Raw genomic sequence first — 115,343 nt, 5'->3', positions numbered from 1 at the left:
CGTCGTGGGCCTGTCGTCGTTCGCCACCGGAGCCTCCTTCACGGTGTGCCTGCCGGCGGGTTTTGGTGTCCGTTCGACTCCTCGTGCCCGGTATGGCGGTCCCGCGTCCGGAATGCGGTTGTTCGGCCGGCGAACCGCGCCGGTGACGGTCTCGGCGGTGTCGGCGCGCCTGCGGTCGGGTGTGGTCGGTGTCGTGACGGGCCCGGCCGCGCCGATCGACGCGATCGCCTGCGGCATCCCCATCGGACGGCAACTCGGGAATGGTGCCTGGGCAACGGGATGCAACGCCGCCCGGAGCGCGTCGGGCAACTCGCCGCCATCGACCCGAATGAAACCCGCGAGAATGGTCGGTCGCCGCAACGAGGACTGGATCGTGTCGTTCTCGGGGCCCGGTCGGGGTCGGAGGCGCCAGGAGCGCAGGTGTTCGGCGACGGTGTACACGTCGGCCTTATCGGTGTCGACGGCGCGGGCGAGGTCGACGAGGGCGCCGTACGGTGGATCGACGCCCTGGTCGGACGCGGCCATGGACGCGACGGCGACACCGCACGGGGCCGGGGCGCGCCAATCCGTCAGTGGATATGGTGTCCCAGCCAGCCGGCCGCGTCCTCGGCGTCCCAGTCGTAGTCCGCGTCGGACTGGACCACGGGGATGGGGACGGGATAGACCCCTACGAGCGCGACCTGACCGTTGCTCGTGCTCTCGGAGACTCCCTTGATCGCCGCCACCTCGGCGACGACGAAGGCCTCCAGCAGGGTGACGATGTCCTCGACGAACTCATCCCCCATCGCGGCCAGTTCCAGCACGGCGTTGAACATCTCCGCGCTCTCGCCGATCAGTTCGACGGCTTTCTTGTTGAGATGGACGAAGTACCAGACGCCATACGACTCGCAGTAGACCTTCGGGCCGTCCTCGGCCAGGACCCGCCCGGCGAACGCGCTCACGGCCTCGCCGGTCAGCCCTTGCTGCGCCGCCTCCTTCTCCCACTCCGGCCGGATCACGTTCAGCACGTCGTGCGCGGTCGGCTTCGGCCGGGCCCGCGCCTGAAGCGCCCCACGCGCCACCGCCTCCACGTCCAGCGCCGCCGTCGGGTCGAAACCCTCGACCTTCCAACGCTCCAGGCCCGCCCGGATCCGGGCGGCCCTCTCCCGAACCTGTTCCTGCGTGATTCCGCCGGTGGTGTCCGACACGACTCCCCGCCTCCCCAAGCTCCTCAGGCTGCATCGACCCCGCCATTGAACCCGAGCCCCCCGACCCGACCCCATAGTCGATCCGGCCACCTTTCCCGCCACACGAGACCACCGCCGCGCCCGGGCCGACCCCCCTCGCAGGGATCCGCGCCGGCGGTCCGGGCGGCGTACGCGAGAGAACGGGGCGACCTCCGCGCAGCCGGCGTCACCCCGGGGACGGACCGGTCGTCGGAGCCGACGTGCCGGCCGGCGGCGCCGCGTACGAGCGGCCACGTCGTCGCGCCGGTCGCCGGCGGGTGCGCAGCGCAGCCAGGTCCCAGCAACACCCCGTGATCCCCCATGGGACGGAGCCGCCGGGGGCGTCGGACCCGGCTCGGAAGATCACGCGGGAGAACGTGTGCGGTCGGCACGTTGGGGTCGCCTTCATGACACGGGTGCCGGGGCGGAGTGGGTTGCGTACGTGGGGACGGATCCGGTCCGGGCGTTGGAGGAGTTCGTGACGGCCTGGCATCGCGTCGAGCACGCCCCGGCGGGCGAGGACACGGCCCGAGTCCCGCGTTACCGACCTCGCCGGCCGGCCGATCGTCCACGATTCCTCCCGATCCGGCGCGGTCGAGCCCGCCCCGAATCACGTCGCTCCGCGTCTGGTGTGTCGGGCGATACCGACACCGCGCGCCGGTCCCCGGGATCCCACGGACCGCGCCAGGCCAAGACGCGGGCGGCGTCGCGACACGCACCGGTTCGCCCCCGTGCATCGCTCCCCGGCCACCGCACGAGCGAACGGAACCCGACTGCCCAGCCCCAGCCCCGGCCCCGGCCCCGGCCCCGGCCCCGGGCAGTCGAACGGCCTGCCTCCCCGGATCTCGGCGTTCACGAAGTGCGTGTCGTAGCGGTTTCCACTCGCCGAGCGCCCGTACGCCGCCTTGCGCCACTGCGCGACCACGTGAACCGCCACGAACCGTCCGCCCGGCCGTGTCCGATGAGCCAGGCGAGGCCGAACTCACGTAGGACAGCCGGTTGTCGACGGCCCGGCCCCGAGCGGACGACGGTGCGGTGGACGTGGCGGTGGTGATCCGGCCGGTCATGGCGGCCTCCATGGGCGCGGTGGTGCGGACGGGTGGTGGTGGCCGAACAGCCCCCGTGCGACGCACGGGGGCTGTTCGGCGAACGTGGGTCACGTCGGTCGTCCGACGTGTCGGACCGGCCCCGCCGATGTTGCGTACGGGGTGCCGATCGCCTTGGCAGGGGTCAGTTCGGGTCCGGAATCCAGGAACCGTGGATCATCGCCGGGATCCGGCGCGGGAGACGGACGGTGGCGACCGGGGCGGCGGTCAGGTCACGGGCGTCCAGGACCAGCAGTCGCGAGCGCTCGGTGTTGAGATCGCCGACGACGGTCAGGAGATAGCCGTGGTCCTCGTCGACGGCGTCCGCCGCCGCCACGAAGACGGCCTCGCTGGGGAGTTGGCCGACGCCGACCGGACGCAATTGCCGGGCACCGGTGGCGCGGTCGTACTTGACCAGGGTGTGGTTGCCGATGCCTTCGTCGTTCGGGAAGGCCAGTGCGTACTGATAGCGGTGAATGCGGCCGAGGCGGCTCTCGTTGATGGTGGGGAACTCCACGATGAGGTCGTCGGTCTGCTCCTCGCACGCGGTCCCCGAAGCCGGATCGACGACCCAGCGGCGATTGGTGGAGCCGGAGGTGGGTTCGGCGCCACGGCCGGGGCGGCCGGTCCACCACGCCCACGAGCGGTCCCAGCCGGTGCGGTCCACGGTGGAGCCTTCGATGACGATCCGGCCGAGGGCGTCCTCGTAGGCGTTGGCGAAGTGCATGCCGAAGCCGGCGGCGACGTCGTACCAGCGGATGGCGGCGGCGCCTGCCGGGCCCTGCGGCATGACGCCGATCCGGCAGGGCTGGTCGTCGCTCCATCCGTACGGGATGCCGGAGTGTTCGGTCGGATCGAAGGTGACGGACCCCTCGAGGAAAAGGACGTGGTTCTCGGTGATGGCGAAGTCGTGCTTGAGTGCCGCGCTCGCGCCCGGCACTTCCTGACTGATGGTCAACTCGCCGTCCCGGGCCACGACGTAGTAGGTCAGGAAAGGCGCGAACGGTGACGAGGCGAAGAAGTGCAGGTCGCCGGTGACCGGGTCCTCCTTCGGATGCGCCGTCATGAAGGAGGTCAGCTTGCCGCCGAAGTCGTAGGCGCCGACGGTGTCGAGTTCGGGCGTGATCTCGTACGGGAGCGCGGACTCGCACAGCGCGAGCAGGCGGCCGGCGTGTTCGATGACGTGCGTGCCGGCCGTGCTGACGGTGAAGTCGGGACCGCGCTCGGTCGCATACGGGGCACCGTCGAGTGCGGGGGTGCGGACCCAGCGGTTGCGGTACCACTCGGCACGGCCCTCGCGGAGGCGGATGCCGTGCACCATGCCGCTGCCCTTGAACCAGTGGGAGGTGACGACACCGGGCTTGGGGTTGTGGCTCGCCCGCAGCAGGCTGCCGGTCAACTCGGGCGGGAGGGCGCCTTCGACGATCAGATCGGTGGCGGTGATCTCGTCGGCGACCGGGGCGTAGTGCCCGGAGAGGTAGGGCTTCTTCTCGGTGCTGTCGTGGCTGTCGACGGAGTTCATGGTGAGCTTCCCTTCGAAAACGTGGTGCGCGGTGGTGGTCGGGGCCGGGGCGAGGTCGGTCAGGAGCGCTCGGCGGCCGGTGTCGGCGTGGCGGGGTCGGTTGCCCGACGGGCGAGCAGCGGGGTCAGTGCGGTACCGACGGCGGCGATCGCCGCCGAGACCAGAAACGCGATCCGGTAGCCGTCGGTGAGCGCCACGATGTGCGTGGTGCCTCGGGCGGCCTCGGTCCGGGACGCGGCCAGCGTGCCCAGCACGGCCAGTCCCAGCGCACCGCCGATCTGGCGCGTGGTGTTGACCAGTCCGCCGGCCAGTCCGCCGTCCTTGGCCGGGACCCCGGTCACGGCGGCGCCGGTCAACTGCACGAACGCCGCGCCGAGGCCCAGGCCGACCACGACGGTCGGGCCGAGGATGTCGCCGGTGAAGCTGCCGTCGGCGGAGATCTGCGACAACCACAGCAGCCCGGCAGCGAGCAGGGTCATGCCGACCGTGAGCGTGGGCGTCGCCCCGATCCGGCGGGCCAGCCTCGGGGCGATCGCCGCACCGATCATGTTCGCGACGGCCAGCGGCAGTTGGGTGACCCCGGCGCGCAGCGGGCTGTCGCCGAGGACCTGTTGCTGGTAGAGCGGAAGGAAGAAGAACAGGCCGACCCAGACGCCGCCCAGCAGCGCCATCACCACATTGGCCGGGGCGACCGCGCCGACCCGGACCAGTCGGGGCGGCAACAGCGGTCGGGGGTGGCGCAGTTCCAGTACGGCGAAGAGCACGAGCAGGACGGCGGACACGGCGATCGACGCCAGGACCCATGTGTCGGTCCATCCGGAACGGCCCGCGGTGGTCAGGCCGTACACCAGGGCGACCAGCCCGAGGGTGACGGCCAGGGCGCCGCCGATGTCGAGGGAGCGCAGGCCGTCGCCCGTCGTGGCGGAGTCGGGCAGTACGCGCAGGCCGACCGCCAGGACGGCCGCGGCGGCGAGGGCGCTCGCGAAGAACACCGCGCGCCACCCGAGCCCTTCGGTGAGCACACCGCCGAGCAGGACGCCCGCGGCGCCGCCCGCGCCGGATACCGCGCCCCACACGCCGAGCGCCTTCCCGCGCGCGGGGCCGGGTGGGAAGACCTGCATGACCAGGGACAGCGCGGCCGGCGCGACGGCCGCGGCGCCGACGCCCTGTGCCGCGCGGGCGGCGATGAGCACACCGCCGCCGGTGGCGATCCCCGCGGCGGCCGAGGCCGCCGTGAAGATCACGAGTCCCGCGTTGAGCACCCGGCGGCGGCCGAGCAGGTCGGCCACCCGCCCGCCGAGCAGGAGCAGCGCGCCGAAGGCCAGGCCGTAGGCGTTGATGACCCAGGCCATCCCGGTGCCGGACAGCCCGACCCCGTCTCTGACCTGTGGCAATGCCACGTTGACGATCGAGGTGCTGAGCACGACGACGAATTGGGCACAGGCCAGTACGGCAAGGATCGGCCCGGATCGGGCGACGTGCGGAGCAGCCGCCGCGGCGGTGGGCGCGCCCGCGCGGCGGCGGCGGGGACCGGACATGGGAGCCTCCTGGACATTGTCGATTGTGAGTGATTGATCAATCATTCTTTGGGTCCAAAAAAGAGCCCTCCGCGGGCAGCGCCCGGTCGGCGCGCGTTCAGTCGCACCGCCCCTCGGCGCGCGCCTTGAGGTTGTGGAGCCAGTGGTCCAGGGAGGCGTCCAGCGCGCCCTGCAGGAACTCCCGGTTCGCCTCGACCGGTTCGCCGGCCCAGGACTCCTCGGTGTGCACCACGACGCCGTTCTCGGTCTTGGCGAACGTCCACACGTGGACCGCGGTGATGCCCTGCGCGGGGCCGCCCCACACGATCCGCTTCTTGGGCTGCACCTGCTTGACGGTCGACGTGATGCCTTCCAGGCCCTCGGTCGACCAGACCCACGACGAGCCCGGACGCAGCGCTCCCGGCGTGCGCTTGACCACCGAGGAAACGCCCGGCTGCCAGGACGGCCAGCCCTCGACGTCGGTCTGGATGCGCCATACCCGGTCCAGTGGCGCGTGGATGACGATCTCGTCACGGGTGATGACCGGCGCCGACTCGTCGACGCCGATGGGTGCCGTACCGGCGCCTACGGCCAACGGCAGGGCGGTGAGGCCGGCGATGAGGGCTGCGAACATGACGGTTCCTCCTGGGTTGCTTCGGTCACCGATCCGATCGCCGACCATGACTGATTGATCACTCACTCTTCGATCCGAAAGCAGCCGGGAGCGACACGACGCGGTGCGTCGGGTCGCCCTCGGAACCTCCGGGGATGGTGCGGGATGCGCGGGAGTCCGCGACTCAGTGGTGCCGGATGCCCGTCGTGAGCGTCCGGGCCCACGGGCCGTCCGCCTCGTGCGCGCCGATGGCGGACACCAGGTGACACAGCGCGCCCCGGGCGAAGAACTCCTGGACCTGCGCGTCGGTGCCGCCCGAGGCACCGCGCACATACTCGACGAGCCGTGCGTATCCGGTCCGCACCACATCGCGGATCACCACCTCGGACGCGGCGGCGGCCTGGGCGTGGATCTGCACCATCAGCAGGTCGTTGTCGCTGATCAGGCGAGCGTACTCGTCCCCCATCGCAGCCAGTACGACCTCCGCCGAACTGCTCTCGGCACCTGCGGCACCGCGCTCCAGACTCTCCCGAATCCGCGCGAAGCAGTGCTCGACCACTGCGGCGAACAGGCTTTCCTTGTTGGGGAAGAGCCGGAACACGTACGCCTGCGAAATGCCGGCGGCCTTGCCCACCTCTGCGGTCGTGGTGCCGAAGTAGCCCCGGGCCGCGAAGGCGCCGATCGCGGTGCGCAGCACCGTTCCTCGGCGTTCCTCCGCGGTGGAGAGCGTCCTTCGTTGTTCCGTCTTCATGTGAGTACTCAATCACTCACTCTTTCGAGGTGTCAAGCAGAGCCGGGCATCGAACAGGTGACCTGCGGTGCTTTTGCGAACGGTTCCACAGGCGTCCGAGGATCGTTTTCCAGGGGGGCGACTGAGCCTCGGTTCGTGTGGCGTCCCCTGCGGGGGTGCTCGTCGTGGCCGAGGACGGTGGTGCCATGTCCTCATGCCCTGCCCCTGAGCCCGGCCGCGTCCTGGGATGTCGATGCCGGCCGGTGCGTCCGCCCGGACCGCCTGTCCGTCGCCCGGACTGATGCTTCACGTCTCGACGTAGGCAGCGCATACATGCCCACCTTTCGAGGCGCTCGACCCGAGCACGCGGTTCCTCAGTGTCGGGCGAATTTCGGCTTATTGGAGCCGATCACCATGACCACAAGAGGGGAAAGCGCCCGGGATTCCGCCCCCCTGTGCCGCAACGGCAGCACCGGCAACAACGGGTCAACCCGAGCCCACAACTCGTCCGAGACCAACCACAGCGGCGCCTTCCCCACGCCCACCGCGACGCCCCGCCGATCCCGGCGACACGCCCCAAGCCGCCGAATCAGCACTTTGTGGCAACTCCTCTAAATCTGCCGAGCCAAATTCAGCCGAAGCGCCAAAGATGCCCAGGGCATCGGCTGGTCTACTGATCGGAATACGAAACGCACGTGCCACGAGGGCGCACCCTTCGAGGACGTGGACACGCCGGTCACCGGCGTGAGGGAGGCCCAGTATGTCGTGGAGATCCGCATCAGGTTGTCGCAGGTTTCACCCCCGAGTCTCTTTCGCGCGAGTCGCCACCGCGTCTCTGGCAGCGATAGCTCTAGCAGCGTTCCTTACCAGCATGTTTACCACCTCCTCCGCCGTTTCCGGTCATCGATCAGGGACCGATTCGGTTGCATCAGGACCCGGCAGCGCGGGTTCGCGGGGCGCGGGCGGAAAGCTCACTATCGGGGCCGTTGGCGAGGTCGACACGCTTAATCCCTTGACATACATCCTGTCCAACTCGTACGCCCTGATACCGTACCTGTTCGAGGCACTGACCTCGCCCTCTCACGATTCCCTCGCCGAACAGGGACCGGGGCTCGCCGAATCGTGGAATGTCGCGGCCGACGGCCTTACCGTCACGTACCACATGCGGCCTGGTCTCAAATGGAGCGACGGGAAACCGCTCACCGCAGCCGACGCAGCATATACGCTCGGCCGCGTGCTCGAGGGTGGGCAGGGGAACAGTACATGGGGAAATTATCTCGACAACGTGAAAACCGTGAACGCCCCGGATGACATCACCGTCGAGCTGAGCCTTGGCGCGCCGAGCGCGACGCTGCCCAAAATGCCGATCCCTATACTCCCGAAGCATATCTTTGAGCATTATCCCGACGAGAAGCTCGACCAGTATCCTCTCGGTCCGAAAAGCTTGGTGACGTCCGGGCCCTACCGACTCCTCGAGGGAGGGGCGGGCAGCTCGTTGTACCGCTTCGAAGCGTGGCCCGGTAACTGGCGTGGGCTCAGTCCGGTCGCGTACGTCGACTGGCGGTTCTTCAAAGCACAGGACACGATCATGCAGGCGATTCGAAAGGGGGAGATCGACTATACACCGAGCGTGAACGCGCTACAGGTTCGAAAGCTCAAGAATCGGCAGCACATGTACGCCGGTCAATTCCCACTCCTCGGCAACTTCGTCGAAGTGGGTTTCAATTCGGGCTCTTCCGACCTCAAGACAGGCCGGCCGCTCGGTGATCCGAACCCTGCGGTTCTCGATCCCAAGTTCCGTTTCGCGTTGTCCACCGCCTTCGATCCGGCGGAGCTTTCGCGCAAGGCGTTCAAAGGAGGTCTGTCACCTCTGAGGACGATCGTCCCCGACGGCTTCCCGGACTTCCAGTGGAAGCCGCCGGCAGACGGCACGACGTACGATCCGAAACTCGCCGCCCAGAGGCTCGACGAGGCCGGCTACAAGCTGGACGCCCACGGCAGGCGCACCCTTCCGACCGGCCGCTCGGTACCACGGCTCCGGATCGCGGTCGACGCGTCGGACCAGTCGTCCCTCCTCGCCACTCGACTCGTCCGCGAGTGGATGCAGAATCTCGGATTCGACATCACGCTCGATGCGATGACGGCCGACAAGCTGACCGACGAAATCCTCAGCGGGAATTACGACATGTTCTGGTGGGGCTGGGGCTTCAGTGACGACCCGGACGCGATGCTCGTCTACCTGACTTGCGACCAACGCTCGCTTCAGAGTGACAGCTGGTACTGCTCCGAGGAATACGACGATCTGTACACCGAACAGAAAAACGAACTGGACCACGACAAACGCGTCGAGATCGTCAAGAAGATGCAGCAGATTCTCTACCACGATGCTCCCTACATCGTGATGGGACAGCCGATGGCGCAGCAGGCATATCGCAGCGATCGGTGGACGGGATGGACCTCCGCGTTTCAGCCCGGTGGTGACGTCATGGCCGACGTCACCAGTCTCTACGACCTGAGGCCGACCGATGGTGCCGCTCAGGACGTGAGTGCGGACCGAACGGCGCGAACGGCGACAGTCGTCTATCGCAGCCTCGCAGCGCTGATTTTGATCTTGCTACTCGGGCGATTCGCAGTAGCGCGATGGCGCCGAGCGACAGCGGAGGAGCGAGAATGACGTCGCCATCGATCTCTACCGCCACCCATGTCGACGGGCTGGTCGGACCAGGCTTTCCTCATCGACGTTCACGGCTCGCCGGCCGCTTCAGCCGCAGGTTCGTGCTGACGCAGTTCGCCGGTTCGGCTTGCGCGCTGATGTTCGTCATCGTCGTGAACTTCTTCCTGTTCCGGGTGATCAACCCCCATCCCGAACGGACCCTCGGCCGAGGAAAGGCTCGTACCGCAGAGGACCTGGAAGAGATCCGGCGCCGGCTGGGACTCGACGAATCGCTCTGGATGCAGTTCGGAAAGTACCTGAAGCAGGTCTTCACGGGAGACTTCGGCGTTTCCTTCCAGTACTCCAAACCGGTCCCCGACCTCATCGGGGAGCGCGTATGGCCGACCCTCCTCCTCGTCCTGCCGGCGACGGTTCTCTCGATCTGGCTGGGCAGCCGGCTGGGCAGCCGTCAGGCGTGGAAGCACGGCGGGCGGTTCGACCGCTCGACATCGGCCTTCGCGACCGTCCTGTACTCCATGCCGGAATGGTGGCTCGGTCTGTTGCTGTTCATGGTGTTCGCCGCCAACCCGGTCTTCGGCGTCTTCCCCATCGGCGGGCTCCATTCGCCCGGAGTCGCACCGATGAGCGTCGAGGGCGTCGCGGACACCATCTGGCACCTCGTCCTGCCGACGACGACGCTGACGGTCACATATCTCGCCGAATACTCGATGATCATGCGGTCGTCCATGCTCGACGTCATGGGAGAGGACTACCTGCTCACCGGGCGCGCCAAGGGGCTCTCCGACCGGCAGGTCCTGCACAGGCATGCACTCCCGAACGCTCGGTTGCCCATGACCACGCTCATCGCACTCAACCTGGCGTTCACCGTGGGTGGTGCGATCACCATCGAGACCGTCTTCTCCATCCCGGGGCTCGGACTGCTCACGAGCGAAGCCATGAGGATTCCCGATCTGCCGCTTCTGCAGGGGCTGTTCCTCGTCTTCTCGGCCGCGGTCGTGGTCGCCAACATGGTGGCGAACTTCATCTACGCACTCCAAGATCCGAGGGTGAAAGCATGACCACAGCACCCGCTCCCCCTCGACGGTCCAGCGCGAGAGCGCTCCGTTGGAAGCTCCGTCGCGAAGCCTGGGGTCGTACGTGGGCGAAGTTCCGCGCGAACCGGGCGGGCATGGTCGGACTCGCCGTGCTCCTGGTCTTCGCGGTCATCGCGGTCTTCGCGCCGCTGCTGGCCGACTCCCATGAGTTGCGCGTGAGTGCCGCGTCGGGTCCGATCCTGGCGCCGCCGAGCCGAAAGTATCCGCTCGGAACCGATGACAACGGACGTTCGATACTCACCCTGCTCATATTCGGGGCCCGCGTTCCGCTTCTGGTGGGCCTGATGGCCACGGTCATCTCGATGGTGATCGGCACGATCGTCGGCATGGCCTCGGGGATATCGGACGGGTGGGCAGGCACCGTCCTCTTCCGGCTCACCGAATGGTTCATCGTCATTCCATTCCTGCCCCTCGCCCTCGTCCTGGCGACCTTGCTGGGCGGCTCCTTGCTCTCGATCATCGTGGTGATCGGCATCACCGGCTGGCCCGCGACGGCGCTGGTGATCCGGGCGCAGACATTCTCGGTGCGCGAACGGCCGTTCATGGAACGAGCGCGGGTGCTCGGCGCGGGGCCCTGGCACCTCATGTCGAAACATGTGTTCCCCAACGTGCTGCCGCTCGTGTTCGCGAACACGACACTCACGGTCGCCGGGTCGGTTCTTGCCGAGACCACGCTGTCCTTCCTCGGCTTCGGCGACCCGACAGCGGTTTCCTGGGGCACGATGCTCAACGCGGCGTTCGGCACCGGTGCCGTGTCGCTGGGGGCATGGTGGGCGCTGCTCCCGCCCGGTATCTGCGTCATCGTGGTGGTACTCGCGTTCACGATGGCCGGCCAAGCGCTCGAGGACATCGTCAATCCGCGCCTCAAGGAGGGCCGATGACCCAACTGCTGAGGATCGAAGATCTCCGGGTCACGTACCGATCCGGTCGAGGAGACATCGCCGCCGTGCGCGGCGTTTCTCTCTCACTCGACCAAGGCCGCTCCCTTGGCATCGCCGGCGAATCGGGTTCGGGAAAGTCCACGGTGGCGAGCGCCGTGCTGCGGCTCCACCCCCGCAAGGCAGGCGTGGAGGGGCGGGTCGAGGTCTGCGGCAAGGACGTCAACTCCCTCACCTGGGGCGCGCTGCGCCGCATGCGCTGGTCGGATGCCGCGATCGTCTTTCAGGGAGCGATGAACTCGCTCAACCCCGTGCGGACGGTGGGCGAGCAGATCGCCGAACCCATTCTCGTCCACCGACCCGAGACGACGCGGCGTGCATGCGATCTCCGCGTGGCCGAACTGCTCGACATGGTGAGCCTCGCGGCGGAGCACACGTACAGCTACCCCCATCAGCTTTCGGGCGGACAGAAGCAGCGCATCATGATCGCCATGGCGCTCGCCTGCGACCCCAAGCTGCTGATCGCCGACGAAGCAACCACCGCGCTCGACGTGAAAGTGCAGGCCCAGATCCTGCGCCTGCTTCGAAACCTGGCGGTCGAGCTCGAACTCGGCTTGATGATGATCAGCCACGACCTCGCGGTCCTGTCGAGCGTGTGCGACGAAGTGGTCGTCATGCACGGCGGCCGCATCATAGAGCAGGCTCCCGGTCCGAGGGTGTTCGCGCAGGCGAAGCATCCCTATACGCGGGCTCTCGCAGGCGCGTTCCCCACGATCGGCGACCCGGCGTCGAGGTATCGGCCCCAGGGGCTCGCGGACGATCCGGTCACCGTCGTCGACGACGTGGCCGAGCGTGAATTCGCCGCGCAGTGCACGTCTCTCGACGGCGACTGCCTCGTCCACAAGCCGGAGTTCGCCAGGTACGCACACGGGCTGAAAACCGGCTGCCTGCGCGCCGAGGATCTGGGCATCGCCCGTACGGAATCGACGGTGGCCCGATGAACCGCATCGTGCTGAGCGCGACCGATCTCCATGTCACGTTCCCCTCACTCCACGGTCGCAGCGAGGTCCGTGCCGTTGACGGCGTGAACCTCGAGGTCCGGGACGGCGAGATCCTGGCTCTGGTCGGTGCGTCGGGCTCCGGAAAGACGACGCTGAGCAGAGCGCTTCTCGGCCTCGAACGTCCCACGAGCGGAGAGGTGACCGCTCTCGGCAAGCGGCTTCCCACCGGTGGCGCCGCGCTGCGCGGCTACCGCCGCCGGGTCCAACTCGTCATGCAGGACCCGTCGGGTGCGCTCAACCCGAAGCACTCCGTGTACGAGTCGGTGGCCGAGGGCATCCGGCTGCACCGGCTCGTCGCCGAGCACAACGCCCGCGGCGATGACGTCACCGAGGTCGATCTCGTGGCACGAGCACTCTCGAATGCCGGCCTGCGCCCGCCGGAGCAGTTCTTCCTGAGCTACCCTCACGAGCTTTCCGGCGGTCAGCGTCAACGCGTCCTCATCGCCGGCGCGCTCGCCGTCGAACCCGAGACCATCATCGCCGACGAGCCCGTCGCAAGCCTCGACGCGTCGCTCCGCGGAGAGATCCTCAGCCTCTTCCTCCGGTTGCGCGAACAGATGCGCCTCAGCGTCATGGTCGTCACGCACGATCTCGGCCTGGCCTGGAACATCGCCGATCGTGTCGCGGTGATGCGATCCGGCCGGCTGGTCGAGGTCGGAACGACCGAAGAAGTGCTGCTGAATCCGCAACACACCTACACGCGCGAGCTGCTGGCCGCGCTGCCAAGCGAGCAGCACCGAGCCGGCCATGAAGGAACGTGAAGGATGAAACCGACCATCCACTACGACGGACGTCCTCGGGCCGGTGCAGACGACGAAGCACCGTACGCCGACGCATTGCTTCGTCATGCCGCCCGCAGGCCGGTGTCGTTCATGGTGCCCGGCCATGGTGCCACCGGCGACGGTTTCGCCGCGGGGCAGGCGGAGTTCGCCGGGGAACGGGCACTGGCCATCGATGTCACACAGCTGCTCGACGGCATCGACCTCGGAAGAGACTCCCCGCGCGAGCGTGCCCATCAGCTGGCCGCCAGGGCATGGGGCGCCCGGCGGACCTGGTTCCTCACGAGTGGGTCCTCGCAGGGCAACCGGCTCGCGGCGCTCGCGGTGAGTCAGCTGGGTGACGGGATCGTCATTCAGCGCAGCGCACACTCGAGTGTCGTGGACGGCGTCATCCTCGCCGGGTTGCGTCCGGCCTACGCCCTGCCCGGCGTGGACGTACGCAACGGCATCGCCCACGGTGTCACGCCGGCGTCCATCGCGAAGGCGATCGCCGACCATCCCGGGCCGGTGACAGCGGTCTACATCGTGAGCCCGAGCTATTTCGGGGCGGTCGCCGACGTGCCGACCATCGCCCGGTTGGTCCACGACGCGGGCGCCGTGCTCATCGTCGACTGCGCCTGGGGAGCCCACTTCGGGTTCCACCCGGACCTGCCCCCCTCCCCCGTGCGGCAGGGGGCCGACATCGTCGTCATGAGTACGCACAAGATGACGTCGTCCCTGCACCAGAGCGCGATGCTGCACCTCGGCGACACCGATCTCGCCGACACTCTGGAGCCCGCTCTCGAACGGGCCTATCGAATGACGACCTCCACGAGTGAGAGTTCACTGCTGATCGGATCGATCGATGTCGCCCGTCGCGACCTTCAACGGGGCGGGCCGCACGTCGACGACGCACTGCGTGCCCTGGGAGCGGCGCGTGACCGCATTCGGGCGGAGCAAGGAATCTCGTTGATCGAGGACACCTTTTTCTCCCACCCGGACATCGTCGACCATGATCCCCTGCGCATGCCGATCGACGTCAGCGGGATCTGCGCGGATGCGCACGCCCTGCGGCTCACGTTGGCGCGCGACTTCGGTGTATGGGTGGAGATGGCGACGCGCACGACGCTCGTCCCGCTCGTGGGGATCGGCAAGCGAACCTCGTTCGACCGACTCATCGACGCCGTCCTCGAAACCCGGGGAGACGCGGTGCCGAACGAGATCGGCGACCCGGCGGACCTGCCGTCGCCCGGGAGAACACAGGTCTCTCCGCGTGACGCGTTCTACGCGCCGTCCGAGGTCGTCCCGCACACGGAGGCGGTGGGCCGGACGAGCGCTGACGCCCTTTCCGCGTATCCTCCGGGAATCCCCAATATTCTGCCCGGTGAGGAAATCACTCGACCCGCCGTCGACTTCCTACTGCAGGTTGCCCGTTCACCGGGCGGGTACGTTCGAGGCGCCGTGGTTCCCGACGTGAGTCGCTTTCGCGTGATCAGGAAGCCGTAGCGGACATCGATTCTCGGGAATCGGACCGCAACGCCTCTTCGGTCACGCCCCGCGTCAGGAGGCCCGGACTCCGGAATGCGTGCGCAGCTGCAACCAGACGCTCAAGCACGAATCGGCATCCTCCAGGTCCACTCCTGTCAGTTCGGAGAAGCGGCGAAGCCGATACCGCAGCGTGTTGGGGTGTACCTGGAGTTCCTGCGCCGCCCGGCTCACCTCGAACCGTGCCTCGAACCACGCCGCCACGCTGTTGGCGATCTCCCGATTGCGGGCCGAGGCGGTGAAGATCCGGGCGATCTCCGTATCACGCAGCCAGGGAGTTCTCGTCAGCTCGGCTGCGACGTGTCGCAGGATCACGTCCACCCGGACGTCGCGCAGGGTTGCGGTAGGCCGGTCCGAGCGGACGACGAGCGCCTCCAGCACGTCGTCCGCCTCGGCGCGCAGATCCGTGAGCGGCCGGGTCGCGTCATGGTCGACGGCGACCGCGCCGAACAGCCGTCGCCGCGCTCGGCTTCCCGGGATGCCGGTGATCGACTCGGCCAGGGAGGACGCGGCAGAGCTCACCTGATCGTCGGCGAGGAGGACGTAGACAACCCCTCCGGACACCGTGATCGGGGCGCTGGGGCGCAGAGCGCTGATCTGGCGTGCGACATTCTGTGTGGCGCCGGCCGCCGCCGAGGATTCGGACCGGTCCGCCCCTGTGCCCCCGAATCCGAACGCGAGCAGCGCGCGAGGCACATCGTCCCGCAAACGGAGCCGCGTACGGGCACCGTCCGCGTTCCCCGTTCCGTCGATGAGCGACCGCAGAGCGTCGCCGCGGAGTTCGTGATGGAGCTCGAAGGGGCTGCGCGCACGCAGCATGTGCAACGCCGCCAACTGAGCGCCCTGCCGCAGAGCGGCTTCGTCACGAGGGCTCATGCCGTTTTCGCCCTCGATCGCCCAAATCGTGCCGAGCGGAAGGTCGCCGGCCTTGACGGCCATCGCCGCACGCGCGAGTTCGTCACCGTTGCGCTCGAACCTGACCACGCCGTCGGACCGCAGGATGCGCCCGTACCGTTCCCGATCTCCCGGATCGTGCGGAGCGCTCCGGTCGAGGATGCCTTCGCTGCGTACCGCGTCGATACGCTGGCCCGGAACGCTCGAGTAGGCGACGACGCGCTGAGAGAGATCCTCGATCGACACCGAGCCACCGATCGTCGCCGCGACCGCGTCGGCGATCACGTACAGCTCCTCGACACCGACGGCGGGTCCTCCATCGGACGGCGCCCAGTGCGATTCGATCACCGTGTCGAGCAGCGCGGCCAGCTCACGCCAGTTCAGCTCGCTGTCGAAAGACATCAGCGAAACCCCGGCCTCGGCTGCCGTGCGCAGGACCGTCGGCGTCGCCGACGCACCCGCTCGGAGGAACACCGCACCGAACCCACGCTCGGCGGCTTCCCTCACCGATGCCTCGATCTGCGGCACGTCGCCGTACCCCGCCAGTAGCAGGATGCCACCCGACACATCGGGTAGCCCCTCCCCCGGCCCCGCGATGACGGTGCTACGCACGAAAAGCGCGCCCGCGGCGGTCGACTCGACGAGAACGGTGACCTGCAGCGGGAGCACCCGCTGCAGCAGCTCCTCCAGGGAGCAGCCGGCAACTGGCCGATCAGACAAGTTCATTCGCGAATACTAGTCACATCGGCTACAGATTCGCCCCGGATGGAGTCCCTAGCCTGATCGTAAATCAGAAGGCGGGAACTCATATGACGACGTCGACCCTCGACGCATCAGACACAAATCCGAACGACGACGCGCGCGCATTGATTGAATTGTTCCCCGAAGGAACATATGTTGATGCCGAGGACGAGTTGGTCGTGGGAGGCGTTCGGCTGACGGATATCGCGCAGCGGTTCGGCACCCCTGCCTACGTGCTCGACGAGACCGCGCTGATCCGCCAGGCGACATTGTTCCGCGAGGCGCTGGCCGCCAGATGGCCGAACTCACGCGTTGTCTTCGCATCGAAAGCGTTCCCGGCGACAGCTGTCTATCGGACGCTCGCGGAAGCGGGGCTCGGAGCGGATGTCGCGGGCGGTGGCGAGCTTGTTCTCGCGCTCGGTGCGGGGGTTGAACCCGACACCATCGTGATGCACGGCAACGCGAAATCGGTGGACGAACTCCAGGCCGCGGTCGACGCGGGAGTGGGGCTCATCGTCATCGACAACTTCGATGACATCGCGAAGCTGGAAGAGATCGTCACCGGCCGCCAGGACGTCCTGATCCGTGTGCTCCCCGATGTCGCCGCCGAGACGCACGAGGCGCTGGCGACAGGAAAGCAGGGATCGAAGTTCGGTCTGCAGCGGGCAGACGCCCAACGGGCGATCGCTCGCCTCCGTTCCAGTGAGCACCTCGATCTTCGCGGTCTGCACATGCACATCGGAAGCCAGATATGCGAGGTCGAGCCCTATGTTGCGGCCGTGCGAGCACTCGCCTCCTACGGCGAGTTCGACATCTACGATCTGGGCGGCGGTCTGGGCGTCCGCTACACGTACGACGACGCTCCGCCGAGCGTCGAAGCCTGGCTCGACGGCCTCATCGGCGCCGCCACGAAGTATCTGCCGGCGCACGCGCAGTTGCTGATCGAGCCGGGCCGCAGCGTCGTGGCGCGAAGCGGGCTGACGCTGTACCGGGTCGTCTCGGTGAAGGAGGGACGACCGACGTTCGTCGCGGTCGACGGAGGCATGGGTGACAACCTCGAAGTGTCCCTGTACGGGCAAAGGTTCGAGGCGACCGTCGTGAACCGCGTCGGCGGCGGAGAGGCCGTGGACCTCGTCGGCAGGCACTGCGAATCCGGTGACCGGATCAGCACGGGTGTGGCGCTGCGCGAACCCCGGGTCGGCGATGTCGTGGCGGTGCCCGTGACGGGGGCGTACTGCCACACCATGTCGAACAACTACAACGGTGCCCGTCGGCCACCCGTGATCTTCGTCGGCGGGGGGCGGTCGCGTGCGGTGGTCCGCCGCGAGACCTACGAGGATCTGAGGCGCCGCGACCTCCTCGACCCCAAGGAAGGCGTGTGACATGTCCGAGATGACGAACGACCTCGTGATCCGCGGCGGTACCGTCGTCGACGGGACCGGAGCGCCGCGGAAGACCGCCGACATCGCCGTCTCGCACGGTCGAATCGTTCACGTCGGGGACATCGAGCCGGACGGGCGATTCGAACTCGACGCGACCGGGCTCGTCGTCGCTCCGGGGTTCGTCAACATCCTGAGCCACGCGTACGAGTCGCTGCAGCAGGACGCCCGTGGATTGTCGGACCTGTATCAGGGCGTCACCACGGAAGTCTTCGGAGAGGGATACTCGCTCGGCCCGGTCGTCGACCGCGCCGTCGAAATCGTCGATCCCACGCCCCGGGAAGACGGAGTCCGCACCGCCTTTCCGCGGTTGAACGACTTCCTCGAGAGCCTCGAGGCCAACGGCGTCGGACCGAACGTCGCGAGTTTCGTCGGCGCGCACAATCTCCGTGCGATCCGCGCCGGCGCGGACGAACGGCAGCTCACCGACGACGAACTCCGATCGGTCTGCGGCATCCTCGACGAGGAGCTCGCCGCCGGCGCACTCGGCGTCGGCTCGTCACTCCTGTACGCCCCCGGCATCTATGCCTCGACCGAGGAGCTGGCGGCGTACGCGGGAGTGGCGAGCGCGCACGGCGCCCTCTACATCTCACACATCAGGGACGAGGCCGCGCATCTGGAGAAGTCCGTCCGTGAGGTGATCGACATCGCCCGGATGTCCGCCGGCCGGGTACATGTGTGGCACCTCAAGGCCTCCGGCCGTGACAACTGGCACCGGATGGCCGAAGCGATCCGCCTGATCGCGGAAGCGCGCGAGGAAGGGATGGAGATCAGCGCCGATCTCTATCCCTACGAGGCAGGCGGTACGAGCCTGGCCGCGTGCATTCCACCGTGGTACTTCGACGGCGGAGAGAAGGCCCTGTTGAAACGTATCGCGGACCCGGTCGGCAGGGCGCAGATCATCGCGGACATCCGGGTGCCGGGCGGCACGTGGGAGAACATCTATCTCGATGCGGGCGGCGCCGAAGGTGTCCTGCTCCAGGGCGGACGCGGCTCGAACGCCGAGGCTGCCGGAAAGACGTTGGCGCAGTTCAGTGCCCTCCGTGGCTACGGCGATCCCCTCGAAGCGCTCCTGGATCTCGTGGCCGAGGACCCGCACACGGAGGCCCTCTACTTCTGCATGTCGGAGGAGAACATCCGCCTCGGTCTGGAACAGTCGTGGGTGAGTGTGTGCTCCGACGCCGAAGCGGCCTCGACGGAGCCGCCGTTTTCGGACTCCCCGACACACCCGCGAGCCTACGGCTCCTTTGCGCGCGTCCTCGGTCCATACGTGCGTGACGGCCTGCTGACGCTGGAGGAGGCCGTGCGTCGCATGACGAGCCTGCCGGCGGACACGCTGAGACTCGTCGGACGAGGGAGGGTCAAGGCAGGCGAGTGGGCCGACCTCGCGATCTTCGATCCGGACGCGGTCCAGGATCACGCGACGTACTCCGAACCCCACCGCTACGCCACAGGAATGCACCACGTGCTCGTCAACGGCCGCTTCGCACTGCGTGACGGGAACCCCACGGGCGCACTCGCGGGTCGGGCACTGAGGCGCGGCGTGCGCTGACGCACCCGAGGACGCCCCCGCAACATTCATCATCACTTCACGGAGAAGAACACCATGGCGATCACCAAGATCACCCTTGCTCCAGACTTCACCAAGGCCGTTCGCGGGGTGCTGGAGGACACCTCGTGGGCGGCCGGCCTCTCCCTGGCGATCACGGACCGGGACGGAGTTCTCGCACAGACGTCCGCCGGATTCGCCGACCTCGCCGCCGGGAGCCCCGTCCGTGACGACACGCTCTTCGAGATCGGTTCGATCTCCAAGGGATTCACAGCGGCACTGATCCTTCAGGCACGGGACAGCGGGCTGCTCGACCTGGACGCACCGGTGACCCGCTACCTGCCCTGGTTCGCGGTGAAGTCGAAGTTCGCGCCGATCACCGTCCGGCATCTGCTGAACCACACGGCGGGTATCGTCGGCGGCGCGGAGTACACGGGCGAGTCCGCGTTCGAGGTCTGGGCGCTCCGCGACACGGAAGCGACGACCCCGCCCGGCACCTGGCACTACTACTCCAACACGGGTTACAAGGCGCTCGGCCTCGTTCTGCAGGCGGTCCACCGCCGGCCCTACGAGCAAGTACTCGCCGAGCGCCTGCTCGATCCGCTCGCCATGACCGGATCGCACGCGGCGATCACGCACGACACACGCCGCCGTCTCGCCGTCGGCTACGGTCCCTTCTACGACGACCGGGCGCCTCGTCGCGCTGATGGACTGGCGCCGGCGGACTGGCTCGAGACGGCCACCGCCGACGGCAGCATCGCCTCCACGGCCTCGGAGATGACCGCGTGGATACGACTCCTGCTGGGGGACGGCAGCGGCCCAGGCGACGTCCGCCTGCTGCGGACCGCCAGCCTGCACGAGATGTTCACCGACTGCGTCGAGGCCGAGGAACCGCCCTACACCTACGGGCTCGGCATGTATGTGTACCAGCGTGCGGGCCGCGAGTACGTCGCGCACACCGGAGGAATGGTCGGCTACAACGCCGCTCTCGTCTGCGACCGCGAACGGGGCCTGGGCGCTGTCGTCCTCGCGAACGGCAGCGGAGCGTGGTCGGACGTCGCCCATTTCGCGATCGATTGGGTCGACGCCGCGCTGTCCGGTCGCCCGTCACCCGCGCTCGTGCTGCCCGAGTCCGCGCTGGAGGAAGCGCCGCAGGAGCCCAGCGTCATCGAGGAGCCGCCTGCGGAATGGAAGCCCGTCGTCGGCCATTACCGCGGCTACAACCCGTGGCTTTCCAACATCCGGGTGCAGTGCAGCGGAGGCCGTCTCTGGGTCTGGCAGGGCGACTTCGCGAGCGACCTCGGCGAGCCGCTGGTTCCGCTGCCCGACGGCAGCTTCCGCATCGGTGAGGACGAGCGTTCACCGGAGCGGCTGGCTTTCGACGTCGTCCTCGACGGCAAGGCGACCCGGGCGACGTTGTCGGGCTACCCGCTGTACCGGACGTTCACTCCGTGACGTGCGTTGCGCAACACCGCCGGGGCGAGCGGCTCGTCATCGGCCCATGTCCTCGGTGCTTCGCCTTCCGCGCTCGCCAGGCACCGGAACGACGTCAGAACCAGAGAAAGGTGCGGCTCGGATGATTCCGGTCATCGACGGACACAATGACCTCGCGTGGGCGCGTCGCGCACACCACGGTTACGCCTCGGCAGGACTTGACGAGCACGTGCCCGGGCTGCACACCGATCTCCCACGGCTGACGGCCGGCGGCGTCGGCGGACAGTTCTGGTCGGTATGGGTCGATCCGGAACTTGTGGGCGCGGACCAGGTGACGGCGACGCTCGAGCAGATCGACTTCGTCCACCGTCTCGTCGACGCCTACCCCACTCGGCTACGGTTCGCCCGGACAGCGGCGGATGTACGCGCTGCCTTCGACGAGGGACGAATCGCCTCCCTGATCGGGGTCGAAGGCGGGGCGCAACTGGGTGGCTCGCTCGCCGTGTTGCGTCAGTACGCCCGGCTCGGAGCGCGCTATCTCACCCTCACCTGGTCACGGACCACGCACTGGGCAGACTCGGCGACGGACGACGCACGGCACGGAGGCCTCACCGACTTCGGCCGGGATGTCGTCAAGGAGATGAACCGGATCGGCGTCCTGGTCGATCTCGCCCACGTCTCCCCGGCGACGATGCGAGACGCGCTGGCCGTGAGCACGCGGCCCATGATCGTGAGCCACTCGGGCGCCCGCCGGATCTGCGACCACCCCCGTAACGTCCCCGACGATGTTCTGGCCGCTGTCGGCGCCACCGAGGGCGTCGTCATGGTCGCCTTCGTGCCGTCGTTCCTCACAGCCGAGTGCCACGCGTGGGAACGTGCCGGTGAGCAGGGGGAGATGCCCCCGGTGGGCATCGCCGATGTAGCCGATCACATCGAGCACGTGCGCGAGGTCGCGGGCGTCCATGCGGTGGGCATCGGCGCCGACTACGACGGAACCGACCGGATGCCGGCGGGTCTCGAAGACGTCTCGCGCTACCAGGAGCTTCTGCACGAGCTTCGCCGCCGCGGCTGGAGCGAACCCGACCTGGAGCGCCTCGCCCACGGCAACATCCTGCGCGTGCTGGAGGTCTCCGACGCGGATCACCTCTCCTTCCTCCGGGGCACCTCCGACGGCAGCGGGACGTGGACCGCGTGAACGACAGACACAGCGCATCGATGCGGCCGGCCGTCTCCGAGACGGACGCGGAGACCATCGCGCGGGACTGCTACGGCATCGAGGCGGTGGCGCGCGAGCTGGGCAGCAACCAGGACCGCAATTTCCTCCTGCGGGAACCCGACGGAACGCGCAGCGTGCTGCGGATCGACAACCCGACCTTCGGGGACGACGCCCGTGATGCCCAGCACGCCGCACTGGACGCCTATCGCGCCGCGGGCATCCCCGTTCCTGTTGTCCTGGCCGGTCCGAACGGGGAGCTGACACAGCGCAGCGGCGGCGGATATGCCGTTCGGCGCAGTGAGTTCGCAGACGGCGAACCGATGCTCGACGCGGGTTACTTCGCCCCCGTGGTGCTGCAGGAGTTCGGCGCTCTCGCGGCCTCGTCCGTGAACGCGCTCGCAACTCTCGCGCATCCGGGACTGGACCGCGAGCACATGTGGGTCATGGCGGTCGCGCATCGGGAAGTCGGGAGGTGTGCGCCCGCGATCCGCGATCGCGCGCTCCGTCATCGCGTGACCGCCGCCGCCGACGAGGCCCGATCCGTCCTTGACGAAGTCGCGAGCGGCCTGCCGATCCAAGCGATCCACGGTGATCTCACCGACGACAACGTCATGGGGGTACGCGGGGAGGACGGCCGTCTGCACCCGCGCGTCGTGCTCGATCTCGGTGACCTCGCCTATGGCTGGCGCGTCGCAGAGCTCGCGATCACGGCGTCGTCGCTGCTGCATCACGAACCGGAGCGTCCGCTGCGCGTGTTCGACGCGGTCGAGGCGTTCCATTCCCGTGCGCCGCTGTCGGACGCCGAGGCGCGAGCCCTGTGGCCGCTCATCGTCCTGCGCGGCGCCATCCTCGTCGCGAGCGGATGGCGGCAACTGGAGATCGACGGCGACAACGCGTACGCACGCGACCGAATCCGCGTCGAGCAGGCGATCTTCGATGCGGCGACGTCTGTGCCGCTTGCCGAGGCCGTCGAGTACGCGACCGTGCGTCTTCGCTCCGCCGACCCTCTCGCGGTGCCGGATCGCCTCGGCGCGGATGCCCCGGAGCCTCACCCGAAACGCGCCCGGTCCTTGCCTGTCCGTTCTCTGCTGCCCGAGATCGCCGGCGACGTTGTCGTGGTGGACGCCGGTGTGGAGAGCCCGTGGCTGGAGGCCGGGCGGTGGCTCGACGCCGACGCGGAGGACCGCCTCGTGGCGCGAGCCTTCGCCGGTGGCTCCGCGGTCGCGGTGCTTCCCTTCGGCGTCTACCGCCTCACCCGCACGACGATCGACTGCCCGGACGCCGCGGCGACCTGGCCCATCGGCACGGAACTGCATGTTGCCCCGGGGCCCCGGCTCGTGGTGACGACTCCCGTCGAAGCCACCGTGTTCGCCGCGGGCGAGCACGGCGTCAGGCTCCGCCTCGGCGACGGTTGGTATCTCGACATCGACGGTTTTTCCGTCGATGTCGAAGTGAACAGCGTCCTTTCGCCGGGAACGCGCCTGGGCCTGCTCCCCTCCGCGTCGGAATCGCGCCGCCTCTGCGTCACCCTCATTCGCGCCGACGCGGTCGAAGGCGCGTCGCCGCCCGTCGACGCGGTCAAGGAACCGGACACCGGGCGTTCGGGACTGGTCACGCCGGAGCGGGTACCGGCATGGTCGGCTCTCGCCCGCGACCCGGCCGGTCTGCTCGGCCTCCCTTCGCAGGCCGAGCGGGACCAGTCGGCCGACGAACAGCGACGCCGCGAGCAGATCCTCGCCGGCGCCCAGGAGCGCTATTACGAGCATCCGATGCAGATCGAACGCGGTTGGCGTCACCACCTCGTCGACACCACGGGCCGCGCCTACCTCGATCTCGTCAACAACGTGGCCGGCCTCGGGCACGGGCACCCGGGTGTCGCCGACGCTGTCGACCGGCAGATTCGCATCCTCAACACGAACTCGCGCTTTCTCTACCGCGAGCTGGCCGAATACAGTGAGCGACTTCTCGCGCTGCTTCCTCCACATTCGCCGCTCGACACCGTCGTGCTCGTGAACTCCGGATCCGAGGCCGTCGATCTCGCCCTGCGGCTCGTGCAAGCGGCGACCGGCCGCAAGACCGTCGTCGCACTTCGGGAGGCCTATCACGGGTGGACAATGGCCAGTGACGCGGTCACCACCAGCGCCTACGACAACCCGTACGCTCGCGATACACGTCCCGAGTGGATTCACGTCGCGGACGTTCCCAACCGCTTCCGCGGTACATACCGAGGCGCGGCGGAGGACCGGTCGGTCGGCGCTCGCTACGCCGCGGACCTCGGAGCCGATCTCGACAAGCTCGCACGCCGTGGCCGCCCGGCGGCCGGATTCATCTGCGAATCGGTGCTCGGCAACGCCGGCGGAGTCCTGCTGCCGGAGGGATACCTCGCCGATGTCTACGCGCGGGTGCGCGCGGCGGGCGGCTTGTGCATCGCCGACGAGGTCCAGGTCGGCTTCGGGCGCACGGGGGCGGGCTTCTGGGGATTCGAGCGGTCCGCAGTCATGCCGGATGTCATCGCCATCGCGAAGCCGATGGGCAACGGTTTCCCCATCGGGGGAGTCATCACCTCGCGGGCCGCGGCCGACGCCCTCACCTCCCAGGGGCAGTTCTTCTCCTCGACCGGCGGAAATCCGCTCTCCTGCCGCGTCGGGCTCGCGGTGCTCGACGCCATGGAGGCCGAGGGCACTCAACGGAACGCGCGGGAGATCGGTCGTCACCTTGCGGCCGGTTTCCGGGCGCTCGCGGAACGGCACGGCATCATCGGGCCGATCCACGGCGAGGGCCTCTATCTCGGCGTGGAACTGGTCCGCGACCGGGACACCCTCGAACCGGCGGCGCAGGAAGCCGCGGCGATCTGCGAACGCCTGAGGGAACTGGGCGTGATCGTCCTCACCACGTCCGAACGATCGAACGTTCTGAAGGTCAAACCGCCCCTGTGCATCACGGCCGAGAGCGCCGACTACGCGGTCGCCGCTCTCGATCGTGTCCTCACCGAGGGATGGTGACGACACATGCGAGGCGCAGCATCCGCACGCAGATCGCTCACCACGCGACCACTTCGGAGAACACGATGACATGGCGCATGCCGTCCGAGACCGCCCCCCATGCACGCACATGGATGGCCTTCCCCCGTGAAGGCCGCAACCTGGGGGAAGGCGACACGTTCAAGCAGACGGGTTACGACTCCTGGACCACCGTCGCGCACGCGATCGCCGACTTCGAACCGGTGACCATGGTCGTCGATCCGACCGAGCGGGACCGCGCGAGGCGCATGCTGGGCGGACACATCGACCTCGTCGAGGCTCCTCTCGACGAGTTCTGGATGCGGGACTTCGGCCCGACGTTCGTCGTCGACGACGAACAGCCGGGCGTCCTCGGCGCCGTCGAATGGATCTTCAACGGCTGGGGCGACCCGGAGTGGTCCGAGTGGCGCCTGTCCGCCGACATCGCCCGCCGGGTGACCGATCTGGTCGGCGCCGAAGCTGTGCGATCCCTGCTGGTGAACGAGGGCGGCGGCATCCACGTCGACGGCGAGGGCACGGTACTGGCGACGAAGACGGTCCAGCTCGATCCCCGACGCAACCCGTTCGCACGCCGGGACCACGTCGAGGCGGAGTTCATGCGCACGCTCGGTGCGACCAAGGTCGTATGGCTGGCCCGGGGACTGACGCGCGACTACGAGCTGTTCGGAACGAAGGGCCACGTCGACATGGTCGCGACGATCCCCTCCCCCGGGGTGCTGCTGCTGCACACGCAGACCGATCCCGATCACCCCGACTTCGCCGTGACCCGCGACCTGCGCGCTCGGCTCGCGGATCAGACGGACGCCGCCGGCCGCCGGTTCCGGATCATCGAAGTCCCGGCGCCCACGGCCATCCGCGACAAGGACGGATTCGTGGACTACTCCTACGTCAACCACCTCGTAGTCAACGGAGGAATCATTTCGTGCGGATTCGGAGACGACCGAGCGGACCGCGCCGCTCGTGACATCCTCGAATCGGCCTATCCCGGACGGCGTGCCGTCACCGTCGATTCCCGGGCGATCTTCGCCCGCGGCGGGGGTATTCACTGCATCACCCAGCAGCAGCCCGCTCTCACCCCGGAGGAGGTCGCCCGATGACATTCGAGGTCTACGAGGCATCCATCGCAGAGCTGCGCCACGCCCTCGAATCCGGTACCGCGCGGTCAGTGGACCTCGTGAACGCGTACCTCGCACGCATCGCGGCGTACGACCGGCCGGAGAGCGCGACGGCTCTCAACGCCATGGTCGTCATCAATCCCGAAGCCCTCGACGAGGCCCGTGCGTCCGACGAGCGCCGGGCGCGACGTGAAGTCCGGGGGCCGCTGGACGGAATTCCCTACACGGCGAAGGACAGCTTCCTCGTCCGCGGTCTGACCGCAGCCTGCGGCAGCCCGGCCTTCGCCGACCTTGTCGCGCAACGTGACGCGTACACGATCGAACGGCTGCGAGCCGGCGGAGCAATCTGTCTCGGCCTGACGAACATGCCACCGATGGCCAACGGCGGCATGCAGCGAGGTGTTTACGGCCGCGCGGAAAGTCCCTACAACGCCGACTGGTTGACGAGCGGATTCGGCTCGGGGTCGTCCAACGGGTCGGGAACCGCCACGGCCGCCTCGTTCGCGGCATTCGGCCTGGCCGAAGAGACATGGTCGTCAGGCCGGACTCCCGCTTCGAACAACGCGTTGTGCGCGTATACGCCGTCTCGCGGTGTGATCTCGGTACGCGGCAACTGGCCGCTCGTGCCCACGATGGATGTCGTGGTCCCGCACACGCGCACCATGGCCGACATGCTCGAAGTGCTGGATGTGGTCGTCGGCGACGACGAGGACGGTCGCGGCGACTTCTGGCGAGCCCAGCCCTGGATATCGCTTCCCGCCGCTTCCGATGTACGCCCGAAGGTCTATCCGTCTCTCGCGCCCGCAAATGTGGTGGCCGCGAACCGCACGCTTTCCGGAATCCGCCTCGGCGTCCCGGCGATGTACATCAATGCCGACCCCGAGGCCGGCACGAACCCCGAGGGAGGAATCGGAGGTCCCACGGGGCAGCGCATCCATACCCGCGCGTCGGTTGTCGAGCTGTGGAACGCGGCTCGCCGCGATCTCGAAGCGGCCGGAGCAGACGTGCTCGAGGTCGATTTCCCGGCCGTCTCGAACTACGAAGGCGACCGGCCCGGCGCTCCCACGGTGAAGACCCGAGGACTCGTCCGTCCCGCGTTCCTCATCCGGGAGATCGTCGATCTCTCGGCGTGGGCATGGGAAGACTTCCTCCGCGCCAATGGCGATCCTGCACTGTCGACCCTCGCAGGCGTCGACGGCGCGACGATCTTTCCCCACCCGGTCGGCGCCCTGCCGGACCGCTACACCGGCTTCGATGACGACATCGCCGAATATCCCCAGTGGGTGCGCGAGCACGCGTACGCCGCGTTGACGGACATTCCCGAACTGGAAGCGGGTCTGCGGGGGCTGGAGGAAACCAGGCGCGTCGACCTCGAAGAGTGGATGGACGAGCGGGAACTCGACGGGGTCGTGTTTCCGGCCGTCGCGGATGTCGGCCCCGCGAACATGGACGTCAACCCGGCATCGGCCGATCTGGGCTGGCGAAACGGGGTGTGGGTGGCCAACGGCAACCTCGTCCCACGCCACCTCGGCATCCCCACGATCACCGTACCCATGGGGACGATGCACGACATCGGAATGCCGGTCGGGCTCACGTTCGCCGGACGGGCCTACGACGACACCAGGCTCCTCGCGATCGCCGCCGCATTCGAGGCGACGGGGGAAAGGCGCACATCGCCGCCGCGCACGCCCCCGCTCGACCGAGGCTGAGCCCACATCCTGCCCGGTCAGCCGGGTCACCAGCCTCGCCCAGGCCCCCTGCCCTGCATCCGACCAGGTCGGGTCGGCCTGGCCGACCAACCGCTTCGGCTCCGGGCCGTAGTCGATTTTCGGGGCGTAGTGCACGGCGTCGTATCCGCCATTGCCCAGGGCTGCGCCGGCTCACCGCGGGCAACCCGACGCCCGGCCGTGTCCGACGGCGGCGTCTCGGCCGCTCTCCCGGCCCGCACCGCCGAGCGCGTCTGCATCATGTATCGCGGACGTCTCGTCGAATCCGGTGCGGTGGACCGGATCCTCGACCATCCGACCGATCCGTACACATCGAGCTGTTGCCGTCGATCCCTCGGTCGGGTGCCGTCTGGGTCGAGGCACCCGTCTCGACGGAGGTCCGACTCCGGTGGCGTGTCGTCGTCGGGCCTACTCGGCGGCTTTCGCGGCCAGTTCGTAGCAGCGGATGCGTGCGTCGGCATCGTGGACGGAGGCGTACAGCATCAGTTCGTCCGCGCCGGTCTGCTCCACGATCTCCGCGAACCGCCGCCGTACGGTCGTGACCGTGCCGCGTGCCTGCGCCGCACCGGTGGCCTCCACGTGGGCGCGGGTCTCCTCCGGGATCTCGTGGACGGCCGCCTCCTCCGGGGACGGCAGCGCCGACGAGGTCTGCCTGGATCGCGCCACGTCGGTCGGTCGGGCCAGACGTGCGGCCTCCGCCTCGGTGTCCGCCACGACCGTCTCGACCGCGACCATCACATGCGGCCGGTCCGCCCACCGTGACGGGGTGAACAGTTCCCTGTAACGCACTGCCGTGGCGATGGTGCGGTCCGGCCGGATGTGGTGCGCCAGCGCGATCGGCAGTCCCAGTCGCGCCGCCAGTTCCGCACTGGCCGGGCTGGACGCGAGCAGCCACGGGCGGGCGCCGCCCCCGTCCGATTGCCGGCCCGCGATCAGCCGCACGCCGCTTTCGCCGGAGAGGTGACGCAGCACGGCGGCCACGTCCTCGCCGTACTCCGTCTCCGTGCCCGGTTCGCCGCCCCGGCGCAACGCCCGCACGATCGACTCGTCGAAGGTACCCGGTCCCCGGCCCATGCCCATGTCGATGCGATCCGGATGCAGCGTCGCCAGTGTGGCGAACTGTTCCGCGAGCGCCAGCGGCGCGTGGTTGGGCACCAGGACACCGCCGGACCCGAGTCGGATCCGGCCGGTCCGTGCCGCGAAGTGCGCGATCAGAACCGCCGGCACCACGCTCGCGGAAAGGTCGGTCCCGTGATGCTCGGCGAACCAGACACGCCGGTATCCGAGATCGTCAAGACGACTCACGGTTCGGCTGGTCGCCGCGAGCGACTCGGCGGCGGTGCGTCCCTGCTCCGCGATCACGAGATCCAACGCGGACAGTGGGATCGGCATGAAGTGAGTCCCCATTTCCTGGTGATCGGCTCGGGGTGTTGTCGGATGGTGGGTCCGGTGCCGGTGCCCGTGCCGGCCCCGAAACCCGACGGGTCCGGAAACCACACCCACGAACCCGTGAGCCGGAACGGCCCCGTTTGCCGGGGGACTCGGACTTGTGGCCCGTGCCGGTCCTGGCCGGCCGGCGTCGTGGCGCCGGAATCGGCGGCCCGGCCGAACCCGTCGTCCCGGTGTGGGCGTCGTGGATGCCGACGCCGTCGTCACTGTGGCGATTGTCGGCGCGCCGCCCGGGTTTCCGTGGTGCGTCGGCGGAGTTCCGGCCGCGCGAGCGTGGGTGGGACGTAGGCGACGTCGACGGGTCCGACGTCGGTTCCCGGTCGCACGATCTCGTCGATGCCGTCGAGCAGGTCGTCGTCGAGGATCGTGTCCGCTCCCGCGAGGAGGGCGTCGAGCTGTTCGGGTGTGCGTGGGCCGATGATCGCCGAGGTGACCGCGGGGTGGGCGGTCACGAATGCCAGTGCGAGGTGGGGCAGCGACAGTCCGGCCTGCTCGGCGATCCGGGCGAGTGCTTCGACGGCGTCGAGCTTGCGTTCGTCGGTCATGTGCTGCCGTGCCCAGTGCAGGCGCCCGGCCGAGGCAGTTTCCCCGCTGCCCTTGCGGAGGCGACCGGCGAGCAGGCCCATCGCCAGCGGGCTCCACACCAGGACACCCAGCCCGTAGCGCTCGCAGACCGGCAGGATCTCGCGTTCGATCCCGCGGTTGAGGATCGAGTAGTGCGGCTGTTCGGAGCGGAAGCGGGCGAGCCCGCGCTGTTCGGCCACCCACTGGGCTTCGACGATGTCCGAGGCGGGCAGGTTGGAGTGGCCGATCGCACGGATCTTGCCCGCACTCAGCAGGTCGGTCAGCGCGCCGAGGGTTTCCTCGATGTCGGTGCCGGGCTCGGGGTGGTGGGCCTGGTAGAGGTCGATGTGGTCGACACCCAGGCGGCGCAGCGACCCTTCGACCGCGGAAACGATCCACCGGCGGGAGCTGCCGCGATGGTTGGGGTCGGATCCCATCGGGCCGTTGAATTTCGTGGCCAGGACGACGTCGTCGCGGCGGCCGCGCAGGGCCTTGCCGACGATCTTCTCGGCTTCCCCATCGCCACCGTAGACGTCGGCGGTGTCGATGACGTTGATGCCGCCATCGAGGGCGCGGTGGACGATGCGGACGCACTCGTCGGGGTCGGGGTTGCCGTACGGGCCGAACATCATGGTGCCCAGGGTGTAGGCACTGACCTGGATGCCGGTCCGGCCGAGCGGACGGGTTCGCATGGGTTTCTCCTGGGGTGGAGGTGTGCGGCCGGACCGGCCGCTTACCTCAGGAAACGGTCAGGCCTGGGTGTACTCGCGAGGCGTGCGGCCGGACCGGCCGCACACCTCACGGAACGGTCAGGCCGGGGTGTACTCGGCCGCGACGTCGACGATCCAGGTGACGCCGAAGCGGTCGGCCAGCATCCCGAAGGCGGGCGCCCACTGGGCGGGACCGAACGCCTCGATCACGGTCGCGCCCTTGGCGAGGCCCTCCCACACGGGGGTGACCTCGTCGACGCTGTCGCCGCGGACGGACAGGAAGAACGGCTCCCGGGTGATCGTGGTGCCGTTTTCCCGACGCGTGGTAGGCGCGCCGTGGGCGGCCGGCGAGTGCTCGCCGGGCACGTCGTAGGCCATGACCCGGAAGCCGTTGTCGGCGACGACCTGGCCGAACACGACGTTCGTCGCGCCGGGCAGTTCGGCGGGCATTCCGAAGTCGGCGTAGGTGGCGACGGTGAGCCGGCCGCCGAAGACCGACTGGTAGAACTCCAGGGCTTCGCGGGCCTGGCCGTGGAAGTTCAGGTGGGCGACAGCGTTGAGCGACATCGTGTTCCGGTCCTTCACGAGTGATTTCCGGTGCCGGAGGTTTCCGGCGACGAGACCGACGATGTCGGCAGTACAGGTCGGAGAACGTCCGCTACCGGTGGCATGGTGAAAACATGCCGATCGCCTCCTCGACGACGACCTCCAGCCGGCTGCTGGCGCTGCTGTCCATGCTGCAGGCCCGCCGCGACTGGCCGGGCGGCCTGCTCGCCGAGCGGCTGGGCGTCAGCGCGCGAACCGTGCGCCGCGACGTCGACCGGCTGCGCGAGCTGGGTTACCCCGTGCAGGCGTTCAAGGGCCCCGACGGCGGCTACCGGCTCGAAGCGGGCAGCCGGGTGCCGCCACTGCTGTTCGACGAGGAGCAGGCGGTCGCGCTGGCCGTGGCGCTGCGGATCGCCGTCGGGACGGGCGCGGGCATCGAGGAGGCTGCCGCCCGGGCGCTGGCCACCGTGCGGCAGGTGTTGCCGTCGCGGTTGCGGCAGCGGGTCGACGCCCTCGAGATCGGCGCGGCCGGGCACGGCGCCGATCCGCAGGTCGATACCGGGATCCTGCTGACGCTGAGTGCCGCGGTCCGCGCCGGGGAGGAGCTGCGGTTCGACTACCGCTCACCGGGGCGCACCGAGGATGCCGAGCCGCGCCCGCCTCGCCGGGTGCAGCCGCATCACCTGGTGGTGCGGGCCGGGCGCTGGTACGTCGTCGGCTGGGACCCCGACCGCGGCGACTGGCGGACCTTCCGTGTCGACCGGATGACACCGCGGATCCCGACCGGGCCGCGGTTCGCTCCCCGTGAAGTGCCGGGCGGGGACGTGACCGCCTTCCTGGCGGCCCGGTTCAAGGGTTCCGGGAGCACGGACGCCTGGCCCTGCCGTGGCGAGGTGATCCTCGGCCTGCCGGTGGCGGAGGTGGCCCCGTTCGTCGGCGACGGTGGCGTCGAGGAGCTCGGCGCCGACCGGACCAGGCTGACGACGGGATCCTGGTCCTGGGCCGCCCTCGCGGCGGCGTTGGCCCGCTTCGACACCGAGATCGAAGTGGTCGCCCCGCCCGAGTTGCGCGAGGCGTTCGCGGAGCTGTCCCGCCGCGCCGGCCGCGCCGCGGGGACCGGATAGGGCGGCAGGCCACCTGACGGCGAACTCCGTCGACCGGACACAGCCATCCCGGCGCGGCGGCGACCCCTGGGCACCACGACCTGGACACAGAACACCGTCGAACACTCCCTGCGCGACGCCGGGGCGCACGTGCGCGCCGGGCGCCGAGCCGGCCGGCGCCGTCTCCGCCCGGCTCGATGCCGGACGAGTTCAGTCGTCATCGCGTTGCGGCCGTGCCCGGCAGAAGCCGGGTCTGGCCGGACGCGCCTCGAATTCACACACGTTGACCGCCGTCCGGCTCGACGCGCGGGCGGAAGCGTTCGGGACCGGGGGTCTTGTCAAGGGGTGGTCTGGTCGGGAGGATCGCGGGATGGCTCGGGTCTACGACGATGCGCGGTTGGCGGGGGTCTATCAGGCCGGGAACGAGATGCCCGAGGCGGCGCTTCGGGCCTGGGCACAGGTGATCGGGGCGTATGCGCCGCGGCCGGCGCCGACGGTCGTGGAGATCGGGGCGGGCACCGGGATGTTCTGTGCGGCGCTGGCCGAGTGGGAGCGGGCCTCGCTCGTGGTCGGGGTCGACCCCTCGGTGGTCATGCTCGGCGAGGCCGCGCGGCACAACGGGCATCCCCGGGTGCGCTACGTCGGCGGCTGCGCGGACGCGGTGCCCACACGCGGGGGGCTGTTCGACCTCGCGCTCCTCTCACGCGTGGTACACCACCTGCCGGATCGTCGCGCCTGCGCCCGCGAGTTGGCGCGCATCCTGCGGCCCGACGGTGTCGTGGTGATCCGCACGACTTTTCGGGAGCGCCTGGACGCGCTCGTCTACCACTACTGGCCCCGCCTGCGAGACAGTGACGAACGGCGGTTCCCCGGACGGGAGGAGATCGTCGCCGACTTCGCCGCGTGCGGCTTCACGGTCCGGGAGATCACCTCCTTCGAACAGCCGGTCACCGCGAGCCTGCGCGAATTCCACACCCGGATGACCACGCGTCCGCAGTCGAAGTTCACATGCCTGACCGACGCCGACTACGACGAGGGCCTGCGCCGACTGGCGCTCGACGCCGCCGCCGAATCCAAGACCACGCCGCGACCGGTGCGCGAACGCTACGACATCGCGGTGTTCGCCCGCGCGTGAGCGAACCCGCCTCCCTCCTCGGGCGGGTTCGGACCGTCGCCTGCGGCGCGGAAGCGGTATCGGGCGGTCAGAGCCAGGGCCGTGGCGAGCAGGGCAGCGGGCCACCACCACGCGGCTGCGTGTCTGTTCGACACGTACGCGGAGAACGCGCGTCTCCGGAAGTGACACCGTCGACTCCCGACGAACGCCTCCGTTCTCGTGTTTGGGCAGGAGCGTTCGTCGGGGCCGGCCGGGCACCAGGTCCGGGTCGGGTCCGGGATCGGCCATCGACGTCCGGTGTCGGGGTCGCCCGCCCACACGTACTGGTCGGTGGGCGTGACGGTCATGCCGTAGTCGTACAACCGGATTCGCCCGTCGTCGATCCATCGGTCCCAGGCTGCGAGGAGTTCGTCGGCGAGACGTCGGGGTCCGCCTTCGCGGACGAGGTTGTGGTCGTCGTCGCTCGTGGTGGTCAGGGTCGCCCAGGACGCGGCGCCGTCGTGCACGCGCACCGTCGTGCCGACCCGCCCGGGCGGGGTGAGGGTGTAGTGGACGTCGGGCAGGGTCACGCGCAGCGCCCACAGCAGGTTGTTCGTGCGCAGCGGGGCCAAGTCGCGGGTGATCTCGTGTTCGTGGTCGACGGTGGGGTGGCGGGTGTGGATGTCGTCGAAGGTGGGTGTGGGGGTGGTGTCGCGGGCGCCCATGAATCGGGCGAGGCCCTGGCACCAGCCGGTGGCGGTGGTGCCGGTGGCGTCGAGGGTGAGGGCGAAGTGGCCGAGTCGGCCCCAGGGGAGGACGAGGTCGCCGCCGGGTTCGAGTTGTTCGATTCACGCGTTCGGGACGCGGTCGACGGCGTAGGTGGCGATGATCCGCTGGTAGGGGGCGTTGTCGGGGCATCCCTTGGTGCCGTCGCCGACGCGCACGTCCACGTCGATTCCCGCGCCGTTCAGGGTGGTTGTGGCGCGGGCGGCGAGCGCGGGGTCGACCTCGACGCTGGTGACCGAGCCCGTGGGGCCGACGTGGTGGGCGATCAGGGCGGCGTTCCAGCCGGTGCCGGTGCCCAGTTCCAGGACGCGGTGTCCGGGGGCGAGGTCGAGGGAGTCGAGCGTGTCGGCCACCACCGAGGTGCAGGACAGGCTTGAGGTGGGGCGGCCGTCGGTGATCTCGGTGATCGCCGCGTCGTAGGGCCCGGCGTACACCAGGCGCGCCCAGCGGTCCGGGTCGGCGGCACGGTCGACGGGGGCGTATGCGTGGCCGTCCCAGTTCCACAGGCGATCGGGGGCGAAGGCGTGCCGGGGCAGGTCTTCGAAGGCTTCCCGGAGCCACGGGGTGTCGGTGGGCCACGCCCGGTGGGCGTCCATCGCCTCCGCCGACGCCCGCCTGTGGTCGGCGAGTTCGGTCACGGCTTCGGCTTCTTGTGCTTGCCGTCCGGGTCCGGCTCCGGCGGCACCTGACCATCGGAATTGTCCGGCGGGGCCTTGCCCTTCGACGGGTCCGGACTCGGCCTACCGTGATCGCCCATACCGGCGGTCGGGGGACATCGTGCAGGAAGCGATGTACGGTCCGTCGGGCCCACGGTGATCGCGCTGCTGCGGAGCAGCGGGCTGGGCCGCGCCGAGGCCCGACACCTACTCTCCCTCGTGGACGGGCTGTTGCACTGGGACGAGGTGATGCGGGCGCATCGGGAGAGTCCGTTCACACCCGTGGTGGCCGCGGCGCTCGCCGGTACCGGAGGCTGTCCGCCGGAGGCGGTGGTCGAGTTCGACGCCATCCCCGACCACGCCAACCGCCCAGCTCGAACGGGCGCTGCTGGAACGGGTGTTGCCGCCCGAGCGGTTCCTGGCCGAAGGCCGGCCCGCGTGGGACGTGCTGCGCTCGGTCGACGGCTTCTGCCCGCGCTGGGCGCAGGCGGGCGCGTTCGCGCCGGGGTGACGGGGCTGCGTGCGCTGCTGCCGGGCGACGTGAACGGGTGGTTGCGGCCGGGCCCAGGTGGGGCCGGCGTATCCGGGGAAGGTGCACGAATTGCTGCGCCACGTCGCCGAGTCGGCGCCGCCGCCCGGGTCGGCCCGGCCCGGCGTCGCGCCGGCCGATCTGCTCCGCGACGCCCCCGGTCCGCCGTCGCTGCTGCTGTCACGGGCCGATCCGGAGTTGGCGGCGCGGGTGGTGGCCGCGTTGGATCCCGAGGACCTGCTCGCGTTCGGCGCCGGTCGGCACCCCCTGGCCCCTCCGGTCGCGCTCGCGCCGGCCCGCCGCGCGCCCGGGGAGTTCCCGTACCGGTTGGCCCGACGGATCACCGCGCGGCGACGCGGTGTGGGCACTGGAGGCGGTGGACGACGAACTCGCCTCCCATGTCCGCTAGATGCTCGCGGACGCCGACGAGGGCATCTGCTACTCAATCCCGACCACGGCCGCACCCACCACCGCGTCGAGGGCCGCGCGTCGACGGCGGACCCGACCACGTGGCCGGCGCCGGAACCGCTGCGCGCGCTGCCCCCGCGCGTGCCGCCCGCGCTGCGGGCCCGGCCGGCCGAGGAGCCGGGGGCGACCCCCGCGCCGACGCGCGGCCCGGCGGCCCGGCGGCCCAACGGTCGGGGCGTACCACCCGGACTGTCCCGAGGCGCTGATCCCGGCCCTGGTCCGGCGCCAACCGGGCTATTTCTCGCACGGGTCGATCCGTTCGCCCGCCGTCGCCCGCGCGCTGATCGCCGACCCTCCCGTACGCGACCTGCCGATCCGGGGACTCGGCGACCCGCTCTACGAGGGCCTGCTCACCCCGAGTGAGATTCCGACCGGGGCCCGGGCGGCCGGCCACGCGCTGATCGTCTGCCACGGGTACGCCCGCGACCTGGTCCGAACCCACCTGCGCGACGACGCCGACGCGTGGACGGTGGCCTCGAACCCGCTGCGCGACTTCACCAGGACGCCGACGGAACTGCCGACCACGGCGGCGACGGTGACCTCCTGACGCGGCCCGCCGACGTCGCCGGGCACGCGGTCGGTGCGGTCAGGCGGCGGACCTGCGGCGCACGGTGCGTTCGAGGATGCCGAGGGTGGCCTTGAGGGCGGATTCGGGGATCAGCGGGAAGGTGATGCGCTGCCGCCACGCGTCCGGGACCTGCGACCAGTCGAAGTAGGACGTGACGAGGGTGCCGCCCTCGGCCGGCTCCAGTCGGTAGCCGTAGACGTGCCGGACGTGCGGCCGGATCCGGCCCTCGACGGTCCAGGCGATCTCCGCGTCCGGGGTGAGCGTGGTGATGACCACCTCGACGTCGTACCGGCCCAGGGGCACGTCGCCGAGGGCTTCCCGGTCCATGTGCACGAGGAATCGGTCGCCGGGGCGCTCGACGGGTGCGCCTTCGGCGTCCAGGAGCATTCCCGAGGCGTCGATGTCCACGTGGCCCTCGGGGTCGGTCAGGACGGCGAAGATGGCGTCGGCGGGGGCCGGGACGAGGCGGGAGACCTCGATGCGTTCGGCGTTCCCGCCCGGGCGCGGTATGTCGCCCGGGCCCGGCGTTTCGGCGGTGGCGGTCAGGACCGCGCGGCCGAGGATGTGTGGGGCCATCATGAAGCCGAGCATCGCCGGGGTGGCATCGGCCGGTACGTCGATGGACTCGACGTCGAGGGCGTGGACGACGACGAAGTAGCGGTGCGGGCCGTGTCCGGCGGGCGGGGCGGCGCCGACGAAGCGGGCCATGCGGGCGTCGTTGGGCAGTTGGAAGGCTCCCTCGGGCAGGCCCGAACCGGTGTCGTCGCCGGCGCCCTCGGGCAGGTCGGTGACGTCGGCGGGGATGCCGGCGACCGCCCAGTGCCAGAACCCGGACCCGGTCGGGGCGTCGGGGTCGTGGACGGTGACGGCGTAGCTCCTGGTGCCTTCCGGGGCGCCACGCCAGGACAACTGCGGGGAGAGGTCCTTTCCTTGGGGAACGCCGAAGATGCCGGAGTACTGCTCGGGCGGCCAGGCGCCGGCGTCGGCGACGGTGGTGCTGGTGACGGTGAACGAGGCCGCCTCGGGAAGGCGGGCGAAGGGGTTGTTACCGCTCATCGTGTCGTTCCTTTCGGGGTGTACCGGTCCGGTCCGAACCGACTAAATCGATGATAGCAAAGATAATCGATTATTTGTTGGATCGTCTACGATGGGCGCATGACTCAGGCGGTCCATACCCCGTCCCCACCGGGGAAGCAGATGCTCTCCGAGCAGGTCTACACACACCTGCGGGACGCGATCATGCGCGGGGACTATGCCCCCGGTGACGCGCTCAAGCCGCAGGACCTTGCCAGAGAACAGGGGGTGAGCCTCGCCGTCGTGCGCGAGGCGCTCGTACGCGTCGTCGGCGACGGCCTCGCCGACCGGCTCGCCAACCGCGGGTTCGCCGTCCCGGCCTACTCGGATCGCCGTTGGCAGGAGATCGCGGAAGCGCGCCGGACCGTCGAACCGGTCCTGCTGCGCATGTCCATCGAGCGCGGCGACCTCGACTGGGAGGCCCGGGTGCGAGCCGCCCACCACCGGCTGGCCCGCACGCCGCCGTACGTGCCGGAGGAGGGCGAGTACTACACCGCCGCCTGGGCCGAGGCGCACCGGGTCTTCCACCGCACCCTGCTGGACGGGTGCGGCAACCGCGTCCTCCTCGAGACCTTCGACCGCATGTGGACCGCGAGCGAACTGGCGCGCCGCTGGTCGGCGCACCGCAACCCGGGCCGGGACGGTATCGACGAACACCGCGACCTGGAGGAGGCGGCGCTGGCCCGCGACGCGAACACCGCCGCCGAGGTACTGACCCGCCACCTCACCCTGACCGCAGCCGGCCTCACCGGCTGAGGCGGGGGCCGGATCGCCCGACCGCCCGGGGCGCCGGGGCCGAAGCCTGGGCAACCGCCGGGCGGTCCGGGGGTGTTCAGGGGGTGGTCGGGGTTCGGTGGGCGGTTTGTTGGATGGCGATGGCGGTCGGCACGAGCGGGGCGCCGAGGATCCGCAGGCCGGCCATCGGCTCGGACCTGCGGCGCGCAGCGTTCCGGGAAGTGGGCACGGTGGGCTGCACGGGCCGATGTCCACGATCCGGCCGTCTGCGACGTAGCGGCGCAGGCGGGGGTGGTGGTTCGTGTGGTGCGGGTTGGGGTCGGGGCGCGGTGGGATTGTGGAGTGCCGGGACGGTGATGGGTGTGTCGGAGCGGGACCGGGTCGCGGTTGGGGCGCGGGCCTGTTCGACGTGGTGTGCGGGTGGGCAGGCGCCCGCGCCTCCCGGTGGCAGCGGTGCGCTCTCGAGCGGTGTCCGCCTGCGGGGCCGTCGTCCAGACGCACACCGTCGCGCGCGAACGCCTCCGGCAGATCCGCCCGTGAGTCCGCGGTGATCCCGTCGCCGTCGCGGCGGTCGTCGCGATCGACCCGGCGCAGCAGGGTCTCGAACACCCACAGTGCGCGGGCGACGCGGTCGGTGTCGGTCCAGTCGACGGCGGTGGCGTAGGAGTCGAACGTCTGTTTGCGCACGCTCCCCTCACCCGGTGTGAAGTCGGGTGCGGGGGCGCAGTGTTCGTTCTCCCGGGACTCAGTACCCCACGATCCCTGCCTTCGCGAGACCAGCCGACATCCACGTACGGCGTTGCGCGCGGGACGGGATCCGGAGGCACTCGATTACTTCCGGGTCGGGAACCCGGCGCTCCGGCTCGTGAGCATGCGGCACGATCAAGCAGTCGGCGGGACGGCAGGCGCCGCCGCCACCCCGGCCGCGCGCAACCTTCCCCCGTCCCCCATGCGCACCGATCGGCTACCGCGACCGCTACGACGCCGGCGCGGCGTCCGCCGGCCAACCGGCAATGAAGACGACGCACAGGCGGAGCGCGTGAGCCCGTCAGCTGAACCGGGCGGGTGGGGGCGGGAACGTCAACCGGGTCGGGTCAGGTCGTACGCGGTGTCGTGGTGTGGTTGGTACAACCCGAGTGTGCCCGCGCCCGGGACGGCCAGGGTGGTGACCAGGCCCCAGCCCTGTTCGGTGACGTCCGTGGTGAACTCGACGCCCTTGGCCTTCAGTTCGGTGACCGTGGCGGCGAGGTCGTCGCACATCAGGAACAGTTCGGCGACACCGGCGGCGTGCGGGTCGGCCGGGTGTACGGCCAGTTCGCTCGGCGGGGACTTGAAGATGAGCCAGCCGCCTCCGGCGTCGACGTGCCCGAACCCAAGTACGTCGCGGAAGAACGCGCGTGCAGCCTCGGCGTCGGTCGCGTAGATGATCGTGTGTGCACCGGTGATCATCCGCGCAAGCTATCAGCCCGTCGAGTCGACCCGGCGATACACGCCGAAGACACCACGAACCTACCCATTCCGCATCCAGGTTGTGCACGGCGCGGTGAACAGCAGTCGGCACCGGATGGACCGGACGGGAAAACCGAACGGCGGACCGGACGGCGCACCGCGCAGACGCCTTCGACGCCTACACCGAGCGGGCCGAGACCCTGGCCGGTCCCACCGTGACGGCGGCCCGCGAATGGACCCGGCGGCTCGGTGCGCACGTACACCCAGTGCTGTGACCGGGATGGTCCACGGTGATCGGAAGGCGGCTCGCGGGACGAGCGCACGCGCAACGGCTGGTATTACTGGGGCATGCAGGAAGAGACGGCACGCTCCGCGATCGACACATTCATGTCCGCGTTCAACGCCTCGGACGACAGCTATGTGACTGCCCTGCTCTCCCAGGCCCTGACCTCGGACGTGGTCTTCTGGGGGCCGTTGGGTCGCAGCGAAGGAATCGCGGCGGTCGAGCGGTTCGTGCTGGACATCCGGCGCCACCCGGCGGGGACCGGCACGATGGTGCGCTGCTCGGCGGTGGACATGCCTGACGAGTGGGCCCGGTACCAGTGGGTCTTCACCACGCCGGATGGAGGCCCCTGCCTGGCGGGAACGGACGTCGTCCATCTGCGGCGGAGCCTCATCGACCAGGTCATCGTCTTTGCGGGGGAGATCGGTCCGCCCGCCTCCTGAGTCGTCCTTCTGTCGCCGTCCTTCTCGTGAACTTGTCCCTTTCGGCACTCCGGGGCTGCGGTTCACGGTCGGTCGGGCTGCGGCGTCGAGGGGCGTCCGCCCCGGCGGATGCCTTCTCGCCGCGCATGCGGGCGCATTCCTTGCGTTGGGCGGCAAGTACGTCCGGGTGGCGGGTGTCGGCGGTGCGCCGGCGCAGTGCCCGGGTTTGCGTGGGGTGGCCGCAGTGGCGGGAGTTGGCCGGGGTGAACTGCCGCAGCGGGCCGAAGCGGGCCTCGATCGGGTTGGCCCGGGATGCGTAGGTCGGGGTGAAGCACGGCTCGACCTTGTTCTCTTCGCCCGGCGGCGGATGTCGGCGCCGGTGTGGGCGGAGAGGTTGTCCGGGACGATGTGGATCGGGGCGCCGTCGGGTCGGGCGGCGCGGATCGACTTCGGCGCGGCCCGGCGTCGGCGGTGCCCTTGCAGCGGCCGTTGACGCCCCACAGGCGGTCCCGTGCTCACCGACCGCCGTTGGCCGCCGCTCCCCGCCGGGCACGACTCCCCGCCCGGCGGGTGACGCAAATCCCCGTCGAAATGCAGGAGTTCGTCCAGGAGGGATTCGGGCCGCGCTCGGGTTACGTCCAGCCGATCTCGGTGTACAGGTGGCCCGCCTGGATGGCTTCGATCGCGGCGCGTGTGTAGGGGACGATCGGGTCGGGCAGGTCGTGGGGGTACCACCAGCCCCAGCCGACGCACTTGTCCGGTTCGAGGATCGTCGGCGTACCCGTCCACCGCCGTGCTCGGAAGATCAGTTGCATCCGTGGTCGAGTCCCCGGCGGATCCACGAGGTGCACGGCGTGCGCGAACTCGACGTCGTCGGCGTCGATCACCAGTCCGGCCTCCTCCCGGGCCTCGCGCACCAGGCACGCGACGGCGGACTCCTGCTCGCAGTGACCGGCCAGGAAGTGATGGGTCGAGGGCGCGTAGACGGAATCGGGATGCCGCAGTCCGAGCAGGATCCGGCCCCGGGCGTCCTCCGCGTACAGATGGGCGCCCACGATGTTCAACACACCCTGCTGCGCACCCACCCGAGAGTGCGGTACCGGCACCCCCGCACCCACGACGTCTTGCGCGTCGCTCATCGCGACACCCCCACCCGGCGGCGAACGCCGGTTCGGGTCGGTGGTGTTGCCACCGCGCGATCGGAGCGGAGCAGAGAGGGGAGAGCCGGGTGGGGAAGCGGAAGGGCTGGACCGAGTGTCATTACGCACAGTGTAGAGACCCCCACCGACAGGGACCGAGGGCCTGCCCGCAGAGCGTAACGCGGCCGGCGGGCCGACCAGTCTGCGGTCTGCGGTCTGCGGTCTGCGCCACCGTCGACTCTTCTCCCGCAGAGTGGAGATGTCGCAAGCCTTGTCGGCATGGAGTTCGCGAAGTCGGCCAGTGCCGGCTGCGGACCGTGAACTGGTCCTGGCGTCGACCGGGTTGACGGTGCGGTCCCGCTCGATCCGCTTTCGTCCGCATCAGGGTGAACAGGGCAGCACCGGGACTGAACCGAGCGCGCCGCGCAATCGATCGGCGCTCGGGAGCGATCCACGGGTGCGTGCGAGGCCCCGGTGCCGGCGGCCGGCGTCGTCATGGCCGGCATCGGCCGGCCGTACCGACAGAGGTCCCCGCCTTCGACCGGCAGGAAGCCGGCTGCGTGATGGAGGGTTCCCGGAGGTGGGCCGTTCGGGTGGTTCGCGGGTCGTGAGGGCGCTCGGACCCGCAGGCGGATGCCGAGGGCGGGTGAGGATGGCGGGGTTCGGTTACCGAATCCCCCGTGTGCGAGGTCCCCTCGACGCGTTCGACGGGGAAAGCGTTGGTGTCGGAGCTGTCCGTTCGGATCCGCGCCCGCCCCGTCCCCATCCCCGTGGCCGGACCGGTGCGGGAACCAATGTAGGAGGAAGAGCGCATGACCGTGAACCGTGCCCATGTGATCGTCGGAGCGGGGCTGGGCGGGGCGAAGGCCGCGCAGACACTCCGGGAACAGGGCTTCGATGGCCCGCTGGTGCTGATCGGCGACGAGCGGGAGCGCCCGTACGAGCGCCCGCCCCTGTCCAAGGGCTACCTGCTCGGGAAGGAGGAGCGCGCGAAAGCGTACGTCCACCCGGAGGGATGGTACGCCGACCATGGGATCGACCTGCGCCTGGACACGACGGCCACCGCCCTCGATCCCGCCGCGCACCGGCTGACCCTCGGCGACGGCAGCCGGCTCGACTACGCCGCGCTGCTCCTGACCACCGGCGCCTCGCCGCGGCGGCTGCGGGTTCCCGGCGCGGAGCTGGACGGGGTGCTGTACCTGCGGAGGCTGGAGGACAGCGACCGGCTCAAGGCCGTGTTCCGGCCCGGGGCCGGGATCGTCGTCATCGGGGCCGGCTGGATCGGCCTGGAGGCGGCTGCCGCCGCGCGCGCGGCGGGCGCCGAAGTGGCGGTGCTCGAAAGCGCGGAACTACCGCTGCTACGGGCCCTCGGCCCGGAAGCGGCACGGGTCTTCGCCGAGCTGCACCGCGATCACGGTGTGGACCTTCGGCTCGGCGTCGAAGTCGCCGAGATCAGCGGCGGCTCCGGCACGGCGAACGCCGTCCTGCTCACGGACGGCACCCGGATCGAGGCGGACGCGGTCGTCGTCGGGATCGGCGTCACCCCCGACACCCGCCTGGCCGATGCGGCGGGGCTCGCGGTCGACAACGGCATCGTCACCGACGAACACCTGCGTACCTCCGCCCCCGACGTCTATGCCGCCGGCGACGTCGCCAACGCCCACCATCCGCTGTTGGGACGGCACATCCGAGTCGAGCACTGGGCCAACGCGCTGAACCAGCCGCAGACCGCGGCCCGGGCGATGCTCGGCCAGGACGCGGTCTACGACCGACTGCCGTACTTCTTCACCGACCAGTACGACCTGGGCATGGAGTACACCGGATACGTCGAACCCGACGGCTACGACCGGGTCGTCTTCCGCGGCGACCCCGCCGCGCGCGAGTTCGTCGCCTTCTGGCTGTCCGGCGACCGGGTCCTGGCGGGCATGAACGTCAACGTCTGGGACGTGGTCGAACCCGTCCAGGCCCTCATCCGCTCCGGCGCGACCCTCGACCCGGCCCGCTTGGCCGATACCCGGGTGCCCTTGGAGTCCCTCCTCCCGAACTGACCGAACACCCGGTCGCAAGCGGCCTCTTCGCGGGATGTGCGACGCCTTCGCGGCACGTTGCGTCCCGGCCCGGTGAGCGCCGGCGGCCTGCGCGGTCGCCCATGCGACGGCGCAGCGGGCCGGTTCGTCGGGGGTGGGGATCGCCTCGCCTGCGGTGTAGGTGCGTATCCGGGCCGTGGTGGACCAGTTCGCGCCGGGTGTCGTGTGGGCACGTCTACCAGGTTCGGCTCGGCGCCGCCCGCCACATGGTGCTCGCCGCCAGGAATCCGCGTTCGTGCGACGCCACGGCCAGGAACCACTCCCCCGGCGCAAGGGATCCGACCTCGTCGCCGGTCACCGGATCGGACAGTGGTCGCACCGAGGGAACCGCGAACCGGAACGGCGGGGCGAGCACGAGCGGCGCGTCGGATCCCATCGCCGCCGCGTCGTGGTCCGTGACGACGGGCACACGGGTGACGGCCTCGGAAGTGCCGGGCGTGGTGGGGAGTTCGCGGAGTCGGCGGTGGACCTCGGCCGCGGACGCGGGACGGTGGTCGGGGTCCTTGGCGAGCAGCGCCGGGACGAGGTCGTCCGGCGCGGCCGGAACGCCGTCCCGGCCGTGGCCCGGGGACATCGGGTGCGGGTGCGGGTGCGGGTGGGCGGCCGCAGTCGCCGCCGTGGGACGTCTCGGCCACGAATGGTCTCCGCCGGCTCACCGAAGGACGCACCAGGATCCTCGTCACCCACCACCTCACCAACGTTCGCATCGGCACAGCCGCGCTCGAAGAGCCGGGACCCCTCCGCCGCGCGCCGCGCCACAGCGCGATCCCTTGAGGCAACGCAGCCCGGACCGCCGGCGCCGTGTGTGTCGGGGGCACGACGTCACCGGGCTGCGTACCCGTCCGGGAACATCCTTCTCAGTCGTGACCGGGGTTGAGTCTCCGGCAGGGGGAGACCCGAAGGTGGGGGTATGAACGGCCACACGCTCTACTCGATCGGCGAATTGGCCCGGCGCACCGGTGCCACGGTCAAAACCGTCCGGTTCTACTCGGACTGCGGACTGCTGCCTCCCGTCGACCGCAGCCCGGCCGGCTACCGCCGGTACGACGACGGTGCCGTCGCACGCCTGGACCTGGTGCGGACCCTGCGCGATCTGGGACTGGATCTCGCGGCCATCCGCAAGGTCGTGGACCGGGAACTCGCGCTGTCGGAGGTCGCCGCGGCACATGCCGAGGCGCTGGAGGTGCAGATCCGGATCCTGCGGCTGCGGCGCGCGGTGCTGAGCGCTGTGGCCACACGCGGAGCCACCCTTGAGGAGACACATCTGATGCACCGTCTGGCCACCCTGTCCGAAGCCGAACGCCGGCGACTGATCGACGAGTTCCTTCACGCCGCCTTCGCCGATGTGCGCAATGCACCGATGTTCGCGGGGATCATGCGCTCGATGACTCCGGAACTGCCCGACAACCCCGAGGTGGAGCAGGTCCGGGCGTGGGTCGAACTGGCCGAACTCTCCCAGGACCCGGACTTCCGGGTCCGGATGCAACGGATGGTCCAGGACGAGGCGGCCACGCACACCGAGGGGGCTCCGCCCACCCCACACAACACCTTGGCCGCGATCGTCCGCGACCGGATCGCCCCGGTCGTGGCGGGCGGCGTCGAACCCACCTCGCCACAGGCCGATGAGATCGTCTCGACCCTTGTGACCCGCTGCGCACATCTCCTCGACGCCCGGGACGACGCCGAGTCCCGACGGCGACTCCTGTCCCGCTTGGAACACATCGACGACCCCCGCAGGGAGCGATACCTCGCACTGCTGGCAACGATCAACGGCTGGCCCGCCCCACAAAGCCTGCACCCGGTACTCGACTGGTCCATCCGCGCCCTACGCGCCCGGACCGGCAGCGACGAGACGGGAGCCGAACTCGGCCTTCGATGACGCGCGGTATCCACACGGGTACGGCGGTGAAGTACGTGCGGGCCGCCCATCCCGACAAAGCCCTCCCGCGCGTGCGGTGATCCACGGCCGGGCGACCCACACGTAGCCGAGTGTCGGTAGGTTCGGAATTCGGTCGTGCGGAATAGGCGGCGGGGCAGCCGGTTCAGTTCAAATGGACCGCAGGAGACGCAGAGTGGCCCGGCGCCCCGAGCCGCTGAGACGACTGCGTCCCGTGGCTCGGGCCGATCTCACATGACAACCGCGCCCCCAGGCAGGCAGGGTCAGGCGTGATGAGCTATCACGACGAGACGTCCCGCACCCTGTCCTACGCCTGCCACGACACGCTGGAGCGGGGAGGTGCATGTTCCGTGGTCGTCTTTGCAGCCGTGGAGCCGCTTCGGGATCGGGGTGCCGGGCCGGCGATTTCCTCCGCGGCCGTCCCTTGGCGGGCTGAGCGACGAGCAGCTGCCGGCCCTGCCGGCCGCCGACGGCACGGAGTTCGACGTGAAGATCGATGCGCTGCGTGCCCTGGCCGGGCGGGAGCCGGCCGAGCGGTTGATCCCGCTCGTGCCCTCGCTCGGAACCCCGGACGGCCGCCGACCCCTGCCCCTGCTCCGGCGGGCGGTCGACCGCCTCGGATCCCTCGCCGTGCCGGCGGCACGGGGGTGGGCCGTGGACGGCGGGAGTGGCCGGCCCGGCGGGGGACGGACGTGCCGGCCGACCACCCCGGGCCCGAGGGCGCTACCGGGGCTCGTGGCCGAACTCACCGAACAGTGGAAGGCCCGCGCCTGGTGCGGTCCCGACACCACGGCGAAGAGACTGGCCCGCTTCGGCCCCGAAGCCGCCGACGCCGTGCCCGTCCTCTGGCGCTACTGGCGGCACACCCCGCACTCGTACGAGCGCGCCGACTACCTGAAAGCGATCGCCGCGATCGACCCGTCCGGCTTGGACGACGCATACACCGAGTCGCTCGGGGACTGTGAGGAACGGGCACGGCTGCCGGCCATCGCCTCGGCACCCCGCCACCCGCAGACCCTGCACCGTATCGCCGTACTCCGCGACGACCCGATGGAGACACCAGCGCTACGGGCCGCTGCCGGAGCGCGGTTGGGCCCGTGATCGGCCTGAGTTTCCCTGTCTCAACCCGGCGGGACGACCGGCGACCCGTCGCGACCGACGCCGTTCCCGCAGGCCGGATTCCTCTCGGGCAGCGCGCCATCGGTGTGCAACGGGCGGCCCGCGAGCGAACGATCCATGGCCTCGAACCCGCCCCGCGAATCACGTCATCGGATCCCGCGCGCACGGGTTCATCCTCGTTCGAGCACGGGAATCCACAAACTTGTTCACCTTGCTGTTCGACGTAAGGTGGCTCGAAGGCCGATCACTGTTGGACGTCCCTTACCTCCAACGCCCGGCGATCCTCGTCGAACGCCTCGGCCTCAAGGTCCCGAAACTCGGCCGCCGGCGGGACCCGTTGCGTGGCGGTGGGCTCCTCGAGCCGGTTTCGGGTCGGGCTCAAGGGCCGCCCGGTGCGGTCGGCCCGGGGCGATCGTGCCACCCCTGGTTTCGCGACGGGGCGCCGCGCACGGGCCGCGTCCCCGACCTGGTCCAAGAAGTGAGCTGCGCCGTGCGGGGGTTGATGTCCCGGTCCTGCCTGTCCGGCCTCTCCGGCCTCTCCGGCCGCAGGAGGGCACGTGGGCCGGCAGCTCACTGTCACTGTTCTTGCAGGGCAGAGCAGGACCGCATCCGCGCCGGACCCGGCTCCGGCTGACTGTCACAGCCAGTTGGCTGAGATGGCACTATCGCGCATGTATTGCCTGGTAAAGGATCTGATCTGACCCAAGGAGACTTCACGATGCCGTCAATCAGATTCTTGCGGGCCCCGCTTGGCGCAATGGGTGCTCTCGCCTTGGCCACAACCATGATGGCCACGCCCTCCACCGCCGACCCAGCCCCCGGTGGCACCGCCCCAATCATCGTGTGGAAAACGCATACGTTCAAGAATGTTTTTTCACAAAGATGCCTGGAGATTCGCGGCGACCGGACGGACAACGGCGCCCCGGCAGGCCAGTGGGAATGCAACCACTCGCATACACAGAATTGGATAGCAAAGTACGGCCCCAACGGGTACTACACGCTCGTAAACGTCAATTCCGGATTGTGTCTGGAGATTCGCGGCGACCGGACGGACGACGGCGCCCCGGCAGGCCAGTGGGAGTGCAATGGATCACGAACTCAAGAATGGCGTGCAATTCCACATAATTCAGATGGTGAAGATATAGTCAACGCAAATTCTGATAAATGTCTCGAAATCCTTTCCTGGGGAACCGGAGACGGTGACGCAGCCGGACAGTGGACGTGCCATGGCGGCGAAAATCAGAGGTGGTACGGGACGGTCTATCCGTAGAAATCTTGCACGACACGGCCGGCAGCCCCGGAGTCGGTGGTCCACAGCCCGTGTAATTGGCATACCCATACACCACCGACGGCCCCGAGCCGACCCGACTCGGGGCCGTCGTGCGTCCGGCCTACCTGGCCAACAGGTACGCGACCAGACCCAACAGGCCCACCGCAATCAAGCTGCCGACAACCTGAACAGCGACGTCGCGGCCGAAGTGCGCCCAGGGCTCCGAGCGTTCCAGACGCGTCGTGCTTCGGTTGCCGCCTCGACCAGGCGGTGCATCGGCGAGCCCGATCCGGCACCGCCGTACAACCTTCCGACCGCGCCGCCGGTCTACCAGGGAACACACACTCTGGGGGCACAGTGCAGCGCATCACCCGACACGCCGCCGCAGCAACCCTGGCGGCGGCGGTCCTGTTCGCCACCGGCTGCAGCGGCAACGGAGACGACGACAAGACCAACAAGGTCAAAGCCGCGGGACCCGCCACGGTCACCCCGGACACGCCCAAGGCAAGCAGCCCTGCTGCGCCGACCACGAAGGCCGAAGCCGGTACAACCACAGCCGCGGCACCCGGTGCAGCAGTTGCCGTCCCCAAGCCCGACGCAGCCACCCAAGCCAAGTACGTGGCCGACCTTGACGCCATCGACCCGGCCATCGTCAACGGCAAGGCAGACCGCGCCGTCAGCCGCGGGCGCGACCAATGCACCTCGATCAAGCAGTGGCCCGGCGACGACCCGAAGCTGATCGAACTCGTCGACCAGCGGTTCACCACGCCGAACGGACCGATGGGCGCTGCGAAAGCCAAGCTCGTGTTGGCCGTCGTCCGCAAGCACATCTGTCCTGGATTCTGACCGGGCTGCAAACATGGTGCCGGGCGAAGCCGCTGTCTTGATGTCGACCGGCTGCGGCAGGGCGCGGGGTCGAGCCGTGCGCCTCCACGTGTGGGACGTGGGCGGCGTCCTGACCCAGGGCGGCTCGGGCAGCAACGCTGTGGCAATGATGCTCGCGCGCGATCACGCCGCACCCGGCACCATGCGCGAGGGCGTCCGCGACCCGGGCCGATTCAAGCTCGTCGTCCCCGCCGGGATCGGCCAGTACAGCGTCAAGGGCGCCCTGGGATGGCTCGGCTGCGGCGACGCCCTGCTCGAAGTCCCGGTGACCGACTACCGGTACGACCTGGCCGCGCTTCGCCGCGCCCTGCGCGCGTACGACGGCCGTGTGATGGCGGTGGTCGCGTACGCCGGCGACAGCCGGACGCAGACGATCGACGACCTGTCCGCCGCGCACGACGTGGTCCGCAGCGAGGTCCCGGGGATCCGGCTGCGGAGCGCTCCCGCTGCTCACACTCGACGAGTTCTTCGTCGGCAACGACGCGCAGGACTCCCTCGCCCCCAACCGATGGGAGGCGGACCGGCCCGCCGATGGGCGCCCCGAACTGGCGGAGATCCACCGACGGTTGCGCGTTCTCCAGGAGGCGCCCGACGTCGCGTGGATCCGTGTGGAACCGCACGACGACCTCGTCTGTCGCGACGACATCATGGCCGAGGCCGTCGCCCTCTGCACGAGCGCCGAGACGTGGGAGATCGAACGCCGCGTGGATCACGAATCCTTGTGCGCCGACGGGGTGATCGAAGGATTCGTCCACCGGCTCGACCGGTTCACGGATCTTCCCGACAACCCCGAAGGCCACCGAGTCGTGTCCCTGGTCTGGGACTGACGCCGAAGACACGATCGCGGACATCCGGGCCGCGGCTGTCGGCCGTCGGGGCCCATGGTCTCGTACGAATCCCGCCCGGGTTGCTCGGAGTTCGGGACGACTCCACGTCCCCCACACCCCCGGGGACGCCGGTGTCTCGACGGGAACGTGCTCCGGGACCCCGACGGATGTCGAGGCGCGCCCGGAGTAGGGGTGTGCCGATTCTTGCCGGCCGTACCGGGTGTCCTGCGGGAGCCACGCGCCCGGTGCGAGCCTGGTCTCGGCTCGGGCACGCTTCCGATGCCCACCTCCGGCCGGAATCGTGATCGAGGTACGTCTTCCACTTCGAGGAGCCTCGATGAACCGCAGAACGCAGACGATCGCGACCGTCACGGCAGCGGTCGCCGCCCTGGTGGTCTCGATGACCACACCAACCGCCGCCGCGTCGGCGCCGGCGGCCGGGACCTCGCCACCGGACATCAACGTCGCCCAAGTCCAGTCGCACCTGGCCCGACTCCAGGCGATAGCCGCCCAGTACGGCAACAATCGCGTGACCGGAACCAACGGATACAACGCGTCGCGCGACTACATCCAGAGCAGGCTGCAGAGCGCGGGCATCAGTGTCCGACAGCGGATCTGCGTCCCCTGCGTTCGCTCCGCCACGTACCTGACCGCCGAATGGCCGGCCCCGCCGCCGGACGCCCCGGAGGACCGTCGGGTCGTCGTGTTCGGCGCCCATCTCGACAACGACTTCGGCGGACCCGGCATCAACGACAACGGCTCCGGTGCCGCCGTCCTCCTGGAGAACGCGCTCGCCCTGGCCCAGGCCGACCCGGCCATGGCCGAGAGTGTGCGGTTCATCTGGTGGCCGGGTACCGAACAGGGCTTCGATGGATCCAAGTCGTACGTGCAATCGCTCACCGCGTCCCAGCGTGCCGCGATCACCGCCTACTACAACATCGACGCCGTCGGGTCGACCAACGCCGGCTACTTCGTCGACGGCGTCTCGTCGCCCACGGCCGCGCCCCTGAGGCAGTACTGGAACGCCCTGAACCTGTACCCCGAGGAGAACATCGAGGGATTCGGCCGTTCCGACAACGTGCCCTTCCGGGAGGCCGGCATACCCACGTCCGGGTATACGACGGGCACCCGCGGCATCAAGTCGTCGGCACAGGCGGCCAAGTGGGGCGGAACCGCGAACCGCCCCTTCGACGCGTGCCACCACTCGTCCTGCGACACGACCACCAACATCAACCCGACGGCCCTCGACCGCGCCGCGGACGGGATCTTCTACACGATCTGGAAGACCGCCGTGGCCTGGTGACACCTGTTCGCCCGGGGGCGTCGGCCGAACCGAACCGATCCACCGGAAACGACCTAACGGTTCTTCGCCGCTCGCGCCCGATGCGCCGCGACCGTGGTCCGGCTCGCGCACGCATTGGCACAGAAGCGGCGCGTCCGATTGCGCGACTGGTCCACGAAGCGGTCTGCCGCTGTGCGAGGACCCGGCGCCGGGCGACAACGGGCCACCCGTGATCCGACTCAGGCGCGGACCACCCGGCCGGTACGCGCTGCCGCACCGCCCGCCCCGGTCACGCGAGGGGCGAACTCGTCACCGGCGACCGGACTCGGGCGCAGGGGGTCGGGAGACGGGAGACGGAGCTTCGCCCGGTGAGCGGTAGGCGGCGAGGAAGGTGCGGATTCCGGCGGCGGCGTAGCGGTCGAGGTCGGCCTCGGTGTTGCGGGTGTTGCCGCGGAACATGGCCTGGTTCACCGGGATCCACAGCAGCAGGCCGGCGAAGTGGTGGGCGGCCAGCATCGGGTCGTCGGTCTTGAGGAGTCCTTGGTCGGTGAGGCGTCGGAAGGTGACTGCCAGTGTGACCAGGACGCGCTCGAAGCCTTGTTCGTACCAGGTGGCGCCCAGTTCGGGGAAGGTGTCCGCGTTGGCGATGATCAGGCGGCGCAGTTGGATCACCGGGGGTTGGGTGAGGGTCGTCAGGAGTCGGTGGGCGAGGCGGGTCAGGTTCTCTTCCAGGTCGTCGGCGTCGGCTGGGACGTCGGCCACCGAGTCGACCAGGTTGTCGATGCGTTCGGTGGTGGCCAGAACGATCTCGGCGAAGAGCTTCTCCTTGTCGGAGAAGTGTTTGTAGACGGTCTGCTTGGACACCGCGGCCAGTTTCGCGATGTCGTCCATGCTCGTCCCCGAGTACCCCTTGTCCAGGAAAACGCTGGTCGCTGCCTCCAGGATCGCCTCGTGTTTGCGCACGGAACGACTGTCCATCGTCCACTCCCTCTCATCCGTCTCGGCTCTCCTGGAGAGTACTGGACCGACCAGTACTCGTTTGGGTACTGTACCGTCCAGTTCCGAGCACTCGGGGGCTTTCGACCCCGCGTACCGCGTAGAAATCTGGAGTGGTTCCTCATGGACAAGGTGTTCTCCGCCGACGGCACGGCCATCGCGTACGAGCAGCAGGGCTCGGGCCCCACCGTCGTTCTCGTCGGCGGTGCGTTCATGACGCGCGGTGCTTTTGCCGGACTCGCCGCTGTGCTGGCCGAGCACTTCACGGTGATCACGTACGACCGCCGCGGCCGCGGCGACAGCGGGGACGGCCCGGAGTACGACGTGCAGCGCGAGGTCGAGGACCTGGACGCGCTGATCGAGCGCGTGGGCGGCGAGGCGATGGTCTTCGGCATGTCCTCCGGTGCCGTACTGGCACTGGAGGCCGCGGCCCGAGGCAGTGCCGTCTCCCGCCTGGCCCTGTACGAACCGCCCTTCATCACCGACGACAGCCGCCCGCCGCTGCCCGCCGACTACGTCGCCCACCTGACGAAACTCGTCAAGCAGGGCGCGTACGGAGATGCCGTGGCCTACTTCATGACCGCGGCCGTCGGCATGCCCGCCGAAGCCGTCGCCGGAATGCGGCAGGCCCCCTTCTGGGCCGGCATGGAGGCCACCGCCCGCACCCTGCCCTACGACGGCCAGGTCATGGGCGACACCATGTCCGGCCGGCCACTGCCCGCCGACCGCTGGCAGTCGGTGACCGTGCCCGTCCTCGTCGGCAGCGGGGACGCGGGCGCACCCCAGATGCTGGCCGGGGCACGGGAACTCGCCGCACTGGCCGACAACTTCGCCCTCCACGTCTTCCCCGGCCAGGAACACGACATCCACCCGGAACCCCTCGCCCCCGTCCTGGCCGACTTCTTCACCACCGGACAGCAGGCATGAGAAAAATCCTCGGCCCCCGTCGACGGTGATCATCATCGGTGGCCGCACGCCCTCACCGGCCGCCTCGGCCACCCGGGGAAAAGCCCGGTGCCTCGATCCGGGATGTCACCGGAGAGGTACCGGATTCGTGTTGCCCGCGCAGGTCACCGCACGGCCCGGGCGTCACCACACAGCCGATGGCCGGACACGCGAAACGGCACCGCGCACCGCCTTGACTCGCGCGGACCCGGCCGTCGGGCAACGTGGTCGCCACCGCCCACGATCCGGCGTCGTCGCGAACCCACACGTCACACCGTCCTCGTCGGTGTCCGTGGCGTAGACGACATCGGGCAGCGCGACGCGCAACGCCCACAACAGGTCGCGGTCGGTGTGCAACGGTGCCACGTCGCGGGCGAGGAAGCGTTCGTCGTCCGCGGCGCGGCCGGCGCAGACCTCGTCGAACTCCGGGACAGGGGCGATGCCGCAGGCCGGCATGAACTGTCGCCGAGCGGCCGTCAGCGCCGACGGTCACGGCGAAATGCCCCAACCGGCCCCAGGGGAAACCCAGATCGCCACCCGGGCGCAGCCGCTCGACCCACGTCCAGGGGACGTGGGTCGACGGCGTAGGTGGCGATCACGCGGTCGTATGCCGCGCTGTCGCGGTGGCCTTGGGCACCGTCACCGACGACGACCGTGACCGCCTTGTCGAGGCCCGCACGGGCCAGGGCCGCGCGAACACCGGCCGCCAGCTCGGGGGCGGCCTCCACACTGGTGAGGTGGCCGGCGGGGCCGACGCGGTGCGCGATCAGGGCGGCGTTCCAGCCGGTCCCGCACCCGACTCCAGCACCCGGTGGCCGGGTTCCACGTCGAGCGCGTCGAAGCCGTGTCGCAGCCAACTGCCGTTCGAGGTGAATCCATGGTCGGTGCCGCGTCGACCCGCGAGAACACGGAGCATGGGCCGGCCCTGCATTCGAACAGCCGGCCCACCGAGGCCGTAGACGTAATTCAGGATGGTGATCCACAGACCGGCCGCCCAGACGGACGAGTTCGGGATCGTCGTGTGCACGCTCTCGCCGAGGTTGTAGACGGCACGGTCGCGCCGCAGGTCACCGACCTGCTCGCGGACAGCGCTGCCGCGCGGCTGGGCCTGGTCGATCCGGCGTTCGCGCCGGGCGCGTTGACGGACGTGGCGGTGGACGACGGCGCGATGGTGCCGGCGCGCAGGACGCCGACGCTGAGGGTGACCGGTTCGAAGGCGTCGGTGGTGCGGGTGACCAGGACCTGCAGGGCGGTGACGATCTCGGCGGCGGCCGGGACCGGGTCGGCGGCCCGGTGGAGCGCGGAGCCGTGTCCGCTGCGGCCGTGGACGGGGATGCGAAACCCGGTGCCTGCCACGGTCACGGGGCCGGGGCACGAGGTGATCGCACCGGTGCGCGCTGGAGCCGACATGGCCGGCGTACGCGCGACGACCGGGGTGCCGGCGACGTCGAGGCCCGTCCATCGATGGGAATATGGGTGCAACGGGATCGACCACGTGACCGGGAAGGCCGCAAGTGACCAGCACCAACGACACGCAGACCGCCCGACCTGGCCCCGAACAGGCGGGCGACCGCATCGCGGTGGTCATCGGCAGCACCCGTCCCGCACGCATCTGCCCCGACATCGCCACCTGGATCCGCGACGTCGCGCAGGAGACCAGCCCGCTGCACTACGAGCTGCTCGACCTGGCCCAGGTCGGCCTGCCCCTGCTGGACGAGCCCCTCAAGGCCGCCCTCCAGCAGTACGCACACGAACACACCCGGGCATGGAGCCGCACCGTCAGCTCATACAGCGGCTTCGTGTTCGTCTTCCCCCAGTACAACTGGGGCTACCCCGCAGCCCTGAAGAACGCCCTCGACTTCCTGTACCACGAATGGCACGACAAGCCCGCCACCGTCGCCACGTACGGCACCCGCGGCGGCAACAAGGGTGCCGCGCAACTCCTGACCGTTCTGCAGGGCCTGCACATGCGCCCGCTCGAAGACCACCTCGAACTCGTCACCACCGACGACGACGTCGACGAGAACTGGCAGTTGAAGGACGTCAACGCCACCCTCCACTCCTACCGCGACCACGTCCGCAAGCTCGACGAGCAGATGACCGCGGCCCTCAAGGACGACCAGTAATCGACCTCGTTCCGCCCCCGCGACGACGCTCATACGGTGGACCCGAAGCGCGCGACAAGGGCCCGGGTGTCGCAAGCCGCACGAAGTGGGAGGAAGACGTACAGGGTCGTGTCGTCGTCCACCACGAGGATGCCGTCCCCGGGATCGACCGGTTCGGGTTCGGCGGCCGGCGCGGCGCACGGGTCGCGGCGGGCAATCGTGTCGACGACATCGCCCGCCGCACGACGCCGCTCGGGGCTCATCCTCGCGCGCCGCGCACGGATCGCGGGGTACTCGCGGTCCGCTACTCGGTCCCGCACCAGCTCGTCGACGAGCGGGTCTGGGTCCGCTTCCACGGCGACGAGCTGATCGTGACCGCAATGGCCGCGGGCAGCGCGGTCGAGGTCGCCCGCCACCCGCGCTCGAGGCCGGGCAGTCCGCGGATCGCCGACGAGCACTACCCCGACGCCCCGCGCGGCGAGCGCACCCCGAAGCCGACCAACCCGGCCGAGGCCCAGTTCCTGGCGATCGGACCGGGGGCGGCGGCCTGGCTGGTTGAGGCCGCGGCGACCGGCGTTCGCCGGATCAGGGCGAAGATGGCCGACGCAGTCGCGCTCGCCAAGCTCTACGGGACCGCCGACGTCGATCGGGCGCGCTCGGCACTGCGGCGACAGTGGGACGCTTCGCCGAGGGCGACCTGCTGTCGATCCTGGACCACCAAGGCGAGCACGACCGCACGGAGCCGATCCGCCGAAGCGAGACCCACAGCCTGCAGCCGGGCACCTCCGCCTGGTCAGGCTTCGGCTCGACCTGAGCCCTCGGGCCCCTCTTCGACCAGGCCGCAGGAGAACGGGAAGGACTCCAGAAACTCCTGCCGCCCCGGGTTCTCCTCGGCCTCGGCCAGGTCCGCGAGGACCTTCAGGAACCGGTCGCGCTGGTCCAGCGGCAGTCGCCCCAGTACCCAGGCGACGCTCTCCGTCATCTTCACCGCGGAGTCGGGGTCGACCTCGTCGTCCTCGCAGCTGTCGAGGAACCAGACGACGTCGACGACGAGTCCGGCGAGGACGGGCACCAGCGGGTCCGTGTCAGTCATCCGGGCAACCTATCCGGCCCCCACGACAGCAACCCCACCACCTCGGTCGACGGGCATCCCGCGTCGGCCCCGACCTGGCAAGAGCACCTGTTTCATGAACGACAATTCCGCCCTACTGGCCGCGACGCGGCCCCGCATCCAAGCGCCGGCCTCGGCGGCCGCCGCGACGTCCGGCGCCGCGTTCGACGAGGCGATCGCACTGACCCAGGTTGAAGCTGCCGCACATCCGCCGGGCGATGGCCGAGATCATCGCCACGGCGAAGGCCCAGCGCTGGGACCCGGCAGAGATCGTCCGGGCTCTGCCGGCCGAAGAGGCGGCTGGCCGCGACGCTGCCAACCTCCGCACCCGCTGCACCCGCGCGGCCTTCCCGACCGGCAAGACCTTCCACATCTGGAACGAGGAAGCGTCTTCGATCCCCATCCCGACGCAGTCCGCACTGCGGACCCTGGAATCTGATCGTCGTTGACGACATCGGGCTCCTGCCCGTCTCACCGGACGCCGCCGAGGGTTTCTACCGCCTGGTCGATGCCGCTTACGAACGGCGAAGTCTGGCCGTGAGCAGCAACCTTCATCCGTCTGGGTTCGACGAGATCATGCCCAAGACCCTCGCCACCGCGACCGTCGACCGCCTCCTGCACCACGCCCACGTCGTCGTCACGCAGGGCGACAGCCACCGCCTTGCCGAGGCCACCACCGGACGAGGCGTCGTCCCGCTCGGCTGAACCAACGAGGGGGGCGATCAACTGTCCGCCGGGGACTTTCAACGTCCGCCAGTGGGGAGATCAACCGTCCGCGAGCGGGGAACTCCTACTGTCCCTCGACAGGTTCGCCCCGGGCATACCCCCAACACTCTGCAAAGCGGGCCGCGACGCCTGTGGGACAAGGTGGAAGCTGCGTGGCGCTGCCGGGACGGGCAAGGACGCCCCGCCATCCACGACTTCGGCCCCACCGCCACCCTCGTCACGAGCGCCGACGCGGCCGTCGTCGAGCAACAGGCGTGGTACCGCGACCGACACCTTCGGGCATGGAGCGGCAGCCCGCGAACTCGACGCCGTGGCCGGTGGTCCTGGGGCTCGGTGATCGCTTTCGGGCACGAGGGCGCGCAGTTCGTCCGGGCCGGGTTCGGGGCGGATCTCGGTGGGGTCGGCCATGCTTGGCGTGGTGTCGGTCCGGTGCGTTCGACCACGTGTTTCGGTGTTGTGTCGGTCGCAGGAGGTCGACGATTGGGGCTGCCCGGTGACTTGACATGATCGTGCTCGGCGGCAAGGCCCTGTGGTGTCGTGACCGGGCGAGGGGGCGGCGTTGGTGGTGCTGGTGCGAAGAGACGTGCGGGCAGGGGGCTTGCGGTCCGTCGGCATGGTGATCGGGGCGGTCGCGTGGGGTGCGTCGGGAGCCTGGCGGGGCGCGCACGGGGGTTTTCCGCCGTCGACTGCCTGGCGGCAGACGTGCTACGGGGCGTTGGAGGGTCTTCTTTTCGGACTGTTCGCCGCCTGTTGTGCGGTGGCTGTGCTGCGGAGGTTCGGGCCGTCCCCGGGCGGGATCGAATGGCGGGTCTTCGGAACCGCCCTGGCCGTCTGGGGGCTTCCGGGGCTGCTCGGATTCATGCAAACACCCCCGGAGGGATGGCGGGTGCACATCACCCAGTGGATGGCCTACTCCGCGCTGCCGGCATACGGGTTCGCAATGTTTCTGGCGTTCTACGCAACGATCTGCGCCCGCACGCCGAGACAGCGTCTGATGTCGGCCGTGGGCCGGTTGGTCCTGGGCCTCGGCGGCATGGTGCTGATCCCACTGCCGTCCCTCGCATCCATCGGAGCGCCCCCGCCCGAGGGCGGCGGTTCGCACTACGACGGATGGGCCGCGGAGTTCCTGCCCATGAGCATCGGCCTCCTCTTGACATGCACGACGGCGGTCTCGTTGTCACGTGCCTGCAAGCGGCGGTATCGGGCTCGAACAGCGCGAAACGCATTCACCGTGTGATGTCGAGTCCTCTGCGGGTGCGGTGTGGGTTCGACCGCGACCGTCGTCCTCGACACGTTGTGCGGCGGCGACATGCCCGACCGCCTCGACCACTGCGGCGACCCGGGACGGTGGCGTGCCGGGCGCGCGTCGGGGTGTACAACCGTACTCGGGAAACCACGGCGGAAACGGCGGCGTCGGGTGCTGTTTCCGCGGACACCCGTCGATCACCGTCTGGAAGCAACTACCGTCCTGCCAAGGCGCACCCGAGCGCAGCGGCAGGCCGCGACTCGGGCCGTGACCGACGGCGCCGGCCGACGGGGTGGTCCGACGGGCGGCGTGGCGAGGTGGCCGCTGGTGGCCAGGGCGGCCAAGGCGACGGTCATGCGTGAAGGTCGGGCGGGGAGGGGGCCGGTGGACGTTTCACCGAACGAGGGCTCGCCAAGGGTGAGTTCGAAGGGACCTTTACGATGCACCTTCGTGTGGCGTGAGGGCAGAGCGGCCTCCGGGAAAGCCTGCTTCCGACGGCGCGCCTCCCTCGACACCGAACGGGGCCTCCGCGCGCCTTCCTCGGCCGCGAAGGCACGGAAGGGCCACCCGAATCGGCGCGCGGCGTCAGGTTTCGGCAAGATTGCGCCATGACATCACCATCCTTGAGTCAAGGCGCCAACCTGCGCGTCGATTCCATCCGGGTTCGTGTGCAGTTGTCGTGGTCCACGAGGAGCGGCGTTCCCGACATCGACGCGTCGGCGCTGCTGCTCACCGACGCCGGTACCGTGCGTGGGGACGCCGACTTCGTCTTCTACAACCACCCGCGCCACCCGTCCGGCGCGTTGGCGCATCTGGGCCGGACCAAGACGGCGGACGGCATCACCGACACGCTCGCCGTGGAACTCGCTCTCGTGGAGGAGGCGATACACCGGATCCTGTTCTGCGCGTCGTCGGACGGTGGCACGTTCGGCGAGGTGCCGGACCTGCGCCTTCGGTTGCTGGACGCCGCGACGGCGGCCGAGATCGCCCGCTTCGACATGACGGCCGGGGTCGAGACCGCCTTCGTCGGCGGCGAGTTGTATCGCCACCAAGGGCAGTGGAAGTTCCGCGCGGTCGGACAGGGGTACGCTTCCGGACTCGCCGGTCTGGCCACGGATTTCGGCATCTCGGTGCACGACGATCCGTCGGCGGACTCCGCCGCCGCGCAGCCGGTGCCGACGCAGCCGGTCGACTCCCCGCCGCCCCTGGCGGTATCCGTCGTCGCGCCGGCCGGAACCGGCGAGGAAGCGCTGCCCGCGGAGATGCGCAATCGCCTTTCGCTGCGCAAGGAGCAGGTCAAGGTGAGCCTCCGCAAGCAGGGCGCGGAGGGGATCACCGCGCGGGTGATCCTGGTCATGGACGCCTCCGGCTCCATGAATTGGCTTTACTCCGACGGAGTCGTGGCCGACGTGGTGGAGCGCATGGCGGCCGTGTCCGCGCAATTGGAGGACGACGGCGTGATGCAGGCGTGGACATTCGCCGACGATCCGGCACGTCTGCCGGATCTGCGCGTGGGCGAACTCCCGGAATGGTTGCGGCTGCACGTCCGTCCGGGAGGCGACGAGCCCGAGCAGGAGCTGCTGCCGGGTCAGGTCGACATGGTGGCGGTCGGCTTCGGCAACGAAGAGCACAAGGTGATCGCCGAAGTGCGCTCGTACGTCCGGGAAAATCCGTCCGCGGCCCCCACGTTGGTGCTGTTCTTCTCAGACGGCGGCATCTACTGCGACAGCGAGATCAAGCGAGAACTCAAGGGCGCGTCCAAGGAACCGGCGTTCTGGCAGTTCGTGGGCCTCGGCAACGCGAACTACGGCATCCTGAAGCGCCTCGACACGATGCGTGGCCGCCACGTGGACAATGTCGGCTTCTTCGCCGTCGACGACATCAGCGAGGTTCCCGACCAGGACCTGTACGACCGGCTGCTCTCCGAGTTCCCGAAGTGGATCACCGCAGCGCGGCGCATGAACGTGCTCTGAGCACGTATCTCCTTGCCTCCGTTGTCGCCGAGGGGCTCCCCGCGACGCCGGCGTGTCACCGCGCGGCGGACACGCGGCGGTCGCCGCGCTTGTAGCCGTCCCAGTCCAGAGGTGCGTTGGCCCTGGGGATCTGCCCGTCCGGCACTGTCGCCAAGTGTCCGCTTGAGGCGGGCCACAACTGAACGCCTCATGCTCGGTGGCGGGCGTGGCCGGTGTCGGCCGTCGGCGTCGGCGTCGGCGTCGGCCGAGGTCTGCCCGGGGCACACGCGCGACGGCGAGCCGGCCTCGGCGGACCTCCGGCTCGGGATGTTCGGGTCGGTGGGGCCACGCCCTCGACTCCAAGCCGTGGTGTCGGCCCAGCTGAGCGTGTGACAGTCCCCGTTGGCAGAATACCGGCGTGGCTGAACAATATGTGTCCGCTTTCGCGATCGATGACGCTGCGGTCTTCGGCTTGGTCGGGTCGGACGACGATGTCCCCGTACGCATGGCCCTGGCGAAGATCCGGGACCTGAGCACCGCAGACCGGTTGCTTCGTGCCACCGACCCCGGCGATGTCGAAACCGCGCTGCGCGAGATTGTGACCGGCTCTCTCGACCCCGGGCGCTCGGGCGGCTACGGGTGGCTTCTGGAACTCATCGGGCCGACCCTCGGATCGCCGCTGGGACACGTGGTCCTGCCGGGACGCGGCTGGGATCGGCTCGAAGGCGCATTCCGCAGCTGGGACCTGGCCGCGTCGGCCGACTTGTGGGCGCGCCCTTGGCCGTTCCCCTGGAGTCCCGCAGGCCCACACCCGGATCCGGACCCGTGGCCGTTCCCCATGTTCGCGTCCCCGGACGAGTTGGACCGGATCCACGACGAACTCGCGGCCTTCGACACGGACCGAATCCACACCGACGCCGACGACTTCCTCCCGGACGAGGACGACGCCGAGGAGGTCGAGTGGCTGCTCGCCGACAACCTCCCCGGGTGGGTGTCCAGCGCCCGCGCCCAGGGCCTGGGAATGCTCCTCATCCGCGACGGCGGCAGGTAGCCGCAGCCCGGTGGCGCGCCGCCGCCCATCCCCGCGCCGGACCGAGCACCCATAGGCCGGTCCGGTGCCGCGTACGACACCGGGTTGGACGATTGCGGCGCTTTCGGTGCGGGATGCCCCGGTTCCGGAGCGCATGCCGTCATCGCCATGTAGAGCCGCACCGGCCCGGGAACGTCCGTGTTGTGACGGGCCGTTCGAACGACGGGCCGCCGGCGGACCGACGGCTCCCTCGGCCGCTGTGGTGGACTCTTGATCGCGCTGGTCGATGAGGGCGAGGAACAGGGCTTCCCGGGACTCGAAGTAGCGCAGCACGCCCGTGTCGGTCAGTGCGACGCGTTCGCCGATCTCCCGGAGCGAGGCGTTCCGGTCGCCTCGGTCGCGAACACCTCGGGAGCGGTCCGCCGGATCCGCGCACGGCGGGCCACGCCTTTGGGATACGGCCGCTGCGCTGTCCGACCGCCGGGGGCCGGTTTGCCACTGGTCACCCCACGAAGTATCCGGTCAGCGGATTTCGCCGGCCGCCGCACCGCGATCAGACGTCACCATCGTGACGATCACCGGCCGAGCCGTCGTCCGGCGAATGGTCTCATCGGCGGCCGCCCTGCCACCTTGTTCAGGAGCCGAAGCCGAGTCGGTCGAACAGCACGACGCCGTCGTTGTACGCCTGGACACCGGTGACGCGGGGGGCGAAGGCGACCGCGTTGGCGGCTTCCTGGTAGACCCAGAACGGCAGGTCCTTGTTCAGTTGGAGTTGGACGTGGGTGTACGCCTCGCGGCGGACACCGGGCGCGGTGGCCAGACGGGCCCGCGTCATGGCGTCGACGACCTCGGGATTGGAGTAGCCGCTCACGTTGGTCGGGCTGCCCGGGCGAAGGAAGTCGTACAGCACAGGTTCGGGGTCGTTCATCCACAGCCCGGAGACGGCCATGTCGAAGTCTCCGGCGACGAGTCTGCGGATCAGGGTGGCGGTGTCCACCGGATCGATCTTCATGTGGACGTTGGGGTACTGCTGGACACGCCCCTGGACATACAGCGCAGTCCGGTTGGCGCTTCCCGGCGCACCGGCGACCATGTGGGTGAAGGTGAAGGGCCGGGTTCCGCCGGCGGTGAGCTTGAGGAAGGCGGCCCGAGCCTGTTCGGGTTGGTTCTCGGCGGCGGACAGTTGGATGTTGGCGAGTTCGGTGGTCGCGTCGAACACGCCACGTGCGGGTGTGCCGGCGTTGTCGTAGAGCAGACGGTTCATCTCCTGAGAGTCGAGACTGTTGACCACCGCCCGGCGCGCGGCGGGGTCGTCGAACGGCGGTCTGCGGGTGTTGAAGACGATCATGAGACCGCCGTTCAGGTTCAGTCGCACGAGTCCCAGGTGTTCGTCCTGGGCCACCTTGCCCGAGAGGGGGTCGCTGATGGCTGCCAAGTCCAGTCTGTCGGCGGCGATGGCGTCGGCGACGTTGGTTGCCCGAGGCGTCACACGTACGTCGATCTCGTCGAGATAGGGGCGTCCCGGCTGCCAGTAGCGCGGGTTCTTGCGCAGGGTGAGGCTTTTGCCCGCGCTCCGCTCGGCCAACACGAAGGGGCCGGCCCCGACCGGGCGCGTGCGCAACGAACTCGGATCTCCCAGCGTGCGTGGGGACGCGACGTAGGCAAGGCTGTTCGCGACCGTCTGATCGAAGTTGGCATTGGGTGAGGGAAGTTCCACGGTCAGAAGCAGTGGCGACTTGACGGTGAGCTTGAGGTTCGTCGCGCCGACCGTGTATCCGGAACCGCTGGAAGGGTCCGCGTGTATCTGCCAGTTCGCCTTCACCGCCGCGGCGTCGAACGGCGTGCCGTCGGAGAAGAGTACGCCCGGTCGCAACACCAGTGACCACACCCGCGCGGCGTTGTCGGGAGTGAACGACTGCGCGAGGTGCGGTTTCACCGTGCCGGTCACCGGATCCGTCCACAGGAGCGGGTCGTAGATCGCCGAGAGCAGGTTTCCGTAGGCGACGGCATAGTTCGAGGCGGAGAAGGGATCGAGCGATACCGGGTCGTCGAGGACCGCCAGCCGCAGGGTGCCTCCGGGTTTCGGTGTTCCGGCGGGATCCGCCGTGTGACGCCCGCTGGGGCCACAACCGGTCGACGCCAGGGTCAGCAGGACCGCGACGAGCACTGTCCTGGTCCGGCGGCGGCGAGGTCTCGGGCAACGCAAGGTGTGGTGCACTGTTTGCCTATCAAAAGTCGGTCTGGCGCGGCGGCGATGGGGCGCCTTGACGCGTTTGGTCTGATGCGCGCTGCGGGTCCGCGACCGGGCGTGGGCGAGAGCGCGCGAGCGAGCGGGAGCGGGAGCGCGGAGTCGAATGCGCCGCGCAAGGCGGCGACGGCCGGCGCTACTCGACGGACACGACGGCGCAGCCGTTGCGGTTGGCGATCTCCCGGCAGATGCCCGCGTGGGTCTCGATGCCGCAGATCGACCATCCGCCGCCGTGGGCGGACACCGGGACGGGAAGACTCCCCGCGGGCCGTGGGTGGCAGATCCGCACCGGGGTGTCCCCGTTCGGGCCCGGCAGCAGCCGGTCGGCGACCGCGTGCACGTCGGGACGGGGTCGACGCGCCGCGGCCTCGACGACGCGTTCGCGAATCGTGGCCGCGGTCTGTGGCGTGACGAAGGGAAGCGAGGGGAATGCGGCCATGAGCGTGGCCGGTTCCGGGGTCGGGACGAATGGTTGCGGGCGGGCGTTCACCTTCACTGCCTCCAGGGGCGGGCGTCGGCCGGCGACCGGCGTCGAGGCGCGGTCGGGCATTCCCAATGAGTGCGGGGATCATACATTCACTGGACAAATCGTCCATTGACTGGCTTATTCGTCGCCTATGCGACCCGACGGTCGACGGGGCGGGCAAGCCCGTGGCGGGGCCGGTGGTGCGGCTTCCGCGGGGGCGGAGGGGGTGCGCGAAAACCTGCATCATCTGTCGGTCGCGGCACTCGGGTCCTCGGGGCGGTACACCCCGGAGACGCGGATCCGGCCGTTCGGCGCGAGGTCGTCCTTCGCGGCGATCGCGATGTCCTCGACAACGCTCTCAGGAGCCGTGCTCGTGGCCAGGCGGATCCCGAAGTGGCAGGAATACTACGGGTGTTCGGTCACGTCGTCGACCCTCGCGGTGGCGCCTCGGCGAGGGTCCCGCCGTCTCCGGGCCGCGTCCGCAGTTCGTTCTCGAAGGGCCACTGTCGGGGTGACCTCGCAGGCGTGGAGCACGTTGTGCGTGAGGCCGCCCTCCCGGGGCTCGACGGGGGCGGTGAACCGGTGGCCGCCCCCGTCGGCCACGCGGCACCCGCGCAGTTCCGGGAAACACGAGTCGCGAGCGCGCGTTCGCCGGGGCGGTACACGAGTTCGACATGGGTGATGCGACGCGGGACGGGTGCGTCGTTCGGGGCCTGGGACATGGGGCTCCTCGCGAGGAGGCGCGCTCCGAGCCGCGCGGCACGGGACGCCATCTGATTTAGCGTTGAGCATATATTAATAGAGGGTCGCGGGGGAATGATCCTGGCGCACGGCCGGTCCGGCCGGCGCCGCGCGCACGGGTGCGCTCGTCACCGGGCCGGGGCGGGCACACCGTCGCTGCGGCGGCGGCCCTCGGCGGCGGGTCCGTGTGGTCGGGCGGCGTACGGCGGCCAGGGCGGGGTGGTCGGTCCCGAAGTGGTCGACGAACGCGGATCCCAGGGCGTCGGCCGAAACCTCCGCGACCGTCAGGGGCACGGCCACCTCCGCCACGCGCGGTCCGTGTTCGGCGGCGTCGGGGGCCGGCGCGTCGACGAGGTGGCCGAGAGCTCCGACTTCGACGAGCGCAAGCGCGGGGCCTGGATGTCCACCACGAGCTCATCGGACTGATCGCGGCGGGCGACGTCGACGGTGCGCACGAACTGGCCCGCCGACACATCGAGTTCGCGCAGTCGCACCCGCTACGGGAACGGCCTGGCGTCGCAGTGGAGTCGCTGCCGGGCGGCTGAACCGCCCGCCTCGAAACGTGTGTTCGGGGCCCGCCCCGGAGCGGCGGGCGCCCGGGTCGTCCTCACGAGCGGGCGGCCACGGCCTCCGCGCCCGATTCGGCCGGCGCCGTCGGCAGCACCGACGCGTCGACCACGCTCGGCCCCTCTACGCCGTGCAGGTCCGCGTCCACCACCGACGTCGCCGCGTCCGCGCCGATCGGGCACGTGCCGACGCCGTGGAGGAAGGCGTAGTGGCCATTCGCGATCACCCGGTCGAGCGCGCCGTCGCCGTCATCAACCGCGGTCGCGCCGCCGACGGCCAGAGCGAGGGGTGGTACGGCCTTCCTCGCGGGCCGTTCGCAGCCGGTGTTGCAGGGTCCGCGGCGATGTTTCGGGCGGCGGCCACCGCGAGCCGCAGGTGTCCGAGCGTCAACGCGACCCGGCCCTCCAACTCCAGGCGACGGTGCCCCACTTGCTCCTGCACCGCGGCCGCCGGCACCACACCGAGCGCCCGTCCACCCGTGATCCTCGGGCGTCCCGGTCACCATCGCTCCCCCGTTCCGTCCCGGCCGGGCCCGGAGGCGCCAGGCGACCCGGCCATCGAAACACCGGCCTCCCCAAGGAAGCCGGAAACCGCGCCACCGTGACACCGAAATCGGCAATCCGACGACACGGGACGGACGTTCCGGCAAAAGCCGGACAGCAGGCAGCGCGGAGGGAGTCGCAGAACACCGACCCGCGGAACGTCGCTCACCAACGCGAACCGGACCCGGGCCAAGCTCCGCCGATGCTCTGGGCACATGGCGAGGCTCCGCTCGAAAATGAAGGCGGTGCGCTTGGCGGCCGAGCACGCCGCAGCACATGCAAGCCACCGCCAACCCCGCACCATCTACCGCAATGCCCACAATCCGGCGGGCTGACCTGGGCCGGGCACAGGTTACTCGACGCGCTGAAGCAAAAGTCGCATGGATTCGATGTATGCCCCCATCCCGGGGTAGGGATCCAGAACCGCCGAGAGTCGCGCAAAGACCCGTCGGAGGACTGTCGGATCCGGCGGAAGAGGCATCTCCTGTAGCTGCTCCACCGCATGCAGAGCGTAGCTTCGGTCGGCTTCGTCGAAGTCGTGTTCATGGTTCGTCAGTGCGGAGGCGAGGGCGCGAGTGAACACTGTAATTGATTCGGTCAGCTCATCGGTGTGACTGGAAACGATATTGGCGCCGGAGTCACGGCCAACGGTGTTGTTCGTTGCCCCGATCAGGCCGCCGAAATATCTGTGGGTGAAGGAGCCTTCGTCTTTACTCATGAGATCCCATCGTGGACCGGGTCGTCTTGGGCCGCGGGTGCCTTGTCATCGAAAGCCGTTCTTGGAACCGGTCGCGGCACTTCGGCACGTGCATCCGTCACTGCTTCGCGCAGCCGGGGAATCTGCCCGAACTGCTGCAACATGGCAGGGGCCGCAGCCCCGACGGTCAGCGCCCCGAGAGCGCCGGTTGCCTGGCCTGTGGCCCCGTACAGGGTTGCGCCCGCCGCGCCGAGCATCAGTCGGGTGACAGCGATGGCGATCACGGGCCGTACATCAATGAAATTCATGAAGCTCGGCGGATCGCGGCGCTTCTTTTTTAATGCCGCCTGCCGCGCGGTCTGCCACTCGCCGAGACGATTGAAGAAGGCAACGAGTTCAATCACGGCACCGCCGGCGGCGCCAAGGAGGATGTACCCGAAGATCGTCACTGAGTCTGACCTCGCAACACCGTGATGGACGGCCTACACCTTGCGTCTTCGCCCTTGCCTCGAGTATGAGCGCTGCGAGCAGCCACCGCCCCATACTTGCCCGTACCAACAACATATTTGGAGTGGCGAGTCCAATGCTGCGGAATCCAAGCGAAAGAATCAACAGCCCGATTGAACGCTAACGGACAACCTGCAGCTGCTTTCGATCCTGGTGGGTTGGACGCGCCCATGGGGAACTCAACTCGTGGCTCCGTTGTCGAGGCCGTGGGCGGGGGGCAGGAGGCCGCGTGCCCCGGTCGGCCAGGACGCCGGCAGCGGGTTCGCCCAAGGGTGGGATGGGGTGGCGCCGAGGGGGACGTCGAAGGCTCGGGCAAGGTATCGGTAGTTGACGGGTGTGGCACGGGTGCTCGGGGTCGAACGCAGGGCGACCTCGGGGATGGTGAAGCAGCCGGGTGCGCTCTTGAAGCGGCTGGTGCGGTGACCGGAGCCGCAACGGTCGCGGGGCAGGGGCGGGCACGTATACACGCTGGATATCGCCACCGGCGCAAGCCGACGGATGGCCGGCAACCACAACAGCCCGACCGCAGCGGGCAGCCCCGGCTCCATACGCGGATCGCAGAAGAGGACGGTCCGGTCGTCGCCTCACCGTCCGTCGCGGACCACCGCCAACCCGCCGACCCGGGTCGTGATGCCCGCCGGCACGCGTCGGGCCGAAGCGAGCACGCCGGCCGGTCGACCGAGGGTGTCACCCTGCTCCACCTCGATCGCGACCGTCCGCGCCCCTGTCGTGTCGAGCAGGTGGGCGGCCAGGCAGCCGGTGCTGTTGGCGTTGGCGACGTCCTCGTCGACACCGATCGCCGGCGCGAACATCCGCGCCGCACCCGGCCGGTCGCCCACCGGCGGTACGTACACGAAACAGCCGAGGAGCCCGTACCGCCGGCACGCCGCCGTCAGCCTGCCGAAGTGTGGGCGGACCCGGAGCAGCGCCGACCGGTCGTGGACCGGTACCAGCATGCGTGGCGCACCGGGCGCGGCGATCCGTGGCACGTCGGTCGGATGCGAATCGTCCGCGGTGAGCCCGAGCGCGGCGACGATCGCGGCGCGCTCGTCCGGTACCGGGTGACGCAGCGCGACGAGGCCCTGGTCGAACCACACCTCGATGCCGGCGGGGCGGCGGATCGCGACGGTGTCGAACGTGCGCCCGCCGGTGTGTTGGCGGTCGTTCGACTCGTCCAGCGCGGTGCGGGTCAACCGGACGGCCTGCGCGGCAACGGTGCCGTGGCCGCAGCCGGACAGTTCGGCGGTGGCGGTGAAGAACCGGACCGGCCGGCCACCGTCCGGCGTCCGCCCCGAGCCCAGGAACGCCGCGTGCGAGGTGCCGGCCGCAGCGGCGACCGCGCGCCGGTCCGCGTCCGTCGCCGCCGGGTCGTCGTCGGTGACAGCCGTGGGGCTGCCGCCCCGGCCGTCGCGCCGCACGCACGCGTCAACCACCGTGACATCCGGCCAGAACATCGACCCACCTTTGATACTCAACGAATCGGCAACCACGAACGGCGTTCCGCCGATGGCCGGACCCGGCCGCAACGGCCCACCGAAGGCGTCCCGGAGCGTACCGTCCTGCCTCGGCCGCTGCCGTCCCGCACCGGATGGTGGATGACGACCGCACCGCCGGTGACGTGGTCGGCGACATCGGCGGCCACCCGCCGGCCCTGCGGCGACACCCGCGCCGCGGCCATGGCGGCGGCGTCGGCGAAGTCGCCTTCGAAGACCGCGAAATACGGCGCTTCTCCCTTGGCCGCCGCCACGTCGAAACCGTAGCGCCACGCAAGCAGCCCGGGCATATTCATGACCAGTAAAAAATGGTTGGTCACGTAGTGGTCGCGGAAGTGGTCAGGGTCGGCAGGCGTGGAATACAGGACCACCAACTGATGCACGACGACCTCCGTCCGGAGACGAGACCATAGCATCCGGGAACCTCCGCCCTCACTGGCGCAAACCCGAGGACCGCTCAGCCTGTTGCCGGTCTCCGCCGTACCTTGGCCGCGCCCCCATCACCCACTTCGGTCTCGCCCTCCCCCGCCCGCCCGACCCGGGCCCGGGGTAGGAGCCGTCCGCAGAACCGGTGTTGGCGTCCGATCCTCCTCGGGCACGGCCGGCGGTCGCCGTGCGCGCGTATCCGGCCTGGAAACACCGAACGCCCACACGGATGGCGCCGATCCGGTATCGATCGAGGAGACCGCCACGAGTGCCCGACCACCTTCGGGAAACGCCGACCGTTGAGCTACGGACACCACGATCTGACCGTGACGTACGAGCCCGCCAAAGACTCAGCCCACTTCGTCCTCTACACCGAGCCCGCAAGCAGCATCGTGGCCCCCCTCAACACCGAGGTTCACATCGGGAGCCACACCCGCTACGTCCTGAAGTAGGCGTGCCGGCTGGCGCGTCGTGGTCCGAACCCCCTGCACACCACGCTCCTGGCCCCCTACTACCGGATCCCGTACAACGCGGAGTTCGGTCTCCCCGTGGTGGCCCGGCATCACCGCACCGACGACGCGAGCGCCCATCACCGCACCTACCGGACGTAGCGAACGCATCGGGGCGACGTTCGTCCACGCGGGCATCGACGTGGCCGCCGCGCCGTTGTTCGTCGGTGCGCGCCGGGCGCAACTCGCCGGATGGGCCGGCCTCATCGAGTGCGGGGCGTTCCCCGCACGGCTCGGGAGACGCAAACCCTTCACGGAGTTGATCACCGGCACGGAAGCCGCCCTCGACCCGAGGGCACACCGGCCCGGGACACCCCCCTCGCCGCCAACCACTGCGAAATCACCGTCGAGAAGGCGGAATTCGGGGTTGCCGTCGGCACGGAGCCCGGCCGACGGAGCGGTCAGCGGATGGGCGTGGCGAGCTCGTACACGATGTCGAGGTAGGTAGAGGCAACCGGGCTCAGGCCGGTGCGCGGCCACAGGAAGCCGTAGTCGATCGGCGGGGCGTCGTGCAGCGGGACGAAGGCCAGGCCCGGGCGGGAGTGGAAGTCCTGGGCGCGCAGTGCCACCGTGCTGACGCCGACGCCCATGCTGACGTGGACCAGTACCTCGGGCCAGAACCGGGTGGCCGGCCCCTGCGGGATCGGCCGGCCGGACGGGGTTGTTCGCGGGAAGTAGTAGTCCATCCAGTATTCGGGGATGTGCTCCGAGGCGATCGTGACCAGCGTCGTGTCGGCAAGGTCTTCCATCGAGACGGAGTCCTTGCCTGCGAAGGGGTGGCCGGCGGGCACCAGCAGTCCGCGCGGCTCGGCGAACATCAGCGGCCCCTGCACGATGTCGGGCTCGGCGATGGGGAACTCGGTGAGCTGCAGGTCCACTTCGCCGGCCCGCATGCGACCGAGCGGGTCGAGGAGTTGGATCTCCTGAATCTCCACCACGCTGTCCGGATGGCGCACGCGGAACAGGTCGGCGGCCCTGACGAGCAGGTTGCCGCACCAAGCCCCGGAGAAGCCGACGCGCACCACGCCCTTGACGCGCACACCGCGGGTCGTGGTGATCGCCTGGGCGAGCCCGGCGGTGATCTGGTCGTACGCGGGGCGCAGGTCGTCGCGCAGCTGCTCGCCGAGCGGGGTCAGCGTCACCTTGCGGCTGTTGCGTACGAACAGCGGTCCGCCGACGCGGCGTTCGAGCTTGCGGATGGTCTGGCTGATCCTGCCGGTTGTGACGTGCAGGCGTTCTGCGGTGCGTCCGAAGTGCAGTTCCTCGGCAAGCGTGAGAAACGCTTCGAGCTCCAGTCTCTCCAGCATGCCCACCCCTTGATCGTTTAGCCGCGCTCAACCCAGCGTGGCGTGGTCGTGCCTTGTTGTACCGCGTGCGGATCTTGCACGCTGAAGGGGCCGCGTCCGACGGACACCCAGGACCTCGGAGCGGCTCCCCCATTGCTGTGAAACGGAGACTTCCGCATGAGCAAAATCGTTGCGGTCATGTACATCACGATGGACGGCGTGGTCGAGGACCCCGCCTGGACCGGCCCCTTCTGGAACGACGAGCACGCCAAGTACCAGAACGGCCAACTGCGCGCCAGCCGCGCCCTGTTGCTGGGGCGCGCGACGTACGAGAGCTTCGCCGAGGCGTGGTCACCGCGCGACGAGTCCGACGAGTTCACCGCGCGGATGAACCACATCCCCAAGTACGTCGCCACCACCACCCTCCAGAGCGCTACCTGGAACGCGGCCATCATCGACGGCGACGTCCTCGAACAGGTCGCCAAGCTCAAGGCCGAGCCCGGTGCCGACCTGCTGGTCTACGGCAGCGTCACGCTTGTCAACACACTGATCGAGCACGACATGGTCGACGAACTCAAGTTGTTCCTCCACCCGGTGACCGTCGGCAACGGCAAGCGCCTGTTCACCGACGGCCTCACCCCGAAGTCCTGGACGCTCGCGGGCACCCAGTCCTTCAGCTCGGGCGCGATCGTCCTCGACTACCGTCCGGCACCGGCGGCCTGACACAGCACCCCGCGCTGCGCACGACGACTGGCCCCGGCACCGGGGAACTCGCCACGAACTCCCCAGTGCCGGACACGGTCGCGCGAATCCCGTCGGAAAACACCACTCCGCTGACGACCGCCGCAGCACCCCACCGGCTCGCGCCCGTCCCGTCTCACGGAACTCCCACCAGAACCCGCCCCCGTCAAGGAGCGCTGCAACCATGCGCAAGATCGTCAACTCCACGTACATCTCCCTCGACGGCGACATCGAAAAGCTCGACCAGTGGTCCTTCGACTACTGGAGCGATGACCTGGAGCGATACGCGCACAGCCTGCTTTTCGCCGCCGACACGCTGCTCATGGGCCGCGAAACCTATGCGAACTTCGCACCCGCCTGGTCGGCACGGGCGGGCGCCGACGCGTTCGCCGACCGCATGAACAGCATCGACAAGTACGTCGTCTCCTCCACCCTGGCCGGCGGCGACTGGGGTCGCACCACCGTCATCCCCCGGGACAAGGCCGTCGCCGAGATCGCCGAACTCAAGGCGCAGCCAGGCGGCGACATCCTGATGTACGGATTCGGGCCGGTCGCCAAGACCCTGCTCGCGCACGGCCTGCTGGACGAGGTGCACTTCTGGGTTCACCCGGTGATCGCCGGCGGCGGAACCCTCGCCGCCGACGGGTTCCGGCATCGGCTCAAGCACACCCGCACCGAAGCCCTCGACACCGGTGTCATGGTCCTCGTGTACACGCCCGCAGCCGAGGCCGCGTCGTCGTAGCCGCGACACGGTCCCACGTGACGGGCGCGCCGCCGACGGATCGGCTGCGCGCCCGTCACGCACCCGGGCCCGGCTCAGCCCTGTGCCGCGTTCCTGAACGGGCCGCCGCCAGACACGCGCCCCGACGGCGCGAGCGTACCGCCGTCCGCTCGCGCTGCGGGCAGGCCGGGAGCGGTATCGCTGACGTGGACGTTCGGACATCGGCTGTCCCAGCCCAGGACGAGTCGGGCGTCGCTGTGTGCGCGCACATGGGCGTTGGTGACCGGTTCCGAGACGGTCGGCAGGACGTCGTCCATCCTCTCCGGCGCGTCCCGCGTCCACACCGGACACGCCAGGTGCTGCCGCGTCCAACCCTGCCCCGCCACACCACCGGCGACGGTAGAGGACCGAGCCCATCCCACCGCGCGCATATCCGCCATGCCGCCTTCTCCCCGTTCACAACCCGAGCAACCGCCCCGCTGCGGCTCCCGGCCCGTCTCCCCGAGAGGGGTCGTGTCGTCCGGGGGGCTCACGTCGAGGTCGCCTCGAGCGGAAGGCGCAGGGCGCTGCGTCCGGCACGCCACGCGGTCAGGATGTGGTCGCCGAGGCGGCCCTCCAGGAACACGGTGGCGGCGATGCCGAAGACGACGTCGGCTGCCAGGTTCGGTTCGTCGGCGAGCAGGCCGGCGACCACCTCGCGACGCACGATCTGCTCGTGGACGGCGTCGGCTTCCACGTGCTCGTCGTAGAAGCGCTCGGCGGCGGGTCCGGCGCCGGTCCGGCGCATCGCCTGGGCCAGTCGGCGTGCGCCGGGGGGCGAAGTCACCTCCACACAGGCGAAGTGACCCACCAGCGCGCCGCGCAGCCCGCGATGCAACCCGAGCAGGGACATCAGGTTCACGGTCGGCAGCACCACGGCGGGCGCCGCGTCCAGGTAACGCCCGTACAGCGGGTCCAGGTCGAGATCGACCATGAGGTCCGCGAACAGTCGGGCGTGGATGTCCTCGGCGCGGCCGGCCCCGAACTCGTCGAACTCGATGGCCACCATGGCCGCTTTCGCCCGACCGCGCAGGCGAGGGATGACCCAGGCGTGCGGATCGGCCTCCTTGAGGTGATACAGCGAGCGCATCGCGGCGTATTCGCGCAACTGCCACAACTCTCCCCGGGTCCGGAGGAAGTGGCTGACGCTGGTGCCGTCGTCCCCCGCCGGCTCGATCAGGAGCGTGGCCAGCGCGTCGTCCACGCTCCGGCCGTCGTGGGCGTGCGCACGCAGGGCGCTGTGGAAGCGTTCCTCGAGGGCGGCACGCAGGCCCAGGAGACTCGGGTCCCACTCGCGGTCGTCGGCCACCCGGGCGAAGCCCCGATAGTGCAACTCGTACAGCGTGTACAGGGCCAGGTGCAGATCCTCGCCGAAGGGATCGGCCCGGGCGACCTCGCGAATCCCCGGGAGTGCCCCTTCCCCGGTCCGCAATGCCGTGATCACGCCCGCGGAGAGGTCGCCGCGCGGTCGCGGCAATGCCGGGGCGGCCTGGGAGGCGGGGGTCGACACGGTCACGCGCGGCCTCCTTCGTCGATCGTCGACGTCTCCGGTTCGGCCGGTGACGGTTCGGCGCCCGCCGTCGCGGTGCGCGCGCGGTGGCTGGTGTCGCACCACGGGTAGGTGCGGCTGCGCCGGCATGTGCAGACGGCGACGACGAAGCGTCGTGATGTGACGACCTCGCCGTTCGGGAGGACCACCTCCACGGGGCCTTCGATCAGGAGAGGACCGTCGCGCTCGGCGGTGATCCGGCGGGGGCGATCAGCGTTTCTCGGCACGGACGACCACCAGTTCCTCGTGATTGTCGTGGAGGCCCACCAGGCCGGTGCGGCGCAGCCAGTCCAGCCGCTCGCGCAGGACCGGACCGAACGGGATGGTCGTGCGGTCGACGATCGCGGCACGCATGCCGGACCGCTCCAACGCACCCAGGGTGGCCTCGGTGTCGCACAGCCCGGAGTGCACCATCAACAGGACACCGGCGGGCCGCAATACGTCGGGGATCGCCGCGCAGATTCGGTCCACCACCGCCCGGCCGCCGAGTCCGGCATCCCACGCGCGGGCGGCGCCGAACTGCGCGACACCGGGCCGGGGCGCGGGCACGTACGGCGGATTGCACACGACGACGTCGAAGCAGTGACCGGCCACGGCCGACAGCAGGTCGCCGCGACGCACGGTGATCCGCCGGCGGGCGAACAGCGCGTTCGCGCAGGTGGTCAGCACGGCGCGCCTGGTGCTGTCGACGGCGGTCACTCGTGCTCCGAGTCGAGGGCTCCACTGCCGGTGCACATGTCCAGAACCCGGCTGCCTTCGCGGACGCCTTCACGGCGCATCGCCTCGGCCAGAAGAAAACTGTCGGACTGGGGGACGTAGACGCCCGGGGCGGTGAGTATCCGGCCCAAGGGGGAGACTGTGACACCGATTGCTGACACGGGAACCTCCGGCAATGCGATGGCACGGCGGATCACCGAATCCATCAGGACGAGCGTCGATGGCGGTGCCGTGACACCGGGCCCGACGCCGGACACCGGCTGCCTCCGGGGAGTCTCGGGCACGGTCGTCGTTTACCGTCGGCGTCGTTCGAACACCGGCCTTCGGCGTTCGGGGCACGCAAAGATCGCTTGCCCGGCCCTGTCGGGTTCATGCGCACCACGTGGGCGGATGTGGCCCCAGGGGCGTGCGTAGCGGCTGTGCCGCGGGCGGCGTCGTGGGTTTCGCCCGGGCACGGCACGGGTGGGTCGGAGGCCGGCTTGCCGGGGTGCGCCGACGAGGACCCGGTGGGGCCCGGGTCCTCGTCGGTGGCACAGCGACAACGGCCGCGGGCTCAGGCCGCGGGGGCGAGTTCGGCGCGGCCGAACAACAGGGCCCAGCCGGTAGGCAGCCGGGTCAGGATGCGGGTGCTGAGGTCGGGGCCGGCGAATGCGGGGCCGGCAAATGCGGGGACGACGGTCGGGACCGAGCCGGTGTCCCAGCGGGCGATGCCGGGGTGGCGCCGGTACGGGCGGCGATGTCACCGCGTCGATACGCTCCGTGTCGATCGTGTCGGCCGGCGCGGGCGTAGGCCCGGTCATGGACTCGCGAACACGCGGCATGGCCGTCGGGTACCCGACGACGGTCCCCGAGCCACGCCCGAACCCGTCCGGTCGACCACGCGCTCGGCGTCGAGGCGGGAAGCGGTGGAACCGATCCGGAGCAACCCGAGCGCGGCATCCGAACTCCGGCGGGGCCGGCCCCCGGCGGTCACCACGGCGACGACACGCGCGTCGGCCTCAGCCGTCGTCGTGTCCGAAGGCGGCCGCGAGCCGCGCCTCCACTTCGGTGAGACCGGTGTGATCGGCCGCCATGGCCACGTAGCGCCAACCGGCGCCGTCGACGGGGCGGTCCGTGTAGAGGATCACGCCTACGCCGGTCTCTGGCCGATAGTCCAACCCCGCCTCGATCAGATGCTCCACCATCGTGTCGAAGGAGCGCGGCGCATCGGCCCGGACGGTGCCGGTGGACCAAGCGGGAGTGGCGTTGCCGGTGAGGCGGGTGACCAGGGCGTGCGGGGTGGTGGTCGCGGTACGCCGCACGTTGCACTCCAGGGCGTAGAGCGTTCCGTCCCGGGTGCAGACCGCGTCCAGGCTGAACGGGCCCCGATAGCCCTCGGCCACCAGGTGCCGCCCCAACGCGAGGGTCCACTCGGTCAATTCGGCGCGGGCGAGGTCCGGGACGTCGTACGGCGGAGACCGGTATCCGGCGAACGCGCCGCCGGTCATCCGCATTTCCCCGTCGAATGGCACCGACACCCGATCCGGTGTGCACTCCCCCTGGGCGCTGACCGCGCGGGTGTGCTCCACGTATCGCTCGACGACCCAGTAGCCGCCCGCGGGTCGACGTGTCTCGTCGAGTCGATCGTCTCGGGTGACGAAGCGCAGACCGTGGCCGCCCGCGGAGCGGTCGGGTTTGACCACCACCCGCTCCCACGCGGCGAGGAGTTCGTCGATCACGCGGGGGAGGTCCGCGCCCGCGCACACGGCCCCGTAGGGCAGGCGCACGCCGAGTCCGGGCGCCACCGCACGAAAGCCGGACTTCGTGTTCAGGTCCGCCACGGTGCGCACGGTCCGGGCCGACGGGCCGCCCGCCTCGTAGGGTTCGATCCCGATGCCCAGGGCGGCGGCAAGCGCGACGCAGCCTTCGTCCAGGGCGGTCGGGAGCAGACGAGGCTGCGGGCGTTCACGCAGGAGCGCGCGCAGCGGCTCCAGCAGGCCGTGCGCGGAGACGGCGTCCGCCATCGGCACGTGGGGGATGTCCGGCACGGTGACGGCGGTCACGCGGTCCTGGGGCATGCCCAGTCGGGTGAAGGCGTAGTGGCAAAAGGACTCGGACAGCGGAACCGGGACCACGAGCACGTCACCGGGGCGGGTGAGCCAGATCGTGCGAGGAGCCTGTTCCGACCACCGGCGCGGAACCGATGCCGCACGCAGGTCGACCGTCAGCGGCGACACGAAGTTGGCGAGGACGACGAGCGTGCGACCGTCCTCGCGTGCGGCGACCATGGCGTACCGCCTCCTCTCGCGTGCTGCGTCCGGCGCCCGGCTGCGGAGGTGGCGCTCAGGCCGAGGCCAGGGTGATGTCGATCCGGCCGAGGAAGTCCTTCAGGTCGTCCGGGGTGCGCGAGGTGATCATCACCCAATTGCCGGTGTCGTCCTGGACGACCGGTTCGTCCAGCCAATGGCCGCCGGCGTTGCGGATGTCCGTCTCCAGGGAGGCGTAGGAGGTCAGGGTTCGGCCCCGGACCACGTCGGCCTCGACCAGGGCCCACGGGCCGTGGCAGATCGCGGCGACGGGCCGTCCCGAGGAGGTGAACGAGTGGACGATGCCGATCGCGGTGTCGTTCAGGCGCAGCGAGTCGGCGTTGAGCGTGCCGCCGGGTACGAGCAGGAGGTCGTAGCGGGCCGGATCGACCTCGGCCAGCGTGAGGGTGGGATGAACGCTCTTGCCCGGGTCCTTGTCGCCGACGAGTGTTCGGATCGGATCCGCCGATACCGCCGCGATGTCCACCTCGGCGCCACGATCACGCAAGTGGCGTGCTGGGACGATCAGTTCGTCCTGCTCCACGCCGTAGTTGGTGACGATCGCCAGGATGCGGCGACCGGTCAGGTCGGTGTCGGACATGGTGTTGGCTCCTTGTCGGCGGTGTTCGGCGACGGTTGCGGTTCCCGGGTGGCCGGGCGTTCGGCCGGCTTCGCCGGCATACGTGTTGCGCGTCCGGGGCGGTTCCGTGGTGGTCGGGCTCGGCGGCTTCCGGCCGGTTGCCCTGACGTGCCGGCGACAAACATCCCCGATCGCGGCGGTCGAGCCTGCGGCGCGCGCCGTGCGGATCCGGGCACCGTGCGGATCCGGGCGCCGTGCGGCCGGGATCAGTCGAGTTCCTTGTGCACGACGTGGATGCTGCCGAGTTCGGTGTCGATCGTGGCGGGGACGAGCAGGCCCGCCCGGACTCCGGAGGTCGGGTAGGCGACCATGGGGGCGGTGAGTCGTTCGCCGGGCAAGGCGGGGATACCCGGTGGGTGGGCGGTCGGCATCTCGGCACCGATGCGGCCGATCGCAGTCGATCGGCCCGACCCCCGCGCAATCCGGTCCCGGAACTCCGACAGCACGCAATCGTCGAAGCCCGGATCGTCCAACTCGAGCCCCGGAGCGTACGGCCGGTCGATCCTGCGACGAACGGCCTTCGCCGACTGGCAATCCGTCGGATTCTCCTCGAACTGCAACGCCGACACCGACACCAGACAGGCCGGCGGCACCGGGCGTCCGTTCGACGAGTACCAGGCGGCGAAGCCCTCGTCGCGAAACACACCCAGTCGATCTCGCACCCCCATCGCCGTCGCCCCGCGAGGATTCGCCGCCCGCGCCCGGGTATCGCCGGTCCACGCCGCTCGGACGGCAACCGATTCCGCCTCGTCGCGCCGCGCAGATGGAGAAGGAAGCAGCAAGGGAGGCGGAACAGGCACGGCCCGACCGAAACAAGGCTGCCGAGCACGTCCGGGGCGTGGTCGGTTGCGCGGTTCGTCCACGACTTCGGCCTCACCGTCACCCTCGTCACGACCGACAACACGGCCGTCGTCGAGCAACGCGCGTGCTACCGCAACCGAAACCAGCCACTCACCCCGGTGCAAGCGAACATCGGAAGCAGAACGCCCGACCGCACACCCACCGACGATGCGACGGCGCCCGGGACCATCCGACGAATCCGGGCGCCGAACACCCGTCAAGTCGGCACACGTGGGGCGGGCCGGCGTCTCGTATGCTGGCCCCGTGGAGCGGGGAAAGCTGATCGCGGACCGTTACGAGCTGATCGGCCGTCTGGGCCGGGGTGGCATGGGGGACGTGTGGGCCGCGCGGGATCGCGTGCTCCACCGTGAGGTCGCGCTCAAGCTGCTGGATCTCGACGGGATTGCCCAGGCCGACCTGTCCCGGCGGTTCGAGCGCGAGGCGGTGGCCGCTGCGCAGATCGTCCACCCCAACGTCGCCGCCCTGTACGACCGAGGCATCCACGACGACGTGTTGTTCCTGGTCATGGAGAAGGTGGACGGCCAGACGCTCACAGCGCGTCTCCGGGCTGAGAGTTCTTTCCCCCTGACGCGTGTCGTGGCCATCGCCGGCGGCATCTGCGCCGCGCTGGAGGCCGCCCACCGGGCCCGGGTCATCCACTACGACATCAAGCCCCACAACGTCATGCTCACCGGCGACGGGCTGGTGAAGGTCATCGACTTCGGGATCGCCGGATTCGTCCAGGCCGCGTTCACCGTGGCCCGCTCCTCCCAACTGGCCCCGGCCGGAACGCCGGAGTTCGGCGCACCGGAGCAGTTCCTCACGGAACGCGGCGACGAACGCTCCGACCTGTACGCACTCGGCGGGATGCTCTTCGCGATGCTCGCCGGCCGGCCGCCCTTCACCGGGCACAACGGCATCGCGGTCGTGCGGCGCAAGCTCGACGAGGAGGCCCCGCCCCTCGACGCGTTCCGCCCCGGCCTGCCGCCGGAGGTGACCACGCTCGTCGCCGAACTACTGGAGCGTGATCCCGACCGGCGTCCCCAGTCGGCACAGGAGGTCCAGCAGCGGCTTCAGGCACTCCTGGCGTCGTGCGCGGCAGCGGAAGCGCTCACCGCCGCGATGCCTCCGACCCCGCGCACCCGCCCGATGGACGTCACGCAGCGCGCGCCTCGGCCGCCCTCTCCCGACTCCTGGGAACGCGCCTCCACCGACGAGACGCCGTTCACCGCGGACGCCCTGCTGCCGCGGCGGTTCACCAACGACATGAGCATCGAGTTCGCGCGGATCGCCGAGGACACCCGCCTCTCCCGTGAAGCTGGCCCCGGCGACCTGGCCGGGGAACTCGCGCGCCGTGACTGTACCGAAGTGGTCGCCGGCGTCTACGTGGAGCAGCCCGGCCCCCACGCCACGCCCGAGAACCCCGTCCACGTCTCCGTCCAGGTCTTCGCGTTCCCCGACGCGGCGACGGCCCGGGACGCGCAGAAGTACCTGGGCGGGGACGTGCGTTGGCGCCTCACCATCTGGAGCGCCCGCGACGGGGGCGGCCTCGCCCCCTGTCCCGACAAGGTCCACCGCAGCTACCGATGGCGGCACAACCAGCGCTTCCACCGCTGCGTGACCGTGGCGATGGCCTACCGCGCCGACCTCACCAACGACGGCTCCATCCAGCCCTGGCTCGCCGCAGCCGCCTGCAGGGCCGCGGTCTCCACCGGGCCGCAGAACTACCACGGCGCCTAGGACGTTTCGTTCGGATCATCCGATCGTCAGGCCGAGTGTGCCGTTGACCGATGTGCACCGGGCGCGGATTTGAGCCGTTGTTGCCGGACCGGACGCCGAGGCAGGGTGACCGCCGGCGGGATCACCGGCAGGTGATCGACGCGATCGCCTTCAAGTTCCGGACCGGGACGTAGTGGGTCCACCTGCCGGAGAGGTACGGCAACTGGAGAGGCGTCTACAACCGGCTGCGGATGTGGGCCCTGGACGGTACCTGGGAACGGGTCTTCACCGCCCTGGTTGCCCGGGCCGACGCCGATGAGGACCTGCGATGGGCGGTCGCGGTCGACTCCACGATCGTGCGTACCCACCAGCGTGCCGCCGGGGCTCGCAAGAAGGGGCCCCGGCGGGCGAGCCGACCGATCACGCCATCGGACGCTCCCGCGGCGGGCCGACCACGAAGGTCCACCTGGTGGCCGACGGCAACTTCCGGCCCCTGGCCTTTGGCCTCACCGCCGGACAGGCCGGTGACGCCCCCGCCTTCGGGCCGGTGATGGCCGCCATCCGCGTCCCACGGACCACCGGGCGTCCCCGCAACCGCCCCGACTCGATCACAAGTGGGTCTTCCGGTCTCGTAACCCCCTCGGCGACACGCTCGTGCGGCTGGTCGAGATGGAGGCTCTGGAACGACGCGAGAACGAGAACGACGACGGGGACGACGAGTTCCGCCGGTGCCCCCAGGGTGTGGCCCGTCCGACGGGATGACGTCGGTGGGAGGGTCCGGCGACCGGTCGCGGCGGCGGCCGCTCCGCACGTCGCGCCCTGCCGGGTCACCGGTGGCGGCTCGGTGTGTCGGCAGGGGTGACGGCCGTGTCGCAACGCCGGGCGGCGCTCACCGTTCGCCGGACCGGGCTCGGGGCGTCCGCGCGGCGAGATCCGGCCCGTGAAAAACCACGCGCCGCCTCACCGGGGTCAAGGCGGCGAGACGTCGTACAAGTCCTCGTCCCACCAACCGGGTTCCGCGTCGTCCTCGTCCGCCTCGACCAGGTCGCGCAGCTCGCCCTCGGAAAGATCGTCCACGCGATCCATGATGACGGGCACGAGAATCCGGAGCATTCCCGAACCCACCGGCGCCCCACCGAGCAGGCCGCCCGCCGACGCGCGGCCTGCGGCGCGGATCTGCGGGAAGGGCGCCGTCCGCCACGGACTCGCCCTGTCCGCGAGTCGGCCCCCGGGGAACCGGACGATCGTTCGCCCGGCTCCGCCGGGTACACGGCTCTCGTGAACGCAAGCGGCGGGCGGCCTCCCCACCCGGGTGCCGATGACGAGGTCGGCGATGCGTGGGAATCGGACCGGCCCCATCGCACGTGCGGTCGGGCCCGTCGGGGTGCCGCCTGGCCGGTGCGTCCGACATGGCCCGGCCGGCTCGCCGAACCACACGTGCCTCGTGGCCCGTTCGCCGCCCACGGTGACCGCGAGGCCCGTCGACGGGCCCCTGCCGGCGAACCCCGGCCCGCACTCGAACAGTCGCCCGGAGCCGAAGCCGATCGGAGGATCAACGCTCAGCCGGGCACACAACCGACGACATACTCACGCGGCCACCACACCCCGATGCACATTCCGCACCGCTACCCACCCCGCCCACCTGCACGCCTCAGGCACACGAGAGCGGCCCGCCTGCCGTCCGGTTCGCCGACCGTGGCGCACGGCCGACCGACGGCCGTATCCGCCCTGAAGCAAAGGCAGTTCCGAGCACACGGTTCCTCGGCCGACGGCATCCGGTGGGCCTGGCCGAATCGGGGTCGTTCCCGTCCCCGCTGTCGCCTCCGCGCCGCGCCCGGACCGTCTCCTCGAGCGTGCGGAGAGTCTGTGTACGTCGTGACGGTGGTGGTTGGAGCACCGACGACCCGCGGAGGAGCGCCCCCGTTGATCCCGCGCACGCCTCGGACCGGCGACGCGGATCCGGGCCTTCCGATCGCCGACCGGGCGTGATCCCTCCGATAGAGGAGGCCGTCGCACCACGGAGAGGTTGCACATGGCACGGCTTCGACGTCTCGACATGATTTCGATCCGAGTGCCGACGCCCGATCGCCGGCCCCTCCGTTTCCTGCGCGCTCCAACGGGCAGCCAATGGTTGCGGGGTGCGCGCAACGCGTGTCCCGCGGTACCAATGCGACGGGAGGTTGGCATGTTCAGAGCCATCGGTGACGTTCTGGGGAAGATCGGGGGCGCGATCGCAACCGTCGTCACTTTGCCGTTCCGTGCCCTGGCCCGGTTGTTCGGCGGTGCGTCGGAGTCGACACGGGGGCGGCACTGAGCCGTGGCCCGATGCGCTCCTGTTCGAGGCAGGCGCGTCGCGCAGGACCGGGAAGTCCACCGAGACGAGGTCTGCGGCCTGTTGAAACCGCTACAGCAGCCGGCCTGGCGGTTGCCATTGGGCAACGCGGCAGGTCGGCCACTGTCTTGCCGGCGTCGCGCGCACGGCGCAGCCGGGTCGCTTCGGTGACGCGCCGGTAGATGGTGCGGCGGCCGTTCCGGGAGCGCGCGAGGTAGCCGGGACGCTCGCATGCGCAGCCGATCGTGTGGTGCGGCGCGGCAGGGGCAACGACGCATGTCGTCTTCGCAATGGCCGACGCCTGCGGTCGAGTCCCGTCGGGACTCGACCGCAGGCGTCGGCGGTCGCAGGGTTCGTCAGGTGCGGTCGTAGTGGCGGTGGGCGGCGATGGCCGTGGTGAACGTGTCGACGAAAGCGGCGGAGGCGTCCGCGTCGACGACGACGCCGGGCGCGTCGGTAGGCACGGCGCAGTGTTCCAGGAGGGCGCCTGCCTCTCCCGTGGCGCCGATCGCCTTGCCGTGGCGATACGCCTGGACGAGGAATTCCCGGGCGTCGGCGTCGCCCCGCAGCGCCTGGACCGACTCGGCGCCTCCGGGAACGTACACCGCGTCGTACAACGGCGATCCCATCGTCAGCAGCGAGCGCGGCGCCTCGATCTCCTCGTCGTCGGACGCGCGTAGGGGACCCTGGCGCGGGCCCACCACCTCGCAGGTCGCCCCGTGTTCGGTCAGGCGGGCCGCGACGGCGCGTACGTGGTCGCCGCCGACGCCGTCGGCGGCCAGGATCGCGATCCTGCGCGTGTGGATGCCTCCTTCGCCCGGGTTGTTGGCGATGCTCAGTGCCGGGGACGGCTCGCCGACGGGTGCCGGTGTGCGGGTCGGCGGGGTGATGCCCAGGCCGGCTCCGACGCGGCGTGCGAGGTCGGTGTCCACGTTGGCGAGCAGCGCGACCACGTCCTCGCGGATGTCGTGGGTGTCGCACTTGCCCAGTTCGAAGCGGAAGGCGGCGACGATGTGGTCGCGTTCCCAGTCGGCCATGCTGTGCCAGAACAGCGCCGCCTGACCGAAGTGGTCGTCGAAGCTGGGACTGCGTTGTTTGATCTTGGCGCCGTCGACCCGTTCCTGGTGGTGCTCGTAGCCGCCGTGGTCCGGGCCGGCGACGATCGGGCAGCCCCGGCCGAGCGTGTTCTTGCTGTAGCTGCTGCGGCCACGATCCAGGCGCATCTGATGGTGGCCGTCGCGCTGGTTGTTGTGCACGTCGGCGACGGGGCGGTTGATCGGGATCTGCGCGAAGTTGGGGCCGCCGAGCCTGATGAGCTGGGTGTCGAGGTAGGAGAACAATCGGGCCTGGAGCAGCGGGTCGTTGGTGAAGTCGATGCCGGGGACGACGTGGGCGGTGTGGAAGGCCACCTGTTCGGTCTCGGCGAAGAAGTTGTCCGGGTTGCGGTTCAGGACCAGGCGCCCGACCGGACGCACCGGGACCAGTTCCTCCGGGATGAGTTTCGTGGCGTCGAGCAGGTCGAAGTCGAAGGCGTGTTCGTCGTCCTGGGCCACGAGTTGCACGCCGAGTTCCCATTCGGGGACATCGCCGTTGTCGATGGCCTCCCACAGGTCCCGGCGGTTGAAGTCCGGGTCCAGGCCGCCGATTTTCTGTGTCTCGTCCCAGACGAGGGAGTGCACGCCGAGTCTGGGCTTCCAGTGGAACTTCACGAACGTGCCGCGGCCGGCGGCGTCGACGAACCGGAACGTGTGGACGCCGAAGCCCTGCATCATCCGGTAGCTGCGCGGGATGGCGCGGTCGGACATGAGCCACATCATCATGTGCGTGGTCTCGGGCTGGTTGCGGACGAAGTCCCACAGCGTGTCGTGCGCGGACTGGGCCTGGGGGATCTCGTTGTGCGGCTCGGGTTTGACGGCGTGCACGAAGTCGGGGAACTTCACCCCGTCCTGGATGAAGAACACCGGCATGTTGTTGCCGACGAGGTCGAAGTTTCCCTCTCCCGTGTAGAACTTCACCGCGAATCCGCGTACGTCGCGTACGGTGTCGGCCGATCCGCGTGAGCCGGCGACGGTGGAGAAGCGGGCGAACACCGGTGTACGCAGGCCGGGTTCGGCAAGGAATGCGGCGCAGGTGACGTCCGCCATCGACTCGTACGCCTCGAAGAACCCGTACGCGCCCGCGCCTCGCGCGTGCACGACGCGCTCGGGGATGCGCTCGTGGTCGAAGTGCGTGATCTTCTCGCGGAAGTGGAAGTCCTCGAGGAGCGTGGGGCCGCGGACCCCGGCCCGTAGCGAGTTGTCGTCGTCGTCCACGCGGACGCCCTGATTCGTGGTCAGGTGCTTGGCCGCGGGGTGCACGCGGTACTGCTCCAGTTGGGCGTCCTTGGCGTCGTGCGGGGTGTCGGAGCGTCGGTGGGTGACGTCCTGGTTCTGCGGGTCCATCCGGGTGGCCTCCTGGGGCGAGTCGCCCGGCTCTCGGTCCGGGTCGCGACGCGGGTACCCGTCTGCGCGAGCGCCATACACCGTCAGGACCGCCACCTGCGAGGCCGGCGGAGCAGGTCGCGGGTGTCGTCGGGTGCTCGGGCGGGATCTCGGGCGCGACGGGGTGGGCCCTGTCGTCGGCAGTGCACGGGCGCCTCGCCGGCTCATTCCTGGGTGCCGGTCGGGTGCAGCCGAAGGGGCGGGCTCGTCCGCGCGGTGCCTGCGGCGTCCGGCTGTCGGTTCCGGTTACGGGAGCAGCACGTCGACGGCCCCGGTGGCGGCCGCCAGGGCGCGGACGAGGGGCGGTGCGTGATGGAACAGGATCGCGGTGTTCGACCGCCCGGCGCGGCGGCGGGCCCACACGAACGTGCCGAGTCCCGCGCAGTCGCAGAAGTCGATGGCGTACAGGTCCACGTGGACACTGCTGCAGTGCCGGTCGAGGCAGTGGTCGACGGCGCGTCGCAGCACGGGTGCGGTGTCGACGTCGATGTCCCCGCCGAGGATCAGCAGGGCGGATCCGCCGGCCAGGAACGTGTCGACGGACAGGAGGGTCTGCGTGGCGAGGGTCGGGTCCTTGGGCAACGTGGTTCCTCCGGTCGAAGCGGACGGGCCCGGGGAGACGGCACGTTCGTGTGGGCGGCCCCCGACGTGCCGGGCGTGCGGGGAGCGCCCGCGCGTGCCTTCCGCTCCTGCCCCGACGAACTCGCGGGAATCCGAGGGCGGGTGGTGGGTCGGTGCCGGAGGCGAGCGCGTTGCGGGGGTCGGGTGGAGACTTCGGGTGAACTGCGGGAGGTCGGCGCTGTGGCGGACGAATTCGCGGGTGCGGGCGTCGGCCGTCGCGCCGGCCGTCTCGATCGCGGCGTCGCGTGAGCAGTGCCGGGCGCGCATCAGGCAGTGGATCGTGTTGGGCTGCCGGCGGCTTGCTCCTTGTCGAGGGAGTAGAGGCCGTTGACCAGGAGGATCTGGTCGGTGGCCAGGCGCCGCAGCAGGTGCTGGAAGTGGCTGTGGTGGTAGGCGAGGACGGGTACTTCGAAGTGGGCGCCGCGTTCGGGCATGTCCATGGTCGGTACGACGGCGACCGCCCTGCGGCGCCGGGCGATGTGGTCGTCGTGGTCGAGGTGTGCCGGTGAGGCGGTTGGCCGTTTCGGTGCAGCAGGCACGGAGCCGTTCGGCCCGGTTGCGGGCGGCTCGGTGGATCCACTGCCCGGACATGCCGGTGGTTTCGCGTCGCCTGATGTCGGCGAACGCGACGACCGGGACGCGGGCTCCGGGGGCACGGTTGCCGGAGGGGGTGAGGTCAGGACGGTGAGCATGTGCCGGTGGGTGGTCGGGATCGTGTCCGGTGATCGGCCGGGGGTCACCTCGTAGGCGTCGTCAAGGAAGAAGAACCAACCGGTGATGTCGAACATGAGGTCCAGGTCCTCGCCCGTGGCGTCGGGGAACACGTCGCCGCGAGGTCGGCGAGTGCCGGTGCCGGCCGCGCGCGCTCTGCCCGAAGTGGTGAAGCCGGCGCGATGGCGCCGAAGAAGGAGAGCCCGGACCCCACGGCCACGCAGGTCGGCTCGCCCCGCAGGCCCGCCTCCGCGTTCGCCACCGGCGGGAACTTCCTCGACGCGGCCGCCGCCCGCGCATCCGTGAGCGAGTCGGTCGGTGAGTGGGGACCGGTTCCTGTTCCCCGGTCAACCACAGGAAGACGCGGGCTGCAGGGCCGAGACCTCACTGAGCGCCATGGTGACGGTGCGGCCGTTCGCCTCGAGGGTCAAAAACCCGTAGTCGCTCTCGCTCAGAGGCCCGCAGACAGTGCCGGCCTCGGTGCTTACGCGGACGAAACTCCGCGCCGCGCCGCCCGTATTGCCGGTGCCATCAGCCTTGTCCGCTTTCACGGGCCACCAGGAAGTGGCCGTCGACAGGGCGAGCAGCGCGACGGCCGTGAAGGTCAGGGCGATTCCGGTACGCAGGGCACGGCTCGCTCGCGGGGAGGCAGCCGGGCGGGCCACGGTCCGGTACAGCGGCCAGGCAGCGAGGCCGACGAGGAAGACCGCACAGCAGGCGACGACCAGGGCGCTCAGCGCCAGCAGCCCGGCCACTACCTGGATGGCCCGTGGGACCCCCGCCGGGCCGCTGTCCTTGAGTACTCCGCACAGGCCGACGAAGCCCAGGACGGCCAGTTGGATGCCCTGCCAGCCCTTGGCGATCGTCCGCAGGTCATCCGGGGCCGGTGCCTGTCCGTGCCCGGCATCGCTCGTCATGGCTTCGGCCTCCTCCCGGCGGGTCGATCCTCACAGGTACGCCCACCCGATCACGGAAGCCACCTCGACGGGGACACACCATTCACCCGTCCGCCACACCACCTTCGTGGCCCTCGGCGTCGTCGACCCGCCGAACCGGTGAACCACCGGCGCCTCACCGACGAATCACCCTGACGGCGGCCGCCCCGCCGGAACACCCTTGGGTTCTACTGAACGTCGCAACACCCGATCTCAGGGAACGCGATGAACTTGAGGAAGACGGCGCCGGGCAACACCTGGCCCACCTCACCGGGATGGCCGAGATCGTGTACGCGCCCGCGCAGCCACCGCGCACTGGATGTGCTCTCGCCCATCAGCACGTGGGAGAGCGGGAAGACCTTCGTGGACAAGACGACGCGCCCCCGGGCCCCACCGGTCGACGACATGAGGCCCCGGTCGCCGTTCGCCCGAGCCACCGCCGTGCCCCACCTGCTCACTCCGCGCGGGTCCAACGGACGCGGCGCAGGGGCCGAACCGCGGTGCGCCGCGTCAACCCAACTCGCCGCCCCTACAGTCCCCCGAGCAGTGGCGCGGCGGCCCGTCCGACGCCCGCGCAGATCTGTACTCCCTCGGCTGTGTCCCGTTCGAACTCCTCACCGGTCGAGCCCCGTTCCCCACCCGCGGGGGTCCCGGCACGCGCCGATGCTCCTACGGCGCCCGTCTCCCGGCCGACGTCCGGCAAAGGGACTGGAGGCGGTCGGTCGTGGGAGGCCCAGGGGCAACGGAGAGTTCCGACGGGCCGGGACGCGGGCGCAGAGATGGAGACGCGGACGTTCCTGCGCTTCTCCGGACCCCGGGACCCCGCGCGTTCGTCGCCGACTTCGCATCGCTGCGGGTCATCGATCCGACGGGCGGGAATGGCTCCGCGAGTACCCGGCCCGCGGCGGTTCCTGCTCGATCCGAGCCCATGCCGCATCCGTCAACCCACCCCGTGACACCGCGAGATCATTCAGGGAGGCTCCCGGCCTTGCAGGGACGTCGTACAACACCATGGGATCCGATGCCGGTTCCACGAACGCGTCGAACCGGCGGGTGGCGCCGCCGGCCAGGGTGGTGGCAGCAGTCGGCCGGCCCACACCCCTCCTGCTCGTCGATGGTGGCCGGGCCCACCGTGACGCCCTCGACCTTGTCACGTCCGCACGGGATCACGTCGTGCTCTTCGTCGGTGGCCTGCCGGAACTCCGGCAACGCCGACACCCGCGTCTCGCGCTGTTCGGGGGTGGGACCGGTCTTCCCGTGGAACTCGGTCGCGAACGCCTCGATCTCGGCCGCCGGGTGCGCCACCGGCTCCTTGTCGGGCTCCGGACCGCCGCCGGCGCCCTCGCGACCACCACCGGTGTCGTGCCCCGAGCGGTCGTCCGGAATTCGGAATGCGCGGTGTCAGGGGATCTGTGGCAGCACCCGGTCGCTCTGGCACACGTAGCGCGTGCCGTCCAGGGTGAAGCACTTGAGCGGCTCCCAGTCGCGAACGCCGGGCAAGCGGTGGACGTACAGGTCCCGGCCGGCGGGCAGGAGTTCGTACTCGCTGGGAGTGCCTCCCGTGAAGGTCCGGCGCAGGAACAGCGCGCCGCCGCGTTCAAGGATCTCTTCGAGCACCCCTACACGTTGGTATCGGCCCAGGTAGCCCCCCGCGTCGTGCGGCGGCCTGGTGCCGTCGGGGCTGTGCGGCGGGCGGGGCGCGACGCCGGCGAAGTCGGTGAAGATCTCCCGGTACAGGTCGTGGTAGAGCGCCTGGGCGTCGCCTCCGTTGGTGAGCAGAACGACCGCGAGACGGGCATCGGGCAGTACACGAAGGTAGGAGGACTGACCCTGGGTCCTGCCGTCGTGGCCGTACACCGCCCGACCGTCCCAGTCCCAACGGGCCCACCCCAGGCCGCGGGTTTCGCCGTTGTCCGGGGTGTTGGGCGTGGCCGTCTGGAACGAACGCATCTCCTCGGCCGCGCGCGCCGACAGCAGCCGGGTGCCGTCGGGCCCGAGGCCGTCGTTCAGGTGCAGGCGGACGAAGGCGAGCACGTCGCCGACGCTGGAGCACACGATGCCGGCCGGGCCCGACGAGCGGGGAACCCACGTGGGGTCGACGCGCGGCCGCCCGTCCGGTCCCGAGGCGTGACCGGCGGCGGCGCGATGCGCGAGCACGTCCTCCGGCAGTGTGTGGCTGCGGGTCAGGCCCAGCGGCTTGATCACGCGTTCGCGCAGCGCGGTGTCCCAGGTCGTGCCGGTGCGGCGTTCGATCAGCCGGCCGGTGAGGATCAGGCCGACGTTGCAGTACGAGTACCCGCGGCCCAGCGGGTGGACCGCCGGAACGTCCTTGAGCAGGGCGGTGAACCGCTCCAGGCAGTCGTCGCCGCGGCCGGTGTCGGGGAGCACGTCGCCGTCGATCCCGCTGGTGTGGGCGAGCAGGTGACGCAGCGTCAGGCGCCGGGTCCGGTCGGGGTCGGGCAGTCGCAGCTCGGGCATATGGCGTACGACCGGAGTGTCGAGGTCGATGGCGCCCTCGTCCACCAGGCGCATGGCGAGGGTGGCGGTCCAGACCTTGGTGATGGAGCCGATCTGCCAGAGCGTGTCGGGCGTTGCCTCGATACGGTCGTCGGCGTTGGCCAGACCGGCGGCGACCTTGACGACCCGGTCGCCGGCCAGAATGCCCAACGAGGCGCCGGGGACCTCGTGTCGGGCGGCCAGCGTGGCAAGCCTGGAGCGCCAGTGCCGGGCCGTGGACGTGTCGCCCGTACGGTCCGCCTCGGCCGGTGGTGCGTCGCTCGCGTGCGCGGCCGGCGCGGTGCCGAGGCTCGCCGTTCCGACCGTGCCCGCCACCGCGGCGGCGACCAGCGAACCGCGCAGCACGGTGCGCCGGGTGGATGTGCTTCGGGTGCCGTCGGCGGCTTCCGCCGAGGAAGGGATCCGGGGAGGGTGGGTCACGAATCTGCCTCTCGATCGATGTCGGTCGCGCAGGCGGGGAAGCGACCGGACCGTGCGCGCCTGAAGACGCCGACGACCCTCTTGCCGTCGCCCCGGGAACACGGCGTCCATACGCGACGCGTCCCGGCGACATCGCGCCCCGGGTACGGGCGCGTCACTCCCTCGTTCGACGAGCGTAGGAAACGGGGTCTCGAGGGGCATCGTTCTCACGTGGGAGGACTCGGATACCTCTCCGGTTCCCCTTACGCCCACCGCCGGTCGCGCGAACCCAGGACGAAGATCAGCCGTCCGGGTGGTTCGGGCGTCCGCGTCGGTATGGTGCGTGACCTCGCGCTCGGTGCCCGAGCCCACGACGACCGCCGGGTGAACCGACGACGTGGCGTCTTCGACACAGGGCGCCGAGCGGCCACGGTGACGTCCGGGACGTCCGGATCCGCACCGGACGGCCCGACCGTGGGCGGATCCCGCCGAGGATCCGCCCCGAGGAAGTCGGGCTCGCGCCCGGCCCGCGGCGCCGCGTCCCCGGTCTGCGCCGCGACGAAGTCGCCGTTCCGGCCGGCGCCTCGGTGGAGTACTACATCGAGCTCGAACGCGGTGCCGGCTCGCAGCCCTCCGACCGGATGCTCGCCGCGCTCGCCCGCGCCCTGCGCCTCAGTCGCGACGAGCGAGACCATCTGTACCGGTTGGCGAACCGCTCGATCCCGCACCAGGGCGGGGCGACGTCACACGTCCACTCCGCACTGCTCGACCTGCTGACACGAATCGACGGGACCCCGGCGATGGTGAGCACCGACCCGCACACCGTTCTGGTCCAGAACTCGCTCGCCATCGCGATGCTCGGCGACCTGTCCGCGCACCGCAGCCGCGCGGCGAGCTTCGTCTACCGATGGTTCACCGACCCGGCCTCGCGGCAGATCTACCCGCAGGAGGACCTCGGCCCGCAGGCACGGTCGTTCGTTGAGGGCTTCGAGTTCCGGGGCGAGCCACGGGCGGGCCTCGGCGAGGGGACGCGGTGTCAGCCGGTGGCGACGTCCTCAAAGAGGCCGTCGAGGGTGCGAGCGATCGACAACCCCTTCACCATCCAGAGCAGGAACAGCGGCGACTCGTGGATCTCGGCCGCGAACGCCCGGCCGGCGACGACCGTCAGCGGGCACTCGTACGCCTTGGGGACGGCTTCCTGGAAAACAGGTGCGCGGTGCCGGCGATCGCCGGGGCGGCCGGCGCGGCGGGGTCGACGACGCTCGCGTACACCGCAACCGACGCGCCGTCCGCCACGCCACGGGACAACGCAACCGACGTCCAGACCGCATCGACCACCCCGGCACTCCTCTCCGGCCCCACCTGACCGACGCGAACCCGACCCGCGCGAACTCGACCGGTGTCGGCAACAGCGCATTGTGCTTGTCCTCGGCCGTTGTTCGGATCGACTGCCGATGCGCAACCCGGGCGGGTTCGACCCCACTTGCGGTTCTCGGGTGCGGGTACTTGGCTGTGGCGCCATGACCTCCAACCACGATCTCCTGTACATCGACGGCTCGATCCACCTCCTGGTCCGGTGGGCGTCCGCGGGGGAATCCCTGGAGGACGAACTGGAGCGGTTCTGCCGCGTCGTGCGCGACTCCCCGGTGGCCTGGTCGACCATGCCCCTGGGCGTCGTCTCCGCGCTCCTGGACGTCCTCGCCGACGAGATGGACTCGCCCGGATCCTCGCCGCGCCCCGCCGAGTTCGACGTGCGGCCGGCCCGGGCCGCGGGTGATTGGCCGCCCGCGGAGTTCCTGCGCTACCTGGCCGAGTACCTGCGGACCAAGGACTACGAGTCGTCTCCCGGGTTCCGGCAACTGCCGATGAGTCTCCCGGAGGCCCGGATCCGTTTCCCCCAGGCATTCCAGATCCTTCACAGGTTCGTCCGAATCTCCGCCTCGGATCCGTATCCCGACGTCGAGGAGGCGGCAAAGGAGGCGGCCTCCACGGAACACCCGTTCGGCTGCGGCACGGTGATGGTCTCCGCAGCGGCCGAACTGCAGCAGATTCTCCTCATGTTCCGCTCGTACGAGGAACTGGACACCGTCCTGCGCGACTTCCGCGGCCATCCCCTGGCCCGACAGGACCTGCAAAGCCTCTTGGCGGCCATACGCACCCACTTCGACGAGCAACACTGACTCCCGACCGCCGAACAGTCCCGCTCAGGTACGGGTGGTCCACGGTGTAGGGATGCAGACCCACCCGGGTCGAGAGCAGCCGTGCCGATGCGAGGGCCGGGTCCAGGAGGGTGGCGGCGCCGTGACATCCTCCAGCCCGGGCGGGCAAAGGCGTCGGCCCCGCTCTCTCGCGGGAGCGGGGCCGATTGGTTTCGCGGGTGTCGGGGCTTCGGGGGCGTCACTGCTCGCGGAGGTAGGTGAGGACCGCGAGTACGCGCCGGTGTCCGGCGTCGTCGGCGAGCAGGCCGAGCTTGGTGAAGATGTTGCGGATGTGTTTGTGGATCGCGGCCTCGGTGACGTGGAGTTCGGCCGCGATGTCGCCGTTGCGGTGGCCTTGGGCCATCAGTTGCAGAACGTCGCGCTCGCGGGCGGTGAGGGTGGCGAGCGGGCTGCGGGTGCCGCTGCGGCGCATCAGGGTGGTCACCACCTCGGGGTCGAGGACCGTCTCACCCCTGACCACGCGGTCCATGGTGCGCAGGAAGTCGTCGACGGCGCCTACGCGTTCCTTGAGCAGGTAGCCGACCGCTCCGGCTCCGTCGGCGAGCAGGTCGCCGGCGTATTTGGTCTCCACGTGGGCGGACAGCACCAGCATGGGGAAGCCGGGACGCGACGCGCGGACCTGCATTGCGGCGCGCAGGCCCTCGTTGGTGAACGTCGGGGGCATCCGTACGTCGACGATGGCCAGTCCGGCGTCGAACTCCTCGATGGTCTCGTACAGGCGCTCGGCATCAGGGCGCGCGGCGACCACGTCGATCCCCTCGGCGGACAACAGCGCCGCAAGACCTTCGCGCAGCAGCGTGTCGTCCTCGGCGATCACGACTCGCATGGCAACTCCATCCGCACCGACGTCGGTCCGCCCGGCGGGCTGGCGACGGTGGCCGTGCCGCCGAGCGCCTCGATCCGGCTCGTGATGCCGGTCAGGCCGCTGCCCGTCGTCAATCGGGCGCCGCCTTGTCCGTTGTCGGTCACGGTGGTGATGACGCGCATCTCGCCGTCGGCCTCCTTCCAGGTCAGGTGTATGTCGCATTCGGTCCCGTTGCTGTGCTTGGACACGTTGGTCAGGGCCTCGGCGACCGAGAAGTACAGCGCCGCGTCGACGGACGCCGGTGTCGGTGCGGGTGCGTCGACCCGCAGCCGGGTGGGGATCTGCATGCGGTCGGCCAACAGCCCCAAGGCCGGCACCAGGCCTTCCTCGGCGAGCACCGGCGGGTAGACGTCCCGGATGATGCGGCGCATTTCGGCCAGCGCGTCGCGGCTGGCGTCCTGTGCTTTGGCCAGGGCCGTCGCAACGTCGCCGGTTCCGGTGCTCAGTTGCCGTTGTGCGGTGCCGATGAACATCGAGACGGCGACCAGCCGGTTCTGCGCCGCGTCGTGCAGATCCCGTTCGATCCGGCGCAGTTCGGCGGTGTGCACGTCGACGGCCGAGCGCCGGCGCCGCTCCTCCATCTGCGCCCGCAGCCGGAGTTCTTGCTCGCGAGACGGCGCGAGCAGCCGTTCGAGAAGCTTCGCGTCGGCGGATCCCACGGCGGGCACGGCGACCGCCCACGCGGCCAGTCCGGCGAGCCCGATCAGGCCGGACACCAGGGCGAGCCACCACGTCGTGACCTCGAAGAACTGCTCGGCGGGGCGGCCGTCCGGCATCGCCCACCAGTACGCCGGCAGGGCCAGCGCCTGCAGGGACAGCACCGGCAGCAGGACGGCGACGGCACCGAGCGGGATCCCGATCACGATCCGCTGGAGGACGGCGCCCAGGTCACGGATCGGCATGTTGTCGGCGATGCGTCGGCGGACGACATCCGCGCCGGCGGCGGGCCGCAGGTGGGGAGACGCGATGCGCCGTCCCAACGCCGGTCCGACCCTCCCCCGTTCACGGTCGCTCCAGTGCCGCACCAGCCCGGAAGCGGCACCGGTGAGCAGGAGTCCGACGCCGACCACGGACAGCGCGGCCACGACCATGACGACCGCGAGGACCACCAGTCCGTACAGCCCGGAGACGGCACCGCCCGTCAGGTAGCGGAGCGAACGCGCCGACTGCCGGACCGGCCTGGCATTTCGCAGCCGTCGACCGGCGCCGACACCTCTCGTGGAACTCACCCGGCGAGCCTACTTCCAGTCCTCGGGCCGGCCCCCGGCGACGCACCTCGGGCGGCGGGCCCGCGGTGGAGGTATAGCCGGCACCACCATCAGAGCGGTCGCCCGTGCCACCACGGGCCGGGCACACGGGGGACTGTGCCGCGCGGGCCGCGAATCTACGGTCGTGAACGTGAAGACGCACAGGAGCGAACACCCCGGGAACCACGACGAACACGCCGTGGCCATCAACGGCCTGAGCAAGAGTTTCGGCGCCGGCGCCACGCGCTTCCGGGCGCTGACGAACATCGACATGTCCCTCGCACCGCGGAGTTTCACCGCGATCATGGGACCGTCGGGCTCCGGCAAGACCACCTTGCTGAACTGCCTGTTGGGCCTGGACAAGCCCGATACGGGGTCGATCCGCATCGGCGGCACGGACATCACCGGCCTGGACGAGACCCGCCTGGCCGAGATGCGGCGTTCGCGGGTCGGGGTGGTGTTCCAGGCGTACAACCTGATCCCGTCCCTCACCGTCGCCGACAACATCTCGTTGCCGCTGCGGCTGGCCGGCCGACCGATCGACCGGCACCGCGTAGGGAAGTTGGCCGAGACGGTCGGCGTCGGTGCCACGCTCGACCGCCGGCCGGCCCAGTTGTCCGGGGGCCAGCAGCAGCGCGTCGCGTTCGCGCGGGCGCTCGTCACGGACCCGGAGTTGATCGTCGCCGACGAACCGACCGGCGCGCTCGACACCGCGTCGAGCGACGTCGTGCTCGGCCTGCTCCGGTCGATCGTCACCAACCTCGGTCAGCGGGTGTTGCTGGTGACGCACGACCCACGGGCGGCGGCGGTCGCGGACCGCGTGCTGTTCCTGCGCGACGGCCGTTGGCACGGCGAACTGCGCGGCGCCACCGAGGCGCGGATCGCGGCGACCCTCACCGAGCTCGGGAGCCGGTCCTGAACAAGCTCGCCCGACTGACGCTGCGTGCGCGCCGGGGCCAGGTCGCCGCACACGCCATCACGGTGTTCTTCTCGGCCGTCCTCATGGGGGCGTTCGGCGTACTTCTCGAGACCGGCGTCCGCGGCCGGGTCTCCACCGGCGAGTACGACAATGCACCGCTGTTGGTCGCATCCCGCCAGTCGGTGCCTGTCGACGGCGACGTCGACATGACGGTCCCGGGCCGGGCGCTGCTGCCGGCTTCGCTGGCCGGCGAGATCACCGCGGCGCTGCCCGCGTCCCGCGTCGTCGCCGACCGCATCGTGCCCGCGGTCCTCGGTGCCCGGGCCGGTGACGGCGAGACGGTCGATGCGCATCCCTGGTCCGCGTTCGCACTCGGGAATCGTGAACTGGCCTCGGGACGCGCGCCCGTCGGCGCGGACGACATCGTGCTGCCCGGCCACGTCGCGCGCGCCCACGGCCTGGAGACCGGGGAGAAGGTCGCGCTCGGCTTCGGCGACCGGCCCGTGCAGTACACGCTCGTCGGCACGACCACAGCCGACGACGCGGGAGTCGACGTCCCGGACGTGTATCTCACCGACGGGCAGATCGCGACGCGCGGCAACCCCGACCCCGGCGTGGCGGTCATCGGCGTCTGGCCGCAGGCGACTTCCGATGCGGACGTACTCGCCCGCCTCGCCGCTCCGGCCGGCGCGCGGCTGTGGGACCGCGGCGACCGAGGGCCCGTCGAGGCGGTCTCCCAAGGCCGGGCGACGGCGGACCTCGTCTCCATCGCCGGTGCGCTCGGTGCCGTCGCGCTGATTGTCGCGGTGTTCACCGTCATAGCCCTCACGTCGCTCCAAATCCGCGAGCGTTCACGCGAGTTGGCCATGCTCCGCATCGTCGGTGCCACGCCGCGGCAGGTGAAGCGGCTGCTGCGCGCGGAGATCCGGATGGTCGCCGCGTCGGCCGGCGGCCTCGGCGGCGTCGCCGGACCGCTGGTGGGCGCGGCCATGATCGGCGTCATCCGCTCCTGGGGAGTGCTGCCCGCGACTCTTGAGCCGGTCTTCGGCCCCTTGCCTTTCATCGTGGCGATGCTGACCGGTTTCCTCGCCGCCGAGATCGCCACGCGCGTCGCGGTACGCCGGGTGACCCGCAGCAGCCCGCTGACGCAGCTCGAAGACCGCGACGCAGGCACCTCGGCATCGCGGCGGACGCGGCGCATCGTCGTCGGAGTGGTTCTGGTCGCGGTGGGCATCGTGATGGCGCTGGCCCCGACGTACACGTCCAACGTCGATGCGGCCAGTGGACTCCCGGGCATCTCCGGACTGGTGATGGCCCTGTCGATCGGTCCGCTGAGTCCGCAGGTGGTGCGCGCGGCGGCGGCGATCGTGCGCCGGCCGGCGAGGCGCTACGCCGCGGCGTACACGGCGCTGGAGAGCATTCGCCACCGGGCCGCCCGGGTCGGCGGCGCGTTGACCCCGATCGTCCTCGGCGTCGCGTTGGGTGCGGTCCAGCTCTCCGGCGCGGCGACGGCCGGTGCCGTCTCGGCGGCACAGGCGGACGCGGGCACGCGCACCGACATCACGGTCACCTCGCCGACGGTCGGAGTCAGTGACCGGACGGTCGAACTCGTGCGCGGCGCACCCGGGGTCGCATCGGCCATTCCCATCGTGACCACCCGCGTCATCGTGCAGCCGCCCGCCGGCAGCGGCAACAGCCCCCAGACCCTGAACGCACTCGGCATCGCCGGGGACCGGGTGGAACACTACGCCGATCTCAAGCCCAAGGACGGCGACCCGGTCCGGCTCCGGGAAGGCGATGTGGCGCTCGGTGTCCTCGGTGCCGCCCAAGTGGGGGCCCACGTCGGAGACGAGATCACGGTCGTACTGGCGAACGGGCGTGCGCTCAAGCGGCACGTGAGCGCGCTGTACGAACGCGGACTCGGCTTCGGCGACGTCCTTCTCCCCCTCGGCGACCTGCAGCCGGCCACCGCGTCGGGGCTCCCGTCCGGCCTGGCCGTCGCAGTCCCCGGCTCCGCATCGGCGGCACGCGTCGCGGAGGCCATCCGCGACCGCCTCGCAGACGTCCCCGGAGTCGAGGTCTCCGGCTCCGGCGGTGCCGCCGCCGGCGGCGATGCGTCAAGCGGCGACGAGAAGTTCGGTCTGCTCATCCTGGTGGTCCTCTTCGGCTACATCGCCATCGCGGTCACGAACTCCCTCGTCACCGCGACCCTCTCCCGCCGCTCGGAATTCGCGCTGCTGACGGCCGTCGGCGCCACCCCGCAGCAACGGCGCTCGATCCTGCGCTGGGAGGCCGCCGTCCTGGCCACCACGGCGTGCATCGTCGGCACCGCCTTCGCCCTGCCCGGCCTGTTCGCCATGACGTACGCCCTCAGCAACGGCGACCGCATCGCACCCGCGATCGACCCCGTCACCTACACCGCACTCGTCGCCTTCACCTTCGTCCTCGTCTTCGCTGCCACCGCCCTCGCCGGCCGGTCCGTCATGCGCGACCGGCGCTCGTGACCCTGGTTCCGGTCTCGGTGGTCGGCGTCGACAGGAGAAGTGTGAATGACTGAGTACTCACGTGACGGACCAGCGGAGGACACTCTCCACCGCGAAGGAACGACACGAGAGGGTCGGCGAGAACGACGCCCCGGCTGCCGGCGCGGGAGGGGCCGGGATCGGAACAAGCGCGCACCCGATCCACAACGGCACGGTCCTCGGCGCGCGGCGCGCGGCGCGCGGCCTTCTCGAACCCTGCAACACCACAGGCCAACCGGCCCCTCGGCCACGCACACACCCCACACCACACGCCGACCCCCCACATCACCAGGCACAGACCAACGTTCTCAACCGGTGCCGCACCACGGGCCGGGGCACCACGGCGCCGACCTCGCATCGAGACAGCGCAGCTCGAAGGCCGTCCTTCTCCGGACTTCACCATGGCTCACGAGACACCCGACCCACTTGCGCACGCCACCGCTTGGGACTGCGTGCGTTGCGCTGTTCGGCGGGTCTGGTCGAGTAATTCCTGCCACTCTGATGCTTCGGGACGGGGCCGAGGGCGAGGGGTGGGGCCCATGCGTGCGGTGGTGGTGGGGATCGGGCGTTTCGCGGCGGCCGGGGCCGGCGAGATGCCGGTGGGTGCGAGGGCGTGGGCGGATCTGCCGTTCGTCGACGAGGTGGTGCCGCCGGTCGTAGCGGCGTTGAACCGCCTGGGGTATGCGACCGACGTACACAAGGACATCGGTGCCGGCGCATTGCGGGCGGCGATCGGCACGGCGCTGGGGTCCGCCCGGCTGATGTATGTCGCCGCCCACGGGGATGTTGCGACGGCGAATCCTCATCGAGTGGACGTAGTGCCGGCGGACGGGTGCGTCGGGGTGGGGACGAACGCCGCGCAGTGGGTGGACGACGCGCAGACGTTGGGCGTGCCGACGTTGTTTCTGTTCGATCTGTGCCGGGCGGGGCGGGCGGCGTCGTTGCCGCACATGGTGCACGGGTCGGACACACCGGCGAACGCGTGGGTGATCGCGGCGTCGGGTGGGGGTGAGGATGCGTACGACGGGCGGTTCAGCATCGCCCTGGCCGAGGTTTTCGAGGAGGTCGCCCGCACCGGGTTGGACACCGATCCGGCACGGACGCACGTGCCGTTCTCGAAGGTGGCCCGCCGAGTACGGCAACGGGTGGAGCGCATGCCCGGGATGGTGCAGACGGTGCAAAGCACGGCGATGGTGCTCGCGGAGGAGGAGCCGGATCTGCCGTTCTTCCCCCATCCCAACCACGACCCGAAGGCGGTGCGTCTGGGCGGTGTGGAGCCGGCGCTGCGGATGTTTCTCGACCCCTCGGACGCGTTGCACTTCACCGACAAGGCCGGCCTCCGGTTCACCGGGCGGCGTTCGCAATTGCGAGTCCTCGCGCCGTGGTTGGACGACGTCACGACGGGCGGCCTTCGGGTGGTGACCGGGAATCCGGGGATCGGCAAGTCGGCGTTGTTGGGGGCTCTGGCGTGTGCCGCGCACCCCGAACTGGTCGCGGTGGCCGGGCATGTGCGCGAGCGGTTGGACGCCCGGGACGCGGCGGGATGTCCCTCGGTCAACGATCGGTTGGCCGCGATGCACGCGCGCGGACGCACTTCGGCGCAGGTGTTCGCGTCCGCGGCCCGGCAACTCCATGTGGATCCCGGGCCCGACGCGCTGGTGGACGCAACGGTGTTCATCGGTCTGTTGCCTGTGGCGGGAGAGGTTCCGGTGTTGATCGTGGATGCCTTGGACGAGGCGTCCGACCCCGCCGGGTTGTGCGCGGACCTGGCCCGGTTGGCGCAGGCCGCCCGGGCCGATGGTACGCGCGCGGTGCGGCTGCTGGTGGGCACCCGGCCGTGGCCGATGTTCGACGCCCTGCTCGACCGGGCCGCCGAGACGGGCGGTCTGATGGACCTGGACGCCGCCGACCCCGACGAGGTCCGCGAGGATCTGGCCGACCATTTGGGCGCCCGCTTGGCCGACACTCGTACCTATGGCCCGCCGCGCATGCGCGCCGTCCGGCAACGCCTTGCCCGAGCGATCGCCGATCGCCTCTCGCCACGATCGGTGCGCGGTACGGAGTGGGGGGCCTTCCTGGTGGCCGAGATCTTCACCCGCCATCTGGCCCAAGTCGGCGCGCCGGAGGACCTCGACGCGGCCGACGCTCTCGGCCGTTCGGCGCCCGGGACGCTGCCCGAGGTGCTCGAACGCGATCTGGCCCTTCGTCCGGAGGGTCCGGCCATCCACGCCGTCCTGTCGGCGCTTGCCCTCGCCCAAGGCGAGGGCATGCCCCTGGAGGTGGCACTGCCCCTGGCGGGGCTGTTCGCCGATGTCGACGCCGAACGCGCCCGAGCGCTCCTTCCCGACGCTCTGTTCTACCTGCGCGCGACCCCGGATCACGACGGAACCCTGCTCTATCGCCTCTTCCACCAGGCACTCGTCGACCACCTCACCGGGCAGCCGACGACGGACACCACCGCGCCGACCCGCGGCGACGTCCTCGACCACCTCCTCGCCACCCACACCACCCACGACGGCAACACCCGCGCCTGGGACACGGCCCCGCCGTATCTTCTGCGGTACGCCTTGGCTCACGCCGAATCCGCGGACCGCTTGGACGAACTCCTCACCGACACCGAATACCTCGTCCACGGCGATCCCTCCGCCCTCACGGAGGCGTTCCCGCGTGCGGCCACGCACGAGGCGTTGGTGGCCCGTGCCGTGTACCGCGCCTCCATCGGCACCCACCGCTACGCCGACCCGGCCACCCGTCGCCGGCTTCTCACCACCGACGCGGCCCGCCACCCGGCCGCTCTGCTCGTGCGCGCGTTCACCGACATGACCGAGCCCGGCGTCTGGACCGCCGTCGCCGTCACCGGCGGAATTCCGAACCTCGAACTACGCGACACCATGAGAGGACACGACGGTGTGGTGATCGCAGTGGCGTGCACGACGCTCGACGGAAAGCCGATCGCCGTCACGGGAGCCGAAGACGAAACCGTGCGGGTCTGGGACCTGAGCACCGGCACCCCACTCGGCGAACCGCTCACCGGACACGACGAAGCGGTGATGGCCGTCGCCTGCACGACGCTCGACGGAAAGCCCGTCGCCGTCACCGGAGCCGAAGACGGCACCGTACGGGTCTGGGACCTGAGCACCGGCACCCCACGCGGCGAACCCCTCACCGGACACGACGAAGCGGTGATGGCCGTCGCCTGCACGACGCTCGACGGAAAGCCCATCGCCATCAGCGCCTCTGCGGACGAGACCGTACGGGTCTGGGACCTGACCACCGGCACCCCACGCGGCAAACCCCTCACCGGACACGACGACACGGTGACCGCCGTCGCGTGCACAACACTCCACGGAAAACCCGTCGCCGTCACCGGAACCGACGACGGCACCGTACGGGTCTGGGCCATGGACACCGGCACCCCACTCGGCAAACCCCTCACCGGACACGACCACTCGGTGTACGAGGTCGCGTGCACGACGCTCGACGGAAAGCCCATTGCCATCAGCGCCTCTGCGGACGAGACCGTACGGGTCTGGGACCTGGCCACCGGCACCCCACGCGGCGAACCGCTCACCGGACACGACGAAGCGGTGATGGCCGTCGCCTGCACGACGCTCGACGGAAAGCCCATCGCCGTCACCGGAGCCGAAGACGGCACCGTACGGGTCTGGGACCTGGCCACCGGCACCCCACTCGGCAAACCCCTCACCGGACACGACGACACGGTGACCGCCGTCGCGTGCACAACACTCCACGGAAAACCCGTCGCCGTCACCGGAGCCGCAGACAGCACCGTACGGGTCTGGGACCTGACCACCGGCACCCCACTCGCCGAACCCCTCACCGGACACGACGACACGGTGACCGCCGTCGCGTGCACAACACTCGACGGGAAGCCCGTCGCCGTCACCGGAGCCGACGACGGCACCGTACGGGTCTGGGACATGGACACCGGCACCCCACTCTGCGAACCCCTCACCGGACACACCGGCCCGGTACACGCAGTCGCGTGCGCGGTGCTCGACGGGAAGCCCGTCGCCGTTACCGGAGCCGAGGATGGCACCGTACGGGTCTGGGACCTGGCCACCTTCGCTCCGCTCGGCGAACCGCTCGCTGTAGACGACCAAGCGGTGTACGCGGTTGCGTACACGACGCTCGACGAAATACCCGTCGCCGTCGCCGGATACGAGGACGGCATCGTGGGAATCTGGGACCTGAGCACCGGCACCCCGCTCGCCGCCCTTATCGGACACACCGGCCTGGTGTACGCGGTCCTGTGCGCAACTCTCGACGGGAAACCCGTCGCCATCACAGGAGCCGCGGACGGCACCGTGCGGGTCTGGGACATGAACACCTCTTCGCCGCTCGGCGAACCCCTCACCCACCGCATCGACATGGTGACAGCGGTCGCGTGCGTGGTGCTCGACGGAAGACCGGTCGCCGTCACCGGGGCCGAAGACGGGATCGTGGTGCTCTGGGACCTGAGCACCGGCACCCCACTCGCCGAACACCCCACCGAACACGCCGGCCCGATATACGCGGTCGCGTGCACGACACTCGACGGGAAACCCGTCGCCGTCACGCGATCCGACGACGAGATCGTAGGGGTCTGGGACCTGACCACCGGCGAGTGCATGGACCGGATTTTCACCCCCGATGTGTGCAGAGCCTTCGGCTGGGGTCCGGACGGTCACCTGTGCGTGGCCTTCGAACGGGAAATTGCGCTGCTGCGCCACAAACGACATCACACGAACGAGCGTCCGGTTCACGCGGACACGGCGGACCACCGAACGACACCGACGAGGCGCACGCCGGATTCCTGATGGCCGGCCACGACCTGAAGGACATGACGCGTCCGAAGGCCGGCACGCGGCCCCAGGCGGCGGAGCCCGTCCTCCCGGCCTTCCCGAGCTCCCACGCCGCCCTCGACGCCCTCGACGCCGCCGGAACTGCCGGTTGTGCGCACCCGATCCCCTGTGACGAGAGGCGACCCGAACCTCACCGCGGCGCCCGGCCGCACGCAGGGCAACGAAGCCGGCGCCGTTCACCGAGTCCCGGCCGGCGGGTCGACGCGGTGTCGGACGCCGCCCCTACGGTGTGCGGATGAGCGCTTGGGACGGTATCGCGTGGCTGCGCGGGGCCCGCGAGTTCGAGTCGGACCGCTGTGTGACGTTCGCCCGGGGCCTGGAGCCGTTGGAGTTGCTGATCCGCCTGGGCTGCGACCCCGCCACGGCCGTGCCGATGGGGCTCGTCGACGCCACCGAGACCTACTTCGACACCGGCGTGGAGACCATCCGGGCGGGCACCTCGCGCGGATGGGCCTACGCCGTGGAGACCACGGGAAATCGGGGGTCCCGGCCCGGTGTCCTGGACGCGGTCTCCGCCGGCGCCGAGGCAATACTCGTCTACGCGGACATCAATCCGGTCGCGTACCTTCTCCACGCCGTGAACGGCGAGATCGTGTGCGGGTTCGAGGAAGACGCCCCCGACGACCGCATCGGAACGGACCCCGACCGGCTCCTCCCCCACTTGATCACCGCCGGACTCCTCGGCCCGGACGGCGAACCACCCGACGACGACGCCCCCGCGCGCGGATGCGCACTGCGCATGGCCGAGACCGTGTTCGGCCTCGACCTCCCCCACGACGCCGTCGTCCACGGGCTGCTCCTCGCCGCCGGACTGCGCGAAGGACTCTCCGACCCCCTGTTCGTCGACACCTCGCCACCCCAATCCATCCCCGACACCGGACCCATCACCCTGACGGTCACCGCCACCGGCCAACCACCCGCCGAGTAGCGACAACACGCCGCCGACCGGGCGGTTCCGGGCCGAACACGCTTCCTGGCTGGTCGTGTCGGCCGCACGGGGTCGCCGAGGAGGCGCTCGCGCTCTCCCCCGACGCTCCGGCCGCGCGGGCGGATCCGGCGACCTCCGCAATCCTGGGCCGGTCGGTGATGCAGTCCGGCGGCCCGGGGGCAGGGGTGTGTCGGTGTCGTGCTGCAGGATCACGTGCATGACGGACGGAATCGCCTGGCTCGCGGAGCCGCAGAGCATTGCCTTCGGCGGCTACAGCGTGACGCTGGCCCGAGGGCTCGGGGTCGAGGCGCTGACGGCGCGGATCGCGGCCTCGGCCCGGTGGTCGCAGCGGACGGTGGAACCGGTCGGGGAGCTCACCGGGGCCGGACTGGTCGAGGCGTTGGACTCGGAGTACGGCGATGCCTGGGACGGGATCGGGCTGCGGCTGGGGGTGAGCGGCGGGTGGACCTTCGCGGTGGCGTACGGGGGCTGGTTCGGGGAGTTCCGGGACGGTCCGGCGATCTCCGCGGACGGGGCCTCGGTCTTCCTGTTGGAGTACGAGGAGGAGAACGGCAAGCCGGTGCCGCCGACCTTCCACTACCACCGGGACGGCCGGACGGTGTGCTCGTTCAATCTGCACCTGGACGACTCCTGGGGCACCGGCCAGGTCGTTGGAGACCCCGAAGTCGCGGATAGGCTCAAGGAGTTGCTGAGCGCGGAAGGCTTGCCGGACAAGGAGCGAGCGAACCGCGAGGTGCACCGGACCATCCTGGGGGTGCTGGAGCGGCACTTCGGCCTGACACTCCCCCGGGCCCTGGTAGTGGACACACCGCTGCCGGCCGTCCTGCTCGCCGACCGGAGCGTGACTCCCTGATGGGTCGAACTGTCGATCGGGTGTCTCCGTCCGATTGGTGACCAGTGATGCGATGTGGGACGTCCCCCGGGCAACGAAGTGGCTCGGCCTGACACTTCGGGTCGTCAACCGGCCGAAAGACCGGGTCGGGTTCGTCGTCCTGCCCCGTCGTCGGGTGGCTCGCCAACAACAGGCTGCTTGGGTGCGGGAGCGGTCGAGGCCCCCACCTCGCTCGGGATGCGGCGGGCGTGGGGTCTGTGGCCGTAAGTCGGTGGGTTGCCGGCCTCGTTCTGGGGTCCCGGGGCGGGATCGGCCGAGGGAGGCGAGCACCGGGGACGATGCGCGGGCGGTGCCTCAGAACTCCCCGTGCCCACCGGCGGAACCCCCGCCGCGGGCAACGGCCGTGACGACGGTGAACAGCATGGTCGAACCGAGCCACAACAGGACTGCGGACGCATCGAGGGATATCGAGATGTCGGTCCTGCCGTCGCCGAAGTACACGTTCGACAGGCCCCAAACGGACGTGTCCTGGGCCAGGATCAGAGCGTAGACGAGTTCACCCACGACGGCCGCGACCCAGAGGGAGGCGGCGACGGAGGCCCCGACCCGAACGGCGGAGCTGTCGGAGTTGCTCATGGCGCAGGCGTCCTCTTTCCCGTGACGTGTCCGGCCGAGGGCTCGGGCACCACGCGCGGCCAAGCACGATTCGGCGAGACCGGCGTCCTGCCCGGGGGCGCGACCGATCGAATGGACCGAGGCGCACGACGCGCGGGGCACGCCCGGCGCAGAGGTGACGATGCTCCGGTAAACCCTAGGGCAAATCCCGCCCTACGCACAGGACTTCGGCAGTTCGTGAAGCGGACGGACAGGATCCGACCGGGAGCCTGCGGGGATGGCTCGTCGTGCACCGATGGAGCAGGGCAACCACCGCCGGATCCGTCCCGTACGCAGCACACGGCCCGACCATGACGCGCATCCCCCGAGAGAAGCGACTAGCGAGTCGGCCCCCTGAACAACCCTTCTCAGACCCCTCAGGTGATTGGTTTCCGCCTAGCGAAAGATCTCCGATGCGACCGGTCGACCGGACCTTGTCGAACCGGAATTCCGTCGAATCACGGGGCAACACGACAAAGGCAACGGCCGTACACGCGAGGAATGCGTACACGGCTCGCCTGAATGCGCGGAAGTCTCCGCGGATCGTAAGGAAGAACACGAAAATCAGCCGAGTCAGGTTTGGTGGTCACTGTGTCGGCCGTGAGCGCTGTCGACGCGGTGGAGCCCGGCGGTGTGGAGCAGATGCATCGCGTGGGTCTCGTGTTCGAGTCGGATCGCGGGCGGCGTTACGGCCGGCCATTCGAACTTCCGCTGGGCAGCGGATTCGGGAGTCACTGCCGGACCGCTTCCCGGGGAGGGTGGACCGCCCGCGCCCGAACCCACTCGGAAAGTCCGTACAGTTGGCGGGTTCGCTGGGGCAAGGGCGCGGTGGAAGCCTCGGGTTCGGACGACCGCCTGCGGCTCTCCGCCTCACGCGAGAGGTCAACAAGGAGAAGGATTCCGGCATGCTCGACGATCACCCGGGGTCGAGGTGCGGAGTTCGACGCAGTCCGCCTTGGCGGCCCCGTCAGTTCTTGTGGCGTTCCGATCTTGCTTGTCTATAATAGAATTACTGGGGAAATAGGCGAATATATTTAGGGAAATATGAGCGGCTTCCTTTTACCCAGCGACGGTAGGTCTTATGGATCGGGAAATGTTTGCCCAGCCGCCTTACGGCGTCAGCGACCCGCGGACGCGCCAAGGCGAGGTGCTCGCGTCCGCGCTGCTGGACGTGTACCACCGGCTGCGAGCGAGCACCTGTGCCGCCTATCTCCCGACGCAAGGCGGCCGGAGACTGGCCGCGTCCATGATCGTGGACTCTCCCCTGGGCTTCGGCATTCCGTCCGGTTTCGACATCGACGACTTGTCGTGGCCGACGACGCAGTCGTATCGAACCGGGAAACTGGTGGTCTTCGACGAGGTCGACATATGGGAGGGAGTACGTCGATCGCCGCATCGGTTTCCGACCAACATCACCTTCTCCATGGCGGTCGCCTCCGCGCCGATACGAACCGCACGGAACCGCTTCGGGACCATCGGAATACGCCTGGTACCGCCGAGGTCGGTCACGACCGAGGAGCAGGAGTACATGCAGGCGGTCGCCGACCGGCTGGCCGCCGATCTCGAGGAGTCGACCGGAGGGGAAGAGGCCGTCACGGCTCCCGCCGTTCCGGTGTTCATCCCCGCGGGACCGGAGCCCGCCGCAGGCGACCCGGACGTCGAGCGGAGGCTGCTGGAGGCCGTGGCGTCGGCGGCGGTCCGCAGCAGCCACCTGTACCAGGTCCAGCGGCTTGCCATGGATCTGACCGGTGCGGCGCAGGTCTCCGACATCCTCGCCCTCGCCCAGACCAGGGTTGTCCAGGCTTTCGGCGGCAGGGCCTCGGCGCTGTCCGTCGTCGAGGGGGAGCGGCTGCACGTGGCGGGGGCCGTCGGCCTGCCGCGCGAGGCGGTCCGCGACATCGAAGGGACGCCACTGTCCCGCCGCACTCCGGAGACCGACACGGTCGCCGCCTCCAGGGTCAGGCTCTTCGGATCGGGCGAAGAGGTGGAGCGGGCCTATCCGGGCGTCACCGTGAATCCCGGCCGGGGAGCACGCGGCTACTTCCCCCTGCTGTACGGCGGCCGGGTGATGGGTTGCTACACCATCGAGTTCGCCGGCTCGCGGCAGCCGTTGTCCGCCACGGAAACCATGCTGCTGAGCCTCCTGCTGGAGCAGGTGGCCCAGTCCCTGGGCCGGGCCCGGTCGCAGGAGGTCGAGCACGCCCTCACCCGCAGGATCCAGCACACCCTGCTGCCCGGGAGCCCGCCGCACATTCCCGAAGCGGTCACCACCGCCCGGTACTTCTCCGCGACCGACGGCGTGGCGGTGGGCGGTGATTGGTACGACGTGCTCAACCTGCCCGACGGAAGTATCGGGCTCGTGATCGGCGATGTGGAGGGCCACAACCTGGCCGCAGCAGCGGTGATGGGCCAACTGCGCAGCGTCGTACGGGCGTACGCCGCGGAGGGGCATGGCCCCGCCGTCGTGCTGGAGCGGAGCAATCGCGTTCTGTCGGGCCTGGACGCCAACCTGTTCGCCACGTGCTCCTGCATGTGGGTCGACGTGGCGACCGGCGCCGCCACCATCGCGAGCGCGGGGCACCCGGGACCTCTGGTCGGTGACGGCCGTGACGTGGCGCAGCCGGAACTCGCGGTCGGGCCGCCGCTGGGGGTCGACGCGCGCGCCGTCTACCGGGACACGGCGATCGAACTGCGTCCCGGATCGGTGGTGGCGCTCTTCACCGACGGCCTGCTGGAGCAACGCCGCCTGGGGTTCGACAACGCGGTCGTGCGACTGACCGGTCCACTCGCCGACAAGGGCGGCGAAGACCTCGAAGTGCTGGCCGACGCCATGGTCCACGCCGGCTCGGCGCGGGAGGCCGGCGGCGATGACGCGGCCCTGGTCCTGATGCGGTTCGAAGGCGCTCGGCCGCACGAGACGGCGCGCGTCGCCCGCATGTCGGTGCAACGGCACGACCTGCTCGGGGTCGCCCAGGCCCGCCGGTTCCTGCGGGACGTGCTGCGGCGGTGGTCGCTGCTGCCCATGCTCGACGACCTGGAGGTACTGGTCTCCGAGGTCGTGACCAACGCGCTCATCCACGCCCACAGCGAGGTGGACCTGAGGCTGCGTGCCTATCCGCACCGGATCCGGGTGGAGGTACGCGACAGCGATCCGTATCCCCCCGTACCGACCACGCTGCTCCAGGACGACGCACGCAATGTGGAGGCCGAGTCGGGACGCGGCCTGCTGATCGTCGACGCTCTGGCCACGGCCTGGGGCAGCTCGCCCGCGGGACGGGGCAAGACGACCTGGTTCGAGATCGGCGTGCACACGGACGGGCCGTAGGCACCGGGATCCGTCCCGGCGGGGCACCGATCGCGGTGATCCGGTGGGGTGGCCGGACGGTCCGCCCCAGGTGCCGGCGGGCCGGTTGCCGGACGCCGTCGCGACGAAGCCCACCGAATATGCCGCCTCGCCGAGGACCGAGCCGATGGCATGGGCGATGTCGCCGATGCGAGCCCCCGGTCGGGCAGCCGCGATGCCGGCGCTCAACGCGCGTTCGGTTGCGCAGGATGGCCGCGGCCTGCAACCGATCGCCACGCCCGCCGAGTTGGGCCGCCCGCTACACACCCGGTGGAAAGTGCATCCGGACCGAACAGTGCATGCCCCTCGACGGACCACGCCGGCCATGGCAGTTGATCCCGTGACGTGCCCGGCGTGGGTCTCGCTCCGTCAGGCCGGCTCGGCGGTGTCGCTCGGCGGCGCGGGGCGAGCGAGGAGCGTGCCGACTGCCTGGTCCAGCGTGGTGGGCGGGTGGCCGAGGACGCGGTGGAGGTCGTCCGTCTGCCGTTCCAGGACGCCGGATCGGACCTGGTCCTCCAACCAGCCCCGGGCACCGGGCGTGAGACCGTGCCGGCGAGTTCGGCTTGGACACCACCACTGCCGAACTCCTGCGCACCATCCGCGAATCCGGTGTGGAGAACGTCGCCGTCCCGCGATCGTGCGGATCGCACCGCGCGGGGCCTGTCGTTGACGACGCATCGGATCGGGGCAGCACGTTCCGGCTGCGGTTTGGGCCCATGTCGTCCGGGCCCGTTCATGCATGATGACAGGATGAACCACAGCGACCAGCGCTTCCACGTCATCGTGCTGTCGAACTTCGCGAAGGGCTTCGACAAGTACGCGTTCGCCTACGGTAAGGCGGGAATTCCGGAGAGTACCCATCCCGACCGGTTCCACCTGCTGACCCGTGCGGAGTTGGGAATCGGCATCGGCAAGGCAGGACGCCTGCTGGAACGTCTGGCCATTCCGGGCGATCGGCTGCTGGTGCTGGAAACCATGGTGGACCCCGACCAGTTGGTGCCCAACGTGTCGACCGGCCTCGGCACGGAACTGCACGAGGCTCGCATCCGGTTGTCGGCAGTCCACGAACTCGACCAAGCAGGCCACGAGTTCATTCTGCGCCCGACGACCGTCGAGGATGCGATGGCGGCCTCCCTGCACCTGCACGAATCGGCACAGCGTCGCTACGCAGACACGCGACCGCGCTCGGTTTCGCTTCTGCCGGTCGCCTCCGCCTGCCAAGCCCGGTGTTCGTTCTGCTTCTCCTCGGCTTCGATCTCCAGCGACCAGGCGCCGGCACGGGTCCCTTGGGACGCGGTCACCCACTGGCTGGAGCGCGCTCGTGCGGCGGGTGCCGAGCGGGCGGTGATCACCGGCGGCGGGGAGCCCACGCTCATACCGTTCGACCAGCAGCTGCGACTGGTGTCCGCCTGCGCGGCGGCCTTCCCGAAGGTTGTCCTGATCACCAACGCGCACACTCTGGCGAAGGGCCTACACGCCGACCGGGCCGGCCGCCTCGCGGCCCTGGGCGCGGCGGGCCTGAGCGTGCTGGCGGTCTCCCGACACCATCAGGACGACGCCGTCAGCGAGCGGCTGATGACGCTGCGCACGCCGGTGAGCTCGGTGATCGACACCTGGCGCGTGGGACGCGACCGCTGGCCGGGGCTGCGGATGAGGCTGATCTGCGTGCTCCAGCACGGCGGCGTCGCCGACGCGGCCGATGTCGCCGACTACCTTTCGTGGGCCGCGGCCCTCGGTGTCGACGAAGTCTGCTTCAAAGAGCTCTACGTGTCCACCAGCACCGAGTCGCTCTACTTCGACCGCGCCGCCAACGTCTGGAGCCGAGAGCACCAGGTCTCGCTGTCCGTGGTCACCAGGTTCGCCGAGCAGCACGGCCTCGAACCGGCGAGCCGCCTGCCCTGGGGCGCGCCGGTCTACCACGGCAACTGGGACGGACGGCCGATGCGGATCGCCGCCTACACCGAACCCAGCCTGCTCTGGGAACGCACCAACGGGATCGCACGCAGTTGGAACGTCATGGCCGACGGACGCTGCTACGCCTCCTTGGAAGACCGGGCCAGCGAGATCGTGGCGGAAGGTGCCACGGCATGAGGTTCGACGAGTTCCAGGAATACCGACAGCGGCAACTCGGTGCTTCCTCGTCGCTTCTGGACGCCGCCGAGACCAACGTGTACCGGGCGCTGGCTCCGATACGACCGGAACCGCCGACCGACACGAGTACGGTGCACCGATGCGATCTCGCCCGTGCCTGGCTGCGGCGCTTCGAACTGCCGGAAGAGTGGTCCCGCCACGCCATGGTCTGTCGAGGGGTCCGTCACGGGCTCGGCGTGGTGTTCCACTGGCTGCACGCCGCGCAAGCGCGGTTGTGGCTGCCCGGCGACGTGTATCCGGTGTACTTCGAGCTGGCCCGCGCTGCCGGCCTGGCGCCCGAGTCCTACCCGACGCTACCGGCGCCGGCCCTGCCGAGGTCGACGGCGGACCACCGGCCCGAATACCTGTTGCTCGCCAACCCCAGCAGGCCGCTCGGCCGGTACCTGTCCGATGCCGAGTGCGCCGCGGTGACTTCGTGGTTGCGGGTATCACCACGCCGTCGCCTGCTGATCGACAGTGTCTACGATCTGGGCGCCCCCTTCGCTGCGGGCACACGGCGATTGCTGGACACCGGTCGCGCCGTCCTGCTGCATTCGGTCACCAAGGGATGGTTGTGGCCACGCACGTTCGGCGTGGTCCTGCTGGGTCCGGCGGAGGCCGAATTGGCCGAAGCGTTCCGGGCGGATCCGCCGACTTCGGCACATCTGAGGCTCGCCGACCGTCTGCTGACCGAGCACGGCGACGTGCCCCGGCAGGTCGTCGATGAACTGGCCGCACGGGCCGAGCGACTGTTCGAACGGTTGCCGGACGAAGTACTCGGGGCGATTCCCCTGGCGAGCCGAACCTGTCCCGGCAACTACTTCTTCCCGGTTGGCATCCCAGCGGAGACGCTCCGGCGCGAGTGCGGCGTGCTCGCCATGCCGGTCGGCGTGTTCGGGGAAAGCAGTTGGTCCGGCTCGGTTCTGACCAGCCTTGCCGACGGTTTCGGCCCGACGCCGGCGGTGGCACGGTGAAACCACCGGAGCACCCGGCCGTATACGACGATGCGGACTTCCACGATCAGGAACTCGCCGCGCGGACCCACGACATCCCAGCGGGGCGTCCGTTCTCGCGCGCGCAGGGCGCCGGGCACGGGATCGTCCACCGGATACCGCAGGGCCTGACACCGGGCACACTCGATCCTGGGACCCGACGGCCAAGTCGCCGACGACCTCGAACCGTTCACACCATCGCTCTGCGCCGCGGCTCGGTCACCTCGGCGATCCGGGCCCTGGAGCGGTCCGCCGAACTCCCGGCCGGTCCCGCGCAGCACGGCCGGCGGCTTCTGCTCGCGGCCGAGTACGCCTTCCGGATCGGCCGGGCCGAGATCATGGGACGGCTCGTCACCGCGGCGACGCACGACCGACGTTCCGACTGCGTCGGAGACCCCCGCTGAGACCGCCGCGGGCCGGCGACCGCATGGGGTGGCCGGCCCGTGGCAGGGCGAACCTATGAGCCCCTGGCGCGTTCATCCCACCGGTTCGTTCGCTGCCTCGGTCGTTGTCGCGCTCCCCGCCGCCGTGTTCCGCCGCGCGGCGACTTCGGTGGGGGTCTCCCGCAACAGGATCGCGATCAGGATCGCCGCGCCGGTGAGCAGGGCCGCGCTGACGAAACCCCGGGCCGGGCTGTTCGACCGTTGCGTCCCGGTCTTCACCGGCCATCGCGTGACGTCCGGGGCCTCGTCGGCGTCACAGGCCGGCGGCGATGGCTCGGCGTACCGCGTCGGCGCGGTCGCGGATGCCGGCCTTGGCGAAGAGGTTGTTGATGTGGGTTTTGACGGTGGCCTCGCTGATGAAGAGTTTCTCGGCGATGGCCCGGTTCGGCAGGCCCTGGCCGATGAGGGTGAGGACCTCGCGCTCGCGGGGTGTGATGTCTTCGGGAAGGCTTTGCTTCGGTGCCGTGGCCCGGGTGCGGACGGTGGCCAGTAGCCGGTCTTGGACCTCGCGGTCGAGGACGGACTGGCCCGCGGCGGCGGCCCGGATCGCGCGGACGATGTCCCGGCGTCCCGCGTTCTTGGTGAGGTAGCCGCGGGCACCCGCGCTCAGCGCGGCCAGGATCGAGTCGTCGTCGGCGAAGGTGGTCAGGACGACGACGGCCACTCCGGGGTGGTCCTCGGTCAACCGGCGGGTTGCCTCGATGCCGTCGGTGCGGGGCATGCGCAGGTCCATGAGCACCACGTCCACCGGTCCCGCGGCCGCGGCGGCGAGCACCTCGTCCCCGTCCGCGGCGGCTGCGACGACGTCGATGTCCTCGGAGAGGGCGAGCACGGCCGCGAGCGGCTCGCGGACGGCGGCCTGGTCGTCGGCCACGACCACCCGCAGGCGCCGGGGCGCGTCGGTCGATCGCGGGTCGTGCCCTGTGGTGTCGCTCATCCCGGGATCACCGCCTCCACCTGCCAGCCACCTCGGTCCGGTCCCTCCGTGATCGGTCCCGTGGCGAGGGTTCCGCCCACCATGGCGATGCGCTCGCGCATTCCGATCAGTCCCATGCCGCTGCCTCCCCCGGCCGGCGCGCGGGTCGCGGGGCCATTGCGGATCCCCAGTGTCGTCGACGCCGCGGCGAACGTCACCCGCACCCGCACATCGCCCCCGGGCGCGTGCCGGGCGGCGTTGGTCAGCGCCTCCTGGGCAATCCGCAGCAGGTGCTGGGCCGTTCGGGCCGGTGGTTCGCGTACGGTGCCGGCGACGGTGAGCGCGTCCCGGTGACCCGACGACTCGATCATGGCGGTCAAACTCTCCAACAGCGGCAGCGCGTCCTCGCGCAGCGCGTGAACGGTCCATTGGGCCTGCTTCAGGCTCTCTTTCACCAGACTGTGCGCCCTGTCGTTGGCCTCGCGGACCCTGGCCAGGTCGCCCGTGTCGAGGAGGGCGTCCACCAGTTCGAGTTGCATGTTGATTCCGGCCAGCGAGTGCGCGAGCACGTCGTGCACGTCCCGGGCGATGCGGCTGCGCTCGGCCAGTGCGGCCGTGCGGGCCTCGGCGCGGGCGGCGCGCTCGGCGGATTCGGCGGATGCGAGCACGGCCTCCAGCGCCCGCTGCCGACTGCGGCTGACGATGCCCACCACCACCGGCAGGGCGATGGACAATCCGAGCCCCCAGGGCAACGCCTCGTGGCCCGGGCCCAGACGCAGGTACAGCACTCCACCGCAGAGCAGACCGGCCAGCGCGGCGAGCGGGACGGCCCGGGCGGGCGGGAGCCGGTAGCCGATGTGGCCGACGAGGAAGTATGCGAACAGGTAGCCGGTGCCGCTGCGGGCGGTGCCGATCAGGCAGGCAGCCGCGACGATGCCCAACGACATCCATACGACGGCCACACGTGCCGGGACTTTGTCGTCGGGAATGTTTCGGCCCAGCAGGAACAGCGAGTTGACCGCGACGAGGACGACGACGGCCAGGCCGTGACCGCTGAAACCCATCGGGCGGATGGTCGCGATACCCACGGCGACGACGCCCAGGCTGACGGCCCACTGCACCCGGGGATCGCTCCGGACCATCGCTCGCGGGCCGGGCTCCCGCCCCGAGGACGGCCCGAAGACGGGGACGCTCTCGGGTACGGGCACGGCGCGACCATATCCCACGGTCAGGCCACCCGGTCGAGGGACGACACGGAGCGCGCCGCGTTCGCCGACGGCCCGGGGGTCGCCATCCGGCTCCGTACGAAGATCGTGGCCACCCGCGTGACGACCTCGGTGAGCGCCATCAGCACGAACGCCGCGACCCATGCCTGGCCGGTGGTGATGTGGTGGGCGAGGCTGAAGCGGGCGACGTCGTCGGCACCGCCGTGGTCGACCCATACCTGGAACCCCATCCGCGCGCCCATGCCCAGCACCCACAACACCGCGGAGACCGCGCCGGCCTTGATCAGCAGATGCCCGCCGGCAAAGCGGATCCGGGTGAAGACGCCGCCCGCCACGCCGAGCGCGGCGCCGATCGCCATCAACGCGCCGATCAACACCGTGTCGTTGCCCGCGGTGGGAATCGAGTGGAGGTACTTGAACGCCACGAAACCCACGATCCCCAGCGGGAGGAGGAAGGTCTTGCGGTCGAGTCGGTCCTCGCGCAACTGCCGGAAGACGACGAGGACGAGGAGGATGTCGGTGATCCAGTCTGTGGTGGTCATGTCGCCAGACTGCCGCCGGCGCCCTTCTCCGCGCCTGGACCCATGGGTGGAACAACGGGTGGAGACGCGGGTGGACCCCTACGACCACCCCGACCCCGACCGGGCCGGGCCCCGCCACCGGTCGGTCGTACCGATCCGGCACAGCGCTCGCGTCGCCGGTCGGGCCGGACCGGAAGGCATCCGGACGCACGGAGAGGCGAGGCTGTGTCAGGGCACGCCGGACCCGCACTCCACGCCGCCGCATTCGACAGCCCCGACATCACGTGCCCGCAGCCACACCACCGACCGGAGCATCAAGACCGCGCCGGCCCGTCGGCGGGCGCCCCTGCGGGGGGAGCGGGTTCCGTGAGGTCGACGACGGTGTTGCCTCGGCGGGACCGGCGCGCCATGGTCGAATGACTGTCGGTATCCGAGGGGCTCGTCATGGGTGAGCACAAGAAGCCGAACGACAAGAAGCCGGACGACACGCCGCAACCGACCCCGGGCCAGGAGGGGCAGAACCCGGACGTGCACAAGCCCCGCGGCGGCGAGCACAAGAAGCCGTGACCGCCCACGAGGACGCCATGCACGAACTCGACGCGCAGGGCGCGTTCTCGCGGGCCCCGTGGGTACGCGAGGCGATGAGCGCAGTGCGGCGCGAGGCGTTCGTCCCCGCGGTGATCCGGCGCGACGTCGGCGACGTCTACCCCCGCGTGGACCGGCACACCGATCCCGCCGGATGGGCGGCGGTGGTGCACGGACGCGGGCCGGTGGTCACCCGGGTCGACGACGGCGCGAACGGCGCACACGGCGAGGTGGCGACCAGCTCGATCAGCGACCGCCTCGCCGTCGCGACACGTACTCGGCCAGTGCCCGGTCGATGCCGGCCACCGAGGGGTTGTGCCCCTTGCGCTTGCCGGTGGGGATGATCAGGTCGGGCCGGATCTGCTGTCGAGCCCTTCCGGTGTGGACCCGCGGATGTTCTCCCGCTCGGCACCCCGTGGGACATGGCAGCTCAGCCGGCGCGCGCGGTCCACCGCGGCGGCGTCCACAACCGGGCACCGGCGCCGCCGACCTGGATCAGCGTTCCGGTATGTCGATCC

95 protein-coding genes and 11 pseudogenes are annotated in these 115,343 nt (G+C 70.3%); 51 read left to right on the top strand and 55 right to left on the bottom strand.

Annotated features, from left to right (window positions below; genetic code table 11):
- Positions 1 to 402: 402 nt before the first annotated feature.
- The 6 genes and pseudogenes from ABZ374_RS23420 to ABZ374_RS23395 all read right to left on the bottom strand — a co-directional run.
- Positions 403 to 537: pseudogene (locus tag ABZ374_RS23420) on the bottom strand (toxin Doc); the annotation flags it as partial.
- Positions 538 to 569: 32 nt separating this feature from the next.
- A complete protein-coding gene (locus ABZ374_RS23415; protein WP_360314055.1) occupies positions 570 to 1,187 on the bottom strand; it encodes a hypothetical protein in 618 nt (205 codons plus the stop codon).
- Between the two features lie 1,248 nt (positions 1,188 to 2,435).
- Positions 2,436 to 3,812, bottom strand: coding sequence for a carotenoid oxygenase family protein (locus ABZ374_RS23410; RefSeq protein ID WP_360314053.1), 1,377 nt, complete (start codon positions 3,810 to 3,812; stop codon positions 2,436 to 2,438).
- Positions 3,813 to 3,871: 59 nt separating this feature from the next.
- Positions 3,872 to 5,350 carry a DHA2 family efflux MFS transporter permease subunit gene (locus ABZ374_RS23405; RefSeq protein ID WP_360314051.1) on the bottom strand — a complete coding sequence of 493 codons (1,479 nt, stop codon included), beginning with the start codon at positions 5,348 to 5,350 and terminating at the stop codon, positions 3,872 to 3,874.
- Between the two features lie 97 nt (positions 5,351 to 5,447).
- Positions 5,448 to 5,963: an SRPBCC family protein gene (locus ABZ374_RS23400; protein ID WP_360314049.1), complete on the bottom strand. Its 516-nt coding sequence runs from the start codon at positions 5,961 to 5,963 to the stop codon at positions 5,448 to 5,450.
- 163 nt (positions 5,964 to 6,126) lie between these two features.
- Positions 6,127 to 6,693 carry a TetR/AcrR family transcriptional regulator gene (locus tag ABZ374_RS23395; RefSeq protein ID WP_360314047.1) on the bottom strand — a complete coding sequence of 189 codons (567 nt, stop codon included), beginning with the start codon at positions 6,691 to 6,693 and terminating at the stop codon, positions 6,127 to 6,129.
- A gap of 850 nt (positions 6,694 to 7,543) precedes the next feature.
- Between ABZ374_RS23395 and ABZ374_RS23390 the strand changes: the two genes are divergently transcribed.
- The 6 genes and pseudogenes from ABZ374_RS23390 to ABZ374_RS23365 all read left to right on the top strand — a co-directional run bounded on the left by ABZ374_RS23390 (position 7,544) and on the right by ABZ374_RS23365 (position 14,643).
- Entirely contained in the window at positions 7,544 to 9,346 is a 1,803-nt protein-coding gene (locus ABZ374_RS23390) for an ABC transporter substrate-binding protein (RefSeq protein WP_360314045.1), read from the top strand.
- Positions 9,343 to 10,404: an ABC transporter permease gene (locus ABZ374_RS23385; RefSeq protein ID WP_360314043.1), complete on the top strand. Its 1,062-nt coding sequence runs from the start codon at positions 9,343 to 9,345 to the stop codon at positions 10,402 to 10,404. The genes ABZ374_RS23390 and ABZ374_RS23385 overlap by 4 nt, the downstream gene beginning before the upstream one ends.
- Positions 10,401 to 11,321 carry an ABC transporter permease gene (locus ABZ374_RS23380; protein WP_360314041.1) on the top strand — a complete coding sequence of 307 codons (921 nt, stop codon included), beginning with the start codon at positions 10,401 to 10,403 and terminating at the stop codon, positions 11,319 to 11,321. Before ABZ374_RS23385 ends, ABZ374_RS23380 begins: the two co-directional genes overlap by 4 nt.
- The gene (locus ABZ374_RS23375) at positions 11,318 to 12,319 is read left to right on the top strand and encodes an ABC transporter ATP-binding protein (protein ID WP_360314039.1); all 1,002 of its coding nucleotides are present in this window, start codon (positions 11,318 to 11,320) and stop codon (positions 12,317 to 12,319) included. Before ABZ374_RS23380 ends, ABZ374_RS23375 begins: the two co-directional genes overlap by 4 nt.
- Positions 12,316 to 13,104 (top strand): annotated as a pseudogene (locus ABZ374_RS23370) (ABC transporter ATP-binding protein); the annotation flags it as partial. The gene ABZ374_RS23375 and the pseudogene ABZ374_RS23370, both read left to right, overlap by 4 nt.
- Positions 13,105 to 13,143: 39 nt before the next feature.
- Complete coding sequence (locus ABZ374_RS23365; protein ID WP_360314037.1) at positions 13,144 to 14,643, top strand: aminotransferase class V-fold PLP-dependent enzyme; 1,500 nt, start codon at positions 13,144 to 13,146, stop codon at positions 14,641 to 14,643.
- Between the two features lie 54 nt (positions 14,644 to 14,697).
- On the opposite strand, the gene ABZ374_RS23360 is transcribed toward ABZ374_RS23365, so the two are convergent.
- Positions 14,698 to 16,302, bottom strand: a complete 1,605-nt coding sequence (locus ABZ374_RS23360) for a helix-turn-helix domain-containing protein (protein WP_360314035.1) — start codon at positions 16,300 to 16,302, stop codon at positions 14,698 to 14,700.
- 83 nt (positions 16,303 to 16,385) lie between these two features.
- On the opposite strand from ABZ374_RS23360, the gene lysA reads away from it, so the two are divergent.
- The 7 genes from lysA (at position 16,386) to ABZ374_RS23325 (ending at position 27,799) form a co-directional block, all read left to right on the top strand.
- Positions 16,386 to 17,699, top strand: coding sequence for a diaminopimelate decarboxylase (gene lysA / locus ABZ374_RS23355; RefSeq protein WP_360314033.1), 1,314 nt, complete (start codon positions 16,386 to 16,388; stop codon positions 17,697 to 17,699).
- 1 nt (position 17,700) lies between these two features.
- Positions 17,701 to 19,308: an amidohydrolase family protein gene (locus ABZ374_RS23350; protein WP_360314031.1), complete on the top strand. Its 1,608-nt coding sequence runs from the start codon at positions 17,701 to 17,703 to the stop codon at positions 19,306 to 19,308.
- Between the two features lie 54 nt (positions 19,309 to 19,362).
- Positions 19,363 to 20,760, top strand: a complete 1,398-nt coding sequence (locus tag ABZ374_RS23345) for a serine hydrolase domain-containing protein (protein WP_360314029.1) — start codon at positions 19,363 to 19,365, stop codon at positions 20,758 to 20,760.
- A gap of 46 nt (positions 20,761 to 20,806) precedes the next feature.
- Positions 20,807 to 21,934, top strand: a complete 1,128-nt coding sequence (locus ABZ374_RS23340; protein ID WP_360314027.1) for a dipeptidase — start codon at positions 20,807 to 20,809, stop codon at positions 21,932 to 21,934.
- Positions 21,931 to 24,957 carry an aminotransferase gene (locus ABZ374_RS23335; protein ID WP_360314025.1) on the top strand — a complete coding sequence of 1,009 codons (3,027 nt, stop codon included), beginning with the start codon at positions 21,931 to 21,933 and terminating at the stop codon, positions 24,955 to 24,957. Before ABZ374_RS23340 ends, ABZ374_RS23335 begins: the two co-directional genes overlap by 4 nt.
- A 65-nt stretch (positions 24,958 to 25,022) precedes the next feature.
- A complete protein-coding gene (locus tag ABZ374_RS23330; RefSeq protein ID WP_360314023.1) occupies positions 25,023 to 26,072 on the top strand; it encodes an agmatine deiminase family protein in 1,050 nt (349 codons plus the stop codon).
- Complete coding sequence (locus ABZ374_RS23325; RefSeq protein ID WP_360314021.1) at positions 26,069 to 27,799, top strand: amidase; 1,731 nt, start codon at positions 26,069 to 26,071, stop codon at positions 27,797 to 27,799. Before ABZ374_RS23330 ends, ABZ374_RS23325 begins: the two co-directional genes overlap by 4 nt.
- 426 nt (positions 27,800 to 28,225) lie before the next feature.
- Here the strand turns inward: ABZ374_RS23325 and ABZ374_RS23320 are convergent, their stop codons facing one another.
- The 3 genes from ABZ374_RS23320 to ABZ374_RS23310 form a co-directional block, all read right to left on the bottom strand.
- Entirely contained in the window at positions 28,226 to 29,209 is a 984-nt protein-coding gene (locus ABZ374_RS23320; protein ID WP_360314019.1) for an MsnO8 family LLM class oxidoreductase, read from the bottom strand.
- A 260-nt stretch (positions 29,210 to 29,469) separates the two neighbouring features.
- Complete coding sequence (locus ABZ374_RS23315; protein ID WP_360314017.1) at positions 29,470 to 30,522, bottom strand: aldo/keto reductase; 1,053 nt, start codon at positions 30,520 to 30,522, stop codon at positions 29,470 to 29,472.
- A 117-nt stretch (positions 30,523 to 30,639) separates the two neighbouring features.
- A complete protein-coding gene (locus ABZ374_RS23310) occupies positions 30,640 to 31,107 on the bottom strand; it encodes a VOC family protein (RefSeq protein ID WP_360314015.1) in 468 nt (155 codons plus the stop codon).
- A 113-nt stretch (positions 31,108 to 31,220) separates the two neighbouring features.
- Between ABZ374_RS23310 and ABZ374_RS23305 the strand changes: the two genes are divergently transcribed.
- Together ABZ374_RS23305 and ABZ374_RS23300 are read left to right on the top strand one after the other, a co-directional pair.
- Complete coding sequence (locus tag ABZ374_RS23305) at positions 31,221 to 32,210, top strand: WYL domain-containing protein (RefSeq protein WP_360314013.1); 990 nt, start codon at positions 31,221 to 31,223, stop codon at positions 32,208 to 32,210.
- Between the two features lie 349 nt (positions 32,211 to 32,559).
- Entirely contained in the window at positions 32,560 to 33,324 is a 765-nt protein-coding gene (locus tag ABZ374_RS23300; RefSeq protein ID WP_360314011.1) for a methyltransferase domain-containing protein, read from the top strand.
- Here ABZ374_RS23300 and ABZ374_RS23295 read toward each other — a convergent pair.
- Both ABZ374_RS23295 and ABZ374_RS23290 read right to left on the bottom strand, forming a co-directional pair.
- Positions 33,294 to 34,007 carry a hypothetical protein gene (locus tag ABZ374_RS23295; protein WP_360314009.1) on the bottom strand — a complete coding sequence of 238 codons (714 nt, stop codon included), beginning with the start codon at positions 34,005 to 34,007 and terminating at the stop codon, positions 33,294 to 33,296. The two genes, ABZ374_RS23300 and ABZ374_RS23295, sit on opposite strands and share 31 nt — an antisense overlap.
- 123 nt (positions 34,008 to 34,130) lie before the next feature.
- Positions 34,131 to 34,706 (bottom strand): methyltransferase domain-containing protein, encoded by a 576-nt coding sequence (locus ABZ374_RS23290; RefSeq protein ID WP_360314007.1) that lies wholly within the window; start codon positions 34,704 to 34,706, stop codon positions 34,131 to 34,133.
- A gap of 956 nt (positions 34,707 to 35,662) precedes the next feature.
- On the opposite strand from ABZ374_RS23290, the gene ABZ374_RS23285 reads away from it, so the two are divergent.
- Entirely contained in the window at positions 35,663 to 36,268 is a 606-nt protein-coding gene (locus ABZ374_RS23285) for a hypothetical protein (RefSeq protein WP_360314005.1), read from the top strand.
- Positions 36,269 to 36,307: 39 nt separating this feature from the next.
- Here ABZ374_RS23285 and ABZ374_RS23280 read toward each other — a convergent pair whose 3' ends face one another.
- Complete coding sequence (locus ABZ374_RS23280; RefSeq protein WP_360314089.1) at positions 36,308 to 36,769, bottom strand: SRPBCC family protein; 462 nt, start codon at positions 36,767 to 36,769, stop codon at positions 36,308 to 36,310.
- A 42-nt stretch (positions 36,770 to 36,811) separates the two neighbouring features.
- Positions 36,812 to 37,345: pseudogene (locus ABZ374_RS23275) on the bottom strand (YbhB/YbcL family Raf kinase inhibitor-like protein); the annotation flags it as partial.
- 99 nt (positions 37,346 to 37,444) lie between these two features.
- On the opposite strand from ABZ374_RS23275, the gene ABZ374_RS23270 reads away from it, so the two are divergent.
- Complete coding sequence (locus ABZ374_RS23270; RefSeq protein WP_360314003.1) at positions 37,445 to 38,119, top strand: GntR family transcriptional regulator; 675 nt, start codon at positions 37,445 to 37,447, stop codon at positions 38,117 to 38,119.
- Between the two features lie 1,059 nt (positions 38,120 to 39,178).
- Here the strand turns inward: ABZ374_RS23270 and ABZ374_RS23265 are convergent.
- Positions 39,179 to 39,547 carry a VOC family protein gene (locus tag ABZ374_RS23265; protein ID WP_360314001.1) on the bottom strand — a complete coding sequence of 123 codons (369 nt, stop codon included), beginning with the start codon at positions 39,545 to 39,547 and terminating at the stop codon, positions 39,179 to 39,181.
- A 348-nt stretch (positions 39,548 to 39,895) separates the two neighbouring features.
- Between ABZ374_RS23265 and ABZ374_RS23260 the strand changes: the two genes are divergently transcribed.
- Positions 39,896 to 40,273: a nuclear transport factor 2 family protein gene (locus ABZ374_RS23260; RefSeq protein WP_360313999.1), complete on the top strand. Its 378-nt coding sequence runs from the start codon at positions 39,896 to 39,898 to the stop codon at positions 40,271 to 40,273.
- 62 nt (positions 40,274 to 40,335) lie between these two features.
- Here ABZ374_RS23260 and ABZ374_RS23255 read toward each other — a convergent pair.
- Positions 40,336 to 40,761 (bottom strand): annotated as a pseudogene (locus ABZ374_RS23255) (transposase); the annotation flags it as partial.
- A 123-nt stretch (positions 40,762 to 40,884) separates the two neighbouring features.
- Positions 40,885 to 41,391 carry an NUDIX domain-containing protein gene (locus ABZ374_RS23250; RefSeq protein WP_360313997.1) on the bottom strand — a complete coding sequence of 169 codons (507 nt, stop codon included), beginning with the start codon at positions 41,389 to 41,391 and terminating at the stop codon, positions 40,885 to 40,887.
- Between the two features lie 812 nt (positions 41,392 to 42,203).
- Between ABZ374_RS23250 and ABZ374_RS23245 the strand changes: the two genes are divergently transcribed.
- Complete coding sequence (locus ABZ374_RS23245; RefSeq protein WP_360313995.1) at positions 42,204 to 43,439, top strand: FAD-dependent oxidoreductase; 1,236 nt, start codon at positions 42,204 to 42,206, stop codon at positions 43,437 to 43,439.
- Between the two features lie 214 nt (positions 43,440 to 43,653).
- Here ABZ374_RS23245 and ABZ374_RS23240 read toward each other — a convergent pair whose 3' ends face one another.
- A complete protein-coding gene (locus ABZ374_RS23240; protein WP_360313993.1) occupies positions 43,654 to 44,052 on the bottom strand; it encodes a hypothetical protein in 399 nt (132 codons plus the stop codon).
- A gap of 336 nt (positions 44,053 to 44,388) precedes the next feature.
- Here ABZ374_RS23240 and ABZ374_RS23235 point away from each other — a divergent pair, with 336 nt between their 5' ends.
- From ABZ374_RS23235 to ABZ374_RS23210, 6 genes are all read left to right on the top strand, one after another.
- Positions 44,389 to 45,357 (top strand): MerR family transcriptional regulator, encoded by a 969-nt coding sequence (locus tag ABZ374_RS23235; protein ID WP_360313991.1) that lies wholly within the window; start codon positions 44,389 to 44,391, stop codon positions 45,355 to 45,357.
- A gap of 504 nt (positions 45,358 to 45,861) precedes the next feature.
- Complete coding sequence (locus tag ABZ374_RS23230) at positions 45,862 to 46,476, top strand: hypothetical protein (protein WP_360313989.1); 615 nt, start codon at positions 45,862 to 45,864, stop codon at positions 46,474 to 46,476.
- 736 nt (positions 46,477 to 47,212) lie between these two features.
- Positions 47,213 to 47,764, top strand: a complete 552-nt coding sequence (locus ABZ374_RS23225) for an RICIN domain-containing protein (RefSeq protein ID WP_360313987.1) — start codon at positions 47,213 to 47,215, stop codon at positions 47,762 to 47,764.
- Between the two features lie 357 nt (positions 47,765 to 48,121).
- Positions 48,122 to 48,610 (top strand): hypothetical protein, encoded by a 489-nt coding sequence (locus tag ABZ374_RS23220; protein ID WP_360313985.1) that lies wholly within the window; start codon positions 48,122 to 48,124, stop codon positions 48,608 to 48,610.
- A gap of 605 nt (positions 48,611 to 49,215) precedes the next feature.
- Positions 49,216 to 49,476, top strand: coding sequence for a hypothetical protein (locus tag ABZ374_RS23215; RefSeq protein ID WP_360313983.1), 261 nt, complete (start codon positions 49,216 to 49,218; stop codon positions 49,474 to 49,476).
- Positions 49,477 to 49,813: 337 nt separating this feature from the next.
- On the top strand, positions 49,814 to 50,779 hold the full coding sequence (locus tag ABZ374_RS23210; RefSeq protein ID WP_360313981.1) for a M28 family peptidase: 966 nt from the start codon (positions 49,814 to 49,816) through the stop codon (positions 50,777 to 50,779).
- Positions 50,780 to 50,832: 53 nt separating this feature from the next.
- Here the strand turns inward: ABZ374_RS23210 and ABZ374_RS23205 are convergent, their stop codons facing one another.
- Positions 50,833 to 50,934 carry a CGNR zinc finger domain-containing protein gene (locus tag ABZ374_RS23205; protein ID WP_360313979.1) on the bottom strand — a complete coding sequence of 34 codons (102 nt, stop codon included), beginning with the start codon at positions 50,932 to 50,934 and terminating at the stop codon, positions 50,833 to 50,835.
- 133 nt (positions 50,935 to 51,067) lie between these two features.
- The gene (locus ABZ374_RS23200; protein ID WP_360313977.1) at positions 51,068 to 51,736 is read right to left on the bottom strand and encodes a TetR/AcrR family transcriptional regulator; all 669 of its coding nucleotides are present in this window, start codon (positions 51,734 to 51,736) and stop codon (positions 51,068 to 51,070) included.
- Between the two features lie 141 nt (positions 51,737 to 51,877).
- Here ABZ374_RS23200 and ABZ374_RS23195 point away from each other — a divergent pair, with 141 nt between their 5' ends.
- Positions 51,878 to 52,681, top strand: a complete 804-nt coding sequence (locus ABZ374_RS23195) for an alpha/beta hydrolase (RefSeq protein WP_360313975.1) — start codon at positions 51,878 to 51,880, stop codon at positions 52,679 to 52,681.
- Positions 52,682 to 53,175: 494 nt separating this feature from the next.
- Here the strand turns inward: ABZ374_RS23195 and ABZ374_RS23190 are convergent, their stop codons facing one another.
- From ABZ374_RS23190 to ABZ374_RS23180, 3 genes are read right to left on the bottom strand one after another with little or no spacing between them, the layout of a single operon-like run.
- Positions 53,176 to 53,556, bottom strand: coding sequence for a methyltransferase domain-containing protein (locus tag ABZ374_RS23190; RefSeq protein WP_360313973.1), 381 nt, complete (start codon positions 53,554 to 53,556; stop codon positions 53,176 to 53,178).
- Positions 53,466 to 53,726 carry a hypothetical protein gene (locus ABZ374_RS23185; protein WP_360314093.1) on the bottom strand — a complete coding sequence of 87 codons (261 nt, stop codon included), beginning with the start codon at positions 53,724 to 53,726 and terminating at the stop codon, positions 53,466 to 53,468. Before ABZ374_RS23185 ends, ABZ374_RS23190 begins: the two co-directional genes overlap by 91 nt.
- Entirely contained in the window at positions 53,666 to 54,109 is a 444-nt protein-coding gene (locus ABZ374_RS23180) for a peptidase dimerization domain-containing protein (RefSeq protein WP_360313971.1), read from the bottom strand. The genes ABZ374_RS23185 and ABZ374_RS23180 overlap by 61 nt, the downstream gene beginning before the upstream one ends.
- Before the next feature lie 104 nt (positions 54,110 to 54,213).
- On the opposite strand from ABZ374_RS23180, the gene ABZ374_RS23175 reads away from it, so the two are divergent.
- Positions 54,214 to 54,825 carry an NADPH-dependent FMN reductase gene (locus ABZ374_RS23175; protein ID WP_360313969.1) on the top strand — a complete coding sequence of 204 codons (612 nt, stop codon included), beginning with the start codon at positions 54,214 to 54,216 and terminating at the stop codon, positions 54,823 to 54,825.
- A gap of 29 nt (positions 54,826 to 54,854) precedes the next feature.
- On the opposite strand, the gene ABZ374_RS23170 is transcribed toward ABZ374_RS23175, so the two are convergent.
- Positions 54,855 to 55,220, bottom strand: coding sequence for a hypothetical protein (locus tag ABZ374_RS23170; RefSeq protein ID WP_360314091.1), 366 nt, complete (start codon positions 55,218 to 55,220; stop codon positions 54,855 to 54,857).
- Between ABZ374_RS23170 and ABZ374_RS23165 the strand changes: the two are divergent.
- The 5 genes and pseudogenes from ABZ374_RS23165 to ABZ374_RS23145 all read left to right on the top strand — a co-directional run.
- Positions 55,104 to 55,640: pseudogene (locus tag ABZ374_RS23165) on the top strand (IS21 family transposase); the annotation flags it as partial. The gene ABZ374_RS23170 and the pseudogene ABZ374_RS23165 sit on opposite strands and share 117 nt — an antisense overlap.
- 450 nt (positions 55,641 to 56,090) lie before the next feature.
- A pseudogene (locus ABZ374_RS23160) lies at positions 56,091 to 56,620 on the top strand (ATP-binding protein).
- 907 nt (positions 56,621 to 57,527) lie between these two features.
- A complete protein-coding gene (locus ABZ374_RS23155; protein WP_360313967.1) occupies positions 57,528 to 57,878 on the top strand; it encodes a hypothetical protein in 351 nt (116 codons plus the stop codon).
- Positions 57,879 to 58,495: 617 nt separating this feature from the next.
- Positions 58,496 to 59,860 carry a VWA domain-containing protein gene (locus ABZ374_RS23150; RefSeq protein ID WP_360313965.1) on the top strand — a complete coding sequence of 455 codons (1,365 nt, stop codon included), beginning with the start codon at positions 58,496 to 58,498 and terminating at the stop codon, positions 59,858 to 59,860.
- Between the two features lie 397 nt (positions 59,861 to 60,257).
- Positions 60,258 to 60,890: a hypothetical protein gene (locus tag ABZ374_RS23145; RefSeq protein ID WP_360313963.1), complete on the top strand. Its 633-nt coding sequence runs from the start codon at positions 60,258 to 60,260 to the stop codon at positions 60,888 to 60,890.
- 613 nt (positions 60,891 to 61,503) lie between these two features.
- Here ABZ374_RS23145 and ABZ374_RS23140 read toward each other — a convergent pair.
- The 7 genes from ABZ374_RS23140 to ABZ374_RS23110 all read right to left on the bottom strand — a co-directional run bounded on the left by ABZ374_RS23140 (position 61,504) and on the right by ABZ374_RS23110 (position 68,513).
- Complete coding sequence (locus ABZ374_RS23140; protein ID WP_360313961.1) at positions 61,504 to 63,036, bottom strand: ABC transporter substrate-binding protein; 1,533 nt, start codon at positions 63,034 to 63,036, stop codon at positions 61,504 to 61,506.
- Between the two features lie 217 nt (positions 63,037 to 63,253).
- A complete protein-coding gene (locus ABZ374_RS23135) occupies positions 63,254 to 63,556 on the bottom strand; it encodes an alpha/beta hydrolase (RefSeq protein WP_360313959.1) in 303 nt (100 codons plus the stop codon).
- A 1,375-nt stretch (positions 63,557 to 64,931) separates the two neighbouring features.
- Positions 64,932 to 65,396 carry a GMC oxidoreductase gene (locus ABZ374_RS23130; RefSeq protein ID WP_360313957.1) on the bottom strand — a complete coding sequence of 155 codons (465 nt, stop codon included), beginning with the start codon at positions 65,394 to 65,396 and terminating at the stop codon, positions 64,932 to 64,934.
- 389 nt (positions 65,397 to 65,785) lie between these two features.
- Positions 65,786 to 66,151 carry a hypothetical protein gene (locus ABZ374_RS23125; RefSeq protein WP_360313955.1) on the bottom strand — a complete coding sequence of 122 codons (366 nt, stop codon included), beginning with the start codon at positions 66,149 to 66,151 and terminating at the stop codon, positions 65,786 to 65,788.
- A complete protein-coding gene (locus ABZ374_RS23120) occupies positions 66,148 to 66,579 on the bottom strand; it encodes a hypothetical protein (protein WP_360313953.1) in 432 nt (143 codons plus the stop codon). Before ABZ374_RS23120 ends, ABZ374_RS23125 begins: the two co-directional genes overlap by 4 nt.
- A gap of 642 nt (positions 66,580 to 67,221) precedes the next feature.
- Positions 67,222 to 68,091 (bottom strand): PhzF family phenazine biosynthesis isomerase, encoded by an 870-nt coding sequence (locus ABZ374_RS23115; protein WP_360313951.1) that lies wholly within the window; start codon positions 68,089 to 68,091, stop codon positions 67,222 to 67,224.
- 17 nt (positions 68,092 to 68,108) lie between these two features.
- Positions 68,109 to 68,513 (bottom strand): EthD family reductase, encoded by a 405-nt coding sequence (locus tag ABZ374_RS23110; RefSeq protein ID WP_360313949.1) that lies wholly within the window; start codon positions 68,511 to 68,513, stop codon positions 68,109 to 68,111.
- Between the two features lie 342 nt (positions 68,514 to 68,855).
- Between ABZ374_RS23110 and ABZ374_RS23105 the strand changes: the two genes are divergently transcribed.
- Positions 68,856 to 69,008, top strand: a complete 153-nt coding sequence (locus ABZ374_RS23105) for a hypothetical protein (protein ID WP_360313947.1) — start codon at positions 68,856 to 68,858, stop codon at positions 69,006 to 69,008.
- A gap of 458 nt (positions 69,009 to 69,466) precedes the next feature.
- Here the strand turns inward: ABZ374_RS23105 and ABZ374_RS23100 are convergent, their stop codons facing one another.
- Positions 69,467 to 70,372, bottom strand: coding sequence for a LysR family transcriptional regulator (locus ABZ374_RS23100; RefSeq protein ID WP_360313946.1), 906 nt, complete (start codon positions 70,370 to 70,372; stop codon positions 69,467 to 69,469).
- A gap of 156 nt (positions 70,373 to 70,528) precedes the next feature.
- On the opposite strand from ABZ374_RS23100, the gene ABZ374_RS23095 reads away from it, so the two are divergent.
- Together ABZ374_RS23095 and ABZ374_RS23090 are read left to right on the top strand one after the other, a co-directional pair.
- Complete coding sequence (locus ABZ374_RS23095) at positions 70,529 to 71,074, top strand: dihydrofolate reductase family protein (RefSeq protein WP_360313944.1); 546 nt, start codon at positions 70,529 to 70,531, stop codon at positions 71,072 to 71,074.
- A 202-nt stretch (positions 71,075 to 71,276) separates the two neighbouring features.
- On the top strand, positions 71,277 to 71,834 hold the full coding sequence (locus tag ABZ374_RS23090; protein WP_360313942.1) for a dihydrofolate reductase family protein: 558 nt from the start codon (positions 71,277 to 71,279) through the stop codon (positions 71,832 to 71,834).
- Between the two features lie 74 nt (positions 71,835 to 71,908).
- Here the strand turns inward: ABZ374_RS23090 and ABZ374_RS23085 are convergent, their stop codons facing one another.
- From ABZ374_RS23085 to ABZ374_RS23050, 8 genes and pseudogenes are all read right to left on the bottom strand, one after another.
- A complete protein-coding gene (locus tag ABZ374_RS23085; protein ID WP_360313940.1) occupies positions 71,909 to 72,130 on the bottom strand; it encodes a hypothetical protein in 222 nt (73 codons plus the stop codon).
- Positions 72,131 to 72,342: 212 nt separating this feature from the next.
- The gene (locus ABZ374_RS23080) at positions 72,343 to 73,368 is read right to left on the bottom strand and encodes an iron-containing redox enzyme family protein (RefSeq protein WP_360313938.1); all 1,026 of its coding nucleotides are present in this window, start codon (positions 73,366 to 73,368) and stop codon (positions 72,343 to 72,345) included.
- Positions 73,365 to 73,628: a CDGSH iron-sulfur domain-containing protein gene (locus ABZ374_RS23075; RefSeq protein WP_360313936.1), complete on the bottom strand. Its 264-nt coding sequence runs from the start codon at positions 73,626 to 73,628 to the stop codon at positions 73,365 to 73,367. The genes ABZ374_RS23080 and ABZ374_RS23075 overlap by 4 nt, the downstream gene beginning before the upstream one ends.
- Positions 73,612 to 74,324 (bottom strand): annotated as a pseudogene (locus ABZ374_RS23070) (methyltransferase). The gene ABZ374_RS23075 and the pseudogene ABZ374_RS23070 overlap by 17 nt, the downstream one beginning before the upstream one ends.
- Before the next feature lie 347 nt (positions 74,325 to 74,671).
- Positions 74,672 to 74,859: pseudogene (locus tag ABZ374_RS23065) on the bottom strand (DUF2267 domain-containing protein); the annotation flags it as partial.
- A 257-nt stretch (positions 74,860 to 75,116) separates the two neighbouring features.
- Entirely contained in the window at positions 75,117 to 76,385 is a 1,269-nt protein-coding gene (locus tag ABZ374_RS23060) for a peptide ligase PGM1-related protein (RefSeq protein ID WP_360313934.1), read from the bottom strand.
- A 55-nt stretch (positions 76,386 to 76,440) separates the two neighbouring features.
- Positions 76,441 to 77,004, bottom strand: a complete 564-nt coding sequence (locus tag ABZ374_RS23055; protein WP_360313932.1) for a type 1 glutamine amidotransferase domain-containing protein — start codon at positions 77,002 to 77,004, stop codon at positions 76,441 to 76,443.
- A gap of 455 nt (positions 77,005 to 77,459) precedes the next feature.
- A pseudogene (locus ABZ374_RS23050) lies at positions 77,460 to 77,744 on the bottom strand (transposase); the annotation flags it as partial.
- A gap of 403 nt (positions 77,745 to 78,147) precedes the next feature.
- Between ABZ374_RS23050 and ABZ374_RS23045 the strand changes: the two are divergent.
- Both ABZ374_RS23045 and ABZ374_RS23040 read left to right on the top strand, forming a co-directional pair.
- On the top strand, positions 78,148 to 79,623 hold the full coding sequence (locus ABZ374_RS23045; RefSeq protein WP_360313930.1) for a serine/threonine-protein kinase: 1,476 nt from the start codon (positions 78,148 to 78,150) through the stop codon (positions 79,621 to 79,623).
- Positions 79,624 to 81,787: 2,164 nt separating this feature from the next.
- Entirely contained in the window at positions 81,788 to 81,916 is a 129-nt protein-coding gene (locus ABZ374_RS23040; protein WP_360313928.1) for an LPFR motif small protein, read from the top strand.
- Between the two features lie 374 nt (positions 81,917 to 82,290).
- Here the strand turns inward: ABZ374_RS23040 and ABZ374_RS23035 are convergent, their stop codons facing one another.
- The 6 genes from ABZ374_RS23035 to ABZ374_RS23010 all read right to left on the bottom strand — a co-directional run bounded on the left by ABZ374_RS23035 (position 82,291) and on the right by ABZ374_RS23010 (position 89,618).
- Positions 82,291 to 84,375: a catalase gene (locus ABZ374_RS23035; RefSeq protein WP_360313926.1), complete on the bottom strand. Its 2,085-nt coding sequence runs from the start codon at positions 84,373 to 84,375 to the stop codon at positions 82,291 to 82,293.
- Between the two features lie 285 nt (positions 84,376 to 84,660).
- Positions 84,661 to 84,996, bottom strand: a complete 336-nt coding sequence (locus tag ABZ374_RS23030; RefSeq protein WP_360313924.1) for an STAS domain-containing protein — start codon at positions 84,994 to 84,996, stop codon at positions 84,661 to 84,663.
- Positions 84,997 to 85,301: 305 nt separating this feature from the next.
- On the bottom strand, positions 85,302 to 85,727 hold the full coding sequence (locus ABZ374_RS23025; protein ID WP_360314087.1) for a hypothetical protein: 426 nt from the start codon (positions 85,725 to 85,727) through the stop codon (positions 85,302 to 85,304).
- Positions 85,728 to 86,093: 366 nt separating this feature from the next.
- Entirely contained in the window at positions 86,094 to 86,663 is a 570-nt protein-coding gene (locus ABZ374_RS23020; RefSeq protein WP_360313922.1) for a hypothetical protein, read from the bottom strand.
- A 206-nt stretch (positions 86,664 to 86,869) separates the two neighbouring features.
- Positions 86,870 to 87,052, bottom strand: a complete 183-nt coding sequence (locus ABZ374_RS23015) for a hypothetical protein (RefSeq protein ID WP_360313920.1) — start codon at positions 87,050 to 87,052, stop codon at positions 86,870 to 86,872.
- A 1,030-nt stretch (positions 87,053 to 88,082) separates the two neighbouring features.
- Positions 88,083 to 89,618, bottom strand: coding sequence for a serine hydrolase domain-containing protein (locus ABZ374_RS23010; protein ID WP_360313918.1), 1,536 nt, complete (start codon positions 89,616 to 89,618; stop codon positions 88,083 to 88,085).
- A gap of 431 nt (positions 89,619 to 90,049) precedes the next feature.
- Here ABZ374_RS23010 and ABZ374_RS23005 point away from each other — a divergent pair.
- The 3 genes and pseudogenes from ABZ374_RS23005 to ABZ374_RS22995 form a co-directional block, all read left to right on the top strand.
- Positions 90,050 to 90,577: pseudogene (locus ABZ374_RS23005) on the top strand (helix-turn-helix domain-containing protein); the annotation flags it as partial.
- A gap of 146 nt (positions 90,578 to 90,723) precedes the next feature.
- Positions 90,724 to 90,963 (top strand): hypothetical protein, encoded by a 240-nt coding sequence (locus ABZ374_RS23000; RefSeq protein ID WP_360313916.1) that lies wholly within the window; start codon positions 90,724 to 90,726, stop codon positions 90,961 to 90,963.
- Positions 90,964 to 91,117: 154 nt separating this feature from the next.
- Positions 91,118 to 91,777: a hypothetical protein gene (locus ABZ374_RS22995; protein ID WP_360313914.1), complete on the top strand. Its 660-nt coding sequence runs from the start codon at positions 91,118 to 91,120 to the stop codon at positions 91,775 to 91,777.
- A gap of 217 nt (positions 91,778 to 91,994) precedes the next feature.
- Here ABZ374_RS22995 and ABZ374_RS22990 read toward each other — a convergent pair whose 3' ends face one another.
- Positions 91,995 to 92,642, bottom strand: a complete 648-nt coding sequence (locus ABZ374_RS22990) for a response regulator transcription factor (RefSeq protein WP_360313912.1) — start codon at positions 92,640 to 92,642, stop codon at positions 91,995 to 91,997.
- Positions 92,630 to 93,910, bottom strand: coding sequence for a sensor histidine kinase (locus ABZ374_RS22985; RefSeq protein WP_360313910.1), 1,281 nt, complete (start codon positions 93,908 to 93,910; stop codon positions 92,630 to 92,632). Before ABZ374_RS22985 ends, ABZ374_RS22990 begins: the two co-directional genes overlap by 13 nt.
- Before the next feature lie 169 nt (positions 93,911 to 94,079).
- Between ABZ374_RS22985 and ABZ374_RS22980 the strand changes: the two genes are divergently transcribed.
- From ABZ374_RS22980 to ABZ374_RS22960, 5 genes are all read left to right on the top strand, one after another.
- On the top strand, positions 94,080 to 94,847 hold the full coding sequence (locus tag ABZ374_RS22980; RefSeq protein WP_360313908.1) for an ABC transporter ATP-binding protein: 768 nt from the start codon (positions 94,080 to 94,082) through the stop codon (positions 94,845 to 94,847).
- A gap of 62 nt (positions 94,848 to 94,909) precedes the next feature.
- Entirely contained in the window at positions 94,910 to 97,351 is a 2,442-nt protein-coding gene (locus tag ABZ374_RS22975) for an FtsX-like permease family protein (protein ID WP_360313906.1), read from the top strand.
- 557 nt (positions 97,352 to 97,908) lie between these two features.
- Positions 97,909 to 102,189 carry an AAA family ATPase gene (locus ABZ374_RS22970; RefSeq protein ID WP_360313904.1) on the top strand — a complete coding sequence of 1,427 codons (4,281 nt, stop codon included), beginning with the start codon at positions 97,909 to 97,911 and terminating at the stop codon, positions 102,187 to 102,189.
- Positions 102,190 to 102,469: 280 nt separating this feature from the next.
- Entirely contained in the window at positions 102,470 to 103,162 is a 693-nt protein-coding gene (locus ABZ374_RS22965) for a DUF6461 domain-containing protein (protein ID WP_360313902.1), read from the top strand.
- Between the two features lie 217 nt (positions 103,163 to 103,379).
- A complete protein-coding gene (locus tag ABZ374_RS22960; RefSeq protein WP_360313900.1) occupies positions 103,380 to 104,036 on the top strand; it encodes a hypothetical protein in 657 nt (218 codons plus the stop codon).
- Positions 104,037 to 104,369: 333 nt separating this feature from the next.
- On the opposite strand, the gene ABZ374_RS22955 is transcribed toward ABZ374_RS22960, so the two are convergent.
- Both ABZ374_RS22955 and ABZ374_RS22950 read right to left on the bottom strand, forming a co-directional pair.
- The gene (locus ABZ374_RS22955; RefSeq protein WP_360313898.1) at positions 104,370 to 104,651 is read right to left on the bottom strand and encodes a hypothetical protein; all 282 of its coding nucleotides are present in this window, start codon (positions 104,649 to 104,651) and stop codon (positions 104,370 to 104,372) included.
- Positions 104,652 to 104,826: 175 nt separating this feature from the next.
- Positions 104,827 to 105,234: a glycosyltransferase 87 family protein gene (locus tag ABZ374_RS22950; RefSeq protein WP_360314085.1), complete on the bottom strand. Its 408-nt coding sequence runs from the start codon at positions 105,232 to 105,234 to the stop codon at positions 104,827 to 104,829.
- A 528-nt stretch (positions 105,235 to 105,762) separates the two neighbouring features.
- Between ABZ374_RS22950 and ABZ374_RS22945 the strand changes: the two genes are divergently transcribed.
- A complete protein-coding gene (locus ABZ374_RS22945) occupies positions 105,763 to 107,994 on the top strand; it encodes a SpoIIE family protein phosphatase (protein WP_360313896.1) in 2,232 nt (743 codons plus the stop codon).
- Between the two features lie 111 nt (positions 107,995 to 108,105).
- On the opposite strand, the pseudogene ABZ374_RS22940 reads toward ABZ374_RS22945, so the two are convergent.
- A pseudogene (locus ABZ374_RS22940) lies at positions 108,106 to 108,216 on the bottom strand (type I methionyl aminopeptidase); the annotation flags it as partial.
- Positions 108,217 to 108,462: 246 nt separating this feature from the next.
- Here ABZ374_RS22940 and ABZ374_RS22935 point away from each other — a divergent pair.
- Genes ABZ374_RS22935 through ABZ374_RS22925 form a run of 3 tightly spaced genes read left to right on the top strand, consistent with a single transcriptional unit; the run spans position 108,463 to position 111,538 of the window.
- The gene (locus ABZ374_RS22935) at positions 108,463 to 110,103 is read left to right on the top strand and encodes a radical SAM protein (protein WP_360313894.1); all 1,641 of its coding nucleotides are present in this window, start codon (positions 108,463 to 108,465) and stop codon (positions 110,101 to 110,103) included.
- Complete coding sequence (locus ABZ374_RS22930) at positions 110,100 to 111,116, top strand: aminotransferase class I/II-fold pyridoxal phosphate-dependent enzyme (protein ID WP_360313892.1); 1,017 nt, start codon at positions 110,100 to 110,102, stop codon at positions 111,114 to 111,116. Before ABZ374_RS22935 ends, ABZ374_RS22930 begins: the two co-directional genes overlap by 4 nt.
- The gene (locus tag ABZ374_RS22925) at positions 111,113 to 111,538 is read left to right on the top strand and encodes a hypothetical protein (RefSeq protein WP_360313890.1); all 426 of its coding nucleotides are present in this window, start codon (positions 111,113 to 111,115) and stop codon (positions 111,536 to 111,538) included. Before ABZ374_RS22930 ends, ABZ374_RS22925 begins: the two co-directional genes overlap by 4 nt.
- A 72-nt stretch (positions 111,539 to 111,610) precedes the next feature.
- On the opposite strand, the gene ABZ374_RS22920 is transcribed toward ABZ374_RS22925, so the two are convergent.
- The 4 genes from ABZ374_RS22920 to ABZ374_RS22905 all read right to left on the bottom strand — a co-directional run bounded on the left by ABZ374_RS22920 (position 111,611) and on the right by ABZ374_RS22905 (position 114,261).
- Positions 111,611 to 111,796: a hypothetical protein gene (locus tag ABZ374_RS22920; protein WP_360313888.1), complete on the bottom strand. Its 186-nt coding sequence runs from the start codon at positions 111,794 to 111,796 to the stop codon at positions 111,611 to 111,613.
- Positions 111,797 to 111,830: 34 nt separating this feature from the next.
- Entirely contained in the window at positions 111,831 to 112,514 is a 684-nt protein-coding gene (locus ABZ374_RS22915) for a response regulator transcription factor (RefSeq protein ID WP_360313886.1), read from the bottom strand.
- Positions 112,511 to 113,635, bottom strand: a complete 1,125-nt coding sequence (locus ABZ374_RS22910; protein WP_360314083.1) for a histidine kinase — start codon at positions 113,633 to 113,635, stop codon at positions 112,511 to 112,513. Before ABZ374_RS22910 ends, ABZ374_RS22915 begins: the two co-directional genes overlap by 4 nt.
- Before the next feature lie 86 nt (positions 113,636 to 113,721).
- Positions 113,722 to 114,261: a hypothetical protein gene (locus ABZ374_RS22905; protein ID WP_360313884.1), complete on the bottom strand. Its 540-nt coding sequence runs from the start codon at positions 114,259 to 114,261 to the stop codon at positions 113,722 to 113,724.
- Between the two features lie 423 nt (positions 114,262 to 114,684).
- Here ABZ374_RS22905 and ABZ374_RS22900 point away from each other — a divergent pair, with 423 nt between their 5' ends.
- Entirely contained in the window at positions 114,685 to 114,807 is a 123-nt protein-coding gene (locus ABZ374_RS22900) for a hypothetical protein (RefSeq protein WP_360313882.1), read from the top strand.
- The gene (locus tag ABZ374_RS22895; protein WP_360313880.1) at positions 114,804 to 115,169 is read left to right on the top strand and encodes a hypothetical protein; all 366 of its coding nucleotides are present in this window, start codon (positions 114,804 to 114,806) and stop codon (positions 115,167 to 115,169) included. Before ABZ374_RS22900 ends, ABZ374_RS22895 begins: the two co-directional genes overlap by 4 nt.
- The last annotated feature ends 174 nt before the right edge of the window (positions 115,170 to 115,343 follow it).

The organism is Embleya sp. NPDC005971, assembly GCF_040629175.1.
GTDB lineage: Bacteria > Actinomycetota > Actinomycetes > Streptomycetales > Streptomycetaceae > Embleya.
This window is presented reverse-complemented; position numbering and strand designations above follow the sequence as displayed.

Excerpts from the sequence above, each read along its gene's own strand:
- ABZ374_RS23090 (WP_360313942.1), top strand. The coding sequence starts at position 71,277 with ATGCGCAAGATCGTCAACTCCACGTACATCTCCCTCGACGGCGACATC.
- ABZ374_RS23405 (WP_360314051.1), bottom strand. The coding sequence starts at position 5,350 with ATGTCCGGTCCCCGCCGCCGCCGCGCGGGCGCGCCCACCGCCGCGGCG.
- ABZ374_RS23385 (WP_360314043.1), top strand. The coding sequence starts at position 9,343 with ATGACGTCGCCATCGATCTCTACCGCCACCCATGTCGACGGGCTGGTC.
- ABZ374_RS23320 (WP_360314019.1), bottom strand. The coding sequence starts at position 29,209 with ATGCCGATCCCACTGTCCGCGTTGGATCTCGTGATCGCGGAGCAGGGA.
- ABZ374_RS22995 (WP_360313914.1), top strand. The coding sequence starts at position 91,118 with ATGACCTCCAACCACGATCTCCTGTACATCGACGGCTCGATCCACCTC.
- ABZ374_RS22990 (WP_360313912.1), bottom strand. The coding sequence starts at position 92,642 with ATGCGAGTCGTGATCGCCGAGGACGACACGCTGCTGCGCGAAGGTCTT.
- ABZ374_RS23390 (WP_360314045.1), top strand. The coding sequence starts at position 7,544 with ATGTTTACCACCTCCTCCGCCGTTTCCGGTCATCGATCAGGGACCGAT.
- ABZ374_RS23085 (WP_360313940.1), bottom strand. The coding sequence starts at position 72,130 with ATGGACGACGTCCTGCCGACCGTCTCGGAACCGGTCACCAACGCCCAT.
- ABZ374_RS23150 (WP_360313965.1), top strand. The coding sequence starts at position 58,496 with ATGACATCACCATCCTTGAGTCAAGGCGCCAACCTGCGCGTCGATTCC.
- ABZ374_RS23310 (WP_360314015.1), bottom strand. The coding sequence starts at position 31,107 with ATGTCGCTCAACGCTGTCGCCCACCTGAACTTCCACGGCCAGGCCCGC.
- ABZ374_RS23305 (WP_360314013.1), top strand. The coding sequence starts at position 31,221 with ATGCCGATCGCCTCCTCGACGACGACCTCCAGCCGGCTGCTGGCGCTG.
- ABZ374_RS23330 (WP_360314023.1), top strand. The coding sequence starts at position 25,023 with ATGACATGGCGCATGCCGTCCGAGACCGCCCCCCATGCACGCACATGG.
- ABZ374_RS23315 (WP_360314017.1), bottom strand. The coding sequence starts at position 30,522 with ATGCGAACCCGTCCGCTCGGCCGGACCGGCATCCAGGTCAGTGCCTAC.
- ABZ374_RS23400 (WP_360314049.1), bottom strand. The coding sequence starts at position 5,963 with ATGTTCGCAGCCCTCATCGCCGGCCTCACCGCCCTGCCGTTGGCCGTA.
- ABZ374_RS23325 (WP_360314021.1), top strand. The coding sequence starts at position 26,069 with ATGACATTCGAGGTCTACGAGGCATCCATCGCAGAGCTGCGCCACGCC.
- ABZ374_RS23300 (WP_360314011.1), top strand. The coding sequence starts at position 32,560 with ATGGCTCGGGTCTACGACGATGCGCGGTTGGCGGGGGTCTATCAGGCC.
- ABZ374_RS23200 (WP_360313977.1), bottom strand. The coding sequence starts at position 51,736 with ATGGACAGTCGTTCCGTGCGCAAACACGAGGCGATCCTGGAGGCAGCG.
- ABZ374_RS22970 (WP_360313904.1), top strand. The coding sequence starts at position 97,909 with ATGCGTGCGGTGGTGGTGGGGATCGGGCGTTTCGCGGCGGCCGGGGCC.
- ABZ374_RS22905 (WP_360313884.1), bottom strand. The coding sequence starts at position 114,261 with ATGACCACCACAGACTGGATCACCGACATCCTCCTCGTCCTCGTCGTC.
- ABZ374_RS22965 (WP_360313902.1), top strand. The coding sequence starts at position 102,470 with ATGAGCGCTTGGGACGGTATCGCGTGGCTGCGCGGGGCCCGCGAGTTC.
- ABZ374_RS23380 (WP_360314041.1), top strand. The coding sequence starts at position 10,401 with ATGACCACAGCACCCGCTCCCCCTCGACGGTCCAGCGCGAGAGCGCTC.
- ABZ374_RS23125 (WP_360313955.1), bottom strand. The coding sequence starts at position 66,151 with ATGAGTAAAGACGAAGGCTCCTTCACCCACAGATATTTCGGCGGCCTG.
- ABZ374_RS23235 (WP_360313991.1), top strand. The coding sequence starts at position 44,389 with ATGAACGGCCACACGCTCTACTCGATCGGCGAATTGGCCCGGCGCACC.
- ABZ374_RS23285 (WP_360314005.1), top strand. The coding sequence starts at position 35,663 with ATGCTCGCGGACGCCGACGAGGGCATCTGCTACTCAATCCCGACCACG.
- ABZ374_RS23130 (WP_360313957.1), bottom strand. The coding sequence starts at position 65,396 with ATGGTGACCGGGACGCCCGAGGATCACGGGTGGACGGGCGCTCGGTGT.
- ABZ374_RS23245 (WP_360313995.1), top strand. The coding sequence starts at position 42,204 with ATGACCGTGAACCGTGCCCATGTGATCGTCGGAGCGGGGCTGGGCGGG.
- ABZ374_RS23180 (WP_360313971.1), bottom strand. The coding sequence starts at position 54,109 with ATGTCGGCTCCAGCGCGCACCGGTGCGATCACCTCGTGCCCCGGCCCC.
- ABZ374_RS22930 (WP_360313892.1), top strand. The coding sequence starts at position 110,100 with ATGAGGTTCGACGAGTTCCAGGAATACCGACAGCGGCAACTCGGTGCT.
- ABZ374_RS23250 (WP_360313997.1), bottom strand. The coding sequence starts at position 41,391 with ATGAGCGACGCGCAAGACGTCGTGGGTGCGGGGGTGCCGGTACCGCAC.
- ABZ374_RS23240 (WP_360313993.1), bottom strand. The coding sequence starts at position 44,052 with ATGTCCCCGGGCCACGGCCGGGACGGCGTTCCGGCCGCGCCGGACGAC.
- ABZ374_RS23350 (WP_360314031.1), top strand. The coding sequence starts at position 17,701 with ATGTCCGAGATGACGAACGACCTCGTGATCCGCGGCGGTACCGTCGTC.
- ABZ374_RS23195 (WP_360313975.1), top strand. The coding sequence starts at position 51,878 with ATGGACAAGGTGTTCTCCGCCGACGGCACGGCCATCGCGTACGAGCAG.
- ABZ374_RS23340 (WP_360314027.1), top strand. The coding sequence starts at position 20,807 with ATGTCCTCGGTGCTTCGCCTTCCGCGCTCGCCAGGCACCGGAACGACG.
- ABZ374_RS23020 (WP_360313922.1), bottom strand. The coding sequence starts at position 86,663 with ATGACGAGCGATGCCGGGCACGGACAGGCACCGGCCCCGGATGACCTG.
- ABZ374_RS23265 (WP_360314001.1), bottom strand. The coding sequence starts at position 39,547 with ATGATCACCGGTGCACACACGATCATCTACGCGACCGACGCCGAGGCT.
- ABZ374_RS23225 (WP_360313987.1), top strand. The coding sequence starts at position 47,213 with ATGCCGTCAATCAGATTCTTGCGGGCCCCGCTTGGCGCAATGGGTGCT.
- ABZ374_RS23345 (WP_360314029.1), top strand. The coding sequence starts at position 19,363 with ATGGCGATCACCAAGATCACCCTTGCTCCAGACTTCACCAAGGCCGTT.
- ABZ374_RS22910 (WP_360314083.1), bottom strand. The coding sequence starts at position 113,635 with ATGGTCCGGAGCGATCCCCGGGTGCAGTGGGCCGTCAGCCTGGGCGTC.
- ABZ374_RS23055 (WP_360313932.1), bottom strand. The coding sequence starts at position 77,004 with ATGTCCGACACCGACCTGACCGGTCGCCGCATCCTGGCGATCGTCACC.
- ABZ374_RS22945 (WP_360313896.1), top strand. The coding sequence starts at position 105,763 with ATGTTTGCCCAGCCGCCTTACGGCGTCAGCGACCCGCGGACGCGCCAA.
- ABZ374_RS22900 (WP_360313882.1), top strand. The coding sequence starts at position 114,685 with ATGGGTGAGCACAAGAAGCCGAACGACAAGAAGCCGGACGACACGCCG.
- ABZ374_RS22955 (WP_360313898.1), bottom strand. The coding sequence starts at position 104,651 with ATGAGCAACTCCGACAGCTCCGCCGTTCGGGTCGGGGCCTCCGTCGCC.
- ABZ374_RS23295 (WP_360314009.1), bottom strand. The coding sequence starts at position 34,007 with ATGGGCGCCCGCGACACCACCCCCACACCCACCTTCGACGACATCCAC.
- ABZ374_RS23375 (WP_360314039.1), top strand. The coding sequence starts at position 11,318 with ATGACCCAACTGCTGAGGATCGAAGATCTCCGGGTCACGTACCGATCC.
- lysA (WP_360314033.1), top strand. The coding sequence starts at position 16,386 with ATGACGACGTCGACCCTCGACGCATCAGACACAAATCCGAACGACGAC.
- ABZ374_RS23270 (WP_360314003.1), top strand. The coding sequence starts at position 37,445 with ATGACTCAGGCGGTCCATACCCCGTCCCCACCGGGGAAGCAGATGCTC.
- ABZ374_RS23115 (WP_360313951.1), bottom strand. The coding sequence starts at position 68,091 with ATGTTCTGGCCGGATGTCACGGTGGTTGACGCGTGCGTGCGGCGCGAC.
- ABZ374_RS23040 (WP_360313928.1), top strand. The coding sequence starts at position 81,788 with ATGTTCAGAGCCATCGGTGACGTTCTGGGGAAGATCGGGGGCGCGATC.
- ABZ374_RS23060 (WP_360313934.1), bottom strand. The coding sequence starts at position 76,385 with ATGGTCGCCGCACGCGAGGACGGTCGCACGCTCGTCGTCCTCGCCAAC.
- ABZ374_RS23360 (WP_360314035.1), bottom strand. The coding sequence starts at position 16,302 with ATGAACTTGTCTGATCGGCCAGTTGCCGGCTGCTCCCTGGAGGAGCTG.
- ABZ374_RS23210 (WP_360313981.1), top strand. The coding sequence starts at position 49,814 with ATGAACCGCAGAACGCAGACGATCGCGACCGTCACGGCAGCGGTCGCC.
- ABZ374_RS23395 (WP_360314047.1), bottom strand. The coding sequence starts at position 6,693 with ATGAAGACGGAACAACGAAGGACGCTCTCCACCGCGGAGGAACGCCGA.
- ABZ374_RS23025 (WP_360314087.1), bottom strand. The coding sequence starts at position 85,727 with ATGCTCACCGTCCTGACCTCACCCCCTCCGGCAACCGTGCCCCCGGAG.
- ABZ374_RS23100 (WP_360313946.1), bottom strand. The coding sequence starts at position 70,372 with ATGCTGGAGAGACTGGAGCTCGAAGCGTTTCTCACGCTTGCCGAGGAA.
- ABZ374_RS22915 (WP_360313886.1), bottom strand. The coding sequence starts at position 112,514 with ATGAGCGACACCACAGGGCACGACCCGCGATCGACCGACGCGCCCCGG.
- ABZ374_RS23410 (WP_360314053.1), bottom strand. The coding sequence starts at position 3,812 with ATGAACTCCGTCGACAGCCACGACAGCACCGAGAAGAAGCCCTACCTC.
- ABZ374_RS23365 (WP_360314037.1), top strand. The coding sequence starts at position 13,144 with ATGAAACCGACCATCCACTACGACGGACGTCCTCGGGCCGGTGCAGAC.
- ABZ374_RS23260 (WP_360313999.1), top strand. The coding sequence starts at position 39,896 with ATGCAGGAAGAGACGGCACGCTCCGCGATCGACACATTCATGTCCGCG.
- ABZ374_RS23035 (WP_360313926.1), bottom strand. The coding sequence starts at position 84,375 with ATGGACCCGCAGAACCAGGACGTCACCCACCGACGCTCCGACACCCCG.
- ABZ374_RS22960 (WP_360313900.1), top strand. The coding sequence starts at position 103,380 with ATGACGGACGGAATCGCCTGGCTCGCGGAGCCGCAGAGCATTGCCTTC.
- ABZ374_RS23095 (WP_360313944.1), top strand. The coding sequence starts at position 70,529 with ATGAGCAAAATCGTTGCGGTCATGTACATCACGATGGACGGCGTGGTC.
- ABZ374_RS23135 (WP_360313959.1), bottom strand. The coding sequence starts at position 63,556 with ATGGCCGCATTCCCCTCGCTTCCCTTCGTCACGCCACAGACCGCGGCC.